Origin of the sequence: Vibrio sp. 1457, assembly GCF_033340195.1 — a bacterium.
Taxonomy (GTDB): domain Bacteria; phylum Pseudomonadota; class Gammaproteobacteria; order Enterobacterales; family Vibrionaceae; genus Vibrio; species Vibrio alginolyticus.
On record NZ_JAWOWA010000005.1, the window covers coordinates 221889 to 310533 of the forward strand.

The 88645-nt window shown below is 44.9% G+C and carries 77 protein-coding genes, 1 tRNA gene and 2 pseudogenes; 54 read left to right on the top strand and 26 right to left on the bottom strand.

Annotated elements, in window-relative coordinates; translation table 11 throughout:
• Positions 1 to 25: 25 nt before the first annotated feature.
• From R7Z41_RS07690 to R7Z41_RS07725, 8 genes are all read left to right on the top strand, one after another.
• Positions 26 to 826, top strand: coding sequence for an ABC transporter ATP-binding protein (locus R7Z41_RS07690; RefSeq protein WP_005373297.1), 801 nt, complete (start codon positions 26 to 28; stop codon positions 824 to 826).
• Complete coding sequence (locus R7Z41_RS07695; RefSeq protein ID WP_054576076.1) at positions 826 to 2778, top strand: long-chain fatty acid--CoA ligase; 1953 nt, start codon at positions 826 to 828, stop codon at positions 2776 to 2778. Before R7Z41_RS07690 ends, R7Z41_RS07695 begins: the two co-directional genes overlap by 1 nt.
• Positions 2778 to 3671, top strand: coding sequence for a branched-chain amino acid ABC transporter permease (locus R7Z41_RS07700; RefSeq protein ID WP_005373295.1), 894 nt, complete (start codon positions 2778 to 2780; stop codon positions 3669 to 3671). The genes R7Z41_RS07695 and R7Z41_RS07700 overlap by 1 nt, the downstream gene beginning before the upstream one ends.
• A gap of 11 nt (positions 3672 to 3682) precedes the next feature.
• Positions 3683 to 4750, top strand: coding sequence for a branched-chain amino acid ABC transporter permease (locus R7Z41_RS07705; protein ID WP_005382737.1), 1068 nt, complete (start codon positions 3683 to 3685; stop codon positions 4748 to 4750).
• A gap of 45 nt (positions 4751 to 4795) precedes the next feature.
• A complete protein-coding gene (locus tag R7Z41_RS07710; protein ID WP_206970198.1) occupies positions 4796 to 6040 on the top strand; it encodes an ABC transporter substrate-binding protein in 1245 nt (414 codons plus the stop codon).
• Positions 6041 to 6120: 80 nt separating this feature from the next.
• The gene (locus R7Z41_RS07715; protein ID WP_054574668.1) at positions 6121 to 6942 is read left to right on the top strand and encodes an ABC transporter ATP-binding protein; all 822 of its coding nucleotides are present in this window, start codon (positions 6121 to 6123) and stop codon (positions 6940 to 6942) included.
• 9 nt (positions 6943 to 6951) lie between these two features.
• Positions 6952 to 8154 carry a phenylacetate--CoA ligase family protein gene (locus R7Z41_RS07720; RefSeq protein ID WP_206970195.1) on the top strand — a complete coding sequence of 401 codons (1203 nt, stop codon included), beginning with the start codon at positions 6952 to 6954 and terminating at the stop codon, positions 8152 to 8154.
• Between the two features lie 136 nt (positions 8155 to 8290).
• Positions 8291 to 8887 carry a methyltransferase domain-containing protein gene (locus R7Z41_RS07725; protein WP_206970192.1) on the top strand — a complete coding sequence of 199 codons (597 nt, stop codon included), beginning with the start codon at positions 8291 to 8293 and terminating at the stop codon, positions 8885 to 8887.
• 288 nt (positions 8888 to 9175) lie between these two features.
• On the opposite strand, the gene R7Z41_RS07730 is transcribed toward R7Z41_RS07725, so the two are convergent.
• Genes R7Z41_RS07730 through budA form a run of 3 tightly spaced genes read right to left on the bottom strand, consistent with a single transcriptional unit; the run spans position 9176 to position 12449 of the window.
• Positions 9176 to 9934, bottom strand: a complete 759-nt coding sequence (locus R7Z41_RS07730) for an SDR family NAD(P)-dependent oxidoreductase (RefSeq protein WP_033906433.1) — start codon at positions 9932 to 9934, stop codon at positions 9176 to 9178.
• The gene (alsS, locus tag R7Z41_RS07735; protein ID WP_206970189.1) at positions 9931 to 11634 is read right to left on the bottom strand and encodes an acetolactate synthase AlsS; all 1704 of its coding nucleotides are present in this window, start codon (positions 11632 to 11634) and stop codon (positions 9931 to 9933) included. Before alsS ends, R7Z41_RS07730 begins: the two co-directional genes overlap by 4 nt.
• 29 nt (positions 11635 to 11663) lie before the next feature.
• Positions 11664 to 12449 carry an acetolactate decarboxylase gene (gene budA, locus R7Z41_RS07740; protein ID WP_017820349.1) on the bottom strand — a complete coding sequence of 262 codons (786 nt, stop codon included), beginning with the start codon at positions 12447 to 12449 and terminating at the stop codon, positions 11664 to 11666.
• Positions 12450 to 12546: 97 nt separating this feature from the next.
• Here budA and R7Z41_RS07745 point away from each other — a divergent pair, with 97 nt between their 5' ends.
• From R7Z41_RS07745 to R7Z41_RS07755, 3 genes are all read left to right on the top strand, one after another.
• Complete coding sequence (locus tag R7Z41_RS07745) at positions 12547 to 13428, top strand: LysR family transcriptional regulator (RefSeq protein ID WP_017820348.1); 882 nt, start codon at positions 12547 to 12549, stop codon at positions 13426 to 13428.
• A gap of 129 nt (positions 13429 to 13557) precedes the next feature.
• Positions 13558 to 14283: a hexitol phosphatase HxpB gene (gene hxpB, locus R7Z41_RS07750; RefSeq protein ID WP_053349210.1), complete on the top strand. Its 726-nt coding sequence runs from the start codon at positions 13558 to 13560 to the stop codon at positions 14281 to 14283.
• Complete coding sequence (locus tag R7Z41_RS07755; protein ID WP_020480907.1) at positions 14276 to 14782, top strand: hypothetical protein; 507 nt, start codon at positions 14276 to 14278, stop codon at positions 14780 to 14782. Before hxpB ends, R7Z41_RS07755 begins: the two co-directional genes overlap by 8 nt.
• A 133-nt stretch (positions 14783 to 14915) precedes the next feature.
• On the opposite strand, the gene R7Z41_RS07760 is transcribed toward R7Z41_RS07755, so the two are convergent.
• The 3 genes from R7Z41_RS07760 to R7Z41_RS07770 are packed head-to-tail and all read right to left on the bottom strand — an operon-like array spanning position 14916 to position 17465.
• The gene (locus tag R7Z41_RS07760) at positions 14916 to 15044 is read right to left on the bottom strand and encodes a DUF2474 domain-containing protein (protein WP_005373267.1); all 129 of its coding nucleotides are present in this window, start codon (positions 15042 to 15044) and stop codon (positions 14916 to 14918) included.
• A gap of 20 nt (positions 15045 to 15064) precedes the next feature.
• Positions 15065 to 16072 (bottom strand): cytochrome d ubiquinol oxidase subunit II, encoded by a 1008-nt coding sequence (gene cydB / locus R7Z41_RS07765; protein ID WP_017820345.1) that lies wholly within the window; start codon positions 16070 to 16072, stop codon positions 15065 to 15067.
• Positions 16073 to 16100: 28 nt separating this feature from the next.
• Positions 16101 to 17465, bottom strand: coding sequence for a cytochrome ubiquinol oxidase subunit I (locus R7Z41_RS07770; RefSeq protein WP_005373264.1), 1365 nt, complete (start codon positions 17463 to 17465; stop codon positions 16101 to 16103).
• Between the two features lie 136 nt (positions 17466 to 17601).
• Between R7Z41_RS07770 and R7Z41_RS07775 the strand changes: the two genes are divergently transcribed.
• Positions 17602 to 19035 carry a PLP-dependent aminotransferase family protein gene (locus tag R7Z41_RS07775; RefSeq protein WP_017820344.1) on the top strand — a complete coding sequence of 478 codons (1434 nt, stop codon included), beginning with the start codon at positions 17602 to 17604 and terminating at the stop codon, positions 19033 to 19035.
• A gap of 9 nt (positions 19036 to 19044) precedes the next feature.
• Here the strand turns inward: R7Z41_RS07775 and R7Z41_RS07780 are convergent, their stop codons facing one another.
• A complete protein-coding gene (locus R7Z41_RS07780; RefSeq protein ID WP_017820343.1) occupies positions 19045 to 19593 on the bottom strand; it encodes a sugar O-acetyltransferase in 549 nt (182 codons plus the stop codon).
• Positions 19594 to 19927: 334 nt separating this feature from the next.
• Here R7Z41_RS07780 and R7Z41_RS07785 point away from each other — a divergent pair, with 334 nt between their 5' ends.
• The gene (locus tag R7Z41_RS07785; RefSeq protein WP_005373258.1) at positions 19928 to 20794 is read left to right on the top strand and encodes a mechanosensitive ion channel family protein; all 867 of its coding nucleotides are present in this window, start codon (positions 19928 to 19930) and stop codon (positions 20792 to 20794) included.
• Positions 20795 to 20892: 98 nt separating this feature from the next.
• On the opposite strand, the gene R7Z41_RS07790 is transcribed toward R7Z41_RS07785, so the two are convergent.
• From R7Z41_RS07790 to R7Z41_RS07820, 7 genes are all read right to left on the bottom strand, one after another.
• The gene (locus R7Z41_RS07790) at positions 20893 to 21213 is read right to left on the bottom strand and encodes a DUF1840 domain-containing protein (protein ID WP_225477442.1); all 321 of its coding nucleotides are present in this window, start codon (positions 21211 to 21213) and stop codon (positions 20893 to 20895) included.
• Positions 21214 to 21388: 175 nt separating this feature from the next.
• The gene (locus R7Z41_RS07795) at positions 21389 to 22291 is read right to left on the bottom strand and encodes a hydroxymethylglutaryl-CoA lyase (RefSeq protein ID WP_025767895.1); all 903 of its coding nucleotides are present in this window, start codon (positions 22289 to 22291) and stop codon (positions 21389 to 21391) included.
• Positions 22272 to 24320: an acetyl/propionyl/methylcrotonyl-CoA carboxylase subunit alpha gene (locus R7Z41_RS07800; protein ID WP_225477440.1), complete on the bottom strand. Its 2049-nt coding sequence runs from the start codon at positions 24318 to 24320 to the stop codon at positions 22272 to 22274. Before R7Z41_RS07800 ends, R7Z41_RS07795 begins: the two co-directional genes overlap by 20 nt.
• Positions 24313 to 25095 carry an enoyl-CoA hydratase-related protein gene (locus tag R7Z41_RS07805; protein WP_017633676.1) on the bottom strand — a complete coding sequence of 261 codons (783 nt, stop codon included), beginning with the start codon at positions 25093 to 25095 and terminating at the stop codon, positions 24313 to 24315. Before R7Z41_RS07805 ends, R7Z41_RS07800 begins: the two co-directional genes overlap by 8 nt.
• A 105-nt stretch (positions 25096 to 25200) precedes the next feature.
• Positions 25201 to 26808, bottom strand: coding sequence for a carboxyl transferase domain-containing protein (locus R7Z41_RS07810; RefSeq protein WP_053349203.1), 1608 nt, complete (start codon positions 26806 to 26808; stop codon positions 25201 to 25203).
• Positions 26809 to 26923: 115 nt separating this feature from the next.
• Complete coding sequence (locus tag R7Z41_RS07815; RefSeq protein WP_005373245.1) at positions 26924 to 28093, bottom strand: isovaleryl-CoA dehydrogenase; 1170 nt, start codon at positions 28091 to 28093, stop codon at positions 26924 to 26926.
• A gap of 45 nt (positions 28094 to 28138) precedes the next feature.
• The gene (locus R7Z41_RS07820; protein WP_005373242.1) at positions 28139 to 28525 is read right to left on the bottom strand and encodes a MerR family transcriptional regulator; all 387 of its coding nucleotides are present in this window, start codon (positions 28523 to 28525) and stop codon (positions 28139 to 28141) included.
• Positions 28526 to 28734: 209 nt separating this feature from the next.
• On the opposite strand from R7Z41_RS07820, the gene R7Z41_RS07825 reads away from it, so the two are divergent.
• The 14 genes from R7Z41_RS07825 to choV all read left to right on the top strand — a co-directional run bounded on the left by R7Z41_RS07825 (position 28735) and on the right by choV (position 46517).
• Positions 28735 to 29913, top strand: a complete 1179-nt coding sequence (locus R7Z41_RS07825; protein ID WP_206970173.1) for a thiolase family protein — start codon at positions 28735 to 28737, stop codon at positions 29911 to 29913.
• A 70-nt stretch (positions 29914 to 29983) separates the two neighbouring features.
• A complete protein-coding gene (locus tag R7Z41_RS07830) occupies positions 29984 to 31477 on the top strand; it encodes a CoA-acylating methylmalonate-semialdehyde dehydrogenase (protein ID WP_053304725.1) in 1494 nt (497 codons plus the stop codon).
• Between the two features lie 95 nt (positions 31478 to 31572).
• Positions 31573 to 32727, top strand: a complete 1155-nt coding sequence (locus R7Z41_RS07835) for an acyl-CoA dehydrogenase family protein (protein WP_005373226.1) — start codon at positions 31573 to 31575, stop codon at positions 32725 to 32727.
• Between the two features lie 49 nt (positions 32728 to 32776).
• Positions 32777 to 33553 carry an enoyl-CoA hydratase gene (locus tag R7Z41_RS07840; protein WP_005382662.1) on the top strand — a complete coding sequence of 259 codons (777 nt, stop codon included), beginning with the start codon at positions 32777 to 32779 and terminating at the stop codon, positions 33551 to 33553.
• A gap of 10 nt (positions 33554 to 33563) precedes the next feature.
• Positions 33564 to 34694 carry an enoyl-CoA hydratase/isomerase family protein gene (locus R7Z41_RS07845; RefSeq protein WP_206970169.1) on the top strand — a complete coding sequence of 377 codons (1131 nt, stop codon included), beginning with the start codon at positions 33564 to 33566 and terminating at the stop codon, positions 34692 to 34694.
• A 19-nt stretch (positions 34695 to 34713) separates the two neighbouring features.
• Complete coding sequence (mmsB, locus tag R7Z41_RS07850) at positions 34714 to 35610, top strand: 3-hydroxyisobutyrate dehydrogenase (protein ID WP_206970167.1); 897 nt, start codon at positions 34714 to 34716, stop codon at positions 35608 to 35610.
• 9 nt (positions 35611 to 35619) lie between these two features.
• Positions 35620 to 36378, top strand: coding sequence for an SDR family oxidoreductase (locus tag R7Z41_RS07855; protein WP_033906450.1), 759 nt, complete (start codon positions 35620 to 35622; stop codon positions 36376 to 36378).
• Positions 36379 to 36840: 462 nt separating this feature from the next.
• Positions 36841 to 38862 (top strand): diguanylate cyclase, encoded by a 2022-nt coding sequence (locus tag R7Z41_RS07860; RefSeq protein ID WP_395219509.1) that lies wholly within the window; start codon positions 36841 to 36843, stop codon positions 38860 to 38862.
• Positions 38863 to 39467: 605 nt separating this feature from the next.
• The gene (betI, locus tag R7Z41_RS07865) at positions 39468 to 40067 is read left to right on the top strand and encodes a transcriptional regulator BetI (RefSeq protein ID WP_017820329.1); all 600 of its coding nucleotides are present in this window, start codon (positions 39468 to 39470) and stop codon (positions 40065 to 40067) included.
• An 18-nt stretch (positions 40068 to 40085) separates the two neighbouring features.
• Positions 40086 to 41546: a betaine-aldehyde dehydrogenase gene (betB, locus tag R7Z41_RS07870; protein WP_206970150.1), complete on the top strand. Its 1461-nt coding sequence runs from the start codon at positions 40086 to 40088 to the stop codon at positions 41544 to 41546.
• Positions 41547 to 41726: 180 nt separating this feature from the next.
• Entirely contained in the window at positions 41727 to 43442 is a 1716-nt protein-coding gene (gene betA / locus R7Z41_RS07875; RefSeq protein ID WP_005373209.1) for a choline dehydrogenase, read from the top strand.
• Between the two features lie 36 nt (positions 43443 to 43478).
• On the top strand, positions 43479 to 44417 hold the full coding sequence (locus R7Z41_RS07880) for a choline ABC transporter substrate-binding protein (protein ID WP_005382646.1): 939 nt from the start codon (positions 43479 to 43481) through the stop codon (positions 44415 to 44417).
• A gap of 76 nt (positions 44418 to 44493) precedes the next feature.
• A complete protein-coding gene (gene choW, locus R7Z41_RS07885) occupies positions 44494 to 45336 on the top strand; it encodes a choline ABC transporter permease subunit (RefSeq protein WP_005392552.1) in 843 nt (280 codons plus the stop codon).
• A 2-nt stretch (positions 45337 to 45338) separates the two neighbouring features.
• Complete coding sequence (choV, locus tag R7Z41_RS07890) at positions 45339 to 46517, top strand: choline ABC transporter ATP-binding protein (RefSeq protein WP_042523602.1); 1179 nt, start codon at positions 45339 to 45341, stop codon at positions 46515 to 46517.
• Positions 46518 to 46613: 96 nt separating this feature from the next.
• Here the strand turns inward: choV and R7Z41_RS07895 are convergent, their stop codons facing one another.
• Positions 46614 to 47270: an NAD(P)H-dependent oxidoreductase gene (locus tag R7Z41_RS07895; RefSeq protein WP_042523604.1), complete on the bottom strand. Its 657-nt coding sequence runs from the start codon at positions 47268 to 47270 to the stop codon at positions 46614 to 46616.
• Between the two features lie 243 nt (positions 47271 to 47513).
• On the opposite strand from R7Z41_RS07895, the gene R7Z41_RS07900 reads away from it, so the two are divergent.
• Positions 47514 to 47948 (top strand): globin, encoded by a 435-nt coding sequence (locus tag R7Z41_RS07900; protein ID WP_053349193.1) that lies wholly within the window; start codon positions 47514 to 47516, stop codon positions 47946 to 47948.
• Between the two features lie 41 nt (positions 47949 to 47989).
• On the opposite strand, the gene R7Z41_RS07905 is transcribed toward R7Z41_RS07900, so the two are convergent.
• Positions 47990 to 48772 carry a slipin family protein gene (locus R7Z41_RS07905; protein WP_005373196.1) on the bottom strand — a complete coding sequence of 261 codons (783 nt, stop codon included), beginning with the start codon at positions 48770 to 48772 and terminating at the stop codon, positions 47990 to 47992.
• Positions 48773 to 48782: 10 nt separating this feature from the next.
• A complete protein-coding gene (locus R7Z41_RS07910; RefSeq protein ID WP_005382635.1) occupies positions 48783 to 50159 on the bottom strand; it encodes an NfeD family protein in 1377 nt (458 codons plus the stop codon).
• A gap of 498 nt (positions 50160 to 50657) precedes the next feature.
• Here R7Z41_RS07910 and R7Z41_RS07915 point away from each other — a divergent pair, with 498 nt between their 5' ends.
• From R7Z41_RS07915 to R7Z41_RS07925, 3 genes and pseudogenes are all read left to right on the top strand, one after another.
• Entirely contained in the window at positions 50658 to 51626 is a 969-nt protein-coding gene (locus R7Z41_RS07915; RefSeq protein ID WP_005373180.1) for a cytochrome-c peroxidase, read from the top strand.
• Positions 51619 to 53976, top strand: coding sequence for an ATP-binding protein (locus R7Z41_RS07920; RefSeq protein ID WP_064376635.1), 2358 nt, complete (start codon positions 51619 to 51621; stop codon positions 53974 to 53976). The genes R7Z41_RS07915 and R7Z41_RS07920 overlap by 8 nt, the downstream gene beginning before the upstream one ends.
• A gap of 99 nt (positions 53977 to 54075) precedes the next feature.
• Positions 54076 to 54542: pseudogene (locus tag R7Z41_RS07925) on the top strand (OsmC family protein).
• A gap of 76 nt (positions 54543 to 54618) precedes the next feature.
• On the opposite strand, the gene gdhA reads toward R7Z41_RS07925, so the two are convergent.
• Positions 54619 to 55971 carry an NADP-specific glutamate dehydrogenase gene (gene gdhA, locus R7Z41_RS07930; RefSeq protein WP_064376633.1) on the bottom strand — a complete coding sequence of 451 codons (1353 nt, stop codon included), beginning with the start codon at positions 55969 to 55971 and terminating at the stop codon, positions 54619 to 54621.
• Positions 55972 to 56276: 305 nt separating this feature from the next.
• On the opposite strand from gdhA, the gene R7Z41_RS07935 reads away from it, so the two are divergent.
• Both R7Z41_RS07935 and R7Z41_RS07940 read left to right on the top strand, forming a co-directional pair.
• The gene (locus R7Z41_RS07935; RefSeq protein WP_033906458.1) at positions 56277 to 57287 is read left to right on the top strand and encodes a DUF2804 domain-containing protein; all 1011 of its coding nucleotides are present in this window, start codon (positions 56277 to 56279) and stop codon (positions 57285 to 57287) included.
• A gap of 7 nt (positions 57288 to 57294) precedes the next feature.
• Positions 57295 to 58152, top strand: coding sequence for a sterol desaturase family protein (locus R7Z41_RS07940; RefSeq protein ID WP_171344895.1), 858 nt, complete (start codon positions 57295 to 57297; stop codon positions 58150 to 58152).
• A 16-nt stretch (positions 58153 to 58168) separates the two neighbouring features.
• Here R7Z41_RS07940 and R7Z41_RS07945 read toward each other — a convergent pair.
• Positions 58169 to 58243, bottom strand: a tRNA-Gly gene (locus R7Z41_RS07945).
• 371 nt (positions 58244 to 58614) lie between these two features.
• On the opposite strand from R7Z41_RS07945, the gene R7Z41_RS07950 reads away from it, so the two are divergent.
• The 3 genes from R7Z41_RS07950 to R7Z41_RS07960 all read left to right on the top strand — a co-directional run bounded on the left by R7Z41_RS07950 (position 58615) and on the right by R7Z41_RS07960 (position 60389).
• Positions 58615 to 59133 (top strand): DUF4136 domain-containing protein, encoded by a 519-nt coding sequence (locus tag R7Z41_RS07950; RefSeq protein ID WP_005373165.1) that lies wholly within the window; start codon positions 58615 to 58617, stop codon positions 59131 to 59133.
• A gap of 144 nt (positions 59134 to 59277) precedes the next feature.
• Positions 59278 to 59658, top strand: coding sequence for a hypothetical protein (locus R7Z41_RS07955; RefSeq protein WP_225478221.1), 381 nt, complete (start codon positions 59278 to 59280; stop codon positions 59656 to 59658).
• Positions 59659 to 59708: 50 nt separating this feature from the next.
• Positions 59709 to 60389, top strand: a complete 681-nt coding sequence (locus tag R7Z41_RS07960; protein WP_115386592.1) for a DedA family protein — start codon at positions 59709 to 59711, stop codon at positions 60387 to 60389.
• Between the two features lie 124 nt (positions 60390 to 60513).
• Here the strand turns inward: R7Z41_RS07960 and R7Z41_RS07965 are convergent, their stop codons facing one another.
• From R7Z41_RS07965 to R7Z41_RS07975, 3 genes are all read right to left on the bottom strand, one after another.
• The gene (locus tag R7Z41_RS07965; RefSeq protein WP_005382624.1) at positions 60514 to 60837 is read right to left on the bottom strand and encodes a hypothetical protein; all 324 of its coding nucleotides are present in this window, start codon (positions 60835 to 60837) and stop codon (positions 60514 to 60516) included.
• Positions 60838 to 60923: 86 nt separating this feature from the next.
• Entirely contained in the window at positions 60924 to 61382 is a 459-nt protein-coding gene (locus R7Z41_RS07970) for a hypothetical protein (protein WP_017633653.1), read from the bottom strand.
• Between the two features lie 328 nt (positions 61383 to 61710).
• Entirely contained in the window at positions 61711 to 62352 is a 642-nt protein-coding gene (locus R7Z41_RS07975; protein WP_017633652.1) for a murein L,D-transpeptidase catalytic domain family protein, read from the bottom strand.
• A gap of 868 nt (positions 62353 to 63220) precedes the next feature.
• Between R7Z41_RS07975 and R7Z41_RS07980 the strand changes: the two genes are divergently transcribed.
• Both R7Z41_RS07980 and R7Z41_RS24665 read left to right on the top strand, forming a co-directional pair.
• Positions 63221 to 63547 (top strand): hypothetical protein, encoded by a 327-nt coding sequence (locus tag R7Z41_RS07980; protein WP_225478220.1) that lies wholly within the window; start codon positions 63221 to 63223, stop codon positions 63545 to 63547.
• Between the two features lie 23 nt (positions 63548 to 63570).
• Positions 63571 to 63795 (top strand): imm11 family protein, encoded by a 225-nt coding sequence (locus R7Z41_RS24665; protein ID WP_334224627.1) that lies wholly within the window; start codon positions 63571 to 63573, stop codon positions 63793 to 63795.
• 139 nt (positions 63796 to 63934) lie between these two features.
• Here the strand turns inward: R7Z41_RS24665 and R7Z41_RS07985 are convergent, their stop codons facing one another.
• Positions 63935 to 66295 (bottom strand): EAL domain-containing protein, encoded by a 2361-nt coding sequence (locus R7Z41_RS07985; protein ID WP_225478219.1) that lies wholly within the window; start codon positions 66293 to 66295, stop codon positions 63935 to 63937.
• A gap of 473 nt (positions 66296 to 66768) precedes the next feature.
• Here R7Z41_RS07985 and rbsD point away from each other — a divergent pair, with 473 nt between their 5' ends.
• From rbsD to vctC, 13 genes are all read left to right on the top strand, one after another.
• Complete coding sequence (gene rbsD / locus R7Z41_RS07990; protein ID WP_005382620.1) at positions 66769 to 67188, top strand: D-ribose pyranase; 420 nt, start codon at positions 66769 to 66771, stop codon at positions 67186 to 67188.
• A gap of 23 nt (positions 67189 to 67211) precedes the next feature.
• A complete protein-coding gene (gene rbsA / locus R7Z41_RS07995) occupies positions 67212 to 68717 on the top strand; it encodes a ribose ABC transporter ATP-binding protein RbsA (RefSeq protein ID WP_005373147.1) in 1506 nt (501 codons plus the stop codon).
• A complete protein-coding gene (rbsC, locus tag R7Z41_RS08000) occupies positions 68714 to 69697 on the top strand; it encodes a ribose ABC transporter permease (RefSeq protein WP_025767873.1) in 984 nt (327 codons plus the stop codon). Before rbsA ends, rbsC begins: the two co-directional genes overlap by 4 nt.
• A gap of 87 nt (positions 69698 to 69784) precedes the next feature.
• Positions 69785 to 70663, top strand: coding sequence for a ribose ABC transporter substrate-binding protein RbsB (rbsB, locus tag R7Z41_RS08005; RefSeq protein WP_005373143.1), 879 nt, complete (start codon positions 69785 to 69787; stop codon positions 70661 to 70663).
• Positions 70664 to 70885: 222 nt separating this feature from the next.
• Complete coding sequence (gene rbsK / locus R7Z41_RS08010; RefSeq protein WP_005373140.1) at positions 70886 to 71803, top strand: ribokinase; 918 nt, start codon at positions 70886 to 70888, stop codon at positions 71801 to 71803.
• Between the two features lie 35 nt (positions 71804 to 71838).
• Positions 71839 to 72861, top strand: a complete 1023-nt coding sequence (locus tag R7Z41_RS08015; RefSeq protein WP_158155931.1) for a substrate-binding domain-containing protein — start codon at positions 71839 to 71841, stop codon at positions 72859 to 72861.
• Between the two features lie 499 nt (positions 72862 to 73360).
• Positions 73361 to 74092, top strand: a complete 732-nt coding sequence (pnuC, locus tag R7Z41_RS08020) for a nicotinamide riboside transporter PnuC (protein WP_025767870.1) — start codon at positions 73361 to 73363, stop codon at positions 74090 to 74092.
• Between the two features lie 10 nt (positions 74093 to 74102).
• The gene (locus R7Z41_RS08025) at positions 74103 to 74834 is read left to right on the top strand and encodes a nucleoside phosphorylase (RefSeq protein WP_017635382.1); all 732 of its coding nucleotides are present in this window, start codon (positions 74103 to 74105) and stop codon (positions 74832 to 74834) included.
• Between the two features lie 134 nt (positions 74835 to 74968).
• A complete protein-coding gene (locus R7Z41_RS08030) occupies positions 74969 to 75649 on the top strand; it encodes a Crp/Fnr family transcriptional regulator (protein ID WP_005382613.1) in 681 nt (226 codons plus the stop codon).
• 163 nt (positions 75650 to 75812) lie between these two features.
• Positions 75813 to 76721: a siderophore ABC transporter substrate-binding protein gene (locus R7Z41_RS08035; protein WP_005376635.1), complete on the top strand. Its 909-nt coding sequence runs from the start codon at positions 75813 to 75815 to the stop codon at positions 76719 to 76721.
• Between the two features lie 22 nt (positions 76722 to 76743).
• Entirely contained in the window at positions 76744 to 77679 is a 936-nt protein-coding gene (gene vctD / locus R7Z41_RS08040; RefSeq protein WP_017820306.1) for an iron chelate uptake ABC transporter permease subunit VctD, read from the top strand.
• Positions 77672 to 78622 carry an iron chelate uptake ABC transporter permease subunit VctG gene (gene vctG, locus R7Z41_RS08045; RefSeq protein WP_005376631.1) on the top strand — a complete coding sequence of 317 codons (951 nt, stop codon included), beginning with the start codon at positions 77672 to 77674 and terminating at the stop codon, positions 78620 to 78622. The genes vctD and vctG overlap by 8 nt, the downstream gene beginning before the upstream one ends.
• Before the next feature lie 2 nt (positions 78623 to 78624).
• Positions 78625 to 79380, top strand: coding sequence for an iron chelate ABC transporter ATP-binding protein VctC (gene vctC, locus R7Z41_RS08050; protein WP_005376629.1), 756 nt, complete (start codon positions 78625 to 78627; stop codon positions 79378 to 79380).
• Between the two features lie 42 nt (positions 79381 to 79422).
• On the opposite strand, the gene cueR is transcribed toward vctC, so the two are convergent.
• Together cueR and R7Z41_RS08060 are read right to left on the bottom strand one after the other, a co-directional pair.
• Entirely contained in the window at positions 79423 to 79809 is a 387-nt protein-coding gene (cueR, locus tag R7Z41_RS08055) for a Cu(I)-responsive transcriptional regulator (protein ID WP_005376627.1), read from the bottom strand.
• A gap of 87 nt (positions 79810 to 79896) precedes the next feature.
• A complete protein-coding gene (locus tag R7Z41_RS08060; protein ID WP_005376626.1) occupies positions 79897 to 80865 on the bottom strand; it encodes a helix-turn-helix domain-containing protein in 969 nt (322 codons plus the stop codon).
• 116 nt (positions 80866 to 80981) lie between these two features.
• On the opposite strand from R7Z41_RS08060, the gene R7Z41_RS08065 reads away from it, so the two are divergent.
• Both R7Z41_RS08065 and R7Z41_RS08070 read left to right on the top strand, forming a co-directional pair.
• Complete coding sequence (locus tag R7Z41_RS08065; RefSeq protein ID WP_005382608.1) at positions 80982 to 82988, top strand: TonB-dependent siderophore receptor; 2007 nt, start codon at positions 80982 to 80984, stop codon at positions 82986 to 82988.
• 41 nt (positions 82989 to 83029) lie between these two features.
• Entirely contained in the window at positions 83030 to 83311 is a 282-nt protein-coding gene (locus R7Z41_RS08070; RefSeq protein ID WP_005376622.1) for a DUF2218 domain-containing protein, read from the top strand.
• An 88-nt stretch (positions 83312 to 83399) separates the two neighbouring features.
• Here the strand turns inward: R7Z41_RS08070 and R7Z41_RS08075 are convergent, their stop codons facing one another.
• Entirely contained in the window at positions 83400 to 83651 is a 252-nt protein-coding gene (locus tag R7Z41_RS08075) for a YgjV family protein (protein WP_005376619.1), read from the bottom strand.
• 861 nt (positions 83652 to 84512) lie between these two features.
• Here R7Z41_RS08075 and R7Z41_RS08080 point away from each other — a divergent pair.
• Positions 84513 to 88645 (top strand): annotated as a pseudogene (locus tag R7Z41_RS08080) (retention module-containing protein); the annotation flags it as partial.

The following is an 88645-nucleotide window of genomic DNA, read 5'->3' on the forward strand; positions in this document are numbered from 1 at the left end:
TAAAATAACGAAAGGGAGATCAACTATGGTATCGGAATCGCCTCTGTTGCAGGTAAACGATATTTCATTGGCTTTTGGTGGGGTGAAAGCTTTAACTGACGTGAGCTTCCATGTGAATGAAAAGGAAATTTTTTCAATCATTGGTCCAAACGGTGCAGGTAAAACCTCAATGCTCAATTGCATCTCTGGTCGATACACACCAAACAAAGGCTCTGTAATCTTCGCTGGAGATGACGTAACTAAACGTACACCAAGCCAACGAGCTGAGTTAGGGCTGGGAAGAACCTTCCAAAACTTAGCGCTCTTTTCTCATATGTCGGTACTGGACAACATCATGGTTGGCCGACACCACCTACTGAAAAATAACTTCGTCACGGGGCCACTCTATTGGTTCTCCAATGCGCAGAAAGAGGAGATGGCGCACCGCAAATATGTGGAAGACGTGATCGATTTTCTAGAAATCCAGCACATCCGAAAAGCGACTGCAGGCACGCTATCTTACGGCTTACGTAAGCGTGTAGAGCTTGCTCGTGCCATTGCCTTAAAACCTAAGTTACTGCTGCTTGATGAACCAATGGCAGGTATGAACTTGGAAGAAAAGGAAGACATGGCACGTTACATCATGGATCTGAATGAAGAATTAGATATCACGATCATCATGATTGAGCACGACATGGGCGTGGTCATGGACATCTCTAATCGCGTTTTGGTTTTGGATTTCGGGAAACACATTGCTACGGGTGAGCCTGAAGAAGTGATGGCCAACCCACATGTGAAACAAGCGTACTTAGGCGAAGAGCTACCGACATTAGAGGAGAGTGCATAATGGCACAGCAACATAATGATTGGGCAGATATAACCCGCTTAGATACCTTTCCAAAAGTGTTGCAACACAATGCCAAGAACTGGCCCGAACAAGTCGCAATGCGTGAAAAGGAGTTTGGTATTTGGCGAGAGTTCACTTGGAAGGATTACGAAAACCGCGTCAAGTGGATGGCACTGGCACTACAAGATTTGGGTATTGGTGAGCAAGATGTCGTTGGTTTGTTAGGTGATAACCGCCCGGAATGGGTATGGGGCGAGTTAGCGGCACATGCGATCAAAGGTTTCTCGCTGGGCATCTATCAAGATTCTATGCACGAAGAGGTGGCGTACCTTATCAACTATGCCAAAGCAAAAGTCGTGATTGCCGAAGATGAAGAGCAATGCGACAAGCTGCTTGAGCTTGGTGATGAAATTCCTAGCGTTGAATACATTATTTACTGCGATCCTCGTGGAATGCGTAAATACGATGATCCAAGATTGATTGATGTTGAACAGGTCTACAAAAAAGGTCAGCTGATTGATAAAGCGGACCCAGACAAATATCTCAATATGGTTGTTGAAACCAAAGGCAGCGATCTTTCAATTCTTTGTACAACGTCGGGTACGACTTCTAAACCAAAATTGGCTCAGCTACACAGTGGCACGTTCTTGGATCACTGTGCGGCTTACTTGCGTGCAGACCCTCGTTCCCCAGGCGACAACTACGTTTCTGTTCTGCCTTTGCCTTGGATTATGGAGCAGGTTTACGTGGTTGGTCAGGCGTTGATTTCTCGTCAAATCGTTAACTTTGTGGAAGAACAAGAAACCATGATGTCCGACTTGCGTGAAATCGGTCCAAACTTTGTGCTGTTAGCGCCACGTGTGTGGGAAAACATTGTGGCAGACGTGTCTGCACGAATGATGGATTCGACACCGTTTAAGCAAAAGATGTACAAACTGGGCATGAGCTTAGCCAACAAAGCGTTAGAGCAGGGCAAACGTTCTAAACTCGCCGAATGGATTCTTTTGCGTGCTTTGCGAGACCGTTTAGGCTTTTCGAACCTAACATCTGCTGCAACGGGCGGGGCGGCGATGGGGCCTGACACTTTCCGTTACCTACAAGCTATTGGTGTGCCACTTAAGCAGCTTTATGGTCAGACCGAAATGTGTGGCGCATACACTGTGCACCAAGCGGACGATGTGGATTACGATTCCGTTGGTGTTGCGTTTGATAATGCAGATGTGAAAGTCATCAACCCGGACAGCAATGGCGTTGGTGAAATCATCGCGAAAAGTACAGGCATGTTTACTGGCTACTTAAACAACCAAGCAGCATATGATGAAGATGTTCAAGATGGTTGGATGCACACAGGCGATGCGGGCTATTTTAAAGATTCCGGTCACTTGGTGGTGATTGATCGTCTGAAAGATATGTCGGAAACCAGCCATGGCGACCGTTATTCGCCACAGTTTATCGAAAACAAACTCAAGTTCTCGCCGTTTATTGCAGAAGCCGTGGTGGTAGGTAAAGGTCGACCTTGGCTGTCTGCCATCATCTGTATTCGCTATGCGATCGTCGCGAAGTGGGCAGAGCAACGCGGCTTGGCATTTACCAACTACACCAACTTATCTGCTCAACCAGAAGTGTACCAAGCGATTCGTGAAGAAGTTCAAAAAGTGAACGAATCCCTACCAGATGCACAGAAGATCAGTAAATTCATTCTACTTTACAAAGAGTTGGATGCCGACGATGGAGAGCTAACTCGCACACGTAAAGTACGCCGTGGTGTGGTTGCAGAGAAATACGGAGACATCATCGAAACCATCTACAGCGACGATCCAAAAGTCGATGTCGATACAGTGATCACTTATCAAGATGGCACTAAAACACGCATTCAAACGTCGCTAGTTATTGAAACGCTTATTGAGCATGAGCCAACACTAGTGGATAGCGAACAACGGAGGATCGCATAGTGAATACGGATTTATTACTGCAACTCGTCATTAATGGCGTGATCGTTGGCATGTTGTATGGCGTTGTCGCCATGTGCTTTGTATTGATTTACAAATCGACCCAGGTGGTCAACTTTGCTCAGGGTGAGTTCTTGTTGATTGGCGCATGGGTATGTTGGGCGGCATTGGTGCACCTACAGTTACCGTTTTTTATTGGCTTTTTACTCACGCTTGCGTTCATGATGATTTTTGGTATCGCCGTGCAAACCATTGTGCTCAGACCGTTGATTGGTGAACCGATTATCTCTGTGATCATGGTGACCATCGGTCTATCGATGTTTTTCCAAGCGCTGATGAAGTGGATATTCGGTGTCTCGGCTGTGTCGTACCCGCAAGTGTTCGAAACCAACGTGGTAAATATCGGAGGTTTGAATGTTGAGTTTGCTTACATTCTGAGCTTGATCTTCTCAATGCTCATCATGGGCGCGTTCTACTGGTTCTTCAAATTCAGCAAAATGGGTCTGGCAATGCGCGCAACGGCATTCAACCAGCAAGTAGCCCAGAGTCTTGGCATTTCCATCAAGAAAGTGTTCGCCATCAGTTGGGCCATTTCGGCAATGGTATCTGCAACAGCAGGGATTGTTATCGGTATCGTTAACGGCGTATCTGACGCGCTATCCATTATTGGTATCAAAGTTTTCCCAGCCGTTATTTTAGGTGGCTTAGATTCGGTAGTCGGCGCAATTGTCGGTGGTATTACCATCGGGGTGCTAGAAAACTTGGCTGAGTTTTTTGATAGCCAATACCTGCAAGTGGGTAACTTATACAACATCGCACCATTCTATGTGCTGTTAATCATTCTTGCCTTCAAGCCATATGGCCTGTTTGGTACCAAAGATATTGAGCGTATTTAAGGAGAAATAACATGGCTCAACTTAGCATGCGCCCATGTGGTGATTTTCGAACCACATACAAAAGCGATACGCCAATTTTTGAAACCAAAACCATCAGAAGCCTTGCGATTGCTGGTGTCATCGCCATGCTGGCAGCACCGCTGGTCTTGGATATTTACTTCCTAAACCTGTTTATTCAGATTGCATACCTCGGTATCGCGGCATTGGGCTTAAACATTTTGGTTGGTTTTACCGGACAAATCTCGCTAGGTCACGGTGCGTTCTTTGGCTTTGGCGCCTTTGCATCGGCTTGGCTAAATAACCAGTTTAATATTCCAGTTGTGTTTGCGATTCCGCTTGCGGGTTACTTAACCATGATTGTGGGGATGCTGTTTGGTCTGCCAGCGGCTCGAATTAAAGGTTTATATCTAGCCATCGCAACGTTGGCGGCGCAGTTTATTTTAGAGGACTTCTTTGCTCGCGCAGATTGGTTCAGTGGCGGCTCATACGGTGCAAGCGCGAACCCAATTAATTTGTTTGGCTTTGAGTTTACGACTGACGAAAGCTTCTTCTACATCGCTCTGTTTGCGCTGATCTTCATGTATATGTGGGCATCAAACTTAATCCGTTCTCGTGACGGTCGCGCGTTTGTCTCAGTACGAGATCACTATCTATCAGCAGAGATCATGGGCATCAACCTAACCAAGTATCGTCTGCTCTCATTTGGAGTGTGTGCATTCTATGCAGGCATCGGGGGGGCACTCTACGGACATTATCTAGGGTTTGTATCAGCAGAAGGCTTCACCATCATGATGTCTATCCAGTTCTTGGCAATGATCATCATTGGTGGCTTGGGTTCAGTCAAAGGCACATTGATGGGGACGATATTTATCGTATTGCTGCCTGAAGTTTTAGAGTTTGGTGTAACGGGGCTTTCAGCGTTTGGTGATACCACCGCTTTCACTGATGGTCTGGCTTACTTCAAAGAAATGGCGATTGGTTTAGTCATCATGCTGTTCCTTATTTTCGAACCTCAAGGATTATCGCATCGCTGGCAACAGATTCGAGCATATTGGAAACACTATCCGTTCTCATATTAACGTGGAATTAAGTGGAATATACCTCAATAACAAGGACAACGAGTTATGAATAAAGGACATTTAGCGACAACGTTGGTGCTGTCATCTGCACTGTTTACTACCGCAACTTGGGCAAAAGATTCTGTGTTTGTCGGGCAATTAGTCGACTTTTCTGGACCAACTGCCTATGTGAGCAAGCCTTATGGTTCTGGCGTGCGAGACGCATTGCGTTGGATTAACCAAAACGGTGGCATTAACGGTACCGAGCTCGAATTTGAAACAGTAGACATGGCGTACAAAGTACCAGTGGCGATTTCTAACTATAAACGTTGGGTGGCGCGTAAAGACATGGTTGCGCTGCAAGGTTGGGGTACGGCGGATACCGAAGCACTTATTTCGTTTGTTACCAAAGACAAAGTGCCGGTGTTCTCTGCTTCTTACTCTGGTCACTTAACTGACCCAACTGGCAAAAACCCAAAAACCGCGAAACCAGCGCCTTATAATTTCTTTTATGGTGCGTCGTACTCAGATGCGTGCCGTGCGCTAGTTAAGTGGGCGAAAGAAGATTGGGAATCTAAGGGCAACCAAGGTGCGCCGAAATTTACGCACATTGGCGATAACCATCCATTCCCGAATGCGCCAAAAGAAGCGTGTGCAGAGTACGCCAAAGAACTTGGTTTTGATGTACAAAACCCAGTCGTTGTGTCACTAAAACCAGGGGACTTCAAAGCGCAATGTTTGTCGCTGAAAGAGTCAGGCACCAACTACGGTTACATTGCTAATATCGGTAGCTCGGTTATCTCACTAGTGAAGTCTTGTAACACGGTTGGGACAGAGTTCCAGTACATGGCAAACATTTGGGGCGGCGATAAGCCAGTGCTTGAAGCAGCAGGCGATGGCCTTAAAGATTACGTTTTCCCAGGTATGACAGCGTTTTGGGGAGATGATAATGAAGGCATGAAACTGGTCCGTGAGATTTCTAAGCAGTCTGAATCAGAGCCGGGCGAATTCAGAACTCACCATTACATTCGCGGTATTTGTTCTGCGTTCTATATGAAAGAAGCAATGGAGTGGGCGAAAGACAACGGTGGTATCACAGGTGAAAACATCAAGAAGGGCATGTATGTCCATGACAACTGGGTACCACAAGGCTTAGAAGGTGTTTGTGTCCCTGCGAGCTGGAAACCGGAAGATCACCGAGGCACAACAACCGTGAACGTCTTTATGGGCAACAACGATGGCGGCGCAGTTGATATTAAGAAAGTATCTCAGGTGACATTGTCACGTCGTGACGATTGGCTAGGTTACTAATCTACGACTTATTAATAACAAAGCTTACTGAAAATAAGGATGGGTGAGAGAACACTCTCACCCTAGCAAGGAGTAGCTTGATGGCTGAATTAGCAACGAATATCGAACCGGCAGAAATACTGCTTTCAGTGAACAACATTGAAGTCGTCTACGACGAAGTAATACTAGTACTTCGCGGTGTGAGTTTAGAAGTTCCAAAAGGGCAGATTGTGACCTTACTGGGCGCCAACGGTGCGGGTAAATCCACAACGTTGAAAGCCATTTCTGGTTTATTGAAAACCGAAGATGGTGAAGTGACGCGCGGCGAAATCAACTTCATGGGCGAGCGTATAGACAACAAAAACCCGGAAGAGATCGTCCGTTCGGGCATCTTCCAAGTTATGGAAGGGCGCCGAATTGTTGAAGATATGACGGTAATAGAAAATCTTCGCTTAGGCGCTTATACACGCACTGACAACGAAGTTGAACAAGACATCGAAATGGTGTTTGACTATTTCCCGCGACTCAAAGAGCGCACTGGCCTGGCGGGCTACTTGTCTGGCGGTGAGCAACAAATGTTAGCGATTGGCCGAGCTTTAATGGCTCGACCGAAGATGATTTTGTTGGACGAACCGTCTATGGGGCTTTCTCCGCTGCTAGTTAAAGAAGTATTCAGTATTATTAACAAGATCAACAAAGAGCAAGGTATTACCATGCTTTTGGTTGAACAGAATGCCAACTTCGCTCTTCAAGCGGCCGATTACGGTTACATCATGGAATCAGGCAAAATCGTACTAGATGGCAGCAAGCACGAATTGCTAAACAATGAAGACGTAAAAGAATTCTACCTTGGCGGCGGCGATGAAGATCGCAAGAGCTTTAAGAATCTGAAATCTTACAAACGTCGTAAGCGTTGGTTGTAAGGAGCAAGGATGAACGAACTATTTGATGCGAAAGAATCGTTGTCTCTACAGGCGCGAGAAGAGTCGCTGTTTCAACGTTTGCCAGCACTGATTGAGAATTCGAAAGCCAATAGCGAACATTACGCAGCGCATTTTTCTGAGTTAGATCCTACATTGGCAAACAATCGTGAAGGGCTTGCTCAGTTCCCGATTACACGTAAGTTCAATGTACCTAATCAGCAGCAACTTAAACCGCCGTTTGGTGGCTTAAATAGCGTTGCCATTGGTCAAATGGCGCGCGTATTCCAATCTCCTGGGCCGTTGTATGAGGCTCAAACGGATGAGGCCGATTTCTGGCGTATGGGGCGCGCGTTTCACACTGCTGGGTTCTGTGCGGGTGATTTAGTGCATAACACGCTCTCTTACCATTTCTCTCCTGGCGGATTTATTATGGATGGTGGCGCAAGGGCTTGTGGCTGTGCGGTATTTCCGGCTGGAGTAGGCAATACCGAAGCGCAAATAGAGGCAATTAAACAGCTTCAACCTAATGGTTACACTGGTACACCTTCGTATTTGCTGACGTTGCTACAAAAGTATCAAGAGAAATACAATGAGCTGCCTAGCTTTGAGAAAGCTCTGGTCTCTGGTGAAGCGGTTACAGCAGACATGCAACAGATGTTTGAGGAAAAAGGCATTGCAGTATTTCAAGCCTACGCAAGTGCAGAGCTTGGTTTGATTGCTTATCAAGTGTCTGGTGAACAAGGATTAGTGATTGCCGAAGATATTATTGTTGAAATCGTTGATCCTGATGGTGTTCCTGTACAACCGGGAGAAGTCGGTGAAGTCGTTGTAACGTCGCTCGATGAGAAGTTCCCGCTGATTCGCTACGCAACGGGAGATTTATCGGCATATCTAGAGATTAGTTCTGATTCTTCACGCACGAATGCACGAATTAAGGGCTGGATGGGACGAGCAGACTCCGCGGTGAAAGTAAAAGGGCTGTTTGTTTATCCGCATCAGATCCAAGAAGTCTGTCGTCGCCACGATATTAAAGGCTCCTTGAAAATTGAGCGCGATGGCTTCAACGATGCCATTACTTTCTGTTGTCATGATGTGCATGTATCAGCAGAGGACATTCAAGCAACACTACAGTCAGTCACTAAACTGAAAGGCAATGTCCAGTTTGTACCGAACCAAGCGGAGCAGCCGTTAATCAATGATCTTCGCAGTTAACTCATTGGTGGCATAAGTGCAGTAGAAAGTGGTTGTCATAAAAAACTAACAACGTCAGACAAAAGGCTAGAAAAGGGATACCACATTGCGCTGCGTATCCCTTTATTTTTTACTACCGCAATCAGGGAGCGGGTAAATGAAACAGGCACCAATGATTAACACACAATTCTGGGATGATTTGTTTATCCGAGGCACTATGCCTTGGGATGCCCAATCGACACCTCAAGAACTCAAGGACTATCTTGACAATTCACTTCATGTAGGCCAGTCAGTGTTTATTCCTGGGTGTGGTGCCGCTTATGAACTGAGCACTTTTATTCAATATGGGCATGACGTGATCGCGATGGATTACAGCCAAGAAGCGGTAAAAATGGCGCAATCAGCGTTAGGTAACTACAAAGATAAAGTCGTATTGGGTGATGTATTTAATGCCGATTTTTCTCACTCGTTTGATGTCATTTACGAGCGGGCCTTTCTCGCAGCACTACCGAGAGACATGTGGTCAGAATACTTTGCTATGGTGGATAAATTGCTGCCAAGAGACGGTTTTCTAATTGGTTTTTTCGTCATTGATGATAATTACCTATCACGCTTCCCTCCATTTTGTTTGCGAAGTGGGGAGTTGGCAGCTTTTCTAGAGCCCACGTTTGAACTTGTGAAGTCCTCAGTGGTGGCAAACAGTGTTGAGGTTTTTAAAGGCAGAGAGCAATGGATGGTGTGGCAGAAGTGTTAGTCGCTTTTAATCTTTTTGAAGAAGTATTCGCGGAAACTGTCTGGTTCTTTGTGAATCGCTGATATATAAGTCTTCACTCTATGCCTGATGGAATGCTCACATAGTTTGTCGGTTTGTGTGAAAAATTAATTTCTCGTTGCTGGTTTTAAGTTGTTGAGATATCTCTAACAGCGGTTGAGTGGTTGAGTTTATTGCTGGCACGGGTTATGTGCTCAGAGCGTAAAGCGACAGATCAGCATCGATCCGAAAGGTAGTAGAACGTCTCTTACTGATCTGTCTATTTCATGCTTATACTATTTTAGGTTGACCATCTGATGCGGTGGCACCGCCGTCTACAGGTAGGTTTGCGCCATTAATGAAAGATGCGTCATCACTTGCCAAGAAAGTCACGACAGACGCAATTTCTTCAGGTTCGGCTGCTCGGCCAAGCGCAATGCGCTCATTGAATTTATCGCGGATGTCCTGCGGCCAGCCGTTCGTCATGTTGGTTTTTACTAAGCTTGGGCATACGGCGTTAATTCTTACCCCATCCGCACCATGGTCCAATGCCATCGCTCGGGTAAGGTTCACCACTGCGCCTTTACTCGCGCAATAGAATGCGGCACCCCAGTCACCACCCAAACCGGAAACGGACGCGGTATTTACCATACAACCTTTCGTTTTTAAGAGTTCAGGTAACGCAAACTTCGCGCAATAAACGACGCCGTCAATGTTTACACCAGAGATCTTCTTCCAGTCTTCCACACTACCTTCAATCACGGTACCAGGGACATGTACGCCTGCATTGTTTACTAAAATATCCAGTTTACCGAAACGGGTAACAACATCAGAAATCAGTGCTGCGACTTTGTCTGGATCAGAAACATCAATGGAATGTGCCGACACACGCTGTTTATCAAAGCCCTCAACGGCGTTTGCCAACTGCTCTTCATTCCAATCGGCAAGAGCGACGTTTGCGCCTTCTTCATACAAACGTTTTGCGATGGCCAAACCAATACCATTGGCAGAGCCAGTCACGAGTGCGACTTTATTTTTTAATCCTCTCATGCGATTTCTCCTTCGAAACTTACAAAAACGGGATCTTGATTTTTCTCTGTGCGCGGCAACATCAGTTTGTCGTTGTCGCTGTAATCTACGGGGATAGCCACCACTGCTGGTCCTTCAACATCCATGGCTTTATTCAATGTCGGTAGTAATTCGTGTTGACTAGTCACTGCGAAGCCTTTCGCGCCAAATGATTCGGCGTAGACCTTGAAATCAATTGGTCCAAATTTCACACCAGAGCAGCGCTGATATTTGTTGACCTCTTGCATTTCTACCATGTTGTAGGCGTTATCAACCCACACAATATGGACGATATTGCAGTTCAGTCTAACCGCGGTTTCTAACTCCATGCTCGATTGCATAAAACCGCCGTCTCCTGATATCGATACCACTTTGCTACCAGGTTTTAGTAGGCTGGCACCAATGGCCCATGGGAGTGCAACGCCCATCGTTTGTTGGCCGTTAGACACCAGCATTTGGCGAGCTCGAAAACAGCTTAAGTAACGAGCGATCCAGATGTGGAAGCTCCCCATATCAAGGCATAGCGTGGTATCTGGTGTGATGATGGATTGCATGGCTTTAATTAGCGCCAGTGGATGAAACCCTTGCTTGTTATAGACATTGGGATAGGTCTTGATCACTTGCCGTTGCAGTGCTACCTCTTCCAGTACTGAAAGTGCCGTTGGGGAAAGGCGAGCATATTCAGAGATATAGCTGCCCATTTTGTCTAATGACTGCGCAATGTTTCCGACGATTTCAACACAAGGTTGATAATTAAGTTGGTATTCTGCTGGTTCAATATCGAGGTGAATCACTGGGTTGCGGTGGCTGTTCCAAAGCTCAGGGTCATACTCTATTGGGCTAAAGCCGATGGTGAGAATTAAATCGGCGTCCCGCAGTAAAACATCGCCAGGTTGGTTATTAAACAAACCGACACGCCCAGCAAAGTGATGATAGTAATTGATGTCTACCGTGCCGGCGGCCTGGTAAGTGCCGACAACGGGTAGCTGCGTATTTTGAAGAAACCGAGCGATAGCAGCAGCGTTTTGACTGCGGCTCGCGTGAAGGCCAAGTAAAACCACACAGCGCTTTGCTTTACTGATTCGACTGACCGCATCTTCGATTGCTGCGATGTCTGCGCAACCAGGCTGTGTGTAAGGCGAGGGGACAATAATGTCCGTTTGGGTTTGCTCGGATAAAACATCTTGGGGGAGACTCAAAAAGCAAGCCCCAGGACGACCTGACTCTGCGATACGAAATGCGTTCGCCATGATCTCGCTTGCGGCGTCCACATGCTGCACTTCAGCACTGAACTTAGTTATAGAGCGAAAAATACTGACGGTATCCATGCTCTGGTGTGTTTGTTTTTGCTGGTCAGTTCGTTTCACCGCACCACCGATAGCAATCAGCGGATCGCCTTCGGAGTTTGCTGTTGCCACCCCCGTAACTAGATTTCCACAGCCAGGGCCTGACGTAACCATTGTGACGCCTGCTTTGCCGGTTAGTCTTCCCATAACGCCCGCCATAAATGCGCCGTTAGCCTCGTGGCGTACCGGAATCATTTGGATGTTAGTGTCTTCAATCGCATCGAACAGTCGATCGATTTTTGCACCGGGAATACCGAAAATGTACTTAATGCCGAGAGACTCTAGCTGTTGAGCGATCAACTGAGCTCCATTTTTATTTGAAGGTTTGGATTGCATTTGTTGTCCTTATTATTTGCCTGACTTTGTTACTTTTCCGCCTTTTCTATGGCGGTATTTATATCTTCCGGAGCCAAATTGGCGTTGAGGAAGTCTGTCGATACTGGGGTATCAATCACTAGCCGTGAGACTTTGCCAATCTGGAGAAATCCTGACGAAATGCTGTAATCCTGGATATGACCACCTCCTTGGCGGTCATCGGTAATAAAGTGTTCGTGATAGCCGGGCACATTAATGCCAGTCGTGTATTTAGGACTGCGAAAGCCGGCGACCACGCCTTGCTTATGCGTGAAGCGGAATGTTGGTTGTTCTTTGACCACTTCAAGCATTGGCCGATAAGGGCGTGTTTGTTTAGGTACGGTACGAGTGCGAACTGAATCGAAAACGCCATCAATGCGCACTGCGCAAAATAGGTTATCGCTTGGAACCAGGTCGTCTATGAGGCTATGGACTTCATGACGTGACATGCGCGATGTCAATGGCAGCTCGATATCAGGCTTAAAAAAAGTCATGACAGCAAAGGGCGTTTTTTGCTCTAGGTCTGCCGGGTTTGCGGAGCCATCCGACTTGAGTTGAAAAACTTCCTTATCAAAAGCAATCAACTCACCATCCAATTCATTGAACGTACCTAAACCAAAATCCCCATGTTTCAGCAGTTCTTCTATGGTTGTCGAGCCTTCGTAAACACCAGCGATCAAAGCACTCATTAACGAAGTCTGATAAATCTCACCATCTCCGGTAACGTGATGGTATTCAGAAAATTCTTTCGCTACTTCAAGCGAACAAGCGCATAGAGGGTTATAAAATCCACGCATGAGTAAGACCAGTTATGCAATGAAGAGTATATTTAGATTGACTTCTACACGGTGCTAAATCCAATATAAAAAAGATTTATTTTGATATGGAAAATATATGGAATTTCGCTACCTGAAGTATTTTGTCGCGGTCGCCGAGACTCGTCACTTTACCCGAGCAGCTGAACGGTTAGGGATTGCGCAACCTCCTTTGAGTCAACAAATCAAAAAGCTAGAGCACGAGCTTGGCGTGGACTTATTTAAGCGCTTGTCTAGAGGAGTAGAACTGACCCATGCAGGGCAAGTCTTTTATACGGATGCGGTAAATATTCTTGCTGATGTGGAACGCGCTAAAGCAAAAGCCCGACAGATTGCCCGTGGTGAAAATACGCAGGTTAAAATTGGGTTCGCGACGTCAACATCAACCTGCATTAAGGTATTGGAGAGGATTGGGCGTATTCAAGAGAATGGGGTTCATTTACAGACGGCGGAACTGTCAATGCCAGAGCTTGCCACTCAGTTAAAAAGCAAACAACTTGATCTCGCAATCATGCGGCTACCCTGTTACGCCAGTGAGCCTTTTGAGCACAAGGTGTTGTTTAACGACCCGTTTGTCGCGGTGATTCCGGCGGGCCACGAACTGGCAAAGTATCCCTGTATCCAGATGAAACAGTTGAGAGGCCATAAAATTTTACTGTTTCCACGAGAGACTGGACCCGCATTGTTTGATGGCATGAGTACACTTTTTGCCGACGCAGGAGTAAGGCTCGAACCACAGTTCGCAGCACCGCAACTTCGTACGACGATTGCCATGGCGCAGGCCGGGTTAGGTATTGCTCTCGTTCCGCGCTCACTGGCTGAACATCTCGATGATTCCGCGACAGTCGCCGAGATTGAGGATATCCCTCTCACTAGTCGTGTTGTTGTTGCTTGGGAGGCATCTAATCTCAATAAACAAGCGCTAAAAGTAGCCATGCACATCGGTCATGTTGAGGCTTAAAGATGAGTCATCGAACTGGCTCTGATAGCCACAGGCAAATGTGATACTCTCACTCGTTATATGCAAAGCTATGCTTTGGTTGAATAGACAAATCTTACTCAACGAATAGAACTTACTGAGGATGTACCAATGATATACGCTGCGGTCTTTGATATGGACGGGTTGCTGATTGATTCAGAACCTTTGTGGAAGGAAGCGGAAAAGCAGGTGTTTTCATCAGTTGGTGTCCAAGTGACCGAAGTGCTGTCAAAGCAGACTGCAACTATGACGACAGGTGAAGTAACAAGGTTTTGGTATGAACGTAATCCTTGGCAAGAAAAGAGCCTAGAGGAAGTAGAGAATGCTGTTGTGGATAAAGTGGAGGCATTAATAATTGAAAAAGGATGCGAATTAGAGGGTGTTACAGAAACACTCAAATTGCTTAAGGAAAAAGGGTTTAAGATAGGGTTGTCTACTAATTCACCTTATCAACTCATTCCCATCATTTTGAACAAACTCGGTATTGCCAGTTACTTTGACGCGATATCATCGTCAGACGATGTAGAGCAGGGTAAGCCAGAGCCAGATGTCTACCTTTTAACAATCAATAAACTAGGTGTAGATTCAAGTAACTGTATTGCCTTTGAAGACTCTTATTCGGGTATGCTTGCGGCAACACGAGCAAACATAAAAACAGTCGTGATACCTCAACCTGATAAGTTCTACCAAGAGTTTAATGAAGCCAGTCTAAAGCTGCAAAAGCTATCAGAGTTTAATGAAAGCCATTTGGCGAGTTTAATGGACTTGAATTTGAAAGAAACAATTGCACCAACACCGCATGAAAGTTTTTTAGAAGAAGGACTTGATTGTGAATAGTCGGTCGCTGAAAAAATACCTACTGCCAATGTTCTTATTGGTTTTACCTATAGAATCATTCGCAAAAGATACGACTATGTTGGACGAGCTCAATAATCGATTTGTTACATTTGAAAGGCGATTTGATGATTGTATCAACTCTGCTTCTCAAAATGATATGAGTGAAAACATTGTCGGTCAGATTCAAGCGCTTAATATTGATTTTGAAATTTCGGTTGGCTATTTATACAAACAATCACTTTATTTATGCTCTGATGATGAATTCAGTGATTTAGCAAGAATTATCATGATAATTGAAACCTCCGATAATGATGGATTGCAATTATCAAAGGCAAAAGCTAGTCAAATTAGAAAGCTACTTTTTAGCAAAGTGGATTTACGTTTAGAGTCGAAGTTTCAAAGTTTACCGCAAGATAAAAAGGAAGCATTACTGAGCATTGCGAAAAAGCTTGAACCTTTTGATCTCGTAAGCATGCATGAACGACTTCAGGCAATGTAGACTTATGAAAGAATGTTTTGAGTAGATTCTTAACGCTTGGCTTTTTCATTAAGATTGAGTATTAGGTTCAACGCCTCTAGCTCTTACACAAGATCTAGAGGCATCCATTTTTTATTGACTTAAACGTGTCGAGCTAAGATTTTAACCCTGCAGCGGTCATCATGACGCGAAATAACATAGACACTAACCCTAATGCAGCGACGCTAACGACCCAAATTCCAACCATCCAAGCCCACTGGCGGCACCAATTTTTGATTTTCATACTCACTCCTTATCAACTCGTTAATGGTACGCTTCGTCTTCTTTCACTTTTCCGGAGAAGACGTAGTAACTCCAAAAGGTGTAAGCCAGAATGATCGGGATGATGATCACCGCTCCAACGAGCATAAAGCGCTGACTGCTTGCAGGAGCCGCTGCTTCCCATATCGATATGCTAGGAGGAATGATATTTGGCCAGATACTGATGCCAAGCCCAGCGAACCCGAGAATCACGATCACCAATGCCATCACGAAAGGGCTGCGCTCTTTACGCTTTTTAACGGAGTCGGCAATCTTCAAACAGACCAGCCCAGTAATGACAGGTACGGGCAGTAAGTAGAACAAATTAGGCAGAGAAAACCATCTTTCCGCAATGGCAGGGTAAGCAAGTGGAGTCCAAGCGCTCACAATGACTAATGCGGAGATCATTGCCAGTAGTGTTTTGTTAGTGAAGCGGTACATCGTGTTTTGCAGTTCACCTTCCGTCTTCATGATGAGCCATGTGCTACCAAGCAGCGCGTACGTTGCGACTAAACCCAAACCACAAAAGATGGGAAAAGGGCTGAGCCAGTCGAGTTGGCTACCTACGAAGACGCGGTTTTCCACCGCAAAGCCTTGAATTACCGCGCCAACAACGATGCCTTGGAAAAACGTGGTTAAAATCGAGCCGACCATAAAAGAGCGATCCCAGAACTTTAAGTGGCTTTCCAATGCTTTAAAGCGAAACTCAAACGCGACGCCACGAAAGATCAAAGCAATCAACATCAACGTTAAAGGGATGGTTAGCGCTTCAATAATCACCGCGTAAGCCATCGGAAAAGCGCCAAATAGAGATGCGCCTCCAAGCACAATCCAAGTTTCGTTGCCGTCCCAAACTGGCGCGACACTGTTGACCATGACGTCTTTTTGTTTTTCATCCTTGATGAAGGGCATCAGTATTCCAATACCCAAATCGAAGCCGTCCATGATGATGTACATCAAAGTGGCAAAAACGATGATCGCGAACCAAATCACGGATAAATCAAAATGCATATTCTCTACCTTCACTTTGTGACAAATTCTAAATGCGACCTGAAACGGTCGTCATGTCGTGCTCATCGTGTTCGATTGCATCGGGGCCTTTCTTGATTTGGTGGATCATATAGTAATAACCAAAACCAAATACCAAGCTGTATACAACAAGGAAACACAGCAGGCTGATGCTCATTTGTAGGTCTCCGTGTGCAGAAACCGCATCACGCGTTTTTTGTACGCCATACACGACCCAAGGTTGCCGACCAACCTCTGTCGTAAACCAGCCAGCGAGTATTGCGATAAGACCAGATGGCCCCATAAACAATGAAAACTTGAGGAACCAACGCGAAGTATAAAGCGTGTTCTTTTTTCGTAACCATATGCTGTAGAAGCTTTGAAAAATCATCAGAAGTCCTAGCCCGACCATGATTCGAAATGACCAAAAGACGATAGGTGAGTTCGGTCGTTCCTCTTTCGGGAAGTCTTTCAGCGCCGGGATTGGCTCAGTTAAACTGTGGCGTAGGATCAAACTTCCTAAAACAGGAATTTCTAAGGCATAGTCTGTGCGTTCTTGTTCCATGTTTGGCATGCCGAACAATATCAATGGGGTTGGTTTGCCATCGCTGTTATCCCAATGTCCTTCGATGGCAGCGATTTTGGCGGGCTGGTGTTCCAGAGTGTTTAGCCCGTGCACATCGCCAATCACGGCTTGGAGTGGCGCAAGGAACACTAAGATCCCGAGCGACATCGAAAACATGGTTTTTACCGCAGTCGATTGATTGCCTCTCAATAAATGCCAAGCGGCTGACGCGCCTACAAAGAGTGCTGAACTGACGAAAGCCGCGACGCTCATGTGCGCCAAACGATAAGGAAATGAAGGATTGAAAACGATAGCAAACCAGTCGGTTGGCACCACACGTCCGTCGACAATTTCATAGCCTTGTGGCGTTTGCATCCAACTGTTGGAGGCGAGAATCCAGAACGTCGAAATGATCGTGCCTAACGCCACCATCGAGGTTGCAAAAAAGTGCAGCTTTTCGCCGACGCGACGCCACCCAAACAGCATTACGCCAAGAAATCCGGCTTCGAGAAAGAAAGCCGTTAACACTTCATAAGTCAGTAATGGGCCAGTGATAGAACCAGCGAAGTCGGAGAAACCACTCCAGTTGGTGCCGAATTGATAGGCCATGACAAGACCAGATACAACACCCATTCCAAAGTTAACCGCAAAAATTTTCGACCAGAAGTGATAGAGCTTTTGGTAATCGGGATTGCGTGTTTTTAGCCATAAGCCTTCCAGCACGGCGAGATAGGTGGCCAAACCTATGGTGATAGCGGGGAAAATAATATGAAAGGATACCGTAAAGGCGAACTGTATCCGTGCAAGCATAAATGCGTCGAGGCCAAACATTAAACTTCCTTTGATCTTTTAAGTTTTATGAGAGAGCTATTTTAAGAGGAGCGGAATGAGGGAAGTAGGTACAGACAGTGACTATAAACCTATAACAGATTAAATATTGAAGTGTTATTATTTTGAATTCGGCTTTATGGAAGGGGATTTGCGTTTGGCGAAGTATCAAGAGTTAGTGGAACAGCTTAAAAGGCAGATAAAATCGGGGATATGGCATCCGGGTGACAAGCTGCCTTCGCTGCGTCGCCAATCTGAACACTCGGGTTTGAGCTTGATGACGGTGTTGCACGCGTATCAAATTCTGGAATCTCAAGGCTGGGTCACGTCACAGCCGCGATCTGGTTATCGAGTAGCGCCCAATATTAAGAGCTCAAATGAACCCCAAGCGCCAGCCGCGGTTTCGTGGACTGAGCAGGTAGACATCAATGAGTTTATCTTTGATGTTCTGCAGGCGAGTAAAAATCCATCCATGATCAATTTTGGCTTTGCCTATCCAGACCCAAGTTTGTACCCACGATATCACGTGAATCGGGCGATGAGCGCAGCCGCTCGCAATATGCCGATTTCCACCACCTTTGATAACTTACCGCCGGGAAACGAGCAATTACGCACCATCATCGCGAAGCGTTATGCTGCGAAAGGCATTGAAATTTCACCCGATGAAATTGTCATTACGGCAGGCGCGCTGGAGGCGTTAACGCTCAGTTTGCAAGCCTGCACAAGACCGGGAGATTGGGTGGTTGTGGAGTCGCCTGCATTTTATGGTGCATTGCAATCCTTAGAGCGGTTAGGTTTGAAAGCGCTCTCAGTAAGAACAGACCCAGTCACGGGCATTGACCTAGACTCATTGGAACGAGCGCTGCAAACACACGATGTGAAAGCGTGCTGGCTGATGTCGAACTTCCAGAATCCTCTGGGTTTTACGCTTTCTAACGAGAAAAAACAAAAGCTGATTGAACTGACACAGCGATATAACGTGCCAGTGATTGAAGATGACGTGTACAGCGAACTGCATGCAGGGAATGACTCGGTTTATCCACTAAGAATGTTTGATGACACGGGCAATACCATGTTGTGCTCCTCGTTTTCAAAATCATTAATCGCAGGGCTACGTATTGGTTGGGTTGCGGCGGGAAAGCGGGCGCTAGAGGTACAAAAGTTACAGTTAATGAGTACATTAGCGACGAGTGCACCAGTGCAAATGACATTGGTACACTATTTAACAAGCCGCAATTATGAATCTCATTTGAAGCAGTTACGGAAAAAGCTGTTTGAACGTAAAAGTAAGATGACGGTTCTGCTTAGTGAGCTGTTACCTGAAGCAGTCAAAGTGTTAAGCCAAAGCGGTGGGTACTTTATTTGGTTAGAGCTTCCCAAGCATATTGATGCCTTGCCGATATATCGAGAAGCGCTAAAAGGTAATATCAGCATCGCACCGGGAAAGATGTTCAGCCTGACAGAACAATACGATCACTGTATTCGTCTTAACGCTTCTTTTGAGCTCAATGACAAATATGTTCATGCTCTCAATCTGCTCGCTAATATTATTCGCGAGCATTTGGCGAAATAGCGACTTTCTTCAGTTTTTTGGTTTAATGGAGCGCGCCGGATTTCCAACAACTCGATCGCCCGGCGCAACGTCTTTGGTTACGACAGAGCCAGCGCCGACGACGGCCTCATCGCCAATGGTCACGCCCGGCAGTATGATTGCGCCCCCACCAATCCAAACGTTATTGCCAATTGTTACCGGTTTGGCGATCTCATCTCCGGCTAAGCGTCTTTGTGTATCGAGTGAATGAGCGGCTGTGTAAATTTGCACTCTAGGCCCAATCATGACGTTCGCGCCAACCTCAACCTGCCCATTGTCCAGAATAATGGCATCCCAGTTGATGTAGGTGTTTTCTCCGATGGACAAGTGACAACCGTAGGTAAGTTGTAGCGGTGGCTCTATACAGGCGCTGTTTTTTAATTGGACGCCCATTTCCGCCAATAGTTGTCTACGGATATCTGGGTTTGGCTCGTGGTTAAATTGGAAGACAAGCTGCGCAGTTTTGGCGCGCATTAGCTTTAGTTCTTCATCCAGACAATTATAGGCTTCTCCAGAGCGCATCCGAGTCAGTTCTGACATAACAATCATTCCATCAATGTTATTTGCAACAAGGTGCATAATAGGTGAGAGTGATTCGAAGTGAAAATTTGATGCTTAAAAATCAGAAAGTTATCACTGATTTGCCTTGCGTATTCAGTTGGTTTATTGGCTCGTTTAGTTCACAAAGACGTACTCCCTAAATGGCTTAATCGGTTGAAGCCAAAGTGGGAAACCACTCGAAGCGTTTTGTATAGATTACAATATAGTTAATAAGAAGAACTTAATTGAGCCGCTTGCGCTATCGATTGGGCTAAAAATATAAGACTTATGCGCTCTGGCTTGCTGGCAACGATGAATCAAGAGTGAGCACTTTATGTTCGAACGGGTCATTTCATTTTTGGAAACAACACTGTTTACCTTTAACGAACAACCTATCACGTTGTGGGCGATATTGATGGTGCCGACATGGGTCATTGTCGCTTTATGGTTATCGAAAATTTTGATCAAAACCGTTACGTCAAGAATGTCTTCATCGGGGAAAGACCCAAACGTGATTCATTTGGTTAAACGGATATTATTTGTCATCGCTCTCGCCATTATTTTTATGACCACACTTTCGATGATAAATGTGCCAATTACCGCGTTTGCCTTTCTGTCTGGTGCCATCGCTATCGGCTTCGGTTTTGGTGCGCAAAACATCATTAACAACTTCATAAGTGGCTGGATTTTGATTGGTGAAAAGCCAATCCGAATTGGGGACTTTTTAGAGGTTGAGGGCGCCAAAGGCACTGTCGAGCAAATAAATACACGCTCAACGAGAATCAGACGAACCGATGGTGTTCATATGCTCATACCCAACAGTCAGTTGATTGAGAACGTGGTGATCAACTGGACGTTATGCGACAGATTAGTTCGTGGCTCTGTCGTCGTCGGTGTCGCGTATGGGAGCGATGTCAAACAGGTTGCTGCCTTAATGGCGGAAGTGACTTCGCAGCAAGCGCAAGTTCTGAGTTCGCCAGCGCCAGATGTGTTTTTTCAAGACTTTGGTGACAATGCTTTGATCTTCGAATCTTATTTTTGGATTAACTCAACGGTTGAGGGCGGTATTCGCTCGGTCGCAAGTGCCATGCGTTTTGAAATCTACGAAGCTTTCGAAAAGCACGGCATTGAAATCGCGTTTCCACAACGAGATGTGCACATTGATGGGCAAATCAAGTTGTCTAGGGAGAGAAACGGATAGGGCGATAAGCGGTATTGGTGTTCTTATCTTGGTGTCGAGTAACCAAAGCGAGGCGGTCACAACACGGATTCACCTCGTTAGAAACCAGTTTGAAGGCGTTATTGGTTGTCCCACATGACTTCGCATTCTTCTTTGATTGCTGATTTTAGCAACTCAATCAGTGGAAACGCTCTGCGTCCTAGGCTTACCGCGGGCTCTGCTGGTTCTTCCTCCTCGTCTACATCAGTATGGAGATTTTCTTCAGCTGCATTTTTCGCAGATAGAGCAGAAGTTAATCTTGATAACGCGTCAGGAACATCTTGAGCGGAAATTGATCCCGGCACCGTGCCGCTGTGACCCATCATTTTGAGCATATCTAATGCAATATCACCAAACATTGTGACGTTTGAGTGGCTTCGACAACGAAATGTTATGAGCATTTACCTGATCCTGTTTTATACGTTCGCTTTGAAACTAAATTGTAGCTGAAATCAGACACTAATTAATGTGATGAAGACCGTTGAGCGTTAAGGTTTTTATGAGTAACAATAAAAAACGGGCACGTACGTCTGCATGCCCGTTTAAATACATTATTTGATTATGATAGTTGATGATTTACAAGCTATACGGATCGCCTAGAGCCAATGCGACCCTAGAAGCAGGAGACTTTCCTAACGCACGGCAAATTTGCCAACCCGCTTCATTGATGACGCTAAGGTCAACGCCCGTTTCAATCCCAAGTTGCTCACACAGATAAAGTACATCTTCCGTTGCAACATTGCCACTGGCTCCTTTCGCGTAAGGGCAGCCGCCGAGCCCCGCTACTGCGCTATCAATGGTGTTGATGCCCATTAACAAGGCTTGATAGATATTGGCTAATGCTTGTCCATAAGTGTCATGAAAATGTACTGCGAGCGCGTCTTTTGGCAGTAGCGTTAACAACGAATCCAGCATGGCGATAACGCGATTAGGCGTTGCTTTACCGACAGTATCACCGAGCGAAATCTCATAACATCCCATATCAAACAACGTATTGGCGACCTTGGTAGTTTGCTCTGGCTTGACTACTCCCTCATATGGACACACCATGGTACAAGACAAGTAACCGCGTACAGGAATGTTATGCTGGTTCGCCAATTCGATAACGGGTTCAAATCGAGCGAGACTTTCGGTAATGCTGCAGTTGATGTTCTTCTGGCTGAACGTTTCTGAAGCGGAGCCAAACACCGCAATTCGCTTTACACCGCTTTCCAGCGCACGTTCTAACCCTGCGAGATTTGGTGTGAGCGCGCTATAAACCACGTCAGGCTTTTTTGAGATACCAGCAAACACCTGATCGGAATCGGCCATTTGAGGCACCCACCTTGGAGAGACGAAAGATCCCGCCTCAATATGCTTTAAGCCACTGCTGCTTAGTTGGTTAATCAAACGGATTTTATCAACCAGCGTCACTGACGTTTCATTTTGCAGACCATCACGAGCGCCGACTTCGACGATATTAACCTTCGCTGGTAGCATATTCGCGCTCCTTATCTTCACTGACGTTATCCGATATCAAAGCCAAATTCAGCAGGATGGAACCGTGCTGTACTTGGTCCCCGTGCTGATAAAACAATTCGTCGACTTTTGCTGCTACCGGAGCCGTGATGGTGTATTCCATTTTCATTGCTTCGAGTACCAAAAGCGGATCGCCCGCCGCCACTTCGTCACCTTTAGCCACCATAACTGCTGAAATTATGCCGTTGAGTGGTGCGGTTGGACTTAGTTCATCATCTACATCTTTTGCAGAGTCAAAGTTAGGTTGATGAGCGAACGTGCGCTGCTGACCAAGATAAAATAGTGTTGTTCTTTGTTCATCGCTAAGTGCATTAAAGGTGTAACGCACATTATCAATATCGACGATAAACTGGTTGTCACTTTCAAGCAGGATGACCTGATGCAGCTCCTCACCACATCGGACAGTGAAGTGAGATCCTGTATCTTGCGATGATTGTTGCAAACGTACCTGATGGTTGGCATTGGCATCCGTGAAGTTAAATCGGTAAACGTTGTCAACCGACAGTCTAAAACCTCGTTTGGTTGGCGCGGGTAACGTTGAGCTGTCTGATTTTGAAATGAGATCATTCCAGCGAGCAACCGCCGCCAATGTAAGCCAGATTGAATCCGACACGTCTTGCTGCTCATTTATGCCTTGTTGATGTGTGACGAGGAAACCTGTATCGAGCTCAATCTCGGCAAAGGCTGGCTGCGAAATAATACTGTGCAGATAACCAATGTTTGTCGTTACGCCACGTACGTGATATTGAGTTAACGCCTGCTTAAGCTGCTTTAGCGCGATATCACGAGTTTGCCCCCAGACGATCAGTTTGCTGATCATTGGATCGTAATATTCGCTGATGCTATCGCCTTGGGTAACACCACTATCAACGCGTACGCACGCTAGGCGCACACTACTGTCTGATACGGGTTCTTTTAAGTAATCAATGCGGCCAGTCGACGGCATAAAGTCATTGTCTGTATCTTCTGCGTAAATTCGCAGCTCAATTGAATGACCGTTGTGGGTGATTTCAGATTGCGAAATAGGTAAATGCTCGCCAGCTGCGACTTTTAATTGCCACTCCACCAAATCAACACCGGTGATCAATTCAGTAACAGGGTGTTCAACTTGCAGACGGGTATTCATCTCCATGAAGTAAAACTCACCGCGGCTATCGAGCAAGAACTCCACCGTGCCAGCGCCAACATAGTCGATCGCTTGAGCGGCCTGAACCGCAGCTTCACCCATTTGTTTACGCAGTTCATCACTAAGACCGGGAGCTGGTGCTTCTTCGACTACTTTTTGGTGACGGCGTTGAATGGAGCAATCGCGATCAGAAAGATAGACACAGTTGCCATGTTGGTCAGCAAATACCTGAACTTCAACGTGGCGAGGCTGCAATATACATTTTTCGATTAGAAGCTGCTTATCGCCAAAGCTTGAAAGTGCTTCACGCTGCGCACCGTCGATGGCCAGAGGCATTTCGGCTGCGCTATTGACCACTCGCATGCCTTTACCGCCGCCCCCTTGGGTTGCTTTAAGCATCACTGGGTAACCGATTTTTTCCGCTTCTGCTAATAAATGCTCTACGCTGTTGTCTGTGCCGTGATAGCCCGGAACCAATGGTACGTTCGCCTCAGACATGATGGCTTTGGCTTGCGACTTCGAACCCATTGCTTCAATTGCGCTGGTGGAAGGGCCAATAAAGGCGATGCCATTTTCGCTGCACGCTTTGGCTAGTTTCGGGTTCTCGGAAAGAAAACCATACCCAGGGTGGATAGCATCGGCTTGCCATTTTTTCGCAGCGCCGATAATCGCATCGATATCGAGATACGATTCACTCGCAGGAGCGGGGCCAATGAATTCAGCGAAATCCGCTTGTTTAACATGTAAGCTGCTGCGATCCGCTTCGGAATAGACGGCTACCGTCTCGATAGCCATGCTTTTTGCGGTTTTAATGATTCGGCAGGCAATTTCACCGCGGTTTGCGATCAGTATTCTTTTAAACATGATTCCTCCAATTGGCGGCGCGCTTTTCAAAAAATGCAGCTAGTCCTTCTTGTCCTTCACTGGACACGCGAGCGGTTGCAATAGCTTGGCTGGTGTATTCAATTAATGAATGATCGATAGGTTGGTTATCACAGCGTAAACAAAGTGCTTTTGCAGCCTGCATGGCTTGTGGACCGTTGTTGAGCAGGTGATCAATGGTGCGATTGACGGCTTCACGTGGTTGAGCGTCTATCTGATGAAGAATACTCATCGATAGCGCGGTTTCGGCATCAATCAGTTCCGCGGTTAAAAAGTAGCGTCGGCTTTGTCGTTGTCCAATCGCTCGGATTACGTAAGGTCCGATGGTGGCGGGTAACAAACCGAGCTTCACTTCACTCAAACAGAAGCGGCTTTCAGGTGTACCAATAGCGATATCGCAGCAGCAGATAAGCCCAAGTGCGCCGCCAAATGCAGCGCCATGCACCATAGCAATAGTCGGTTTGCTAAAGGTATCCAGCGTATGCAAAAGTTTTGCTAGTTGCTGTGCATCTTGCAGGTTTTCACTCTCGGTTTTGGTGGCCATTGACTGCATCCAGCCAAGATCCGCACCCGCAGAAAAGTGTTTCCCTTGCGCCGTTAGTACCAATGCACGTAGAGAGTCGTCTCTCTCAAGTTTTTCCAAGGTTTCGATAAGTGAAGCAATTAATTCATCATTAAACGCGTTGTGTTTCTCTGGTCGATTGAGGCTCAACCAAGCAACGCCATTGCTGTCTTTTTCAAGCAGTAGTCCGGTCATGTGACTTCCTTTGTCTGACATTTCAGTCTCTATTCCAATGCTCGCTAACCGTTACTTGTATAAACATCGGTATTCGCGAGGAGTTAAGGTTTGCCTTGCATCCGGCTACATACGGAAGATGCCAAATTTGCTGTCTGGTATTGGCGCATTAAGCGCAGCAGACAGAGCAATGCCGACAACATCACGGGTTTTCGCAGGGTCAATAATGCCGTCGTCCCACAAACGAGCACTGGCGTAATAAGCGTGACTTTGAGTCTGATATTGCTCCGCAATTGGACGTTTGAACGCTTCTTCTTCCTCCGCGCTCCAGCTTTCACCTTTGCGAGTTTTGATATCGCGGGTCACTTGCGCCATCACGCCAGCCGCTTGCTCTCCACCCATGACGGAGATGCGCGCGTTTGGCCACATCCACATCATGGTTGGATCATAAGCGCGGCCACACATGCCGTAGTTTCCTGCGCCATACGATCCACCAATAACCACGGTAAACTTCGGCACGTCTGCACACGCAACAGCAGTTACCATTTTCGCACCATGTTTGGCGATGCCTTCGGCTTCGTACTTCTGACCGACCATAAAGCCCGTGATGTTCTGCAAGAAGAGCAGAGGAATTTTGCGTTGTGCGCACAGCTCAATAAAATGCGCGCCTTTTTGTGCTGATTCCGAAAATAGAATGCCGTTGTTAGCGACAATGCCAATCGGCATACCGTGAATATGGGCAAAGCCACAGACCAAGGTTTCGCCGAACAAGGCTTTAAATTCATCGAACTGGGAATCATCAACAATTCGGGCAATGACCTCTTTAACATCAAACGGCTTTTTAAGATCGGTTCCGACGATGCCGTACAGCTCTTGGGCAGGAAAACGTGGTTCCTGAGGTGCTTTTTGCTTGAGTTGAACGGGTTTCAAGTGGTTGATTTGTGAAACCGCTTGTCTTGCCAACTCTAACGCGTGGTGATCATTTTCTGCGTAATAGTCCGCCACACCAGAGGTGCGACAATGAACGTCTGCGCCACCAAGATCTTCCGCGCTGACTTCTTCACCTGTCGCTGCTTTTACAAGAGGTGGACCTGCCAAAAAAATCGTGCCTTGTTCTTTGACTATGATGGATACGTCGCACATGGCAGGAACATAAGCGCCGCCAGCGGTACATAGCCCCATGACCACCGCAATTTGTGGAATGCCTTTGGCCGACATACGGGCTTGGTTGTAGAAAATACGGCCAAAATGGTCTTTATCTGGGAATACCTCATCTTGGCGGGGTAGGTTAGCGCCGCCAGAATCGACTAAGTAAACACACGGCAGTTGGCATTTTTCTGCAATTTCTTGTGCTCTTAAGTGCTTTTTCACGGTGAGTGGGTAGTAACTGCCGCCTTTTACCGTCACGTCGTTCGCGACGATCATGCACTCAGTGCCGTCAATCACACCCACACCTGCAACCACTCCAGCACATGGAACGTAATCTGGATACACATCCCAGCCAGCAAATTGACCAATTTCTAGAAAGGACGAACCAGGGTCGAGTAGGGCAAGAATGCGCTCACGTACCGGAAGTTTGCCTTTCTTCTGCTGATGCTCGCGGGCTTTCTCACCGCCACCATCTTCGATTTGCGCAGTCACGGTATAAAGTTGATCTACAAGTGATGCCATAGAGCGGTAGTTTTCCTGATACTGCTCTGAATGGGTGTTAATGTTGGTCGTCAAACAAGCCATAAATAGCCGATCTCCATTCGGTAGACGGGTGTCACCACCCGTCTTTATTTAGGTTGAATAAGATTTAGATTGAATAAGGAAGTTGTTTCGAGTTCGAACCGCCTAGGTATGATGATTAGGCGCTTTCGTTAAACAATTCGCGACCAATAAGCATGCGGCGAATTTCTGAAGTGCCCGCACCGATTTCATACAGCTTGGCATCTCGCAACAAACGGCCCGTATCAAACTCGTTGATGTAGCCGTTACCGCCAAGTAGTTGAATCGCATCCAGTGCCATCTTGGTTGCCAGCTCTGCGCTGTAGAGGATCGCGCCAGCAGAATCTTTACGTGTGGTTTCACCGCGATCACAAGCGGCAGCGACGGCGTAAACATACGCTTTAGCGGCATTCATTTGTGTGTACATATCCGCGATTTTTGCTTGAACTAGCTGGAATTCACCGATGGATTTACCGAACTGTTTACGGTCGTGAATGTAAGGCACAACGATATCCATACACGCCTGCATGATGCCAAGTGGGCCGCCAGCAAGCACCACACGTTCGTAGTCGAGGCCGCTCATCAATACTTTCACGCCTTGGTTTTCTTCGCCGAGAATATTCTCCGCAGGGACCTCGCAGTTTTGGAAGACCAGCTCACACGTATTCGAGCCGCGCATGCCCAACTTGTCGAGTTTTTGTGCTTGAGTAAATCCAGGGAATCCGCGTTCCACAATAAATGCCGTGATGCCTTTGGAGTGCTGGCTTGGGTCGGTTTTTGCGTAGACAACATAGGTGTGTGCATCAGGGCCGTTGGTGATCCACATTTTGTTGCCATTTAATAGGAAAATATCGCCTTTACGTTCGGCTTTAAGCTGCATAGAGACCACATCAGAGCCGGCGCCGGGTTCACTCATAGCAAGGGCGCCGATATGTTCACCGGAGATGAGCTTAGGTAGGTATTTCTCTTTTTGCGCTTGTGTACCGTTACGGTGGATTTGGTTGACGCAAAGGTTGGAGTGAGCGCCGTAACTTAACGCAACCGAAGCGGATGCTCGGCTGATTTCTTCCATAGCGATAACGTGGGCGAGATAGCCCATGCCTGCACCACCAAACTCTTCGCTGGTGGTCACACCTAAAAGACCCATGTCACCTAATTTGGACCAAAGATGGTTTGGAAAGTCGTTAGTTTGGTCGATAGATTGCGCTAGCGGCGCAATTTCTCTTGCAGCAAAACTATTGATTTGCTCGCGAAGCAAATCGGTATTTTCGTCATAAACAAAGTTCAGGGAAGAGTAGGTAGATTTCATTGCGTGTCCTTGCCTTTACGTCACCTACATCCCAGAGTTGAGGTGTTAGGTGACTTTTTCGCCTTTCATGGATCTCAGTGTGTTTTGGCATCGCAACTGCGCAGCATTTAACTCCATCATTACCGCTTGAATGTCGTTTGCTTGCTGTTGCAATGCTGCCTTCTTCTCTTCGATCAACCGAATCATATAGTTCAACTGCTCAGTACTTTGATCGGTATCGTAGAGTTCAAATAACTCTTTGATATCTGCAAGAGAAAAGCCCAATCGCTTACCTCGCAAAATCAGTTTTAGTCGAATTCGATCACGACCATTGTAGATTCGAGTGTTGCCTTTACGTTCTGGAGTTAGGAGACCTAAATCTTCGTAGAAGCGAATGCTTCGAGTAGTAATGTCGAACTCTTTCGCGAGCTCGCTGATCTTAAATGTGTTCATTCCTTAACCTTACGACTTTCGTATAACATTTACATGAATATACAATTCGTTAACGTTAAAGTAAATAAACAACATCCACTCTTGAACCTTGATATCACTCGCATTTACTCGAAATCAAAGAATCACTCGAACAAACAATAACCTCAAACTTGACGTTAACGTAAATGTTAGTATAGTTATGACGTAAACGTCAATAAAAGGTTAATGGAATGAAAAATGAAACATGGATTGTTGCCGCTAAGCGAACGCCTATCGGCTCTTTTCAAGGTGCATTAGCTTCAACAGATGTCACGGAACTCGGTGCGAGAGCCATTCAAGGGGCGCTAGCCGAAAGCCAACTCGATGTGCACAAAATAGACGAAGTGTTGATGGGGTGCGTTTTACCCGCCGGTGTGGGGCAAGCGCCTGCAAGACAAGCAAGTCTTAAAGCTGAAATGCCACAATCGATTGGTTGTACGACACTGAACAAAGTTTGTGGATCGGGTATGAAAACCGTCATGCTGGCATATGACCTTATTCAATCTGGCAATGCGCATGCTGTCATCGCTGGTGGCATGGAAAACATGTCGTCTTCTCCTTATCTATTAAAGAAAGCGCGTGATGGTTTCCGTTTAGGTCACGAGCAAGTGCTTGATCACATGTTTTATGACGGTTTGCAGGATGCCTACCAAGGCGAGCTGATGGGTGTCTTTGCAGAACAGACGGCGCAAAAGTATCAGTTCAGCCGTGAAAGTATGGATGCCTGGGCGCAGCAGTCGGTGACTCGTGCGCAGCAAGCAATCGAACAAGGTTTGTTCAAAGAAGAGATCGTGCCCGTTAACGTAAAAAGTCGACGCGGCGAAACCTTGGTTGTAGATGATGAGCAACCGAGCAAACTCGACGTCACTAAAATTCCTACCTTACGCCCTGCGTTTGCCAAAGATGGCGGGGTAACCGCAGCAAACTCTAGTTCCATTTCGGATGGTGCGTCGGCAATGATCTTAGTCGATAGTGAGTTTGGTCGTCAGGAAAACCTTCAGCCTCTAGCCAAAATTGTCGCGTACAGCACGCATGCAAGACAGCCTGATGAGTTCACCATCGCACCAGTCTTCGCGATTGAATCGCTGCTGGAAAAAACGGGCTGGGACAAATCAGACGTGGACCTTTGGGAAATCAATGAAGCTTTTGCTGTCGTGACTCAATACGCGGTGAAAGCTCTCGAACTGGACGAGAGCAAAGTGAACCCTCGCGGAGGGGCTTGTGCGCTGGGGCATCCAATAGGCGCAAGTGGCAATCGAATCCTTGTCACTTTGATTCATGCGCTAAAACAAACTGGTGGTAAGCGTGGCGTTGCATCGCTTTGTATTGGCGGCGGCGAAGCTACCGCTATCGCGATTGAAATCTGCTAAATCACTCTCAACAAAGTTTCACTTACATAACAGTAGTCAGTAACAAGCTGAAAAATACAAGGGTGTCATCATGACAGAACAAGTAAAGCAGTATATCGGTGGTGAATTTGCCATCTCCGATTCAAAACAATGGCTAGATGTAACCAACCCGGCAACCAACGAAGTGATTGCACAAGTACCTTGTGCCACGGAATCGGAAATGAATGCGGCGATTGCCAGCGCAACAGAAACGTTCAAACGCTGGAAAGAAGTTGCAGCGCCGGAGCGTGCTAGATTGATGTTGCGCTACCAACATCTGTTAAAAGAGCAACACGATGAGTTGGCGATACTGCTTTCAAGTGAGACAGGCAAAACCCTCGCGGATGCAAAGGGTGACATTTGGCGCGGAATTGAAGTGGTAGAGCAAGCTGCAAACATTTGTAGCTCAATGATGGGCGAAACGGTTGAGAACGTCGCGACCAATATTGATGGTTACTCTTACATTCAACCGCTCGGCGTTTGTGCTGGCATCACACCCTTTAACTTCCCTGCGATGATCCCATTGTGGATGTTCCCGATGGCGATCGCTTGTGGCAACACCTTTGTTTTGAAGCCGTCAGAGCAAGTGCCACTAACGGCAATGAAACTGGCGGAGCTGTTTGAACAAGCTGGCGCACCAAAAGGCGTATTGCAAGTTGTTCACGGGACCAAAGAGCAAGTCGACCGCATTCTGACTGATCCCGTCGTTCGTGCGATCTCTTTTGTTGGCTCTGTGCCCGTTGGTGAGTACATCTACAAAACAGGTACAGACAACCTGAAACGCGTGCAGTCATTTGCAGGTGCTAAGAACCACATGGTCATCATGCCGGATGCAAACAAACAGCAAGTCATCAATAACCTAGTTGGCGCGTCAGTTGGTGCTGCAGGCCAACGCTGTATGGCTATTTCGGTTGCCGTATTTGTCGGCGAAACCAAAGAATGGATTCCAGAGCTTAAAGAGGCGTTAGCTCAGGTTCAGCCTGGCGCGTGGGATGATGAAACCGCTGGTTATGGTCCACTGATTAGCCCTCAAGCGAAGCAGCGAGTGGTGAATCTGATTAATGAAGGCAAAGCGTCAGGCGCGAATTGTGTTCTGGACGGGACAGACTGCCAAGTACCTGGCTTCCCGAACGGTAACTGGGTGGGGCCAACACTGTTTACTAACGTGACCACAGACATGTCGATTTATCAGGAAGAAATTTTCGGGCCTGTACTGTTAACTATGGAAGTGGATGACCTAGATGAAGCGATTGAACTGATCAATGCAAACCGCTTTGGTAATGGTACGTCTATTTTCACGGCGAACGGCGCTGCCGCGAGAAAGTATCAACACAATATCGAAGTAGGTAACGTAGGAATCAACGTACCGATTCCGGTGCCATTGCCGTTCTTTTCGTTTACTGGGTGGAAAGGCAGCTTCTACGGCGACCTGCATGCTTACGGTAAACAAGCGGTTCGCTTCTACACCGAGACGAAAACTGTCACCGCGCGTTGGTTTGAAGATGACATTCCAAGCGGTCCAAACATGACTATTCAACTTAGCTAATTACTGGATTAGCGACACCTCTAGCCAAGCCCTTCATACTTTTAGAGGGCTTGGCTCGGATACAAATGCAACGAATTAGACCTTAGGACTTCAAGATGGATTTTGAATTAAACGAAGATCAACTCGCGTTTGCCGAAGTAGCAAAGCAGTTTGCAGACCAAATGTTAGCGCCTCATGCGGCCGAGTGGGATGAAAACCATCACTTCCCTAAAGATGTACTGCGTCAAGCAGGTGAGCTTGGTTTTCTGAGCATCTATACGCCTCCAGAGCATGGTGGTTTGGGATTGTCTCGTTTGGATGCGGCGATCATTTTCGAGCAGTTGGCTATGGGTTGTACCGCGACTACTGCGTTTATGACCATTCACAACATGGCGACGTGGATGATCACCAGCTTTGCCAAAGCCGAAGTGGCGCAGCAATTTAGCGCGGATCTAATTTCGGGTGAAAAGCTCGCTTCCTACTGTTTAACCGAACCTAATGCCGGCTCTGACGCCGCTTCTCTAACGACTAGCGCAGTGCGTGATGGCGATGAGTTTGTCCTCAATGGAGCAAAAGTGTTTATCTCTGGCGCGGGTGATACAGATGTATTGGTTGTGATGGCGCGTTCGTGTGGTGAAGGAGCGGGTGGCGTTTCTGCATTCGTTGTTCCTGCTGATTGCGAAGGCATTAGCTACGGTAAAAAAGAAGCCAAAATGGGTTGGAACTGCCAGCCAACTCGCATGATTACCTTCGAAAATGTCCGCATTCCGGCTGACTATCTGTTGGGTGAAGAGGGAGAAGGCTTTAAGTTCGCCATGCTTGGCCTTGATGGTGGTCGAATCAATATCGCTACTTGTTCCGTCGGTACTGCGCAACAAGCACTGAACGAAGCCAAGCAATATATGAACGAACGCAAACAGTTCGGCCGTTCACTGGCGCAATTTCAAGCGTTGCAGTTCAAGCTTGCTGATATGGCGACTGAGCTGGTCGCTGCGCGTCAAATGGTGCGACTCGCTGCCGCTAAACTCGATGCCCAGCACGCAGAAAAAAGTGCGTACTGTGCCATGGCAAAACGCTTTGCTACTGATGTGGGCTTTAAAGTCTGCGATCAGGCGCTGCAAATTCACGGTGGCTATGGCTACATCAAAGAATATCCAGTCGAGCGCCATTTCCGAGACGTTCGTGTTCACCAAATTCTTGAAGGTACCAACGAAATCATGCGTCTGATCGTCGCAAGACGATTACTAACGGAAGGCGTTGAGCTGCTTTAGTCAGCGAGACACAGCCTTACCTAAAGAAATTAAAAAGGACTGAAAGATTATGACGGCACAAATCAAATTAGAGCGCGAAGCGCATATTGCCAAGCTCACGATTAGTAATCCGCCAGCGAACACTTGGACGCTTGAGTCTTTGAATCAGCTAAAAGAGTTGGCGATTGAACTTAGCAATGATCGCTCTATTTATGCGTTGGTTTTAACAGGCGAAGGCGAGAAATTCTTTTCTGCTGGAGCAGATCTTAATAACTTTGCATCGGGTGATAAATCACAAGCAGCAGACATGGCGTTCGCATTTGGTGAAGCGTTTGAAGCGCTGTCTGCATTCGATGGGGTTTCTATCGCAGCGATTAATGGCTATGCGATGGGCGGCGGTCTGGAAGTGGCGATGGCGTGTGACATTCGTATCGCAGAAGAACAAGTACAAATGGCACTTCCTGAAGCATCGGTAGGTTTGTTGCCGTGTGCGGGTGGGACGCAAAACCTGACCGCGTTGGTAGGTGAAGGTTGGGCGAAGCGTATGATCCTGTGTGGCGAGCGTGTGACGGCCGAGCGAGCGGAAAAAATTGGGTTAGTCGAAGAGGTGGTGGCGAAAGGTCAAGCACTCGAAGCGGCTATGGAGCTAGCACAGCGTGTTGCAGGTCAATCACCGAAATCTGTGTCTGCGTGCAAAACGCTCATTCAAGGTCGACGCAGCCAAACTCATGCAGCTGGATTGGTTTTGGAGCGTGAACTGTTTTTACAGCTGTTCAATACACAAGATCAGACTGAGGGTGTGAATGCGTTTTTGCAAAAGCGCAAGCCACAATGGACAAACAGCTAGCGGAGGCCAAATGACAGGTACAGTAAATGTTTCAAAACTTGAGTGCGCTGATGGCTCTGTTATTGGTGTGCTAGAGCTTGATAACCCAGCAGCTCTCAACGCGTTGAGTTACGTGATGATTGAGAAGTTGTACAAACAGCTTAATGAATGGCAAACGGACGACAGCGTCATCGCGGTATTCTTGCATGCTCAAGGTGAAAAAGCGTTTTGTGCTGGTGGTGATATTCAAGCGATCTACCGTGCACTTGAAAACAAAGAGCAAGACTTTGATTCTGCGTTTTCAGCGATGGAAACCTTCTTTGACCTCGAATATCGCTGTGATCATCTTATTCACACTTATCCAAAACCGATCATCGCGTGGGGGCATGGTTATCTGATGGGCGGCGGTGTGGGCTTATTTATGGGCGCAAGTCATCGCGTAGCAGAAACCACCACACGCTTTGCAATGCCAGAGATTAAAATTGGCCTTTACCCAGATGTAGGCGCGACGTACTTCCTAAACCAGTTGCCAAAACATTTGGCACTGTTCTTAAGTTTGACGGCTTGCCAAATTAACGCAACAGATATGAAAGCGTTGGGGTTAAGCCAATGGATTGCACAGCCAGAAAACAAGCAAGTGCTGCTGGATCTGCTTGCATCGGTAAGTTGGCAAGATGAAGCAAACATTAATGAAAAAATCGCCACTATGCTGCGTTCGGTACAAGTTGATGAGCCAAGCGAAGGGATGTTGATGCCCTATGCGGAATTGATTGAGCAGTTATGTTCGGGTGACTTAGCGTCAATTGTTGATGCAATCAGCCGTGCTAACGTTGATAGCAAGTGGTTCGTCAATGCGCAAAAAGCACTGAACTATGGCAGTCCGTTGTCGCTCAGTATCACTTATCAGCAGTTAACGCAGTATCAAAACCTCTCTTTGAAAGCGTGTTTTGATATGGAATTTAACCTAACACTACGTTGTGGCTTAGAAGGTGATTTTAGAGAAGGGGTTCGTGCGCTGATTATTGATAAAACCAATCAACCGACTTGGCAACATCGCACGGTTTCTGACGTAACGCCACAAGTTTTGGAGCGCTTCTTCTCGCCAATTGACTCAGCAGAATACCCACTGACCGCATCGTCGGTAGCTATAGCGGCACTTTAGTACAAGGAAGAAATACGATATGGACAAAATTGCATTTATTGGCCTTGGTAACATGGGTGCGCCTATGGCTAAGAATCTACTCAAAGCGGGCTTGAATGTCGAAGTATTTGATTTGAACCCAAGCGCAGTCGAGGAGTTGACCGCATTGGGCGCTTCAAGTGCCGATTCCGTTCAGCAGGCAGTACAAGGTGTGGAGGTGGTTGTCACTATGCTGCCAGCGAGCCAACACGTTCAAAGCGTTTATCTTGGTCAAGATGGCATCTTAGATAGCGTCGAATCAGGCACCTTGCTGATTGATTCATCCACCATCGATCCGGCGACTGCTCGTTTGGTTGGCGAAAAAGCATCGCAACTTGGTATCAGTTTTGTTGATGCACCAGTATCTGGTGGCGTTGCGGGCGCAGCTGCAGGTACGTTAACTTTCATTGTTGGCGGCTCACAAGAGAACTTTGTTCAAGCCAAAGCGGTGCTTAGCCACATGGGTAAAAACATCTTCCATGCGGGCGATGTTGGAGCTGGTCAGGTCGCGAAGATCTGCAATAACATGATGTTGGGCATTTTGATGAGCGGCACCTGTGAAGCACTCAATTTAGGGATGGAAAACGGACTCGATCCCAAAGTGCTTTCCGACATCATGTTGCAAAGTTCAGGGCGTAACTGGGCGCTAGAGCTTTATAACCCTTGTCCAGGTGTGATGGAAAATACGCCTGCAAGCAATGGTTATCAAGGCGGCTTTATGAGCCAGTTAATGGCTAAAGATCTGGGTCTTGCGATGGAAGCGGCGGTTGCCAGTCAAACATCAACGCCAATGGGCAGCTTGGCTCGTAATCTGTTTAATTTTCACAACGGTCGGGGCAACGGGCAAAAAGATTTTTCAAGCTTGTTTGAGTTCTACCAAAAGCAAAATCAGGCCTAAGGAGCGCTTATGGAGTTAGCAAATAAGGTCATTGCGATCACGGGGGCAGGGCAGGGGCTGGGTAAACAAATGGCACTGTCACTGGCGGAAAATGGCGTTCATCTTGCGCTTATCGACCTCAATTCAGAGCAACTGGCTGAAACGAAAGCGGAATGTGAATCTCTCGGCGTTACCGCTCGTTTTTATGTGACGAACGTGACTGACGAACAGCAGGTGTGCACTGCTTTTGAGCAAATTGAGGCAGATTTCAAGCAGCTCAATGGCGTTATCAATAACGCAGGTATTATGCGTGATGGTATGTTCATTAAAGTCAAAGATGGTCAGGTTAACACGATGTCGCTGGAACAATTTCAGTCTGTTCTAGATGTGAATGTAACAGGCACTTTCCTGTGTGGCCGTGAAGCGAGCAAGGTAATGCTGAACACCGATAGCAAAGGGGTTCTGATCAACATATCCAGCGTTGCGCGTGCCGGGAATATTGGTCAAACCAACTATTCAGCATCTAAAGCGGCGGTAGCCACCATGGCAACGGTGTGGGCGAAAGAGTTAGGGCGTTTCGGAATTCGCTCAGTGGCGATTGCTCCGGGTGTCATCAAAACTGCCATGACAGACCAAATAAAACCTGAAGCGATGGAACGTTTAATCGGAATGATTCCGGTTGGACGTTTAGGTTTGGCGGATGAAATTTCATCGACCATAAAATACGTGTTAACCAACGAATTCGTGACCGGAAGAGTGTTCGAAGTCGATGGCGGAATGCGAATGTAACCCCTTCTGCAACATAAAAAAGGGGAGCGAGTTTGATTGTCCGCTTCCTTCCATTTTCTCCTTTCTTTTATTGCTTCTATCTGAAAAATGTATTGGATGCATGGTCGACTGCTATCTCATCGAACGGTATAAAAATTGATTCTATTTCTAATGTGAATGGTTAGTTCTATATTGCTTGTCATGTAAATGTATCAACTCACAACTAAGACGATCTTTTGTCTCACTAACGAGATCGTCATTCTTGGTGTGTAAAAAACATTCTTATTGGTCATATTGTAACCGAAAACTATTTCGGCATCTAAAGATGGTGATTTATTATTCAGCGCAAAATACATGGGAATATGAGGCTGACTGAATAACCTTCAGTTGTCTTAATAATAAATAATCAGAATTCTCAATTACACTGAAGTAACTACCCATTAGGGAAGAGCAATAATGTCACTATTTCATTCGCTTAGGACGATGCCGCTATTATTGGGGTGTCTGTGTTTTTCTGTTCAGGCCTCCACAGAAAAGGTGGAACAGGAAGGTAAGTTTTTACAGTCGTTAGAAGGCATCGAAAATCAAATTTACGCATTACCTCAGAGTTCTTTAGCTTTGATTGAAGCGTTAGAAGAAGAGTCTTTACTACAAAACCAACCAACAGCGCTGTTGGTGCGTTACTGGCTTGCCAAGGCCACGGTTTTAGAGCTGCTAGGGCGCGTAGAAGAGAGTCAGAGTGTCGTTCAAAAAGGATTGGAGCTTGTGCGTCCACAGAGCCATGAGTATCTTCTGTTTAAGTTGATTCAGATGCGAACTATGGTTGGAAAGAGCGATATCGATACCGCGCTTTCTGCGTTGGATAGCTTGTTGGAAACATCGCGTGAGAATGGTGATAAGCAACTTGAATCAGAAATCCTGTTGCTAAAAGGACGCTATTACGATGAGCAAGGTGAGTTTAAAAAATCCTATGCTGCACTTATGTCGTCCATGGATGCAGCTGAATCTTCAGGTGTTCACGGGCTGGTCGAACGTGCAGCACTAGAGCTAGGTGACGTACTTGTCAAAATTCAGGGTTACAACCGATCTGAGGCGCTTTTGGAACAAGCATATCGCTATTTTAGGGATAGGCGTATGTCGTTCAATGAGTTGTTGAGCGTTTTGACGATAGCGAAACTTCATAAAGCACAGTTCCAATACGAAGAGGCGATAGCGTCATATCAGCGAGCGTTAAAGCTGGCTCAAATTATCGGTGATGGACGCTTTAGATTTCGAGTTAACCTTGAACTTGCAGCTTTATATCGCGAGACGAATCAAGAAAAGAAGATGGTTAACCACTTGAAGCTGGCAGAGAATTTACAGTACAGAGAAACGTCTAGCGCGTATTTGGCAACATTTAAGTTGTTACAAGCCGAATATATGTTAGAGCAGCAGCAATTTGAAATACTTTTAGCGATGATCGCGCCAATGCTGCCGGAGATTATAGAGAGTCGATACGTCAAGCAACAGCAAATGGAGCTACTAAAAGTCGCCGCTATGGCCTATGCGGGAAGCAATGACTTTAAACTAGCATTCGAAACTTACGGTAACTATCACGATAAATTTATCCAATTTAGCAATCAAAGAGAAGTTGAAAATCTTGAGCGCCAGCAGACGTTATTTGAGTTGGAACGACTTGAATATGAGAACGAAGATCTCAATTGGAACAATGTGTTGCAGCGTATGGAGCTAGAAAATAACCGTCGTACTTTTTACTTATTGGGTGAAGCGCTACTTGCGCTCATCGGTGTTCTATTTTTGATGGCGGTAGTATTTCTCGTCGTCAATCGCTCGCGTTTGAGAATGCGTCGCCTCGCAAAGACAGACACATTGACAGGGTTGTTCAATCGCCGTTTTTTAGAGGACTGGTTCACTAAGCCAGTAGAAGTGAGGCGTGAGCGAAAAGAGAAACCGGTACCTCAATCTAAGCAAGAAAAAATACAACACTTTGTTTTTGAGCAAGTCGAGCAAGTTAAGTACGGTTATCTAGCTTTAAATAAATGGGTAGATAGCAAACTCGATAAACAGAAAATGGTGCCAAATAAACCACAATCGGGGCCAGTAACTTTAGCGTTAATCGATGTGGATTATTTCAAGCAGGTAAATGATACCTATGGGCATGTGTTTGGAGATACCGTACTAACGGGCGTTGCCAAAGTGTTGGAGGAAACTGTACGTGAGAACGACATTGTTGCTCGCTTTGGTGGTGAAGAGTTTGTTGTTGTTATGCCCAATACAGACCATAAAAACGCCCTTATTACTGCAGAACGTTTACGTAGCGCTTTATCCCTACATGGCTTTGTTACGGAACAGAAAGAAGAAGTGAGAGTGACCTGTAGTTTTGGAGTCGTTACCACTGAAGATAATGAGATGAGTTTTAAATCACTTTGCGATCAGGCCGATAAATTGCTTTATCAAGCGAAAGCGAACGGACGCAACTGCGTGAAAGGTCGCTCGCTAGCGTAACAGAAATCAAAAGTTCAGGCTCATCGCACGATGAATCTGAACTTATCCCTCCCATTTACTTTGATAGCCAAGTGACTTTGAGATCCTTGTTTCGAATATAAAACGCTGAATCTAACATCTTAAAGTCACTTGGCGATATTACTTAAAAATGGCTTAAGGATATCGAATCGCATATTCATGGCGTTCAATATAACCTCTCTTTTTGCCTTCTTCACCTTCAAAGTGCGAATGCCACTTGTGTCTACAAAACTATAACAAACTAGTGTGTCTATTCTTTGTACAAATAAACCGTGTACAGGTGAAATGATTAGTGGTCGATATAAATTTTTTGTGGCACAGATTTTTGTTGTTCAAAAATCAACTCGTTCATCATCGTTTTAAAAATAGACAAGTGGTTAAATATTTGATTTTGTTTTACTTATTTGTTTGTTCTTAAACTAAAATCTAGTTATCCCGACAAGTTCTTGCTGAGCAATTTTTCGTACACCCTCAACTTTTCATCCTTTTTTACTAACATTTTTCTTTAAAAATAATTTGAGTTCGAATTAATTTTCAGGCATTTTATATTTAACTAACCGTTCAATTAAAAATAACAGGGACGCAAAATGCCAAAGGTGGGGATGCCTGAAATCAGAAAACCGCAGCTTGTGAAAGCGACAATGTCAGTGATTGATAGAGTCGGTTTACACGCGGCGAGTATTTCGTTAATCAGCAAAGAAGCCGGTGTATCAACGGGGATTATCAACCACTATTTCGGTGGTAAGCACGGATTGCTGGAGGAAACGATGCGCGAAATATTGCGTCAGCTTTCGTCCACTATCACACAGAAGTTACGTGAGCTGCCAAGTGATGCTCATCACCAAAGAATTAACGCCATCATTGACGGTAACTTTGTCGGCTATCAGGCAGAAAACCAAGTTGCTAAGACTTGGCTGGCGTTTTGGTCGTACTCAATGCATGACGAGCAGCTCAAGCGTTTACAGCGTGTCAACGAACGACGTCTATTGTCCCACCTAAGAAAAGAACTCAAAGCATTATTAAATGCAGAGCAGGCTGAATTGGTTGCTCATGGTATTGCATCACTTATTGATGGAATTTGGCTGCGCGGAACGCTCAACCCGCAAGGCATTGATGCAGAAAGAGCGAGAATCATCATCAACGATTATCTCGAAAAACAACTTACGTTTTATTCTGAAAAAATATAAAAGTTACAGGTCTTCAAAATGGAAATGAAAGCACACTATATCAATGGTGCGATGTACGACGGGTGTTCAGATGAACACTTCACCACTTACAATCCGGCGAATGGTGAGCCATTGGCCAACATTAAACAAGCGAACCAAGACGATCTTCAAGCAGCGATTGAATCGGCAAAGAAAGGTTTTGCTGCATGGTCGGCGATGACTGCGATTGAGCGCAGCCGTATTTTACACAAAGCCGTTGCCATTTTACGTGAGCGTAATGACGAGCTGGCTGCATTGGAAGTGGCAGATACTGGTAAGCCCATTCAAGAAGCTATCGCGGTTGATGTCACAACAGGTGCCGATGTTCTTGAGTACTACGCGGGTCTTGCTCCAAGTCTACAAGGTGAACAGCAGCCACTCAGCGACGATCAGTTTTTCTATACACGTCGTGAGCCATTGGGCATTTGCGCGGGTATTGGCGCTTGGAATTATCCAATTCAAATTGCGATGTGGAAATCGGCGCCAGCACTGGCTGCGGGCAACGCAATGATCTTCAAGCCATCAGAAGAAACACCATTAACGGCGCTTAAGCTCGCCGAAATTTATTCAGAAGCGGGCATGCCAGATGGCGTATTTAATGTCGTGCAAGGGGATTACCGAGTAGGACAGATGCTAACAGCGCATCCTGACATCGCAAAAGTGTCATTCACGGGTGAGTCAGGCACCGGTAAAGTCGTCATGAGTGACAGCGCTAAGACACTAAAACAAGTAACGATGGAGCTTGGTGGTAAGTCTCCACTGATTATTTTTGATGATGCGAAGTTAAACGATGCCGTTTCTGCGGCCATGGTGGCGAACTTCTACACCCAAGGTGAGGTTTGTACGCACGGTACACGTGTATTTGTCCATGAAGGTATTTATGACGACTTTATCGCACAGCTTAAAGCCCGAACCGAGCTGTTAGTCGTCGGCGATCCGCTTGATGAGAACACGCAAATTGGCGCGCTAATCTCTAAAGATCATGAATCGAAAGTTCTAGGAGCGATTGAAGCCGCGAAAGCGAGTGGCGCGACGTTACTGACTGGCGGCTACAAAGCAACAGACAATGGCCTAGCCAATGGTAACTTTGTTGCTCCAACCGTATTTGTCGATTGCGATGATGACATGAGCCACGTTCAACAAGAAATCTTTGGCCCGGTAATGTCAGTTCTGAAATTCCGCGATGAGTCGGAAGTGATTGCGCGTGCAAATGGCACCGATTATGGCTTAGCGGCAGGTGTATTTACTCAAAACCTATCTCGTGCGCACCGTGTGATCCATCAAATTCAAGCGGGTATTTGTTGGGTGAACACATGGGGTGACTCACCTGCGGAAATGCCAGTTGGCGGCTACAAGCAATCAGGTGTTGGCCGTGAAAACGGAGTCGAAACCCTTAAACATTACACACAAACGAAGAGTGTTCTGGTTCAGCTAAGCGACTTCGAAAGCCCTTACAAATGATACTACTCATAGTAGATAACTGACCACTTTAGCTTGTTAAAATGCTCGATAACTACGTTGTCAATTTTGATTGTAGGTTAACTACTTATCAAAATTTCCGCCTTGTTCTCAAGCATTTTTCCTACGCTAATTTCGTTCACTTATCTACGGTGATGAGTATTAACTCCTAGGAGAATAAAAATGCAACAACACTACGATTACATCATCGTCGGTGCGGGTTCGGCCGGCTGTGTGTTAGCGGATCGCTTAAGTGAAAGTGGTCAAAATTCGGTCCTATTACTCGAAGCGGGTGGGTCGGATAAAAGTATTTTTATCCAAATGCCAACAGCGCTTTCTTACCCGATGAACACTGAAAAATACGCGTGGCAGTTTGAGACGGTTGAAGAGCAAGGGTTGGATGGTCGCCAACTTCATTGTCCTCGCGGAAAAGTTCTGGGCGGTAGCTCATCTATCAACGGCATGGTTTACGTTCGCGGACACGCTTGTGACTTTGACCAGTGGGAAGAGGAAGGCGCGAAAGGCTGGAATTATCAGTCGTGTTTGCCTTATTTCCGTAAAGCAGAGTCTTGGATTGGTGGTGCTGATGAATATCGGGGCGATCACGGTCCAGTCGGCACATGTAACGGCAACGATATGAAGCTCAATCCACTGTACCAAGCTTTTATTGATGCAGGCAAAGAAGCGGGCTACCCAGAAACAAAAGATTACAACGGTTATCAGCAAGAGGGCTTTGGCCCAATGCATATGACCGTCGACAAAGGCGTACGCGCTTCGACCTCTAATGCATACTTAAGCCGCGCTAAAAAACGCAAAAACTTCACCCTAATGAAGAGGGTGACGGTTCATCGAGTTTTATTAGAAGAAACTGGTGCAGAAGGTAAGAAAGCGGTAGGCGTTGAATTTGAAAAGTCAGGTTCAATTCAGCAATGTTTTGCGAATAATGAAGTGATTTCGAGTGCGGGTTCGGTTGGCTCCGTTCAGCTGTTGCAGCTTTCAGGCATTGGCCCTAAGGCAGTATTAGAAAAAGCGGGCATTGAGGTGAAACACTCGTTGGAAGGGGTAGGTAAAAACCTGCAAGATCACTTAGAAGTGTACTTCCAATATCACTGTAAGCAACCTATCACGCTCAACAGCAAATTAGGCTTGGTGAGCAAGGGCTTGATTGGCACTGAGTGGATATTAACTCGCAAAGGCCTTGGTGCGACTAACCACTTTGAATCGTGTGCGTTTATCCGCTCTCGTGAAGGACTAAAGTGGCCAAATATTCAATATCACTTCTTGCCAGCGGCAATGCGCTATGACGGGCAAGCTGCTTTTGATGGTCATGGTTTCCAAGTGCACGTCGGACCTAACAAGCCAGAAAGTCGCGGGTCGGTCGAAGTTGTCTCTGCGAATCCGAATGATAAGCCGAAGATTGAGTTTAACTACATTTCCACTGAACAAGATAAGCAGGATTGGCGTGATTGTATTCGCCTTACTCGCGAGATCCTCAATCAGCCAGCCATGGATGAGTTTCGTGGGGACGAGATCCAACCCGGTCTGAACATCACAACGGATGAACAGATTGATGAATGGGTGAAGCAAAACGTCGAGAGTGCTTACCATCCATCTTGTACCTGCAAAATGGGCGCAGATAATGACCCATTAGCCGTCTTAAATGAGCGATGCCAAGTACGCGGTATTCAAGGCTTGCGTGTGGTGGACTCTTCTATTTTCCCAACCATTCCGAACGGTAATTTAAATGCGCCAACGATTATGGTGGCAGAACGCGCCGCGGATATGATTTTGGATAACGCCCTAGAAACGTCGAACAACGTACCAGTTTGGATTGCACCGGACTGGCAAGAGATGCAACGAATGCATCCGCCAAAAAGAGATCTCGATTCGATCTCATAAAATGAAAAAGTCAGTAATCATTACAAGGAATTCAACATGTCTAAGATGACAAAAATCTTCTCAACAATTGCACTAAGTACTTTAGCAACAGGCGCTTACGCCAACCAATGTGAAACGGTTCGTTTCGCAGATGTAGGTTGGACTGACATCACTGCGACCACTGCCGTTACATCAGAGTTACTTAAAGGGTTGGGGTACAAAACGAAGACTGATCTTCTGTCTGTGCCTGTAACTTACTCCTCTATGGCTAATGGCGATATCGACATTTTCTTAGGTAACTGGATGCCAACGATGGAAGGTGATATCGCGAAATACCGTGATGCAGGTACTGTTGAAACCGTACGCGCGAACCTCGTTGGCGCAAAGTACACGCTAGCTGTTCCAAAATACGTTTATGACGCAGGCGTAACCAACTTCGCTGACCTAGTAAAACATGCCGACAAATTTAAAGACCGCATTTACGGCATTGAACCAGGAAACGATGGCAACCGCTTAATTCAGTCAATGATTGATAGCAACGCATTCGGCCTAAAAGATTTCAGCCTAGTTGAGTCCAGTGAAGCTGGCATGGTGTCTCAAGTATCACGTGCCGCACGCCGCAATCAATGGATTGTGTACCTAGGTTGGGCGCCGCACCCAATGAATAGTAACGTTGAAATGGAATATCTAGCGGGTGGCGATGACTTCTTCGGTCCTAACTACGGCGGCGCGAACGTCTACACAAACGTACGTAAAAATTACCTCGCTGAGTGTCCAAATGTAGGTCAGCTAGTGAAAAATCTAGAGTTTAACCTAGAAATGGAAAATGAACTGATGGAAGCGATTCTTAACCAGAAACAAAAGCCATCAAAAGCAGCGCAAGCATGGTTGAATGCAAACCAAGAGCAAATTGAAGCGTGGCTAGAGGGCGTGAAAACGGTAGATGGCCAAGATGCGCTAACAGCTATTACAAACTACTTAAAAACAAACGCTTAATAAGCAGTATTTGAGCTCGTTTTTTTAAAGAAAGTGGGCAGAATTTTGCCCGCTTCATTAACACAAAGGTTTTATTTTGAATTTTATTACGGACAACAAACTACCGTTGGGCCAATGGATGGAAACTGGCGTCGATTGGTTAACCATCAATGCATCGGGTTTTTTCGATGCAATCTCTATTACACTTGAAACGATCATTCTTTTCGTGGTGGACATTTTTAAATGGATGCCACCTGCAGCGCCAATCATTATGACGGCGGCAATTGCTTGGTTCTTACATCGCAGCATTCCTCTTGTCGTATTTATCGTGTTGGCCTTACTCGCAATTCTCAACCTTGGTTACTGGCAAGAAATGCTGGAAACCTTTGTCCTTGTGTTTGCAGCGACAACGATTTCCGTATTAATTGGCGTGCCGTTGGGCATTATGGCGGCGCACCGTCCTTGGTTATACACCTTGTTGCGGCCAATACTCGATTTGATGCAGACCGTACCGACATTCGTTTACCTAATTCCAACCTTGGTTCTGTTTGGCTTAGGTATTGTCCCTGGTCTAATCTCGACCATCATTTTCGCTATCGCTGCGCCAATTCGATTGACGTACCTCGGCATTATTAAAGTGCCGGAGGAGCTACTTGAAGCGGGTAAAGCATTTGGTGCCAGCCGCATGAAGCTACTGTTTAAGGTGGAGTTACCTGCGGCATTGCCAAGTATTATGGCTGGCGTTACGCAGTGCATTATGTTGTCTTTGTCTATGGTGGTCATTGCGGCGCTTGTTGGTGCTGATGGACTTGGTAAACCAGTCGTACGCGCACTGAATACGGTAAACATCTCGCAAGGTTTTGAAGCTGGTTTAGCGATTGTACTCGTTGCCATCATTCTTGATCGCTTGTGTAAAGCACCAAACCAGAAGGAGGCATAATCATGGACGCTATTACTATTAAAAATCTTGATGTCGTTTTTGGTCAGCAACAAGCACAGGCGCTAGCACTACTAGATCAAGGGAAGTCTCGACAAGAAATCATTGATGAAACTGGCCAAGTGGTTGGGGTTGATAATGTTTCGCTGAACGTGAAACAGGGTGAGATCTGTGTCTTGATGGGGCTTTCAGGCTCGGGTAAATCAAGTTTGCTGCGAACGGTTAACGGATTGAACGATATTTCTCGTGGCTCTCTGAAAATTAAAGATGGCGACGATATGGTTGAGCTCTCTAACTGTGACGAACAGAAACTGCGCCACCTTCGTACGCACCGCGTGTCCATGGTGTTTCAGAAGTTTGCATTGATGCCTTGGTTAACGGTGTTAGACAATGTAGCGTTTGGTCTAGAGATGCAAGGCATTGGTAAAGCAGAGCGTCGTAAAAAGGCGCGTGAACAGCTCGAAATGGTCGGTTTATCTGAGTGGGAAACCAAATTCCCGCACGAGCTTTCTGGTGGTATGCAGCAGCGTGTTGGCCTAGCGCGAGCGTTTGCGATGGACACAGATATCTTGTTAATGGATGAACCGTTTTCAGCACTTGATCCATTGATTCGTGCTCAGCTTCAAGATGAATTGATTCTGCTTCAAGAAAAGCTAAACAAAACCATTCTTTTTGTAAGTCACGACTTGGATGAGGCGCTTAAAATCGGCAACAACATCGCCATTATGGAATCAGGAAAGCTGATTCAACATGGCAAGCCAGAACAGATCATTCTTGCTCCAGAAAACGATTATGTGGCGGACTTTGTTGCTCACACTAATCCATTAAATGTGCTGAAGGGACGTTCCTTAATGCGTGACGATTTGGTTCGCGAAGATACGCGTGTTCTGATTTGCCCTGATAAAGATATTTGGGTGATACAAGAGAGCAAGGGGTTAAGTTTAGCGGATAAAGATAAATCGTTGATTCAATGGAAGAGCGATTCTTCGAACCTTGACGAAGTTAATGAAAACTCTCTGGTTCAGGTTAGTCCAGAAATCAGTATGCGAGAAGCGATTGAACTTAAACAGCGTAGCAATCAGCCTCTGCTTATGGTTGAAGATAATAAGCTGGTTGGTGTGTTAAGCGACAATGAGCTTTACGATGCATTGCTTGGTAATTTTAAGTCAGAGCAAGTTGCGTAAAGTTGACGCAGAACCAAGTAAAAAAGAGCCGCATTAATGTGCGGCTCTTTTTAGTTTAAACAATGATTTAAGTCGCTAAGCTAAGACAATGGTCGACTATAGAGTCGTAATTACGTCATCCATTGCAAGGCGCGCTTTTGGAAGACCATGATTGTAATCTTCCCCATCTTTATGGTAGCCAATCGCCAGCGCAACTTCACAAATATGGCCCTCGAGCTCTTCTTTAAACTCTTCTCCAATCAGAGCCGGATCGACACCTTCCATCGGTGTTGAATCAATGCCTAGTCGTGCCAATGTGTGTAGTAGGTTGCCTAGTGCCAAATAGACTTGTGCTTTTGTCCAGTTTCCGTTGAAGCCATTTTCGTCCGTATTTGCATCGGCAAAAGCGTAAGCACCCATAAAGTTGTTGTACATCTCCGCTGGCAAGTGGCCAGATGTTACTTCTGCATCCACACGTTTCGCAAATTTCTCTTTAGTAAATTTAGGATCGTAAGCAAACAGAATCGTATGTGATGCGGCTTTCGCGTGTGGTTGGTTAAACTGGTGCATATTTGCAAACGTATTGTGGAAACGTTGCTTCGCTTCATCACTTTCAATAACGATGAATTTCCATGGTTGTGAGTTGATAGAAGACGCCGACAAACGCAGTGCTTCTTTGATTATCGCCATGTCTTCTTGAGAAACGCGCTTGGTTTCATCATATTTTTTTGCAGTGTAACGGTTATTTAGATCGGTAATGATTTGATGGGACACGTTTATATCCTCTTTATGTGATGACAGATGAGGATGCACTAGCATCGACAACCATGCGTACCTCGAATATGGGTTCATGATAATGGATATTTTTTCATTGATAAGAGGGTGTTTATTTAAATCACTTTTTACTTTTTGTTGAAAATCGATGTGAGTTGATCGATTTGAAACTTAAAAGTCCTTATTTGGAAGCTTTTATTTGATATTAAATTAAACTCATATTGAGGCGTAGGGGAAAGCAACATGAACGTGATTGAAGTTTTTAATGATAGCTATGAACGTTGTACTTCAGATCAGGAGTTTTTCGACTTGTTCTACAAAAATTTATGGTCGAAAAGCGCCAACTTTAGACAGAAGTTTGACGGTATAGACATGCACCAACAAGTGAGAATGCTTAGAGGGTCTATCGTATTTTTTATGATGGCAGATACCTCGACCGAAGCGCACAAAATGGTGGAAAAGTATGGGAAAAAGCATGCAAGTGCCGAAATTGGTATAGAGCCGCAGGATTTTGATGTTTGGCTTGAGAGTTTGTTAGAAACGGTTCGACAGTGTGATTCCGGGTACGATACCGATGTTGAAACCGCTTGGCGAACATGCTTTAAAACGGGCTTAGAAGTAATGAAACAAGAGTGTGATAAAGAAGATGGGCACATCCTTAAAGCGAGTTCCAAATAAGGAAGTAACGTGAGTGGTCGTTACTTCCTAGGGTCAGAACCTTACTTATCTTGTGTCTCTTTATTCTTTTTCACCGCTTCGGCGATATCACTGACAGCTTCGACAAGATTGATCGGCATTGGAAAAATAATAGTGGATGTTTTGTCTGTAGTGATTTCAGTGAGTGTCTGCATGTAACGTAATTGCAGTGCATTCGGTGCTTCGTTGAGCATTTGCGCTGCTTCTTTTAATTTATTTGAAGCCTCTAACTCACCAGTAGCGTGAATGATCTTCGCCCTACGGTTACGTTCTGCTTCTGCCTGACGGGCTAGGGCTCTGACCATGCTGTCATTTAAATCAACATGTTTGACTTCAACCGTAGCAATCTTGATTCCCCAGTCATCAGTCTGTTGATCGAGAATGGATTGTAAATCCTTATTGAGGCGTTCTCGCTCTGATAGCAATTCATCGAGTTCATGCTGACCCAATACCGAGCGCAGCGTGGTTTGTGCTAACTGACTGGTGGCATCGCTGTAGCTTTCAATATTGTTAATCGCCATTTGAGGATCGACTACGCGAAAATAAACGACCGCGTTGACGCGCACAGAAACGTTATCTTTGGTAATTAAATCTTGTGTCGGCACATCCAAAACGACAGTACGTAAATCAACCCTCACCATTTGCTGAATAAATGGGATAAGGATGATCAAACCAGGTCCTTTGACTTCTTGAAATCGACCAAGAAAGAACACAACCCCACGTTCGTATTCTCTCAAAACCTTGAACATTTGGGTCGCTAGTGCGAACAGCAGCACCACGATCACCGCAACGGTATAGAGCATCATAAAGCGCCTCCTATTTATTTTGGCGGTCATCAGGCATCACAGTTAAGGTCAGCCCTTTAACATTAACAATGGTGACGTGATCACCTTGTTTGAATTGTTGATGGTCTTTGGCTTTAGCTCGCCATAACGCACCGTTGAGTTGAACGCGTCCTTCGCCATCGATAAAGTCATCGCTTACCACGGCGACCTTCCCAGGGTAAGTCTCTAAACCCGTCGTTACACGCCGGCGACGAATTTTGAGCAGCAGGCCGACGGTCAGCACGATTAGAGCCACGGAAAATATGGCAATACCAAAAATCAAAGGAAGGGCGATCTGGAATCCTGGTAACTCACTGTCCATGAGAAATATCGAACCGAGTACAAAGGCGACAACGCCGCCTAAGCCCAAAATACCAAAGCTCGGGCTGAATGCTTCCGCTATCATTAGTGCAATACCGAGTAACAGCAGACCAAGACCTGCGTAGTTGACGGGCATCATTTGTAGTGCGTACATGGCAAGAAGCAGACAAATCCCACCTAGCACACCGGGTAAGCCAATTCCTGGGTTGTAAAATTCAAGAAGTAAACCGTAGATGCCGATGAGCATTAGAATGTAGGCAACGTTTGGATTGGTTATAACGGCTAGCATTTCTGCTCGCCAATCGGGTGTTCTTTCAATCCATACGGGATTTTCCAGTGACAATGTCACATCACGATTGTTAACTTTAACAGTTTGTCCATCAATGGCTTTGACTAAATCCTCTGGTGAGTTGGCTATATAATCAATAACGTTTAATTCCAATGCCTCTGTGGCGTCCAAACTCGCTGCTTCGCTCACTGCTTTCTCTGCCCACTCTGCATTTCGGCCATGAAGCTTTGCTAAGCCTTTAATATAGGCTCTAGCATCATTAATCACCTTTTTCTCCATTGCGGTTTTCGCGGGAACTTTCTCTGAACCTTCGTTGGTTCCTTCTGACGTTTCTTCCGCGTTTTGATCTTTGCCATCATCCGATGAAGGGGGCTGAGGGGCACCACCTAACGCGACGGGCGTTGCCGCGCCAAGGTTGGTGGCTTCAGCCATGGCGGCAACGTGGCTGGCGAGTAAAATGTATGTCCCTGCGCTAGCCGCTCTAGATCCTGACGGGCCAACCCAAGTCGCAATTGGAGTGGAGGAGGTGGTAATCGCGTGAATAATATCTCGCATTGCGCTATCTAAGCCGCCTGGTGTGTCCATCTCTAAGATCACTAAACTGACACCGTTTAGTTGAGCTTCTTCTATTTCACGAGATAAATAGTCGCTAGTAGCAGGCCCTATAGCGCCTTTGACAGGAACAATCCAAACAGTATTCGCCAGTGCTTGACTGGCCATCAAGAGTAAAGGTAAGAACCATATCCATAGTCGTTTCATGCAGTCCTCCTTGTGTGGTCACAGGGACTTTTTGAAATCCTAATTCAAGTATATCCAAATAACTTAGAGATGCTTGAGTATAGGTTCTAATGAATAAGCTGCCGAGGCTAATTAGGAGACTACTTTTTTATATATAAACGCTGTGTGAGATAGTAAACTAAAGCAAATTATTGGTAATTGTGATGTTTATGTTTATTGTTCAGCGTTTGATTAAGTTGGCCGTTATCTGTGCCGTTTTCTTTACTATTTTCGATCTGATCTCCTATGGAGAGGTGACTTGGTTTCAACGGTTTTTGGCTTTTCTACACTAAACTCAGATTTCAATACGTTAGCTACTCATAAGGCGATAGGTTTCTTCCTATTCGCCTTATTACTCCCTCTTCAACCAAAGCCTTAAACAAAGCAATACTTAACTCGTTTTTTCAACTTCCTGTCGGTGGAAAAAACGCCAAAATGCAACTAAATTCATATCAATGACAAGTTTAAGGTATGTAGTTGATGAGGCAATTCAGCGCAATCGCACTAGCTGTTGTAACACTCATTTTGAGCCAAACAACAACCGCAAGAAACGCGAAGATGTTAGGTGATATCTCCCTAGTTCAGCCCATACAGGGTGATCCTAATGTGGATATTAAGCTAGCGAGAATTGGCTGGCATCTCTTCCGCGATCCTCAATTATCGTCAAATGGTAATGTCAGCTGCGCGACATGCCACAATCTGCAAACCAATGGCGCTGAAAATACACCAGTCTCTACGGGGGTGAAAGGTGATGGAATTAGAAATTCTATAACAGTGTTTAATGCGGCGTTAAATTATCGTTTTTTATGGGATGGAACGGAAAACACCTTGATGGCTCAGATTGATGGTCCAATCCATAATCCAATGGAAATGGACTCAAACTGGCAAACAATAGAGCAATATGTAAAAGAGAGTGAACATTATCAAGCGCTATTTAGTCGTGACGATGAATTGCCGATTAACGTTCATAATATCAAGTCCGCTATTGTGGAGTTTGTTGAAGGGCTGCAGACGCCTGGCGCACCATTCGATGCTTACTTATTGGGTTACACGCATGTACTGAGTGAACAGCAAATCAGAGGTTGGAAAACATTTCAGACTTCAGGTTGTGTGCAGTGTCATCAGGGCAAAAATATCGGCGGAGCGATGATCCAAAGGTTCGCCTATTTCAAGGATAAGCCAGTAGTAGAGGACTCGGGCCGGCAACTCGTTACGATAGAAGATGAAGAGCGATTCTATTTTAGAGTAGCCAGTTTACGCAATGTCGCGCTAACGAGTCCTTATTTTCATAATGGGCAAGTCGATAAGTTATCCGACGCGATACAAATCATGGCTAAAACCCAGCTCGGTATAACGATGAACGATGAGAATGTCGCGGACATTGAAGCATTCTTGCAGTCGTTGACAGCACCTAGACCCATAATTTTAGAGGTGTTGGAAAATGAATAAATTCAAACTGATCAACTTTTGCTTTTTTATTGGGATACTGACGTGCTGCACACTGGCGTATATGTCGTATATGAATTCAAAAAACGCTCAAGAATTTCATGCAGGGCTAATGAATATCGGACATGAGTTGATTGAAGAGCGTGATGTTATCGTGAACCGATATGCCGTTGAAGATAGGAAAAACTATGAGTTAACAACATCTTTAGTAGAGATAGAAATCGCAGCACAGGCACTGTTGGAATCATCAAAGGCATCAGTTTGGTTTCCCGTGACACCCAATCGTATAAAAGTTAGGGATACGCTTGAACAGTTTAAGGAGCGAGTGCTTCAAACAACGTTGAAGCTTGATATGTTAATTGGTGTTCAGGTAGAAAATCGGTATGCATTACTCATGTTGTTCAATTTATATCAGCAAGAGGTTTCTACCGAGAGCGGTCAATCATTGGGTGGCAGTCGTTATTTTGAATTTCTCAACCAGTTGCTTCTAACACAAACTGAAGTTGAGAGTGAAAAAGAAGCGAACTTCCTTAAACGGCTTCAAACGAGTGATAAAAGAATTGAATTGCTGACGAATGAACTGCTTGATCACACTTATATTGAGTTTGTCGAAAGCTCAGAGCATCGGTTACTCAATATTGCTCAAAGTGAGGCGCGTTTTACGTGGTTGTTTGTATTTATCGCGGTGATGTTTCTAGTTAGCGCGTTTGTTTATCAGTCACATCACCGAATGCATAACTTAAAACAGTTGAATCTTGAAATTGAAGAGGCGAGAAACAAAGCCGAGCGAGCGGCAAAAGCGAAATCAAATTTTCTTGCTGCAATGAGTCACGAACTAAGAACGCCGATGAATGGCGTACTAGGGCTTTCTCAAATGATTGCAGAAGAGACCAAAGAGCCGACGACGAAAGAGCACATTAGGGTTATTCTTGACTCTGGCCAGCATCTGATGACTATCCTCAACGATATTTTGGATTTTTCTAAAGTTGAAGAAAACAAACTGGAATTTGAGCAAGCTAAGTTTAAGCTCGATCAAGTGCTTTCTCCGGTGTGTAGCGCAATAAAACCACTTGTTGATGAAAAAAATATCGAGCTAATCTTGGAAAACGAGGTTTCTGAATATACTGAATTTACTGGGGATTGTGCGCGTTTACGACAGATCTTATTTAATCTCGCCGGTAACGCGGTGAAGTTTACCAATGAAGGGCATGTGCTGGTTAGAACCGAGTTAGATGAATCGAATCAGTTGTTGGTCATGCGCGTGAACGACACCGGTATTGGTATTGCGCCAGACAAGCACGAGCATATTTTTAACTCGTTTGAGCAAGCAGACTCATCAACGACTCGAAGGTTCGGCGGAACAGGGCTTGGGTTAGCCATCGTCAAAAAACTAACCGATTTGATGGGTGGCCATATTACTCTGAAGAGTATAGAAGGCGTTGGAAGTCAATTTATCGTTGAGTTGCCGATTCCTTGGGTAGAATCTGCTCCGAAAAAGCAGCAAGAAGCACCGAAACCTCGCGCAAAATCACACCATTTAAAGATACTACTTGCTGATGATAATCGTGTGAATGCCATTGTGGCAAAAGGGTTTTGCGAAAAGCTCGGGCATGAAGTGGATGTTGCAGAAAATGGATTAATCGCGGTTAAAAAGGCGAAAGAGAACGAGTACGACCTGATCTTGATGGACAACCATATGCCCGAGATGAATGGCGTTGAGGCGACACGCGTTATCCGACAAGAGTTAGGTATTAAGACATTACTCTTTGCGTACACGGCAGACGTATTTCGTGAAGCTCACGATAGCTTTATTGAAGCAGGAGCAGACCATGTGCTGACAAAACCGCTACAGCATGAGAGCTTTTCAGACGCTCTCAAACAGTTTGCCGCCAGACTCGAGCCGAAACAGAATCCGCCACTAACGAGTGACAGCAATGTGCTTCAATTGCAACGTAAGCCAATCGAGAACTTAAGGTTAACAGAGGAAGAACTCTCCCGTTCAGGCATGTTTACTTCTTTACGAGATGAGCCAGAAGCGCTCGACGAGTTGCTAAAAAGCATTATTGTCGATTTTGAGACTTCTGTTGATGAACTTATTGAATACTTTATGGCTGAAGACTTTGCTTCATTAGAGCTGACGTTGCACAAAACGAAAGGGATGGCACTGAACCTAAGTTTACCTATTTTGGCGAGCCAAACGGAGGCCCTGGAAACTCAACTTAAAGCCAACCAAAGTCCCGAGATTGAGCAGTTGCAGATGCTGATCAATCGGTTACAGGTCAACATCCATCAGTCTCATAGACTTTTGGATGATATCCAGAAGAACAATGCCGATCCTCAACAGATTTTATAGTCCCTGTGAGTGCGATGCTTTCCTTAACTCATTTTGTTGTGGTTTACTGTGGCAAGGACGGATAGTGTTGATTCGTCGTCGGAAAATCAGGGAGTTAGAATGAGTAAGCATTCCGCTTTAATCAAATGGCATCGTAAAGCTGGCGAAGAGTTTAGTGATAATAAGTATAGTCGGGCACACATTTGGCAATTTGATGGAGGGGTGCAAGTCCCAGCATCTCCATCTCCCCACGTAGTACCATTACCACTATCCGTAGAAGAAAACGTTGATCCAGAAGAAGCGTTTGTCGCGGCACTTTCTAGTTGTCATATGCTCGTTTTCCTGTCTATTGCAGCAAAGCGACGTTATGTTGTGGACAGTTACTTCGATGAAGCGGTAGGGGAGCTTGAAAAAGGCGAAACGGAAAAGAGTGTGTATCAAAGGTAACGTTAAACCCTAAGATAACATTTTCAGGTGAAAAACAACCGACACCATCTCAATTAGAAAAACTGCACCACATGGCCCATGAGAATTGCTTTATCGCCAACTCCGTTAAAACAGAAGTGACAACGCTTATTGCGAATTAAGTGGAGCTCTTTATCAAAAAGCGCGGCCTATTGCGGAGTTATATTAAGCCAGCAGTCATCCTGCTGGCTCGTTCATCTAGACGACACCTTGCTCAATCATTGCATCAGCGACTTTTCTAAAGCCTGCAATGTTGGCGCCTAAAACTAAATTTCCAGGTTGGCCAAACTCTTTACTGGTTTCGTTTGCATTGATGAAAATATTTTTCATGATGGTTTGCAACTGACTATCCACTTGTTCAAACGTCCAGTTTTGCATGCTCGCGTTTTGCGCCATTTCAAGTTGACTGGTTGCAACGCCGCCTGCATTGGCTGCTTTGGCAGGCCCATAAGCTATGTCTGAGTCCACGATAATATTGGCAGCATCACGGGTGGTTGGCATGTTCGCCCCTTCACTAATCAAAATACATCCGTTTTCGATAAGAGCCAGTGCGTCGTCTGACGTTAATTCATTTTGAGTCGCACAAGGGAAGGCAGCATCAGCCTGATATCGCCAAACAGCATGTCCTTCATTAGGATAGTTGCTCTCTGGTGTGTATTCTGCTTCAGGGTAAGTTTCTAAATATTCTTCTAAGCTTGCTCTTTTCACTTCTTTCAGTTGTTTGAGGAGCTTAAGATCAATACCGTGCTCATGATAAATCGTACCTCGAGAGTCGCTGCATGTAACCGGCGTTGCTCCCATATGGTACAGTTTTTCAATGGCGTAGATAGCCACGTTGCCAGCACCAGAAACGAGGCAAGTTTTCCCTTTCAATGAATCGTTGCGGTCGTTGAGCATGCATTCTGCAAAATAGACGGCGCCATATCCTGTCGCTTCTTTTCTGGCGAGTGAGCCACCCCAAAGAAGACTCTTGCCTGTAAGCACACCTTCGTAGCGCCCCGTCAATCGTTTGTATTGACCAAACATATAGCCAATTTCGCGCGCCCCGACGCCGATATCGCCTGCGGGAACATCGGTGGCAGGACCGATATGACGGTACAACTCGTTCATAAATGATTGGCAAAATCGCATGATCTCGCCGTCGGATTTTCCTTTAGGATCGAAGTTTGAACCGCCTTTGCCGCCACCGATAGGAAGGCCAGTCAGTGCGTTTTTAAAGATTTGCTCAAAGCCGAGAAATTTTATGATGCTCGCATTGACTGAGTGATGGAATCTCAATCCTCCTTTGTACGGCCCCAAAGCAGAGTTGAATTCAACTCGATAACCTTTGTTTACTTGTACATTTCCAGCATCATCAACCCAAGGAACTCGAAACATGATTTGACGTTCTGGCTCGACGATCCTCTGGATAATCGCTTGTTCCTTATATTTATTATTGCCTTCTATTACCGGCGCGAGAGAAGTTAATACTTCTTCTACCGCTTGGTAAAATTCTTTTTGCGCAGGGCTACTGTGTTGCAACGCAACAATAGTATCGTGTATGTATGACATAGATTTCTTCCTTGATGTGAATAAGCAATCAGTTTATATGAATGTATTTCCATTAAATAGTGATTTTGACCAAGATTCAATGGTTGTAGTGGTCTTTCCTGCGGATGAGAATGTGCAGCTTCTAACCCAGGCTGTGTTGGTTGAGATAGGTAGGGCTAGCTAAGTAAGCGGGTGGTTGAGTGATCAGTTTCACATATAACAAGCAGAAATCACTTTAGTCGATGTTGTTGTGCAGTTACGCAAATTGTTTATGTTAACGTCATGTTAAAGTTTGTGTGTGTGATAACTTGTGAAAAGACAACTATATGGATGAGCTTAAGGTTCTGAACTCGTTTATTCAGCAGAATGGCCTACCAGCGTTTGGCCACCTTGATGGAATTCCAACATCGTTACAGCTAGATAAATTTACCTACCTCGATGAGATGGATAAGCCGGTATCTAAGTGGCGCCGTTACCGCGATTATAAGCAGTTTCAGTTCGTCAATTTGGTCACACCTAATTACGTCATTGGAGTAGCGATTGCTGATATACGGTATTTAGCATCCGGCTTTTGCTACCTGTTTGATATTAAAAAGAATAAGTTGATTGAGCAACAATGGTTGAAACCTTTTAATATAGGTTATCAAACTCAGCCTTCCAGTTGGTGCAGTCTTGCCCATCTTGCTAACAAAAGAGTTCAGTTTTCTATTAAGGATGGTATTTGGCACGTCCACTTTGTGACAGAGTCAGTCAATGCGGATCTCTATTTACGTCCAGAAAATATGAGTTTGCCATTAATGTTGTGTACGCCAACAGGTTATGCGGGTTGGACATATACTCAGAAGCACAATGCGTTAGCAGTAGACGGTAACTTGTTCATATTAGGAAAAGAGCAAGATCTTTCAGAGGTGGCTGCTGGTTACGATTTTTCCGCTGGGTACATGCGGCGAGAAACAAGTTGGCGCTGGGCGAGTATCAATTGCTTTGAGGATGACAGGCGTCTGGGGTTGAACTTGGCAGCTGGCGTTAATGAAACTGGCTATTGCGAAAATGTATTGTGGATTAATGGTCAGCGTCACTTTTTGCAACCTGTGCAGTTTCAGTTTTCACGAAGTGATGAAGGGCAAAAGTGGCATATTACGTCTGAAGATAAACGAGTTAACTTACAGTTCACGCCTTTGAATCGACGCTCAGAGAAGAAAAATTTTTGGCTTCTCAAAAGTAACTTTCGTCAGTACATCGGTTATTTCTCTGGCTATATTATCGATGGAAATGGCATCAAACATCAGTTAGAAGAAGTTATGGGTCTTACTGAAGATCACTATGCAAAATGGTAGAAACACAATGGATTGGACGCAGTTGATGGACCGCCCAGAATTACTTCTGATGATTCTGGCTCCAGTTTTCTTTTTCTGCATGCTTGCCGAATATTGGTTCGGACAAAGAAGGGTACGCTTGCCTGAAAGCGCGACGTATTACTTCCCTGAAGTAGCGTGTAATTTTGTTCTTGCGGGCTTACACCAAGCGACAGACATACTCACGGGTTTACTGATTGCTCAGTTGTATTTGTGGTGGTTTGATTGGCGTTTGTTTGATATCGAAATGAGCGTCTCAGCTTTTCTTTTACTTGTTGTCCTGCAAGATTTTTTCTATTACTGGTTTCATCGGGCTAGCCATCGTATTCGTTGGATGTGGGCCGCGCACGTTGTTCATCACAGTTCGGAAAGAATGAACTTCAGTACCGCCTTTCGTCAAAGTTTAATGTATCCGCTAGCGGGGATGTGGATTTTTTGGTTGCCCTTGGTGATTATTGGTTTTGAGCCAAAATGGGTTGTCTTCGTTGTGTTGTTTAATCTGGGCTTACAGTTTTTTGTTCACACCCAATCAATTCGTTCGCTCGGGCCACTAGAGTGGGTATTTAACACGCCGTCTCATCATCGCGTTCATCATGGTGTGAACCGTCAGTACATCGACAAAAATTATGCGGGTGTATTAATTATTTGGGATCGAATGTTCGGAACGTTTGAACCAGAGGTGGAAACGGTTCGGTATGGGGTTTCTAAACCTGTAAACAGCTTTAATCCCATCCGCGTGACGTTTGCAGAATGGAAAGACATGTTTTATGACGTAACTCGACCAAACTTATCATGGAAACAACGCTGCCGCCGTTTGTTCGCTCCGCCATCGGATTTTTATGAGTAAATTTAGATAAAGAGATTGGAGCGGGCAGCGGGAATCGAACCCGCATCATCAGCTTGGAAGGCTGAGGTAATAGCCATTATACGATGCCCGCGCATCGATAGGACTCAGTTAATATGCCACACTGGACGAAAAAGAAAAGTCTTTTCTCATCAAATGTTTGTCAGTTGCCTAAAAAAGTAGCGGACTGATGTTAAAGTGTTCATTGTCTCTGGTTTTTTGTGGCACTCGCGATTCCGCTACTAAGCCTAGGGGCTTCCAATTAGGTCGTAAACACCGAATTCTTAGGTGTTTAGATGTTGATGATATTCAAGATTTTCTGTGTAAAGGTTAATCTCGTTTATTGAACAGTCACGTTTCATGGTCAAGACTAGATATTGAAATGATTACTTTTTACTGTTGATGCGTATGTATAACACAGGGTAATTCTGCTGAAACAGTCAGCTTAACCAAAGGAGATTTAACATGATGAGAGGTTTGATATTAGGGCTGGTGGTGATGCTGGTATCTGCTTGTACTACCGTTACAACCGATGTAGATAAACAAGCCGACTTTTCAGCTTACAGAACGTTTGACTTCGGTGCTCAGGCGGAAGCTCCTACCAGTATTGATGGTCGACGTATTGAGCAAGGGCTTGCTGAACAGCTTGAGAGTAAGGGTTTAATTAAGGTAAATAGTGGCGGTGACCTTTACGTACATCATGATATCGTAGAAGAATCCGAGCTTGTTTCTTCAGGATCGTCGGTGAGCTTTGGCTATGGCTGGAATAGCTTTGGTGTGATCACTTCAAGCCCAGAAAGATATAAAGAACGTAAGTATGGGAAGTTGGTGGTTGAACTGGTTGATGCAAAGGCTAATCAAGTCGTTTGGAAAGGCGTTTCAAGTCGTAAACTGTCTGAGTCAATGAGCTCTGAGAAAAGAGAATCTCTCATCCAAGAAGAAATCGCGAAGATGTTTGAAAGCTACCCTTACGGTGAAAAATAATTAGTATTCTTAACGATTAAGAATACTAATTGCCAATAGTTACGCACAGGGTTAAAAGAACTTATTATTTTGGTTTTGGTTACCTTTGTGCGTACGACCCTGATTGCTTTACTCGGACTACTTTTCTGCTTGTTGGCTCCGAGCATGAGCCTGCCGTACTCACACCCAAATTTTCTTTCCTTTCATAACCAGAATATTGCTGTTGACGCTAAGTCGAAGCACTTTTCAGAACATCCTATCTCTCCAGTACAACAAGACTATCCGAGTTTAAACAGCCGGAATAGATTGAGGGTTAGCCATGCTAAGGAAATGAGCTCGAACGACGATGTAGAGCCCGAATGGTTTGAAATGCTTGATGTAGCATGGTGGGCGCATCGTTCGGCAATTTACTCGATGAAGCGGCTAAAACGCATCGGCAATGAGGCTTTAGGTTGTTGTATTGAAAGTATTTTTACTCACTTTAAATACAGAATCGGCGTGAGAAAAGAATCGAATTTCATATACCGCTTTATACATGCTCGCTAACTCATTCCATGTTTTTGCAACTTTTGGTTAATTATGCTTAGGAGCGGTTTATGTTTGATTCGATAATTCAGGTCTTGAGTGCCTTTTGGCATCAAGATTTCACGGCGTTAATGGCGCCAGGCAGTGCAGGTTTAGTTTATTTTGTTGTTGCTGTGATTATTTTTTTGGAAAGTGGTTTTATTCCTGCTGCACCTTTCCCATGCGACAGTGTCGTCGTATTATCCGGTACGCTGGCGGCGGTTGGCGTCCTTGACCCAATTATGATCATGTTGGTGATAGCTGTTAGTGCGGGATTGGGAAGTTGGGCGGCTTATTTACAAGGCAAGTGGCTAAATCGCTTACCTAAGGTCCAAGGTTGGGTGAGCGCGGTTCCTCAAAAGCGTTTGGAACAAGTCGACGTATTACTCAGTAAACATGGATTGGTTGCGCTTTTGTGCGCGCGGTTTATTCCGGTTGTTCGTTCCCTATTGCCATTAATGATGGGGTTGCGAGTGAAACGTATTAGTAAATTCCATTACTTTGCGTGGCTGAGTGCGATTTTATGGACGCTGATATTATGCGGTTTTGGTTCATTACTTCCTTTGCTACCGGAAAATATGAGCAAAGCAATCACAATGCTATTAATGGCGGCACCAATAATTACTCTTGTGATTGGAGTGCTTAGTTTCTTGTTTGTTAAAGCACGTCGAGCGTTCTGTAAACCCAAGGATGTGTCTGAGTTTTCTCAGTAAGTTTACTTGATTTACACTTTTAAGCTTGTATGCAGATTAGACATCTAATCGACAGGTTTTTGTCAGTAAAAAGAAAGGCGCAATGTATGCGCCTTTCTTTTTGAGTGTCGTTAGGGTTTCGAATTTAATAGCCAATGCTATATAGGTATTCGCCAACTTCTTTGCACTGAGACTTGTAGATGTTCTCTACTTCAGACTTATTCTTATCTGCTGCTTTAAATTCAAGTTCGGCAGACGATAGCTGGTCAAAACTGTAGTCTCTCTCAGACATTAAGTAGTGTCTGAACATCGCTCTGTGTTCCGGAACTGCAATACGTGCGTTAGAAACGTTGGCACACTCTAACAGAGTGTCGTTACTCATTTCTTCTGGCTTAGTTTCTGTGTTTGCTAAGGTTGAGCCCGCTGAAAATAGTAATGCTAGTGCGATGGTTGTAGCGATTCTTGTCATTATATGGACCTCAAATTGGTTCTAGTAACAATGAGCATATTGGCTCTTATCGTTACATTTTCGTGTTCTCTGTATGTCATAAAAAGTTAAACAACAGAGAAGGCGTTGCGACCATGAGTAAAGACGTACATTAAGTTCGCTTCCTTTCTTCCTGAGAGGCGATAAAGAGAGCGTTGACTCATGAGTCCGCCATAACTGTCTAGAGGTAAGCGAGATGCTTGTTTTGCCAACTCCAGTAGTGGTGGAGAAGAGAAAGCAATAAGTAAAAAATAATCAGGAGTAAAATCTGATGATAAAACGCCATCAGTAGCTGATGTTCGGCGACAGGAAACAAGCCCGAACAACTCGCGCTTTATATGTAGGTAGTAACTTTCTGAACCCCAAGAGCTCAGAGAAGCTGAGGCATGAAAATCAGTGTGTGCTAGCTCAAAATCGTCTTGTTGAGAGAGTTTAAGTAGACGCTCGGAAGTGTAATGTTTGGTGTGGTGCCACTCATGCGCATATGAAGCTGTGATGAGCCCTGAAAGCAGGGACAAAGAAAGCATCAATAATATACGGTGTAGATAACGCAAGAAGTAACCCTAAACATATAAAGCCACAGTTACCCACCATGATTAAGGAATCTTAGTGGAACTATGATAACGATGAAAGCCAGTGTCTGATGAACTCAGCGTATACTAACGAGATGGAAGGGGGATGAACAGAGTTTTCTGATCGCACTCAGGCATATGAGCGAATAACACAATAATTTTTCGCTTTCGAGTAAGCGAAAATGGAAAGAGAGTCGTTGCACAAGGACGATTAAGCTAACAGGATTATTACTGGGGAAGAAATAGAATCTTCTTTTTCTTCCCCATATTCGTCGCATCGGTATTACGCGCTTGCGTAAATAACGCTGCCGCCTTTTATGGTGTCAATGATCTCGCGAGACAACTTCTCTGGCAAAGCAGGGCAACCCCAACTGCGTCCGAGGTATCCATTCTTCTTGATGAAGGAAGGGTTTGCGTAATCGGCACCGTGCACGACAATGTAACGCTCGCGAGCTTTGTCGTTTAATCCAGAGCTTAGCCCATCTAATCGAAGTGAATAGCCATTTGAGCCGTAGTAAGTGGTATCAGTCAAAAAAGTGCCCAATGATGTTTTTCGCGAGTTCACGACATTTGAAAACTGTGTCGCTGTTTTCTTTCCGCTGTTCACGCCGTGAGAAACATACGTATTGTAAATTAGCTTCTTTTTATCTAAATCAACCACATAAAAACGCTTTTCAGTTGATGGTTTACTATAGTCGATGATCGTTAGTACCGACTTCTTTCTATCGGGTGTCTTCTGATAAGCGATGTAAGCGTCACTGAACAACTTAAAGTCTACTATGCCATCTAGCTTGGCTTGTTTAAACACATGTTCAACTTGCTTTGGTCGTAAATGATCCCTGGGTTCGTTATCTGATTGTTTTGCAAAAGCAAAAGGTGAGACAGACAACAGCGCACATGTAAATAATATAATTAACTTTTTCATCTTGGCTAAATAAAACTCTATGGTGTTACAAATTTACCGATTGCTTCATGCACTCGTTAAAACAACATGCACATCAATATAATTCTATTCCCAATGTTTCTTATTGCACGCTTAGGTGCTTGATATTGGGTTGACGATAATTTCTCGAGTTAAAAACTAACTGTTTGAAACTTATATAAAATATGAAGTTTAACGATGGTTTCTATAAACTTCGGCGTAAATAATATCTGATATATGTAATTAATAAAACTGTGTTTAAGGATATTTGTGAAGTTGCCAATTTATAAAAACGGCGTTTTATTTTTCGTACTTTAGAAACTCTTTTTATTTCAATGTGTTTTCTTTTTCTACGCTTTATCCAATACCTCAAAAGTTTGTGATTTAACTCGTAACAAATCGTAACGCCGAATCGTTATGTGTATAAGTGCATTTATAATGTATGAATAAACAACAGGGTGGTAAGAAAAGGCAGTAAAACAGCGGTGAATCGGTTGTTTTTAATTCACGATTGACAAAGCTAAGTCTAAGTCGTTCAAAAATTGAACTTGTGAATGTGTCGTTTAAGTGAGAGTGATGAGCTCGACAAAAGTGAAGTGACGCGTGCTATTGTTTATTCTCTAATTTATTCGATTACATAAGGAAGGGTACATAGTAAAAATTGAAAAAATAATTCTATCGTGTGGATTAAAATATATAAATAATAAAACTTCGAAATTAAAAGATAAGAGCGCCAGATATTAATTCATTAAATTTTTGAACATGAAAGTAAACTCTATCTATTATGTTTGGTTTGGTTTGGTTTGGTTTGGTTTGGTGTGAAAGCGCTCGTCTCATTAAGAAAAACGCTCAAAATTATTTAAGGACGGTTATGACAGCATTTAATAAAGTGTTTATTGTCACTCCCAATGTTAATGATTTTGCAATGTTGCAAGAGTCGCCATTGGAAATGTCTCTTCAAGTAACGGCAAGCAAACCTATCCAACTCTATGGAGAGTCTGTTAAAGCCAGTTGGAAAAGTATTGATATTGAATGGTTAGACGTTGTGGGTGAAAAGCCATTGCCCAGGCCTGATATTGCAGCATGGGGATCTTTTACTCTTGCTGTATCCGCTTCTATTGCGGATAAGCTCGATGTGTTGAGCGAGAATGTCGAATTTTTACCATTAAATCTACAAGGAAGCCTTGGCGAGCATTAAACATTGTCACTCAAATTGATGCCATTGATACCTCTGCTACCGAGTATAATCTTCGTCATGGTAAGCTAAGTCGTGCTAGACCGTTTAAGAAACTCGTTTTGAATAGAGAAGCCGTTAATGAATCTGACTTGTTCAGAGTAAAAGGTGCTGGGCTCAGAACGTTTTGCACGGACAAAAAAGGTGGCTTGTACGATAGCGTCAAAGCGCTGAATTTGACCGGTTTGGATTTCAAGGAAGTGCTGGTTTAAAAACGAATAAATAGTGATTTACTCAACTAAAGTCATAGATATAGGTATGGGGGAACAAAAGCTGAGCATCTATCAATGAAGCTCATATACAGCTAAATACAGCCGCCACAGTTGTGACTGCTGTACGTCTCCCCTTAACTTATGTTCTTGAAACCCTAATTGAGCTGACCATGGACGCATCAAATCGACTGTCGTCATTTGCCGATTGCCACCACAAGCTCAATTGTTCTTTAGTCATTGGTTTGCCAAATAAATAGCCTTGCATATAGTCGCAGCGGTATGCCGATAGCCATTCATGCATCATATTGTGTTCAATACCTTCTGCTGTAACCGTTTTATTTTGGGCATGGCATAGCTCAATAATAGGTTTGATCACATGGCCGTTGTTGGTGTTCATCAATGTAACGAGGAACTCTCGATCAAATTTGATTTTTTGAACCGGATACTGAACGAGCTGAGTTAACGATGTGTAACCAGAACCAAAGTCATCAATTGCAAGACGGTAGCCACGTTTTGATAGCTCATCAAGTAGAGCCGTGCCTTGTTGTTCTGCGGCAAAGGTTTCGGTTATTTCTATCTCAATACATTCTGGTTTAACACTGTGCAGTGTCGCTTGTTCATGGATGTAGTTTGCCATTTCTATCGAGTTTAGCTCTGCTGATGAAAGATTGACCGAAAGAACAATATCCTTACCGAAAATATTCCTTAATTGATGGTATTCCGCCGTTGCATTGGCGAAAACCCAGCGGTCAATTTTATCAAATAATCCGGCTTGCTCTGCAATTGGAATAAACTCCTTTGGGGGGATAGGGCCGATACCTTCGGCTTCCCAGCGCAACAAGACTTCTAACCCCTCAATTTCGTTGCTTCGATTGTTCATATAGGGTTGAAAAACAAGGTGGAATTCTTCCTCTACATTGCTTTTTCGGAGCGCACGTTCAAGCTGACTTCGTCTTTGAGACTCAATATTGAGAGCGGCTGAATAATAGGCGTATTGATTTTTCCCTGCCCGTTTTGCTTGATACATAGCCGCATCGGCACTGGAGAGTAACTTCGCGATGTCAGTACCGTCTTGAGGATATTGTGCAATACCTACGCTTGCCGTAACGGGAAATGAATTACTCCAAGATGAACTGAGATTACTAATTGGTTTTAGTAACTCTGATGCAAGCAAATCAGGCAAGCGTTTTACCTCTTGATTTGAGCTCAGCAAAATTGCAAATTCGTCACCAGATAACCTGGCGGCAAAGCAGGGGCTGTTGTAATCGTGCGAGAACTTTTGACAGGCATTCTTGATGTGTGATGAGAACACTTTTAATAAGTTATCTCCCAATTCATGCCCGTATTTATCATTCACGTATTTAAAGTTATCAAGATCGACGTAAACAACCCACAGAAACTGCGAAGGGGAGATAAGTTCACGAGTGGCAAGCTCATGAAAACGATGGCGATTGGCGAGTTGCGTCAGGTGATCCGTTTCAGCTAGGCGTTTTGTCTTTTTATAGATGACATTAAGTTCCTCATACATATCAAAAAAGCGTGCAGAGAGGCGTCCTATTTCATCGTTTGTTTCTAGCTTTTCAATATTGTCACGTTGATTAGATTCAAGTTCGTTCAGCTGCTTATCAAGGCGAGAAACAGGGCGCAACACATAGCGGTACAACACCAAAATGATTAATGTGATAGTGAAAAACGCCGCTACGCCAAAGGAGAAAGCAAGTTCTAGCCACACTTTATCGACTTTATTCCACATTAAATATTCGGCAGGAGAAAGCACGGCATAAAAGTGCGGCAGCAGCTCAATGGTTTGAGCGAGAGGAATATCAAGATAAATGGGTTTGTCGGCGAAAGTAATCACGCTGTGCGTGTCAAACTCGATGTCATGCTTAATCTCGTTAAAGGCTTCAAGTGATACGGAAACTACCACAAAAAACACATTTTTCGAGTCAAAGCTCAAAGGGTGAGTCCCCGTTCTTTTGTCGACGACCTCATATTGAAGAAGAATGCTTTGTCCACTGGAGTTATAAATAAAGCCAGTGTGACTGAAAGCCTCTCTCTCATTGAAACTTCGTGATATGTACTCTAATACCTTTGGGTCGACCACGCCCGATGATTCGTAATATTTGTTTTCTGTGTAGTAGAGAAGGTTTTGTTTGCCGTCGAGGATCGCCATGCTCGCATCGCCTTTGTAACCATGGCTTAATACTTCAGCGGTCTCGTCTAATCGATTAAACAAGACTCGCTCACGATAGGGGTTGTTATGATTAACCAAATAGTCTTGTAATACATCACTTTTACTGAGCGTATAGGCATAGCTATTAAGAAAAATATTCGCTTGTTGAAACTGCCCGGCGAGCTTTTCCATCTGCAACTGAATATAGCTGTCTTCCCGCTTGATGAGCGTCACTTTTTGAATGCTATAAATAATATAGCTAGATACTAACGCGCTTAATAAGATCACTGGCGCGACAAGCAAAATGACTCTATTGCTTAACTTCATTATGGTTCTTAGTTTCCGTTTGTGTCCCTACAAACGTCGCGTACCAGGTAAGGTACTGAACGGATGATGTGTTTTGGCAAATTGTAACCAGATTGTAAGGTGAGCGTTCTCCAAAATCAGGCAGCTATCTAAGAATTGTGATGACGTGAAAGGTTTCGAGCTTATTAACTAGAGGTTTTCTCAGTAGTCGGACGTCTCTTTTCCTTCCTCCCTGTATAAAACCTAACCGTAATGACAGGGAAACACCATCATCGAAACGTTTCGATGGCAAAGTGTGACTCAAGTGCACTTTTCCTATTCAATGACAATTGAATTACAGATCATTCTCACACCTTATCGATCTCACACTGGTCAAATTGCGATGACGAATTATTATTTCATCGAAACGTTTCGATGAGTTTTCTGTTAATAACGAAAACACTTTAAGACAGGCGCTCATGGTTGTATGAACGTGTAACCGAAAGGTCGATGAGATGAAAAAAAGTACCCTAATTAACTCAGATATTTCTTACTTGGTGGCGACGCTAGGCCACACCGACGAGATCACGATATGTGATGCTGGTCTACCAATCCCAGAGCATGTTCAGCGAATCGATTTGGCGCTAACGCATGGGGTACCAAGTTTTCTTGATACTGTTCGCGTAATTCTATCTGAGTCCCAAATCGAAGGGGTCATCATTGCGGAAGAGTTCTCTGATGCAAGCCCAGTTTTGCATGAAGCGTTGCTCAACGAACTGAGCAAAGAGAGTGAAGAGACGGGCAAATCTATTGAGGTGAGCTACGTGTCACATGAAGCGTTTAAAGCACGCACGGCCCAAAGTCGCGCTATCGTAAGAACCGGCGAATGCTCGCCATATGCGAACGTTATTTTCCAAGCGGGCGTGGTTTTTTAAGCCAGAGATATTGAGGACAGATTATGACTCAAGCCATTCTACAACTAAGCGAAATTGAGAAGGCGTTTCCGGGCGTAAAAGCACTCGACAAAGCAAGCCTGAATGTTTATCCAGGCCGTGTTATGGCGCTGATGGGTGAAAATGGAGCAGGCAAGTCAACGTTAATGAAGGTGTTGACAGGCATTTACCACATGGATGCGGGGAGCATTCAATATCAAGGTCAGCCGGCGGCCTTTAAAGGTCCACGCGATTCACAGGAAGCTGGTATTAGCATTATTCACCAAGAGCTGAACCTGATTCCTGAACTGACGATTGCCGAAAATATTTACTTGGGACGAGAGTTCACTGGCTCCTTAGGGCGTATCCAGTGGGGCAAAATGTATGACGAAGCTGACAAGCTTTTAAAACGTCTGAATGTAAAGCACTCATCAAAAACATTGCTTGGCGATTTAAGCCTTGGTGAACAACAAATGGTGGAAATTGCAAAGGCACTTTCGTTTGAGTCGAAAGTCATCATTATGGATGAGCCAACGGACGCATTGACCGATACCGAAACGGAATCACTATTTAAAGTGATTAATGAGCTTCGCGAGCAAGGATGCGGCATCGTATACATCTCGCATCGTCTTAAAGAAATCTTTGAAATCTGTGACGACATTACCGTGCTTCGTGATGGTAAGTTTATCGGTGAGTGCAAGGTGTCCGACACTGATGAAGATGGCCTAATTGAAATGATGGTTGGCCGAAAATTAGAAGAGCAATATCCACGTATTGATGTCCAACATGGCGAAACTTGTCTTGAAGTCATTGGTTTGACTGGGTCTGGCGTTCAGGATGTGAGCTTTACTCTCAAGCGTGGTGAGATTCTTGGAATTTCTGGCTTGATGGGCGCAGGCCGCACTGAACTCATGAAAGTCATTTACGGCGCATTACCTAGTGAGCATGGTGTTATCAATCTTGATAACAAAACTATTAACCCGGTTAGCCCGCAAGATGGTTTGGCAAATGGTATCGCTTACATCTCTGAAGATCGCAAAGGCGATGGTTTGGTTTTAGGTCTTTCGGTTAAGGAGAACATGTCACTTTGTTCGCTAAACCAGCTGACCAAAGGCTTCCAGATTCAACACAGCGACGAAGTGATTGCTGTGGAAGATTTTATTAAGTTATTCAACATTAAAACCCCAACGCGAGATCAAATCATCGGCAACTTATCTGGTGGTAACCAGCAAAAAGTTGCGATAGCGAAAGGGTTAATGACGAAGCCTAAAGTTCTGATTCTGGATGAGCCGACACGTGGTGTTGATGTCGGAGCAAAAAAAGAGATTTATCAGCTCATCAACAAGTTTAAGGCCGAAGGCATGAGCATCATCTTGGTTTCTTCCGAGATGCCTGAAGTGCTCGGCATGAGCGACCGTATTTTAGTGATGCATGAAGGTCGTATCACTGGCGAATTTGATGCGAAAGACGCCGATCAAGAAAAATTACTCGCCTGTGCCGTAGGCAAAGAGATCAATGAGGAAGCAGCATGAGTACGAATACCATGAGCAAACCAACCGAAACTGGCAACAAGAAGTTGTTCACAAAAGAGTGGCTGATTGAACAAAAATCACTGATAGCTCTGATCTTTCTGATCGTTGTTGTGTCATTTTTGAACCCGAACTTTTTTACGGTCGACAACATTCTCAACATTCTTCGTCAAACCTCCGTGAATGCCATTATCGCAGTGGGTATGACATTAGTTATTTTAACAGCAGGCATCGACTTAAGTGTTGGTTCGGTATTGGCGTTGTGTGGTGCCTTTGCGGCAAGCATGATTGCGCTTGAAGTCCCGGTGCTGGTGGCGGTTCCCACTGCTTTACTTGCGGGCGCAGCGTTAGGTGCGATCAGCGGTATCATTATTGCGAAGGGCAAGGTGCAGGCATTTATCGCTACGCTGGTTACCATGACGTTACTACGTGGTGTGACCATGGTGTACACCGAAGGTCGACCAATCTCGACAGGCTTTACTGACACCGCGGATGCGTTCGCATGGTTTGGTACTGGCTACGCGCTAGGCATTCCGGTTCCTGTTTGGTTAATGGTGGTTGTGTTTGCAGCGGCTTGGTATTTACTTAACCACACGCGCTTTGGTCGCTATGTTTACGCACTAGGCGGCAACGAGTCTGCGACTCGCCTATCAGGTATCAATGTAGACCGAGTGAAGATTGGTGTCTATGCCATCTGCGGTATGTTAGCAGCGCTTGCAGGCATTATTGTAACGTCTCGTCTTTCTTCGGCGCAGCCAACAGCAGGTATGGGCTACGAGCTAGACGCTATCGCAGCGGTTGTTCTTGGCGGTACCAGCTTGATGGGCGGTAAAGGCCGTATCATGGGTACCTTGATTGGTGCGCTGATCATCGGTTTCTTGAACAATGCACTTAACCTACTTGATGTTTCTTCCTACTACCAAATGATTGCAAAAGCAGTGGTTATCTTGCTGGCGGTATTGGTAGACAACAAAAACAAGTAATTCATAACAATCTGTATATATAAAACAGTGAATACAAACCGAGTCAGGGGACGTGTACTGGCTCACCCTACACAAAGGACTAGAACGATGAAAAAACTTGCAACTCTTATCTCTGCTGCACTTCTTTCTTCAACCGTATCGGTAGCGGCGCAAGCTCAAGATACCATGGCGATTGTGGTTTCGACGCTAAACAACCCGTTCTTCGTAACGATGAAAGACGGTGCGGAAGCAAAAGCGAAAGAATTGGGGTACGACTTAATTGTACTGGACTCGCAAAATGACCCGAGTAAAGAACTGTCGAACATCGAGGATTTAAGTATTCGCGGCGTAAAAGCAATTCTTATCAACCCAACGGATTCTGATGCAGTGTCTAATGCAATTCGTATGGCGAACCGTTCTAAGATCCCTGTGTTGACATTAGACCGTGGTGCAAGCCGTGGTGAAGTTGTGAGTCACATCGCTTCGGACAACGTAATTGGTGGTGAAATGGCAGGCCACTACATCATGGAAAAAGTCGGCGAAAAAGCAAAAGTCATTCAACTTGAAGGTATTGCGGGCACATCGGCAGCGCGTGAGCGCGGTGAAGGCTTTATGAATGCCGTGAAGGGCAGCGATATGGATCTTCTTGCTAGCCAACCGGCTGACTTTGACCGCACGAAAGGTCTAAACGTAATGGAAAACCTGCTAGCGGCTAACCCGGATGTACAAGCGGTATTTGCACAGAATGATGAAATGGCGCTAGGTGCACTTCGCGCAGTTCAAGCTTCTGGCAAAGATGTCGTTATCGTTGGTTTTGATGGTACGGAAGACGGCATTGCAGCAGTTAACCGTGGCAAACTAGCGGCAACTATTGCTCAGCAACCAGACCTTATCGGTGCTTTAGGTGTTGAAACGGCTGACAAAGTTTTGAAAGGTGAAGAAGTAGAAGAGTACATCCCAGTACCACTAAAAGTAGTCACTAAGTAAGTTTTAAGTTCAATAAATCATCCTAATTTTTGCTCTCTCCTCCGTTTATATCTGTCGTTTAGGAGGTGAGGGCAAGCTTACCCAAAATACTGCAAAGTGTGGGGTATAGATGCCTTTGGCTTTTTGTCGAGACTCCTTCGTCAGGAAGAGAAGTTAAAGTCATCTAATGTATTTTCCTAAACAGTTTTTAAAAAGGGTTCATTCAGAACCGAGGATAACAGTATGAATAAGTTAGTGGTGTTAGGTAGTGTAAACGCTGACCATGTTCTTCAAGTGCCTTCTTTCCCTCGCCCAGGCGAGACACTGCATGGTCGCAACTATCAAGTTATCCCAGGTGGCAAAGGTGCCAACCAAGCCGTCGCGGCGGCGCGATTAAATGCAGACATCGGTTTTATCGCTTGTGTGGGCGACGACTCATTCGGCATTAACATTCGCGAAAACTTCAAAATGGATGGCATCGATATCACTGGTGTGAAGATGCAGCCAAATTGCCCGACAGGTATCGCGATGATTCAAGTGTCGGACAGTGGTGAGAACAGCATTTGCATTTCAGCTGAAGCAAACGCCAAACTGACAGCAGAAGCGATTGAGCCAGATTTAGAGCGTATTCGCCAAGCAGATTACTTGCTAATGCAATTGGAAACGCCGATGTGCGGCATTGAGAAAGCCGCGCGAATCGCGAAAGATGCCAAAACCAATGTCATTCTGAACCCAGCGCCAGCTCGCGAACTGTCAGATGAATTACTGTCTTACATTGACGTGATTACGCCAAATGAAACGGAAGCTGAAGTTCTGACAGGTATTACTGTAACAGACAACGAAAGCGCGCAAGAAGCGGCGAATGTGCTACATGGTAAAGGTATAGAAATTGTCATGATCACACTCGGTGCAAAAGGCGTTTGGTTAAGCCAAAACGGTCGAGGCGAAATCATCTCGGGCTTCCGCGTTGAAGCGACGGATACTACCGCTGCGGGCGATACATTTAATGGGGCATTCGTCACTGGTCTCCTAGAAGATTTACCTTTAGAATCAGCGATTAAGTTTGCACATGCGGCGGCTGCAATTTCTGTGACCCGCTTTGGCGCGCAAACGTCGATTCCAACCCGCGAAGAGGTGGACGCGTTTCTCGCTGAACAATAAGGCGCACAACGCCTCATTAAAATAGGAGTAGTAACATGGCGACGATGAAAGACATCGCAAAACTGGCAGGGGTTTCCACTTCAACAGTGAGCCATGTTATTAACAAGACGCGTTTTGTGAGCGAAGAGATCTCTGAACGCGTTAACAATGCCGCAAAAGAGCTTAACTACTACGCGCCCTCTGCGTTGGCGCGTAGCCTCAAAGTCAATCGTACCAAAACCATTGGTATGCTCGTGACAACCTCAACCAACCCATTCTTTGGCGAAGTCGTAAAAGGCGTAGAGCGTAGCTGTTACCAAAAAGGCTACAGCCTCATTTTATGTAACACCGAGGGTGATAACGAACGTATGCGTCAATCCATTAATACGCTATTGCAAAAGCGTGTCGATGGTTTGATCTTGATGTGCTCGTCGCTAGAAGGAGAGCGTATCGATGTATTTGAGCGTTACCCAGATATCCCAGTTGTGGTAATGGACTGGGGGCCGATGCTATTTACAAGCGATAAAATCCAAGACAACTCACTTCGTGGCGGTTACTTAGCGGCGAAATACTTAATTGATTGCGGCCATACCGAAATTGGGTGCATCACTGGCCCTTTGATTAAACACCAAGCGCAAATGCGATACGAAGGTTATAAGCGAGCAATGAACGAAGCTGGCTTGGAATTTAATGCCAATTGGATCATTGAATCGGACTTCGAGTGTGAGGGTGGGTATCAAGCGTTCAAAAAAATGGCTCAGCGTGGCGCATTACCTAGCTCGATTTTCGTCTCTAACGATATGATGGCGATGGGGGTGATTAACGCCGCAAATGAGCTCGATATTAAAGTGCCGGACGACCTGTCCATTATTGGTTACGATGACATCCATATCGCGAAATTTATGTCGCCATCGCTAACTACCATTCATCAGCCTAAGTACCGTTTGGGGCAGGCTGCCGTTGAGACTCTTGTCCGAAAGTTGGATGAAAAGTCAACAGAGGCACAGGTCGTACAATTAGAGCCGACTCTAGTGGAACGAAAAAGCGTCAAGAGGTTAAAGTCAAACCTCACTGAATGACGTGTGATGTTGAGCTAAAAAATTAAAAAAGTCGTTTCTCTTTATACGATAAAGCCTTACTATCGTCGTTGATTATAAATAAAACTATTAATTGTTGTCTGGCGGATTAGTCAAATGTTATCAAAAGGTTACGCTAAGTTATCTGTAAAACACCCTTGGTTTCACCGAGTTAATGTTATTACAGTTGTATTGATTTTTTTTGTGAGCTGCTATCAGCTACTGGTTAATGAAGCATTTGAGTACGCAATTGGCTTTATTATTACACTTTTGGCGTCAGCTTTATTTGCATCAGCTTCTGCATTCAAAAAACGCTATCTAGGCTTGGATTCATAGGCACGTCTATTTCCAACATCGTTCAATAGCATCATTTATTGTTTTCAAGTAAACATTGAACTGAATTATGATCGAGTGCATCAAGAGGAGGACAAATGTCCTCCTTTTTGTTGGGGATCACGCTCTAATATAAGCGTAATCCAAACAAACTAATAAAAGACATGTTATGGACCTCTTTGCCTTACTCGATATTAATAATACTCTCGTTAACATTCCGATCGGCGACGGCTACGCAATGAGTTGGATCGAAGCTTTCGGTACCGTTTTTGGACTGCTTTGCATTTGGTTTGCCAGCCAAGAAAAAACCATCAACTACTTATTCGGTTTGCTGAATGTCACGCTTTTTGCCGTTATCTTTTTTCAAATTCAGTTATACGGATTATTGCTTCTTCAATTGTTTTTCTTCTGTGCGAACATTTACGGCTGGTATGCGTGGACCCGTCCAAACGCACAAGGTGAAACGCTGGAGGTTCGCTGGTTAAATAAACAGAAACTTATTACTACTGCCTCTATTAGCGTTGCATGTATCGCATTATTAACGATCTATATCGACCCATTTTTCTTTGCGCTAGCAAACATTGCTGTTGATAGCTTGAATCTCTTTGGTGCTGGCTTGGCTGAACCGGTGCTTGAACCTGACGCGTTCCCGTTCTGGGATGCAACCATGACAGTACTTTCTGTTGTTGCACAAATTCTGATGACACGTAAATACGTCGAAAACTGGATTCTATGGGTTGTGATTAACATTATCAGTGTGGGTATCTACGCGACGCAAGGTGTTTACGCAATGTCTGTTCAGTACGCGATTCTTATGTTCATCGCTGCCAATGGCACGCGTGAGTGGGCTCGTAGCGCTAAGCGCAATGGCGATAAAACCTTAGCGCACGCTGCTGCGTAAGGAACGAAAAATGGCCAAACAACCTCATATCGGAGTGGATGAAACACAAATCGCTCCCCTCGTTATTGTATGCGGCGAGCCAGATCGAGCGAATCGTATCGCGGCATTATTTGATGATGCAGAAATGGTGTCGGAAAACCGCGAGTACCGTGTGTTTACCGGCAACTACAAAGGCAAGCCTGTTTCAGTATGTAGTACAGGTATAGGTGCGCCATCGATGATCATCGCAGTGGAAGAGCTAAAACAGTGCGGTGTGACTCATGTGGTACGCGTTGGATCTGCGGGGGCAATGCAATCAGGCATTCACCTTGGCGAGTTGATCATTGCCGAAGGCGCGGTAAGAGATGAGGGCGGCTCTAAAGCGTATGTCGATTCGTCTTATCCAGCCTACGCAAGCTTTTCACTGTTAAAGGAAGTTGAGCGTTACTTGTCGATGCAAAAAGTGCATTATCATTTTGGTGTGGTGCGTTCTCACGACAGTTTCTATACCGATGACGAAGATGCAATATGCCAACATTGGAACAAGAAAGGCATCTTAGGTGCCGATATGGAAACCTCTGCGCTGTTTACGGTCGGTCGACTACGAGGCCTTCATGTGGCTTCGATATTAAACAACGTGGTGCTGTATCAACAAGATGTGAAAGAAGGTGTTGGTCAGTACGTTGATGAAGCCAAAGTAATGATGCAAGGTGAGAAGAGTGCCGCGATTACGGCATTAGAAGCCTTGGTTGCTCAGCGTTAGCCAGTCTCTATCTCAGTAAGTCACATAAACAGAATAGATGTAAAGCGACAGGTCACTGTCGCTTTTTTATTTGGAATTACGGGGTACAATCCACCTTAAATAGTTGTCCGTAACTTTTTCTGAGAGAGCAGAAAATGAAAATCAGCCCTTATCCGACTGGTCGCTTCAAAACATACCTTGAAGAAAAGAGTGCCACCTTTCGCGATTTGATTTATCAATGCCAAATAAATTCGCGTTACTTTGATGCTGGGGAAGCAATTCTCCGCCAAGGTGAGCAACTTCAGTACTTGTATGTTGTGCCAGTAGGTCGAGTCTCGATGAACATATTGGCCGCAAATGGACGACGTTTTCAATTAGGGGAAGCTAACTGCGACTATCATATTTATGGTGAAATGGAGTTCTTCACTCAGACTCCTTGTCAATGGAATGTGATAGCAGATGAACATATGCAGGTTGATGTTATCTGTATCCAAAAACTAACCGAAGCACTGCAAAATCATCCCCAAATGATGGTGTTCTTCGCTTCAGCATTGGCTGAGGATTATCAAGACTCCATGGATATCTACACTAACCGTTTGTTGCATCCCATTACTTACAACATTGCCTATGATCTTCTCGTCCGTAATCAGACGGATAAGTTGCTTGGTGGTTTTGATAAAGTGAACCAAGAGGCTGAGCGGTTTGGTACCTCAGGCCGAGTCTATCGACGTGCAGTTAAGGACTTGATTGAAAAGGGATTGATTACAAAAACGGACAACGGTTTGGAGATTATTGATGAGCTGGCACTCAAAGCGTTTATTGAAGCGCATGAATGATACGCCCAGGTATTGGAACTGATGGGTTTTATAAGTCTTTGATATATCTAAGTCTTGAGTAAACGTAACTAATGTAAAGTACCTTAAATTTTGTTGAATGCATTAAAGAGTAGCGTTATATTGCGAACGCGTATGATAATAGATCTCATTAAGGCTTAACAAAATGAAAAAATTCGTTGGTGCGGCTATGCTGTCGTTATTTACTGTTTCTCCTTCTTTCGCTGCTAAAGTTGTGATTGACCACTACATGGGTCAAACAGAGCTAGAACAATCCCCAGAGCGTGTGGTTGTGATTGGCTTTGGCCCGCTAGATGCGTTGGACAACTTTGGTATCGATCCTGTTGCAGTATCTAACTCTTCTAATCTTCCTAGTTACCTTTCAAAATACAGCAAAGATAACTACACCTCTGCGGGTAGTTTGTTTGAACCTGATTTTGAAACCATCTACATGCAAAAACCGGATTTGATTTTGGTTGGTCCGCGAGCGTCTGCGAAATATGAAGAGCTGAGTGAAATTGCCCCTACAGTTGTTTTTGCGGCGAAAGAGAACCAAGGCTATTGGGAAGGCACGCAAGCGCAATGGCGCAATATTGGTAAGATCTTCAATATCGAAGAAAAAGTAGAGCAGAAAATTGAAGCGCTAGATGCTCAATTTAAAGCAATCCGTGACTACAACCAATCGAACAAAAATGATGCATTAACGATTTTGAGCATGGGTGACAACATCAGCGCGTTTGGTGCCCAGTCGCGATTTGGCGTCATTTATAACGACTTTGGCTTCTTGGAAACGGTTGAGCACGTGAAAACGGGCACTCACGGAGATGTCATTTCTTATGAGTTTATTCGTGAAGCTAACCCGAAAAATATTCTCGTGGTTGACCGAAATTCTCTGACAGGTACGCCGGATAACGATATTCGTAAATCCATGGATAACGACTTAGTCAAAGCGACTGCGGCATATAAAAATCATAAAATCACTTATTTAGATGTGGACGCGTGGTACTTGTCGATGTCTGGTGTGACAGCAACAGAAAAAATGGTCAGTGAGATAAAGCAAACCGTTGAACTGTAATCCAAGATAGCAGAGGTTAACTTTGAAGAAGTTATTGCTAACCCTTGTGGTTTTAAGCACGGTTTCGTTATTTGTTGGGGTGGCAAACATGACGCCCCAACAACTCTTTTCAGGTGATGAGAAAGCATTAGAACTTTTCTTTACCAGCCGTATACCACGTTTATTTGCCATATTGCTTGCTGGTGCTGGCTTGAGTATTGCGGGTCTTGTCATGCAGCAAATCAGCCAGAACCGATTTGCGGCACCTTCTACAACTGGTACGATCGAATGTGCCATGCTGGGCTATGTACTGAGCGTGGTTTTCTTTGGTAATGATAATCACCTTTGGCTCGTGTTCGGCATCTCGGTATTTGGGACGCTGGCGTTTGTTTTCTTTATTCAGCGCATTCAATTTAAGAGCGTGGTTTTTGTGCCACTTGTCGGGATTATTTTCGGCAATGTCATCCAATCCATGACTACGTTTATCGCTTACAAATATGATGCACTTCAAAGTCTGAATGCTTGGACAGTCGCAAACTTCGCCAACATCTTGCGTGGTGATTTTGAACTGCTGTACATCGCGGTACCAATGGTTATCCTCAGCTATCTTTTTGCCGCAAGGATCTCTGCCGTAGGTATCGGAAAAGATTTCGCGATTAACTTGGGTTTGAATTATCAGCAGGTTGTGACGATTGGCGTGCTATTGGTGTCCATCATGTCAGCAAGTGTCGTGATGATTGTTGGCCAGTTGCCATTCTTAGGGCTGATTGTACCGAATCTCGTGAGTCACTTTTATGGCGATAACCTCAAAAAGAACATTCCGCTTACGGCCATGTATGGGGCCATTTTAGTGTTGTGTTGCGATTTGGTGAGTCGTTTAATTATTTTCCCTCATGAAATGCCAATCTCTATCGTGATTAGCATATTGGGTGGCGTGGTATTCATCGCAATGTTGTTGCGAGGTAAGCAACATGCGTGATTCAACGAAAATCCTGCTGCTAGGTGGCATTGCGATTCTTTTCGCGTGTCTGTTTATTGGTATTGGGCTAACGGCTGACAACTACCAATATTTTTTGTCTCGTAGAGTTCCTAAAGTATTGGCGATAGTGCTAGCGGGTGTGGCCATTGCTCAGTCTTCACTTGTATTTCAAACCATTACGCACAACCGAATTTTAACGCCAAGTATCATGGGTTTTGATGCGCTGTATGTGTTAACCCAAATTTTGATCGTGTTGATTTTTGGTGGGTTGAGTACCTTAGTTCTTAACTTGTACGTCAATTTCGCGATTGCAGTAATTGTAATGGTGTCGTTTTCGCTACTGCTGTTTGGGTTTTACTTTTCAAAAGGCAGCAAGAACTTGATTACGTTGCTATTGGTCGGCTTGATCTTTGGTCAGCTATTTTCCAATGCGGCGTCATTCTTTTCTTTGCTGATGGACCCAAACACATATGCAATTGTTCAGTCGAAACTGTACGCCAGTTTCAATAATGTCAAAGTGAACTTGGTTTACTTTAGTGCTCCGGCTTTGATGTTTGCATGTTGGTTGTTGTTTAGGATGCATCGCACTTTAGATGTGTTTTGGCTCGACCAAGACAATGCGAAAAGTTTGGGTGTTGATGTACCTAAAGTGACGAGAAATGTGTTTATTATCTCGGCGGTTTTGATTGCTATTTCTACGGCTTTGGTAGGGCCAATCATGTTCTTTGGTTTACTAGTGACCAACTTAAGCCGAGAAATGTTCCGAAGTTACCAACATAAAACGCTATTGGTCGGATGTTCGTTTCTATCCATCAGTTCACTACTTGCTGGGCAATGGATAATCGAAAACGTGTTCAGTTTTGAGACGACGTTGAGTGTCGTAATTAACTTTATCGGCGGTGCGTATTTCTTATACCTGCTGCTGAAAAACAAAGTTGTATAAATATGATAGTAATAGACAAATTAACGAAGGCTTTCGGTTCAAACAAAGTCGTAGACGAGGCCAATACTCAGTTTGAAAAGGGCAAGGTAACATCGATTATCGGTCCAAATGGCGCGGGAAAGAGCACGCTGTTATCTATGGCCTCGCGCTTAACGGAGCGAGATGGCGGTAGTGTTATCATTGATTGCAAGGAAATCGCGGAATGGGACACAAAAGAGCTAGCGAAAAAACTGGCAGTACTTCGCCAAGCTAACTCGATTACAATGCGGTTTACCGTAAAAGAGTTAGTCTCTTTTGGTCGTTTCCCATACTCTAAAGGAAATCTGACTAAAGAAGATCATGAGGTCATAGAAAAAGCGATCGACTACTTAGATTTGCAAGATATTCAAGACAAATACTTGGATGAATTAAGTGGTGGTCAGCGACAGCTTGCATTTATTGCTATGGTGATTGCACAAGATACAGATTATGTCTTTCTTGATGAACCTCTTAATAACTTAGATATCAAACACTCTCTTCAGATCATGAAAGTTGTGCAGCAGTTAGCCCATGACATGAATAAAGCTATGGTGGTCGTGATTCATGATATTAATTTCGCGGCGTGTTACTCAGATGTCATATTGGCGCTTAAGAAAGGTAAAGTTGTGGCGAGTGGTGCGGTTGAAGAGGTTATTCAAGCGTCTACGCTAGAGGACATCTACGAAACGCCATTTAACATCATAGAGTTAAACGGTAAGCGTATGTGTACTTATCATTAAGCGAGCTAGTTCGTTTTTAACGAGATCAATAGATAGGCGGGCTTACTTGGTGAGCTCGTCTATGATTGGGCATCGGCTCTCTGCATCTCCAGGACAAGAAGAAACCCAACCTTCAAGTTGCGTTTTGATCTCCATGAGGTGTGCAATTTTTTCTTCAACCTCTCTCAGTTTGTCCATGGTTCTTGCTTTTACTTCACTACTTTTGCGGTTGGGGTTATGAGCAAGTTGTACGAACTCTTTGCATTCTTGCAACGAAAAGCCTGCGCTTTTTGCGCGTGATACCAAGTTAAGCTCTTGAATATGATTATCTGAATATTCGCGATAGCCAGAGTCGCTGCGCGCTGGTGGAGATATGATCCCTTTGTCTTCATATAATCGAATCGACTTAGATGAAAGCCCTGTGAGCTTCGCGACAGCACCAATATTCATGTTTAACCTCCATAACGTTTAAGGCGAGTATATACCGATGTTGTGGATAAGACACTCCTAAATAACAGTCAGTTACCTAGAGTCCCCTTACTCTTTAATCACTTCATGTGGTGGCACACCAAATGCCTTTTTGAAGGCATAAGTGAAGTTAGAAGGGTGGTGGTATCCGGCTTCATAGGCGGCTTCTGTTATCGTCACTAGGCCACGTTCCAAATGTTGCCTAGCAATCTCAAGACGTCGAAAACGAATGTAGCCGTTTATGGTCATATTAAGTGATTGTTTAAATCGGCGCTGCAGGTTTGAAACACTCATTGAGAATTGGCTCGCCAACTTTTCCAAGCGTAGTTCTTGATCAAGGTGAGTTTCAATATAGCTGACAATATCCTCAATCCGACCGTCAATGTGTCGTTCAATACTGCTGTTTTTAGCACTGAAATTCTTAGGAATTTGCTTGGTGGCTTGATGTAAAATTTGATAGATCAAGCTTTCGACCTCTAGCTTCTCTTGGAACTCTTGCGGTGTTTCTCTATTTGTTAACGTGTCAGCCAGCTCGCATAGCGTCTGGTTAAGCTCCAACTGTTGAAACGCCTGATGAGAGTTAAAAAAGGCTCGATGGCTACAATTTTGCTCAAGGCGGGCCTCTAGCCATTGGGGCTTAACCAATATGTTGATCTTATTAATGAGGTTATCTTTGAGCAGTGAACGACGAAAATTTGCAGGTTTGAGTAAGTTCACCACTACACCCTTAGGGCCGTCGCTCGCGTCTAAATCAAATTGCAAATCGTCGTAGCCAAACGAGAGTCTACCTTCTAAAAGAATAGTGACCAGCAGTGAGGCGTGTGCAGTAGAAACAATATTCGAATCAATAAGTTCTAGACAACGCCCGCCATGAACAAAAATTTGATCATTATACTGATATGATAGGAACTTACCTTCGGCCAGTTGAGTTTGACAAGGTTGGCCTTGCGTGACAATCCATTGTTTCTCTGTCGCCTCTAGTCTTTGGGTTAAAGCTATCTTGGCAATTTTAGTTCGTTTTGTTGTGACTTCCTGCATTTGACACTTCCTCATAACACTTGTGCGATTTCGCATAACCAAATCGCCTTTGTATTTATAAAACTCATGCTTATTATACCTGAGAATTATTATCATTAATATTTAGGAATGAAGTTATGGAAAGCCCTGCTTGTTCACCTATCAAGCTTTCAAGCCTTTGCCTTGCAGTGGGAATGGCGCTATCAACCCCTGTTTTAGCTCAAGATACTGAGTCACATTTTGAAGAGGTCGTTGTATGGGGAACGAAAGTTTCCAGCAACACTGAGTCGATGTTTGCGGACGACATGTCACTGAAGCAAGCGGATCATATGTCTGATTTACTGCGCGATATTCCCGGTGTGGATGTTGGTGGAACACACTCTGTGAATCAACGTATTACGATTCGTGGTTTGAGCGAAACCGATTTGGACATTCGTCTTGACGGTGCTTCTCAGCATGCGAGCATGTTCCATCATATTGGTAACTTGACGTTGAACCCTGACATTCTCAAATCTGCGGACATTCAGGTAGGTAATAACTCTGTGACTCAAAACGGGTTAGGCGGTTCGGTCTACTTTGAAACGAAAGACGCTCGTGACTTACTTCGTTACGATGAAAAGTTTGGTGCGCGTGTTTATGGCGGCTATGCATCCAACGACAACCAACAAGGTTCGTTGACACTGTACGGACTTTTGTCCGAAAACATTGATGCGATGGTCTATGGCCATTACGTTACGCGTGATGATTTTGAAGATGGTGATGGCAATAAAACCTATGGTGCTGCAGGTGATGTTTACAACATTCTGGCTAAGCTGGGGTATGAACTAAATGACATCCATCGTTTTGAGCTCTCTTATGACATGTACCGAGACAGTGGAGATTACAGTCCGCGTCCTGATATGTCTGGTAGTGCAAATAATAGCCTGTCGAGCAAGTTACTTATCCCTACGGATTATGACCGCGATACCGTTACCTTGAGTTACGAGTTGCGAGGCGAACAACACCAAGGAAACGTCACTCTTTATAATACCGAGACAGAAATTAAACGTGACGAAACGGTGATGGCCCCTCGTTGGCCCTCGAACCGTTTATCAAAGAACACCGCCAAAAACCAAAACTTTGGTTTGAATGGCAAATTCCAGTCAGATGTTATGTTAGGTGAGTTTGATAATCGAGTCACTTATGGCTTCGACTACATGGATAAAACGTCTTCGAGTTACTACGGTAGTCGTAAGTTTATGGACGAATCGGCGATTTCAACCGCACTGTTTGTAGAAGATCAGTTCTTCTTCTCTGATGCCTTCTTTATTACTGCAGGTATGCGCTTTGATGATTACAAACGCAAAGCTGAGACAGGAACCAGTAATTATGATGATGTAACTTGGGCTCTAGCAGCAGAATGGGCGGTGACGCAAGATTGGACGTTGTTTGCGAGTGCACGCTCTCTATTTAAAGGTCCAGAGCTAATGGAAACCTTTATTGCTTACCAAGACGTTGCATTTTTAGAGGATGGGTTAAAGCCAGAAACGGGATTGAACACGCAGGGTGGTGTTCGTTTTGATAAAACCTTTGATAAGCATTTCTTTGGGGCGAATATTACGGTATTCCAAACGGAAATTGATGATTACATTGCAGACCAGTACCAAAACGCGACTCAAACTTACCTGATTTACAACTTAGGTGATGTTGAGATTAAAGGCTTTGAGGCAAGTGCTTCTTATGGTTACGACAAGTTTAACAGCAAACTTTCTTACTCTAAGTCGGACACCAAAAACAAGAATACTGGTGGTCCTGTTGCTGGGGGCAATGGGCGTAGTATTGATATGGGTGATAGCATTGCTCTAACTTTGGATTACCAGTCAGACGCTTTAGAAACGATCTTCGGGTGGAACTCAATGTTTGTTCTAGAGGAAGACAACGTCTTTGATGGTCAGCCAAAGAAAGCAAGTTATGATGTGCATAATCTATACGCTCAATGGGTGCCGTCTGATATTGATGGACTGTCGGTGACCTTTGGTATTGATAATGTATTTGACGAGTTGTACAGCTCTCATGCGTCTCGTTCGGGTACTGCACGTGGCTTCACGCTTGATGACTACGAGCCGGGTCGCAACTTCAAGCTCTCTGCAGCTTATCAATTCTAACAAGGTTCTTCATAGGACGTTTCAAAGTAACGAGTAAGTTCATGATTAAAGAAAGCACCCGAATAGATAGTGAACACGCTGACAAATACTTAGTGACGCTTTGTCGGCATTTTGGACGAAAGGTTCCTGCTACTTGGAATGAAAATAGCGGTTTGGTGACATTTCCGACGGGAAAAGCGGAGTTTAACCTTTGTGCATCTAGCCTAACTATAACCTGTGAGGCGGATTCAGAAGAGAAACTGAATACGGTTAAGGCGATCATTTCATCGCATGTGGACATGTTTTCTCGTCGAGAAACATTAGCACTTAGCTGGGTTCGTTAGCGCTCGTTTAGGGATGCTGTGATAGAAAGGGAATATTAAAAGCAAAAGCCCGCAATCTTATGATTTGCGGGCTTTTATTGTTTGAATGCTATTGCGCTTTCTCAGGCTCTAGGCTTTTTTTTTCCTGCTGCATTTTTGCTAGGAAGTAGATGTTAACGCAAGCAATAAAACCGTTAGTTAATACTACAGGCCAAGAATCAATCATTAGTCCGTAAGCGGTAAATAGCGCACAACCAATAAAGTTAAGGATACGAAGCTTAACAATATCTTTCATAGTTAGCGAAATAGCGACCATGATTGAAGCTGCATAACCTAAAATCTCAACCATATTCATGTCCATTTTTTGACCCTCTTAAAATCTGCCGAATTTTGTCGGTACCAATTCTTCTCATCTTGAGATTAATGAGGAAGCTCCATGCCTCGAATGGTCTTTTTTTGTTGTATGGACGCACTATATCAATGGAAAAACCGTGATAAAAGCCTCAAATCAAGGTTAAGAGAAGGTTAGCGATTACGCAAACGTTTAGGACTGGAATTACTGATAATTTTACTTATTGTGTTGATTGATAATAACGATGACATTAATAGCTCAAACACCATTGAAAGTAAGGGAATATTTACATATGATTGAAAATGATAATTATTTTCAAGTGCTGTGTTTATGTATTTTATTATTAGCTTGGTCGTGTTTTTTTTGCTGTATATCAGAACAAAACCGAACTCGTGGTGTGCGGGGATTCATATCGTAAGCCACATTTTTATCGTTGCATTTTGTCCTGCAATTTATGTTGTTCAATATTTAATCGTTACGTTTTTTTCGTCACCGATATTGATTAAGCTGTCATCACGCTCCGGTGTATACAACATTCTCATTGCTTTTCTTCCATTATTGATCGCAACCGGCAGTCTGGCGTTTAGCTGAATGATTTCATCTCTCTTCTTTTCTTAAAACAACTACACTTAATCAGAATAAGGTATCAATTTCATATAATTATTCGATATCTACGCGTCAGCACATGTGTCACATTTCTGTGACTACGAGTAAGTTTTACTTATGTTGCTTGGTAGTAGGGTATTTATCGATTGTTTAATGATTCAATACTTAGTTTAATCGTATAAAGGTGTGCAGTATGCCGCACTAAATTAATAAGAAATTATCTAAAAAGGTTAATGGGAAACGTAAGCCATTAGCGGAGGTCAGATGAGTACGCACACGGTACCGCAGAGCGCGATTGTAAATGCTGTCAAAGGTGAAGTTTTGGTTTTGGGCCTGGATGGAAACGTTAAGGTCATAAAAGCGGGGGATGAGTTAAGACCTGGCGAGATTATTATCACAGAAAATAATGCTTCTCTCGACGTACAGATAAATAATGAGCTTTATCTGGTCGATGCAAATTGTGTTGCTTGTCTTCCTGTGCCTTCTTCTGAACCGTTAGAACCAGTATTGGTACAATCTCCAGTAAATGGCTTGGTGACTTTTGACCCAACGGCTATTGGAAGTGCTGACTTCGACGCCAACGATATTGCCGCTATCCAGCAAGCTATTTTAGACGGAGCTGACCCTACCGCTATCTTAGAAGCAACAGCTGCTGGCGCAGGTGCTGAAGGCTCGGCTAATGCTGGCTACGTGACGGTTGAATATAATAACCCGGAAGTACTCGCGTCTACTTTTTTTGAAACGTCTGCGACTCGCAGCGGAGAAGATGATCGCGACGAAGATGACGGTTTGAATGTCACGATTTTTGCTGATGGTGGGCAGTCACTGCAATCTAGCGTAATAGAAGGCTCAATTTCTCTATCTAGCTACCCGCAAACCATTTCTTCTAGTGTGCTGGTTGAAGCAGGGGATCTCGCACTTGATACTGCTTCATTTGTACCTGAAACGTCCTCATTAGAGTCTTTGTTAACCGAGTTAAATAGTGACATTACCTCTGGTGGTCAGCCAGTGGCGTTCGTTTACGACGAAGCGCAAAATGCCATTATCGGCACTCAAGGTGGTAACGAAGTGCTTCGTATCGAGATCGAAGCGACATCTTTAGGCCGTGATTTAGAGTTAGAGGTCGTTACCACGATTAGTCAGGGTATTGACCATGTTGCGTCTGTTGCTGATGGCCAAGTATCGATCGTCGGTGATCAAATCAATATTGCTTTTGATATTACTGGCGCAGATATTGGTGGTAATAGCATTCAAGCGCCTATCGATTTTACGACAACCGTTATTGATGGCGATGATCCTGCGCCGCAGAACGTTACTTTTGAAAACGTTGAATCTTCTTCTACACCAATTACTGGCACTTTTGTTGATATTGGTAGTGATCAATTGGCAACGGTCACGTTTAATCAAGAAGGACTTAGTCAGTTCGATGGCCTACTGAGTGATAATCAGGCGACAGAAGCGGTACTCTCTGAAGACGGCAGTACTATCACCTTGTCCATTGCGGGCTCGAATGAAACCGTCTTAACCATCAGTTTGAATACTGATGGTACCTACCAATTTGAGCAATTTAAGCCGTTAGAACAAACAAACGGTGAAGATACGATTGAGCTCTCTTTGCCAACCACAATCGTCGATTTCGACCAAGATACGGCAAGCAACACCTTTACGATGACCATCCTCGATGGCGATAATCCAGTGATTGAGAATGTGACGGGATTGTCTTTAGATGAGGCGGGGGTTGACCAAGGTTCATAGGCAGGCGCGGCAGTAACAAGTGGTACTGGGTCGATCACGACAGCGGTCGGAAGTGACATCATTGATCACTATGAGTTGGAACCTACAGAGTTCAATGTTGGTGGAGAACTCCAATCTCAAGGGCAGGTTGTTCAACTAGAACTAGCGTCCGAGAGTAACGGCGTACGTACTTACGAAGGCTTCATCGAGCTGGATGGTGTGCGTATTACCGTATTTGATGTGGCGATTGATGCACCTGCATTGGGCGAATACCAATTCAACTTGTATGAACAACTTGACCATACGGGTGCTAACGATGACTCGCTCACTTTCTCACTGCCAGTTTACGCGGTAGATGCGGATGGTGACCGTTCCTCGATTACCGACGGTTCGAACACACCAGAAGCAGCGCAAATTGTCATTCAAGTTCAAGATGACGTTCCTTCGATTGATGGCGTTGAGGCACTAGCCGTCGATGAAGACGATTTATCAAGCATCGGCTCCGATCAAAGCGACTCTGTGCTCGCGCAAGGCAGTTTCACGACGACTCAGGGCTCAGACCGTGTTGTAAGTTATCAATTAGAAAGCGGCACTGATCCACTCAATGGGTTGGAATCTCAGGGTCGATCTATCTCTCTGACGGAAATAACCAACTCAGATGGCAGCTTTACTTATTCTGCAACGGCAGAAGGGGACGCTATCTTCACCTTACAAGTGAACCCTGACGGTTCTTATTCATTTACCCTTGAAGGTCCAATCGATCATGCTGTGGGTAGTGATAGCTTAACTCTAGACTTCAATATTGTCGCAACGGACTTTGACGGTGACACCAGCTCACTTGTTCTACCAGTTACCATTGCTGATGATGTGCCAACCATTAATGACGTTGTTGCTCTTACCGTCGATGAAGATGACTTAAGTTCGGTAGGCTCTGACCAATCACAGCCAACGTTGGTTGAAGGTCAGTTCACGACAACTCAGGGCTCTGATGGCGTCGTACAGTATCAGTTGGATGTAAATGCTGATCCTTTAAATGGCCTGCAATCTCAAGGGCAAACCGTCTCCATTGCCGAAACGCAAAATGCAGATGGCAGTTACACCTACAGCGCAACGGCAAATGGCAGTGCAGTTTTCACATTAATTTTGAATACCGACGGCTCGTACAGTTTTGAGCTGCAAGGTCCAATTGACCATGCGGCAAATAGCGACAGCTTAACCCTTGATTTTAGCGTTATTGCTACAGACTTCGATGGTGACACAAGCCAAATCGTATTGCCTGTTACCATCGTGGATGATAAGCCAACTATTACCGATGTTGATGCGATTACTGTTGATGAAGATGATTTAGGCACGATTGGTTCGGACCAGACTGACCCGATTTCTATTGATGGTAGCTTCACCACCACACAAGGCTCTGACCGAGTGGTAAGTTATCAGCTTGATGCTTCTGCAACACCAGTTGACGGCCTTACATCACAAGGCGTGGCAGTTACGCTGACTGAAACCGCAAACGCTGATGGCAGCTTTACTTACGAGGCGACAGCGGGTAGTGAAGCGGTCTTTACGCTGACGGTGAATACTGATGGTAGCTATAACTTCACGCTTGAAGGTCCAATCGACCACGCGGTAGATAGCGATGAGCTGACACTCAACTTCCCAATCATCGCAACAGACTTTGATGGCGACACCACAAATGCCACTATCCCAGTGACAATCGTGGACGATAAGCCTGTTATTACCGACGTCGACACCATTACGGTTGATGAAGATGATCTAGCGTCAATTGGCTCAGACCAAAGCAATCCAATTTCTATTGATGGTAACTTCACCACTACACAAGGCTCTGACCGAGTAGTGAGCTACCAACTCGATGGCACATCAACACCGGTTGACGGTTTAACGTCGCAAGGCGTGGCTGTCACACTGATAGAAACCGCAAATGGTGATGGTAGTTTCACTTATGAAGCGACTGCGGGTGGCAATCCAGTATTTACTCTGACAGTAGATACTGATGGCTCTTACAACTTCACACTTGAAGGGCCAATTGATCACGCGGTTGATAGTGACGAACTGACACTCAACTTCCCAATTATCGCAACCGACTTTGATGGCGACACCGTTACTGAAACCATTCCAGTCACGATTGTTGATGATGTACCGACCATCACAGCGGTGGATGCGTTAAGTGTCGATGAAGATGACCTTACCGGTGTGGGTTCCGACCCTGGCGGCGATCTGTTCGTTGAAGGCGCGTTTACTACCACACAAGGCTCTGACCGAGTGGTGAGCTATCAACTGGATTCAACCGCTGATCCTGTTGCGGGGCTAACCTCTCAAGGTGAGGCGATTACCTTGGTGGAAACCGCGAATGGCGACGGCAGCTTTACCTATGTTGCGACCGCTGACGGTAATCCAGTCTTCACGTTGAATGTAGCAGCAGATGGTACGTACGACTTTACGCTGCAAGGCCCGATTGACCATGCAGCTAACAGCGACAGCCTGACGATTGATTTCCCAATTATTGCCACCGATTTTGATGGTGATACGACTTCGGCGACCATTCCAGTCACCATTACGGATGATGCACCAATCATCGATAATGTTGTGCCTCTGGCTGTAGACGAAGATGATTTATCAGGTATTGGCTCAGACCAAAGTGACGC

Coding starts and splice junctions, on each gene's coding strand:
- R7Z41_RS07690 (WP_005373297.1), top strand. CDS start 26: ATGGTATCGGAATCGCCTCTGTTGCAGGTAAACGATATTTCATTGGCT.
- R7Z41_RS07695 (WP_054576076.1), top strand. CDS start 826: ATGGCACAGCAACATAATGATTGGGCAGATATAACCCGCTTAGATACC.
- R7Z41_RS07705 (WP_005382737.1), top strand. CDS start 3,683: ATGGCTCAACTTAGCATGCGCCCATGTGGTGATTTTCGAACCACATAC.
- R7Z41_RS07710 (WP_206970198.1), top strand. CDS start 4,796: ATGAATAAAGGACATTTAGCGACAACGTTGGTGCTGTCATCTGCACTG.
- R7Z41_RS07715 (WP_054574668.1), top strand. CDS start 6,121: ATGGCTGAATTAGCAACGAATATCGAACCGGCAGAAATACTGCTTTCA.
- R7Z41_RS07720 (WP_206970195.1), top strand. CDS start 6,952: ATGAACGAACTATTTGATGCGAAAGAATCGTTGTCTCTACAGGCGCGA.
- R7Z41_RS07725 (WP_206970192.1), top strand. CDS start 8,291: ATGAAACAGGCACCAATGATTAACACACAATTCTGGGATGATTTGTTT.
- R7Z41_RS07730 (WP_033906433.1), bottom strand. CDS start 9,934: ATGAGAGGATTAAAAAATAAAGTCGCACTCGTGACTGGCTCTGCCAAT.
- alsS (WP_206970189.1), bottom strand. CDS start 11,634: ATGCAATCCAAACCTTCAAATAAAAATGGAGCTCAGTTGATCGCTCAA.
- budA (WP_017820349.1), bottom strand. CDS start 12,449: ATGCGTGGATTTTATAACCCTCTATGCGCTTGTTCGCTTGAAGTAGCG.
- R7Z41_RS07745 (WP_017820348.1), top strand. CDS start 12,547: ATGGAATTTCGCTACCTGAAGTATTTTGTCGCGGTCGCCGAGACTCGT.
- hxpB (WP_053349210.1), top strand. CDS start 13,558: ATGATATACGCTGCGGTCTTTGATATGGACGGGTTGCTGATTGATTCA.
- R7Z41_RS07760 (WP_005373267.1), bottom strand. CDS start 15,044: ATGAAAATCAAAAATTGGTGCCGCCAGTGGGCTTGGATGGTTGGAATT.
- cydB (WP_017820345.1), bottom strand. CDS start 16,072: ATGCATTTTGATTTATCCGTGATTTGGTTCGCGATCATCGTTTTTGCC.
- R7Z41_RS07770 (WP_005373264.1), bottom strand. CDS start 17,465: ATGTTTGGCCTCGACGCATTTATGCTTGCACGGATACAGTTCGCCTTT.
- R7Z41_RS07775 (WP_017820344.1), top strand. CDS start 17,602: ATGGAAGGGGATTTGCGTTTGGCGAAGTATCAAGAGTTAGTGGAACAG.
- R7Z41_RS07780 (WP_017820343.1), bottom strand. CDS start 19,593: ATGTCAGAACTGACTCGGATGCGCTCTGGAGAAGCCTATAATTGTCTG.
- R7Z41_RS07785 (WP_005373258.1), top strand. CDS start 19,928: ATGTTCGAACGGGTCATTTCATTTTTGGAAACAACACTGTTTACCTTT.
- R7Z41_RS07790 (WP_225477442.1), bottom strand. CDS start 21,213: ATGCTCATAACATTTCGTTGTCGAAGCCACTCAAACGTCACAATGTTT.
- R7Z41_RS07795 (WP_025767895.1), bottom strand. CDS start 22,291: ATGCTACCAGCGAAGGTTAATATCGTCGAAGTCGGCGCTCGTGATGGT.
- R7Z41_RS07800 (WP_225477440.1), bottom strand. CDS start 24,320: ATGTTTAAAAGAATACTGATCGCAAACCGCGGTGAAATTGCCTGCCGA.
- R7Z41_RS07805 (WP_017633676.1), bottom strand. CDS start 25,095: ATGACCGGACTACTGCTTGAAAAAGACAGCAATGGCGTTGCTTGGTTG.
- R7Z41_RS07810 (WP_053349203.1), bottom strand. CDS start 26,808: ATGGCTTGTTTGACGACCAACATTAACACCCATTCAGAGCAGTATCAG.
- R7Z41_RS07815 (WP_005373245.1), bottom strand. CDS start 28,093: ATGAAATCTACCTACTCTTCCCTGAACTTTGTTTATGACGAAAATACC.
- R7Z41_RS07820 (WP_005373242.1), bottom strand. CDS start 28,525: ATGAACACATTTAAGATCAGCGAGCTCGCGAAAGAGTTCGACATTACT.
- R7Z41_RS07825 (WP_206970173.1), top strand. CDS start 28,735: ATGAAAAATGAAACATGGATTGTTGCCGCTAAGCGAACGCCTATCGGC.
- R7Z41_RS07830 (WP_053304725.1), top strand. CDS start 29,984: ATGACAGAACAAGTAAAGCAGTATATCGGTGGTGAATTTGCCATCTCC.
- R7Z41_RS07835 (WP_005373226.1), top strand. CDS start 31,573: ATGGATTTTGAATTAAACGAAGATCAACTCGCGTTTGCCGAAGTAGCA.
- R7Z41_RS07840 (WP_005382662.1), top strand. CDS start 32,777: ATGACGGCACAAATCAAATTAGAGCGCGAAGCGCATATTGCCAAGCTC.
- R7Z41_RS07845 (WP_206970169.1), top strand. CDS start 33,564: ATGACAGGTACAGTAAATGTTTCAAAACTTGAGTGCGCTGATGGCTCT.
- mmsB (WP_206970167.1), top strand. CDS start 34,714: ATGGACAAAATTGCATTTATTGGCCTTGGTAACATGGGTGCGCCTATG.
- R7Z41_RS07855 (WP_033906450.1), top strand. CDS start 35,620: ATGGAGTTAGCAAATAAGGTCATTGCGATCACGGGGGCAGGGCAGGGG.
- R7Z41_RS07860 (WP_395219509.1), top strand. CDS start 36,841: ATGCCGCTATTATTGGGGTGTCTGTGTTTTTCTGTTCAGGCCTCCACA.
- betI (WP_017820329.1), top strand. CDS start 39,468: ATGCCAAAGGTGGGGATGCCTGAAATCAGAAAACCGCAGCTTGTGAAA.
- betB (WP_206970150.1), top strand. CDS start 40,086: ATGGAAATGAAAGCACACTATATCAATGGTGCGATGTACGACGGGTGT.
- betA (WP_005373209.1), top strand. CDS start 41,727: ATGCAACAACACTACGATTACATCATCGTCGGTGCGGGTTCGGCCGGC.
- R7Z41_RS07880 (WP_005382646.1), top strand. CDS start 43,479: ATGTCTAAGATGACAAAAATCTTCTCAACAATTGCACTAAGTACTTTA.
- choV (WP_042523602.1), top strand. CDS start 45,339: ATGGACGCTATTACTATTAAAAATCTTGATGTCGTTTTTGGTCAGCAA.
- R7Z41_RS07900 (WP_053349193.1), top strand. CDS start 47,514: ATGAACGTGATTGAAGTTTTTAATGATAGCTATGAACGTTGTACTTCA.
- R7Z41_RS07905 (WP_005373196.1), bottom strand. CDS start 48,772: ATGATGCTCTATACCGTTGCGGTGATCGTGGTGCTGCTGTTCGCACTA.
- R7Z41_RS07910 (WP_005382635.1), bottom strand. CDS start 50,159: ATGAAACGACTATGGATATGGTTCTTACCTTTACTCTTGATGGCCAGT.
- R7Z41_RS07915 (WP_005373180.1), top strand. CDS start 50,658: ATGAGGCAATTCAGCGCAATCGCACTAGCTGTTGTAACACTCATTTTG.
- R7Z41_RS07920 (WP_064376635.1), top strand. CDS start 51,619: ATGAATAAATTCAAACTGATCAACTTTTGCTTTTTTATTGGGATACTG.
- gdhA (WP_064376633.1), bottom strand. CDS start 55,971: ATGTCATACATACACGATACTATTGTTGCGTTGCAACACAGTAGCCCT.
- R7Z41_RS07935 (WP_033906458.1), top strand. CDS start 56,277: ATGGATGAGCTTAAGGTTCTGAACTCGTTTATTCAGCAGAATGGCCTA.
- R7Z41_RS07940 (WP_171344895.1), top strand. CDS start 57,295: ATGGATTGGACGCAGTTGATGGACCGCCCAGAATTACTTCTGATGATT.
- R7Z41_RS07950 (WP_005373165.1), top strand. CDS start 58,615: ATGATGAGAGGTTTGATATTAGGGCTGGTGGTGATGCTGGTATCTGCT.
- R7Z41_RS07955 (WP_225478221.1), top strand. CDS start 59,278: ATGAGCCTGCCGTACTCACACCCAAATTTTCTTTCCTTTCATAACCAG.
- R7Z41_RS07960 (WP_115386592.1), top strand. CDS start 59,709: ATGTTTGATTCGATAATTCAGGTCTTGAGTGCCTTTTGGCATCAAGAT.
- R7Z41_RS07965 (WP_005382624.1), bottom strand. CDS start 60,837: ATGACAAGAATCGCTACAACCATCGCACTAGCATTACTATTTTCAGCG.
- R7Z41_RS07970 (WP_017633653.1), bottom strand. CDS start 61,382: ATGCTTTCTTTGTCCCTGCTTTCAGGGCTCATCACAGCTTCATATGCG.
- R7Z41_RS07975 (WP_017633652.1), bottom strand. CDS start 62,352: ATGAAAAAGTTAATTATATTATTTACATGTGCGCTGTTGTCTGTCTCA.
- R7Z41_RS07980 (WP_225478220.1), top strand. CDS start 63,221: ATGACAGCATTTAATAAAGTGTTTATTGTCACTCCCAATGTTAATGAT.
- R7Z41_RS07985 (WP_225478219.1), bottom strand. CDS start 66,295: ATGAAGTTAAGCAATAGAGTCATTTTGCTTGTCGCGCCAGTGATCTTA.
- rbsD (WP_005382620.1), top strand. CDS start 66,769: ATGAAAAAAAGTACCCTAATTAACTCAGATATTTCTTACTTGGTGGCG.
- rbsA (WP_005373147.1), top strand. CDS start 67,212: ATGACTCAAGCCATTCTACAACTAAGCGAAATTGAGAAGGCGTTTCCG.
- rbsC (WP_025767873.1), top strand. CDS start 68,714: ATGAGTACGAATACCATGAGCAAACCAACCGAAACTGGCAACAAGAAG.
- rbsB (WP_005373143.1), top strand. CDS start 69,785: ATGAAAAAACTTGCAACTCTTATCTCTGCTGCACTTCTTTCTTCAACC.
- rbsK (WP_005373140.1), top strand. CDS start 70,886: ATGAATAAGTTAGTGGTGTTAGGTAGTGTAAACGCTGACCATGTTCTT.
- R7Z41_RS08015 (WP_158155931.1), top strand. CDS start 71,839: ATGGCGACGATGAAAGACATCGCAAAACTGGCAGGGGTTTCCACTTCA.
- pnuC (WP_025767870.1), top strand. CDS start 73,361: ATGGACCTCTTTGCCTTACTCGATATTAATAATACTCTCGTTAACATT.
- R7Z41_RS08025 (WP_017635382.1), top strand. CDS start 74,103: ATGGCCAAACAACCTCATATCGGAGTGGATGAAACACAAATCGCTCCC.
- R7Z41_RS08030 (WP_005382613.1), top strand. CDS start 74,969: ATGAAAATCAGCCCTTATCCGACTGGTCGCTTCAAAACATACCTTGAA.
- R7Z41_RS08035 (WP_005376635.1), top strand. CDS start 75,813: ATGAAAAAATTCGTTGGTGCGGCTATGCTGTCGTTATTTACTGTTTCT.
- vctG (WP_005376631.1), top strand. CDS start 77,672: ATGCGTGATTCAACGAAAATCCTGCTGCTAGGTGGCATTGCGATTCTT.
- vctC (WP_005376629.1), top strand. CDS start 78,625: ATGATAGTAATAGACAAATTAACGAAGGCTTTCGGTTCAAACAAAGTC.
- cueR (WP_005376627.1), bottom strand. CDS start 79,809: ATGAATATTGGTGCTGTCGCGAAGCTCACAGGGCTTTCATCTAAGTCG.
- R7Z41_RS08060 (WP_005376626.1), bottom strand. CDS start 80,865: ATGCAGGAAGTCACAACAAAACGAACTAAAATTGCCAAGATAGCTTTA.
- R7Z41_RS08065 (WP_005382608.1), top strand. CDS start 80,982: ATGGAAAGCCCTGCTTGTTCACCTATCAAGCTTTCAAGCCTTTGCCTT.
- R7Z41_RS08070 (WP_005376622.1), top strand. CDS start 83,030: ATGATTAAAGAAAGCACCCGAATAGATAGTGAACACGCTGACAAATAC.
- R7Z41_RS08075 (WP_005376619.1), bottom strand. CDS start 83,651: ATGGACATGAATATGGTTGAGATTTTAGGTTATGCAGCTTCAATCATG.